General features: G+C 72.1%; 100 protein-coding genes, 1 pseudogene and 1 riboswitch (2 of these 102 cut by a window edge). Of the genes and pseudogenes, 69 read left to right on the plus strand and 32 right to left on the minus strand.

The annotated features are described in order from the left end of the window. Positions 1–438, minus strand: the 5' portion of a protein-coding gene (locus tag ACH4KB_RS03520) for a bifunctional DNA primase/polymerase (RefSeq protein WP_398063126.1). Its footprint begins 210 nt before the window's first position; 438 of the gene's 648 nt are visible here — the first part of the coding sequence; the start codon lies at positions 436–438; its stop codon lies off the left edge, out of view. A gap of 474 nt (positions 439–912) precedes the next feature. Between ACH4KB_RS03520 and ACH4KB_RS03525 the strand changes: the two genes are divergently transcribed. The 6 genes from ACH4KB_RS03525 to ffh all read left to right on the plus strand — a co-directional run bounded on the left by ACH4KB_RS03525 (position 913) and on the right by ffh (position 9110). Then, positions 913–2388: a hypothetical protein gene (locus tag ACH4KB_RS03525; protein WP_398063128.1), complete on the plus strand. Its 1476-nt coding sequence runs from the start codon at positions 913–915 to the stop codon at positions 2386–2388. Between the two features lie 378 nt (positions 2389–2766). Continuing rightward, positions 2767–4119, plus strand: coding sequence for an ammonium transporter (locus ACH4KB_RS03530; RefSeq protein WP_398063130.1), 1353 nt, complete (start codon positions 2767–2769; stop codon positions 4117–4119). Then, complete coding sequence (locus ACH4KB_RS03535) at positions 4116–4454, plus strand: P-II family nitrogen regulator (RefSeq protein WP_007452846.1); 339 nt, start codon at positions 4116–4118, stop codon at positions 4452–4454. The genes ACH4KB_RS03530 and ACH4KB_RS03535 overlap by 4 nt, the downstream gene beginning before the upstream one ends. A gap of 38 nt (positions 4455–4492) precedes the next feature. Beyond that, complete coding sequence (locus ACH4KB_RS03540; RefSeq protein WP_398063132.1) at positions 4493–6952, plus strand: [protein-PII] uridylyltransferase; 2460 nt, start codon at positions 4493–4495, stop codon at positions 6950–6952. Between the two features lie 72 nt (positions 6953–7024). Next, on the plus strand, positions 7025–7393 hold the full coding sequence (locus ACH4KB_RS03545; protein WP_398063134.1) for a hypothetical protein: 369 nt from the start codon (positions 7025–7027) through the stop codon (positions 7391–7393). 169 nt (positions 7394–7562) lie between these two features. Then, on the plus strand, positions 7563–9110 hold the full coding sequence (gene ffh, locus ACH4KB_RS03550; protein WP_398063136.1) for a signal recognition particle protein: 1548 nt from the start codon (positions 7563–7565) through the stop codon (positions 9108–9110). Between the two features lie 76 nt (positions 9111–9186). On the opposite strand, the gene ACH4KB_RS03555 is transcribed toward ffh, so the two are convergent. Next, positions 9187–10071: a methyltransferase domain-containing protein gene (locus ACH4KB_RS03555; RefSeq protein WP_398063138.1), complete on the minus strand. Its 885-nt coding sequence runs from the start codon at positions 10069–10071 to the stop codon at positions 9187–9189. A gap of 455 nt (positions 10072–10526) precedes the next feature. Here ACH4KB_RS03555 and ACH4KB_RS03560 point away from each other — a divergent pair, with 455 nt between their 5' ends. The 17 genes from ACH4KB_RS03560 to ACH4KB_RS03640 all read left to right on the plus strand — a co-directional run bounded on the left by ACH4KB_RS03560 (position 10527) and on the right by ACH4KB_RS03640 (position 23603). After that, positions 10527–11120 (plus strand): hypothetical protein, encoded by a 594-nt coding sequence (locus ACH4KB_RS03560; RefSeq protein WP_398063140.1) that lies wholly within the window; start codon positions 10527–10529, stop codon positions 11118–11120. 157 nt (positions 11121–11277) lie between these two features. After that, positions 11278–11718, plus strand: a complete 441-nt coding sequence (gene rpsP, locus ACH4KB_RS03565) for a 30S ribosomal protein S16 (protein ID WP_215108526.1) — start codon at positions 11278–11280, stop codon at positions 11716–11718. 2 nt (positions 11719–11720) lie between these two features. Beyond that, the gene (locus tag ACH4KB_RS03570; protein ID WP_003965959.1) at positions 11721–11960 is read left to right on the plus strand and encodes an RNA-binding protein; all 240 of its coding nucleotides are present in this window, start codon (positions 11721–11723) and stop codon (positions 11958–11960) included. 123 nt (positions 11961–12083) lie between these two features. After that, entirely contained in the window at positions 12084–12674 is a 591-nt protein-coding gene (gene rimM / locus ACH4KB_RS03575) for a ribosome maturation factor RimM (protein ID WP_398063143.1), read from the plus strand. Next, positions 12674–13495: a tRNA (guanosine(37)-N1)-methyltransferase TrmD gene (gene trmD, locus ACH4KB_RS03580; protein WP_398063145.1), complete on the plus strand. Its 822-nt coding sequence runs from the start codon at positions 12674–12676 to the stop codon at positions 13493–13495. Before rimM ends, trmD begins: the two co-directional genes overlap by 1 nt. Before the next feature lie 130 nt (positions 13496–13625). Next, positions 13626–13976 (plus strand): 50S ribosomal protein L19, encoded by a 351-nt coding sequence (rplS, locus tag ACH4KB_RS03585; RefSeq protein WP_265599056.1) that lies wholly within the window; start codon positions 13626–13628, stop codon positions 13974–13976. 66 nt (positions 13977–14042) lie between these two features. Beyond that, the gene (gene lepB, locus ACH4KB_RS03590) at positions 14043–14813 is read left to right on the plus strand and encodes a signal peptidase I (protein ID WP_398063147.1); all 771 of its coding nucleotides are present in this window, start codon (positions 14043–14045) and stop codon (positions 14811–14813) included. After that, a complete protein-coding gene (lepB, locus tag ACH4KB_RS03595) occupies positions 14806–15882 on the plus strand; it encodes a signal peptidase I (RefSeq protein WP_398063149.1) in 1077 nt (358 codons plus the stop codon). Before lepB (ACH4KB_RS03590) ends, lepB (ACH4KB_RS03595) begins: the two co-directional genes overlap by 8 nt. Then, positions 15785–16681, plus strand: coding sequence for a signal peptidase I (gene lepB, locus ACH4KB_RS03600; RefSeq protein ID WP_398063354.1), 897 nt, complete (start codon positions 15785–15787; stop codon positions 16679–16681). Before lepB (ACH4KB_RS03595) ends, lepB (ACH4KB_RS03600) begins: the two co-directional genes overlap by 98 nt. 50 nt (positions 16682–16731) lie before the next feature. Then, on the plus strand, positions 16732–17487 hold the full coding sequence (lepB, locus tag ACH4KB_RS03605) for a signal peptidase I (RefSeq protein ID WP_398063151.1): 756 nt from the start codon (positions 16732–16734) through the stop codon (positions 17485–17487). Continuing rightward, entirely contained in the window at positions 17484–17972 is a 489-nt protein-coding gene (locus ACH4KB_RS03610; protein ID WP_398063153.1) for an NUDIX hydrolase, read from the plus strand. Before lepB (ACH4KB_RS03605) ends, ACH4KB_RS03610 begins: the two co-directional genes overlap by 4 nt. Positions 17973–18036: 64 nt before the next feature. Then, positions 18037–18345, plus strand: a complete 309-nt coding sequence (locus tag ACH4KB_RS03615) for a DUF2469 domain-containing protein (RefSeq protein ID WP_003965949.1) — start codon at positions 18037–18039, stop codon at positions 18343–18345. Between the two features lie 158 nt (positions 18346–18503). Beyond that, on the plus strand, positions 18504–18863 hold the full coding sequence (locus ACH4KB_RS03620; RefSeq protein WP_398063155.1) for a YraN family protein: 360 nt from the start codon (positions 18504–18506) through the stop codon (positions 18861–18863). Next, positions 18863–20485, plus strand: a complete 1623-nt coding sequence (locus ACH4KB_RS03625; RefSeq protein ID WP_398063157.1) for a YifB family Mg chelatase-like AAA ATPase — start codon at positions 18863–18865, stop codon at positions 20483–20485. The genes ACH4KB_RS03620 and ACH4KB_RS03625 overlap by 1 nt, the downstream gene beginning before the upstream one ends. 251 nt (positions 20486–20736) lie before the next feature. Next, positions 20737–21849 carry a DNA-processing protein DprA gene (gene dprA, locus ACH4KB_RS03630; RefSeq protein WP_398063356.1) on the plus strand — a complete coding sequence of 371 codons (1113 nt, stop codon included), beginning with the start codon at positions 20737–20739 and terminating at the stop codon, positions 21847–21849. 254 nt (positions 21850–22103) lie between these two features. Continuing rightward, the gene (gene whiG, locus ACH4KB_RS03635) at positions 22104–22940 is read left to right on the plus strand and encodes an RNA polymerase sigma factor WhiG (protein ID WP_398063159.1); all 837 of its coding nucleotides are present in this window, start codon (positions 22104–22106) and stop codon (positions 22938–22940) included. A 105-nt stretch (positions 22941–23045) separates the two neighbouring features. After that, positions 23046–23603, plus strand: coding sequence for a TetR/AcrR family transcriptional regulator (locus ACH4KB_RS03640; RefSeq protein ID WP_018960723.1), 558 nt, complete (start codon positions 23046–23048; stop codon positions 23601–23603). On the opposite strand, the gene ACH4KB_RS03645 is transcribed toward ACH4KB_RS03640, so the two are convergent. After that, positions 23554–24351, minus strand: coding sequence for a murein hydrolase activator EnvC family protein (locus tag ACH4KB_RS03645; RefSeq protein ID WP_398063161.1), 798 nt, complete (start codon positions 24349–24351; stop codon positions 23554–23556). The genes ACH4KB_RS03640 and ACH4KB_RS03645 overlap by 50 nt on opposite strands. Positions 24352–24672: 321 nt before the next feature. Here ACH4KB_RS03645 and rpsB point away from each other — a divergent pair, with 321 nt between their 5' ends. The 9 genes from rpsB to ACH4KB_RS03690 all read left to right on the plus strand — a co-directional run bounded on the left by rpsB (position 24673) and on the right by ACH4KB_RS03690 (position 34566). Then, complete coding sequence (rpsB, locus tag ACH4KB_RS03650; RefSeq protein WP_398063163.1) at positions 24673–25623, plus strand: 30S ribosomal protein S2; 951 nt, start codon at positions 24673–24675, stop codon at positions 25621–25623. A 99-nt stretch (positions 25624–25722) separates the two neighbouring features. After that, the gene (gene tsf / locus ACH4KB_RS03655) at positions 25723–26559 is read left to right on the plus strand and encodes a translation elongation factor Ts (protein WP_018960720.1); all 837 of its coding nucleotides are present in this window, start codon (positions 25723–25725) and stop codon (positions 26557–26559) included. Between the two features lie 161 nt (positions 26560–26720). Continuing rightward, positions 26721–27494 carry a UMP kinase gene (pyrH, locus tag ACH4KB_RS03660; RefSeq protein ID WP_398063165.1) on the plus strand — a complete coding sequence of 258 codons (774 nt, stop codon included), beginning with the start codon at positions 26721–26723 and terminating at the stop codon, positions 27492–27494. 122 nt (positions 27495–27616) lie between these two features. Next, positions 27617–28174: a ribosome recycling factor gene (gene frr, locus ACH4KB_RS03665; protein WP_018960718.1), complete on the plus strand. Its 558-nt coding sequence runs from the start codon at positions 27617–27619 to the stop codon at positions 28172–28174. Further along, a complete protein-coding gene (locus ACH4KB_RS03670; RefSeq protein ID WP_398063167.1) occupies positions 28174–29259 on the plus strand; it encodes a phosphatidate cytidylyltransferase in 1086 nt (361 codons plus the stop codon). The genes frr and ACH4KB_RS03670 overlap by 1 nt, the downstream gene beginning before the upstream one ends. A gap of 108 nt (positions 29260–29367) precedes the next feature. Beyond that, positions 29368–30474, plus strand: a complete 1107-nt coding sequence (gene rlmN / locus ACH4KB_RS03675; RefSeq protein WP_007452477.1) for a 23S rRNA (adenine(2503)-C(2))-methyltransferase RlmN — start codon at positions 29368–29370, stop codon at positions 30472–30474. 65 nt (positions 30475–30539) lie between these two features. Beyond that, positions 30540–30656, plus strand: a riboswitch (TPP riboswitch). An 81-nt stretch (positions 30657–30737) separates the two neighbouring features. Next, complete coding sequence (locus ACH4KB_RS03680; protein ID WP_398063170.1) at positions 30738–31832, plus strand: thiamine ABC transporter substrate binding subunit; 1095 nt, start codon at positions 30738–30740, stop codon at positions 31830–31832. A gap of 80 nt (positions 31833–31912) precedes the next feature. After that, positions 31913–33538, plus strand: a complete 1626-nt coding sequence (locus tag ACH4KB_RS03685) for an ABC transporter permease (protein ID WP_398063358.1) — start codon at positions 31913–31915, stop codon at positions 33536–33538. 5 nt (positions 33539–33543) lie between these two features. Continuing rightward, positions 33544–34566 (plus strand): ABC transporter ATP-binding protein, encoded by a 1023-nt coding sequence (locus ACH4KB_RS03690; RefSeq protein WP_398063172.1) that lies wholly within the window; start codon positions 33544–33546, stop codon positions 34564–34566. Positions 34567–34631: 65 nt separating this feature from the next. On the opposite strand, the gene ACH4KB_RS03695 is transcribed toward ACH4KB_RS03690, so the two are convergent. Together ACH4KB_RS03695 and ACH4KB_RS03700 are read right to left on the minus strand one after the other, a co-directional pair. Then, positions 34632–35300 (minus strand): response regulator, encoded by a 669-nt coding sequence (locus ACH4KB_RS03695; protein ID WP_398063173.1) that lies wholly within the window; start codon positions 35298–35300, stop codon positions 34632–34634. Continuing rightward, positions 35294–36586: a sensor histidine kinase gene (locus ACH4KB_RS03700; protein WP_398063175.1), complete on the minus strand. Its 1293-nt coding sequence runs from the start codon at positions 36584–36586 to the stop codon at positions 35294–35296. The genes ACH4KB_RS03695 and ACH4KB_RS03700 overlap by 7 nt, the downstream gene beginning before the upstream one ends. 141 nt (positions 36587–36727) lie before the next feature. On the opposite strand from ACH4KB_RS03700, the gene ACH4KB_RS03705 reads away from it, so the two are divergent. The 3 genes from ACH4KB_RS03705 to ACH4KB_RS03715 all read left to right on the plus strand — a co-directional run bounded on the left by ACH4KB_RS03705 (position 36728) and on the right by ACH4KB_RS03715 (position 39968). Continuing rightward, the gene (locus ACH4KB_RS03705; protein WP_398063177.1) at positions 36728–38080 is read left to right on the plus strand and encodes a hypothetical protein; all 1353 of its coding nucleotides are present in this window, start codon (positions 36728–36730) and stop codon (positions 38078–38080) included. Further along, positions 38077–39408 carry a glycosyltransferase gene (locus ACH4KB_RS03710; RefSeq protein ID WP_398063179.1) on the plus strand — a complete coding sequence of 444 codons (1332 nt, stop codon included), beginning with the start codon at positions 38077–38079 and terminating at the stop codon, positions 39406–39408. Before ACH4KB_RS03705 ends, ACH4KB_RS03710 begins: the two co-directional genes overlap by 4 nt. A 104-nt stretch (positions 39409–39512) precedes the next feature. Then, complete coding sequence (locus ACH4KB_RS03715; RefSeq protein ID WP_018960709.1) at positions 39513–39968, plus strand: SRPBCC domain-containing protein; 456 nt, start codon at positions 39513–39515, stop codon at positions 39966–39968. 50 nt (positions 39969–40018) lie between these two features. Here the strand turns inward: ACH4KB_RS03715 and ACH4KB_RS03720 are convergent, their stop codons facing one another. The 4 genes from ACH4KB_RS03720 to ACH4KB_RS03735 all read right to left on the minus strand — a co-directional run bounded on the left by ACH4KB_RS03720 (position 40019) and on the right by ACH4KB_RS03735 (position 43970). Beyond that, a complete protein-coding gene (locus ACH4KB_RS03720; protein WP_398063181.1) occupies positions 40019–41179 on the minus strand; it encodes a hypothetical protein in 1161 nt (386 codons plus the stop codon). Next, on the minus strand, positions 41161–41898 hold the full coding sequence (locus ACH4KB_RS03725; protein WP_398063183.1) for an ABC transporter ATP-binding protein: 738 nt from the start codon (positions 41896–41898) through the stop codon (positions 41161–41163). The genes ACH4KB_RS03720 and ACH4KB_RS03725 overlap by 19 nt, the downstream gene beginning before the upstream one ends. Positions 41899–42114: 216 nt before the next feature. After that, complete coding sequence (locus ACH4KB_RS03730; RefSeq protein WP_398063185.1) at positions 42115–43494, minus strand: aspartate aminotransferase family protein; 1380 nt, start codon at positions 43492–43494, stop codon at positions 42115–42117. Continuing rightward, complete coding sequence (locus ACH4KB_RS03735; RefSeq protein ID WP_228923198.1) at positions 43479–43970, minus strand: Lrp/AsnC family transcriptional regulator; 492 nt, start codon at positions 43968–43970, stop codon at positions 43479–43481. The genes ACH4KB_RS03730 and ACH4KB_RS03735 overlap by 16 nt, the downstream gene beginning before the upstream one ends. 177 nt (positions 43971–44147) lie before the next feature. Here ACH4KB_RS03735 and ACH4KB_RS03740 point away from each other — a divergent pair, with 177 nt between their 5' ends. Both ACH4KB_RS03740 and ACH4KB_RS03745 read left to right on the plus strand, forming a co-directional pair. Continuing rightward, complete coding sequence (locus ACH4KB_RS03740) at positions 44148–45587, plus strand: gamma-aminobutyraldehyde dehydrogenase (protein ID WP_398063187.1); 1440 nt, start codon at positions 44148–44150, stop codon at positions 45585–45587. Positions 45588–45755: 168 nt separating this feature from the next. Then, complete coding sequence (locus tag ACH4KB_RS03745; RefSeq protein WP_398063189.1) at positions 45756–46919, plus strand: spermidine/putrescine ABC transporter substrate-binding protein; 1164 nt, start codon at positions 45756–45758, stop codon at positions 46917–46919. A 201-nt stretch (positions 46920–47120) separates the two neighbouring features. Here ACH4KB_RS03745 and ACH4KB_RS03750 read toward each other — a convergent pair whose 3' ends face one another. From ACH4KB_RS03750 to ACH4KB_RS03775, 6 genes and pseudogenes are all read right to left on the minus strand, one after another. Beyond that, a complete protein-coding gene (locus ACH4KB_RS03750) occupies positions 47121–48335 on the minus strand; it encodes a serine hydrolase domain-containing protein (RefSeq protein WP_398063191.1) in 1215 nt (404 codons plus the stop codon). A gap of 152 nt (positions 48336–48487) precedes the next feature. Beyond that, a pseudogene (locus tag ACH4KB_RS03755) lies at positions 48488–49082 on the minus strand (response regulator); the annotation flags it as partial. 53 nt (positions 49083–49135) lie between these two features. Continuing rightward, positions 49136–50356, minus strand: coding sequence for a sensor histidine kinase (locus tag ACH4KB_RS03760; protein WP_398063193.1), 1221 nt, complete (start codon positions 50354–50356; stop codon positions 49136–49138). Further along, a complete protein-coding gene (locus ACH4KB_RS03765; protein WP_398063195.1) occupies positions 50356–51153 on the minus strand; it encodes an SAM-dependent methyltransferase in 798 nt (265 codons plus the stop codon). Before ACH4KB_RS03765 ends, ACH4KB_RS03760 begins: the two co-directional genes overlap by 1 nt. 81 nt (positions 51154–51234) lie before the next feature. Next, positions 51235–51948: a glycerophosphodiester phosphodiesterase gene (locus ACH4KB_RS03770; protein WP_398063197.1), complete on the minus strand. Its 714-nt coding sequence runs from the start codon at positions 51946–51948 to the stop codon at positions 51235–51237. 22 nt (positions 51949–51970) lie between these two features. Further along, positions 51971–53005: an adenosine deaminase gene (locus ACH4KB_RS03775; RefSeq protein WP_398063199.1), complete on the minus strand. Its 1035-nt coding sequence runs from the start codon at positions 53003–53005 to the stop codon at positions 51971–51973. Positions 53006–53125: 120 nt separating this feature from the next. On the opposite strand from ACH4KB_RS03775, the gene ACH4KB_RS03780 reads away from it, so the two are divergent. After that, on the plus strand, positions 53126–53836 hold the full coding sequence (locus ACH4KB_RS03780; RefSeq protein ID WP_398063201.1) for a DUF4190 domain-containing protein: 711 nt from the start codon (positions 53126–53128) through the stop codon (positions 53834–53836). Positions 53837–53985: 149 nt separating this feature from the next. Here the strand turns inward: ACH4KB_RS03780 and ACH4KB_RS03785 are convergent, their stop codons facing one another. After that, positions 53986–54534 (minus strand): NADAR family protein, encoded by a 549-nt coding sequence (locus ACH4KB_RS03785; protein WP_398063203.1) that lies wholly within the window; start codon positions 54532–54534, stop codon positions 53986–53988. A 207-nt stretch (positions 54535–54741) separates the two neighbouring features. On the opposite strand from ACH4KB_RS03785, the gene ACH4KB_RS03790 reads away from it, so the two are divergent. The 8 genes from ACH4KB_RS03790 (at position 54742) to ACH4KB_RS03825 (ending at position 64547) form a co-directional block, all read left to right on the plus strand. Next, positions 54742–56256: a gamma-aminobutyraldehyde dehydrogenase gene (locus ACH4KB_RS03790; protein ID WP_398063205.1), complete on the plus strand. Its 1515-nt coding sequence runs from the start codon at positions 54742–54744 to the stop codon at positions 56254–56256. 62 nt (positions 56257–56318) lie between these two features. Continuing rightward, entirely contained in the window at positions 56319–57566 is a 1248-nt protein-coding gene (locus ACH4KB_RS03795) for a PotD/PotF family extracellular solute-binding protein (protein WP_398063207.1), read from the plus strand. Between the two features lie 116 nt (positions 57567–57682). Next, entirely contained in the window at positions 57683–58834 is a 1152-nt protein-coding gene (locus ACH4KB_RS03800; RefSeq protein WP_398063209.1) for an ABC transporter ATP-binding protein, read from the plus strand. Then, positions 58831–59772, plus strand: a complete 942-nt coding sequence (locus ACH4KB_RS03805; protein ID WP_215109975.1) for an ABC transporter permease — start codon at positions 58831–58833, stop codon at positions 59770–59772. The genes ACH4KB_RS03800 and ACH4KB_RS03805 overlap by 4 nt, the downstream gene beginning before the upstream one ends. Then, positions 59772–60575: an ABC transporter permease gene (locus ACH4KB_RS03810; protein ID WP_398063211.1), complete on the plus strand. Its 804-nt coding sequence runs from the start codon at positions 59772–59774 to the stop codon at positions 60573–60575. The genes ACH4KB_RS03805 and ACH4KB_RS03810 overlap by 1 nt, the downstream gene beginning before the upstream one ends. Before the next feature lie 23 nt (positions 60576–60598). Further along, complete coding sequence (locus tag ACH4KB_RS03815) at positions 60599–62014, plus strand: NAD(P)/FAD-dependent oxidoreductase (protein ID WP_398063213.1); 1416 nt, start codon at positions 60599–60601, stop codon at positions 62012–62014. Between the two features lie 147 nt (positions 62015–62161). After that, on the plus strand, positions 62162–62656 hold the full coding sequence (locus ACH4KB_RS03820; protein WP_398063215.1) for a hypothetical protein: 495 nt from the start codon (positions 62162–62164) through the stop codon (positions 62654–62656). Positions 62657–62723: 67 nt separating this feature from the next. Next, complete coding sequence (locus ACH4KB_RS03825) at positions 62724–64547, plus strand: chitinase (RefSeq protein ID WP_398063217.1); 1824 nt, start codon at positions 62724–62726, stop codon at positions 64545–64547. On the opposite strand, the gene ACH4KB_RS03830 is transcribed toward ACH4KB_RS03825, so the two are convergent. Both ACH4KB_RS03830 and gabT read right to left on the minus strand, forming a co-directional pair. Next, positions 64498–65346: a phosphatase PAP2 family protein gene (locus tag ACH4KB_RS03830; protein ID WP_398063219.1), complete on the minus strand. Its 849-nt coding sequence runs from the start codon at positions 65344–65346 to the stop codon at positions 64498–64500. The two genes, ACH4KB_RS03825 and ACH4KB_RS03830, sit on opposite strands and share 50 nt — an antisense overlap. Before the next feature lie 148 nt (positions 65347–65494). Further along, positions 65495–66835, minus strand: coding sequence for a 4-aminobutyrate--2-oxoglutarate transaminase (gabT, locus tag ACH4KB_RS03835; RefSeq protein ID WP_398063221.1), 1341 nt, complete (start codon positions 66833–66835; stop codon positions 65495–65497). Positions 66836–67077: 242 nt separating this feature from the next. Between gabT and ACH4KB_RS03840 the strand changes: the two genes are divergently transcribed. The 11 genes from ACH4KB_RS03840 to ACH4KB_RS03890 all read left to right on the plus strand — a co-directional run bounded on the left by ACH4KB_RS03840 (position 67078) and on the right by ACH4KB_RS03890 (position 84144). Beyond that, positions 67078–69474, plus strand: coding sequence for an ATP/GTP-binding protein (locus tag ACH4KB_RS03840; RefSeq protein WP_398063223.1), 2397 nt, complete (start codon positions 67078–67080; stop codon positions 69472–69474). A gap of 206 nt (positions 69475–69680) precedes the next feature. Then, complete coding sequence (locus ACH4KB_RS03845; RefSeq protein WP_398063225.1) at positions 69681–71255, plus strand: PucR family transcriptional regulator; 1575 nt, start codon at positions 69681–69683, stop codon at positions 71253–71255. Positions 71256–71698: 443 nt separating this feature from the next. Further along, positions 71699–73144 (plus strand): aldehyde dehydrogenase family protein, encoded by a 1446-nt coding sequence (locus ACH4KB_RS03850; RefSeq protein ID WP_398063227.1) that lies wholly within the window; start codon positions 71699–71701, stop codon positions 73142–73144. Between the two features lie 246 nt (positions 73145–73390). After that, positions 73391–75346 carry an acyl-CoA dehydrogenase family protein gene (locus ACH4KB_RS03855; RefSeq protein ID WP_398063229.1) on the plus strand — a complete coding sequence of 652 codons (1956 nt, stop codon included), beginning with the start codon at positions 73391–73393 and terminating at the stop codon, positions 75344–75346. Positions 75347–75467: 121 nt separating this feature from the next. After that, positions 75468–76709, plus strand: coding sequence for a 3-phosphoshikimate 1-carboxyvinyltransferase (aroA, locus tag ACH4KB_RS03860; protein ID WP_398063231.1), 1242 nt, complete (start codon positions 75468–75470; stop codon positions 76707–76709). A 71-nt stretch (positions 76710–76780) separates the two neighbouring features. Then, positions 76781–78034: a 1-deoxy-D-xylulose-5-phosphate reductoisomerase gene (dxr, locus tag ACH4KB_RS03865; RefSeq protein WP_398063233.1), complete on the plus strand. Its 1254-nt coding sequence runs from the start codon at positions 76781–76783 to the stop codon at positions 78032–78034. Then, positions 78031–79341: a M50 family metallopeptidase gene (locus ACH4KB_RS03870; RefSeq protein ID WP_398063235.1), complete on the plus strand. Its 1311-nt coding sequence runs from the start codon at positions 78031–78033 to the stop codon at positions 79339–79341. The genes dxr and ACH4KB_RS03870 overlap by 4 nt, the downstream gene beginning before the upstream one ends. A 171-nt stretch (positions 79342–79512) precedes the next feature. After that, entirely contained in the window at positions 79513–80667 is a 1155-nt protein-coding gene (gene ispG, locus ACH4KB_RS03875; protein WP_397923872.1) for a flavodoxin-dependent (E)-4-hydroxy-3-methylbut-2-enyl-diphosphate synthase, read from the plus strand. A gap of 208 nt (positions 80668–80875) precedes the next feature. Further along, positions 80876–81721 carry a GNAT family N-acetyltransferase gene (locus ACH4KB_RS03880; RefSeq protein ID WP_398063237.1) on the plus strand — a complete coding sequence of 282 codons (846 nt, stop codon included), beginning with the start codon at positions 80876–80878 and terminating at the stop codon, positions 81719–81721. A 68-nt stretch (positions 81722–81789) separates the two neighbouring features. Beyond that, positions 81790–82371, plus strand: a complete 582-nt coding sequence (locus tag ACH4KB_RS03885; protein WP_398063239.1) for a GNAT family N-acetyltransferase — start codon at positions 81790–81792, stop codon at positions 82369–82371. Positions 82372–82440: 69 nt separating this feature from the next. Then, on the plus strand, positions 82441–84144 hold the full coding sequence (locus tag ACH4KB_RS03890; RefSeq protein WP_398063241.1) for a proline--tRNA ligase: 1704 nt from the start codon (positions 82441–82443) through the stop codon (positions 84142–84144). Between the two features lie 61 nt (positions 84145–84205). Here the strand turns inward: ACH4KB_RS03890 and ACH4KB_RS03895 are convergent, their stop codons facing one another. The 3 genes from ACH4KB_RS03895 to ACH4KB_RS03905 are packed head-to-tail and all read right to left on the minus strand — an operon-like array spanning position 84206 to position 86234. After that, positions 84206–85120 (minus strand): aminoglycoside phosphotransferase family protein, encoded by a 915-nt coding sequence (locus ACH4KB_RS03895; protein WP_398063243.1) that lies wholly within the window; start codon positions 85118–85120, stop codon positions 84206–84208. Positions 85121–85170: 50 nt separating this feature from the next. Then, positions 85171–85701: a ferritin-like domain-containing protein gene (locus ACH4KB_RS03900; RefSeq protein ID WP_398063245.1), complete on the minus strand. Its 531-nt coding sequence runs from the start codon at positions 85699–85701 to the stop codon at positions 85171–85173. Further along, the gene (locus ACH4KB_RS03905; RefSeq protein ID WP_398063247.1) at positions 85698–86234 is read right to left on the minus strand and encodes a hypothetical protein; all 537 of its coding nucleotides are present in this window, start codon (positions 86232–86234) and stop codon (positions 85698–85700) included. The genes ACH4KB_RS03900 and ACH4KB_RS03905 overlap by 4 nt, the downstream gene beginning before the upstream one ends. 176 nt (positions 86235–86410) lie before the next feature. Here ACH4KB_RS03905 and rimP point away from each other — a divergent pair, with 176 nt between their 5' ends. The 10 genes from rimP to ACH4KB_RS03955 all read left to right on the plus strand — a co-directional run bounded on the left by rimP (position 86411) and on the right by ACH4KB_RS03955 (position 99680). Further along, the gene (gene rimP, locus ACH4KB_RS03910) at positions 86411–86914 is read left to right on the plus strand and encodes a ribosome maturation factor RimP (RefSeq protein ID WP_215107249.1); all 504 of its coding nucleotides are present in this window, start codon (positions 86411–86413) and stop codon (positions 86912–86914) included. A 2-nt stretch (positions 86915–86916) separates the two neighbouring features. After that, the gene (nusA, locus tag ACH4KB_RS03915; RefSeq protein ID WP_398063249.1) at positions 86917–87957 is read left to right on the plus strand and encodes a transcription termination factor NusA; all 1041 of its coding nucleotides are present in this window, start codon (positions 86917–86919) and stop codon (positions 87955–87957) included. 113 nt (positions 87958–88070) lie between these two features. Beyond that, positions 88071–88349: a YlxR family protein gene (locus tag ACH4KB_RS03920; protein WP_265599010.1), complete on the plus strand. Its 279-nt coding sequence runs from the start codon at positions 88071–88073 to the stop codon at positions 88347–88349. 152 nt (positions 88350–88501) lie between these two features. Continuing rightward, on the plus strand, positions 88502–91657 hold the full coding sequence (gene infB, locus ACH4KB_RS03925; protein WP_078625959.1) for a translation initiation factor IF-2: 3156 nt from the start codon (positions 88502–88504) through the stop codon (positions 91655–91657). A gap of 265 nt (positions 91658–91922) precedes the next feature. Further along, a complete protein-coding gene (locus ACH4KB_RS03930) occupies positions 91923–92216 on the plus strand; it encodes a DUF503 domain-containing protein (protein WP_018960670.1) in 294 nt (97 codons plus the stop codon). Between the two features lie 36 nt (positions 92217–92252). Then, the gene (gene rbfA / locus ACH4KB_RS03935) at positions 92253–92744 is read left to right on the plus strand and encodes a 30S ribosome-binding factor RbfA (RefSeq protein WP_398063252.1); all 492 of its coding nucleotides are present in this window, start codon (positions 92253–92255) and stop codon (positions 92742–92744) included. Beyond that, entirely contained in the window at positions 92741–93640 is a 900-nt protein-coding gene (truB, locus tag ACH4KB_RS03940; RefSeq protein ID WP_398063254.1) for a tRNA pseudouridine(55) synthase TruB, read from the plus strand. Before rbfA ends, truB begins: the two co-directional genes overlap by 4 nt. Before the next feature lie 251 nt (positions 93641–93891). Then, positions 93892–97443, plus strand: a complete 3552-nt coding sequence (locus ACH4KB_RS03945; RefSeq protein WP_398063256.1) for a trypsin-like peptidase domain-containing protein — start codon at positions 93892–93894, stop codon at positions 97441–97443. Positions 97444–97486: 43 nt separating this feature from the next. Beyond that, entirely contained in the window at positions 97487–98443 is a 957-nt protein-coding gene (locus tag ACH4KB_RS03950; RefSeq protein ID WP_398063258.1) for a bifunctional riboflavin kinase/FAD synthetase, read from the plus strand. 109 nt (positions 98444–98552) lie between these two features. Then, positions 98553–99680, plus strand: a complete 1128-nt coding sequence (locus ACH4KB_RS03955) for an XdhC family protein (RefSeq protein ID WP_398063259.1) — start codon at positions 98553–98555, stop codon at positions 99678–99680. Here ACH4KB_RS03955 and ACH4KB_RS03960 read toward each other — a convergent pair whose 3' ends face one another. Both ACH4KB_RS03960 and ACH4KB_RS03965 read right to left on the minus strand, forming a co-directional pair. Next, positions 99681–101027, minus strand: coding sequence for an MFS transporter (locus ACH4KB_RS03960; RefSeq protein WP_398063260.1), 1347 nt, complete (start codon positions 101025–101027; stop codon positions 99681–99683). Continuing rightward, entirely contained in the window at positions 101024–101653 is a 630-nt protein-coding gene (locus ACH4KB_RS03965; RefSeq protein WP_398063262.1) for an ArsR/SmtB family transcription factor, read from the minus strand. Before ACH4KB_RS03965 ends, ACH4KB_RS03960 begins: the two co-directional genes overlap by 4 nt. Before the next feature lie 165 nt (positions 101654–101818). On the opposite strand from ACH4KB_RS03965, the gene ACH4KB_RS03970 reads away from it, so the two are divergent. Then, on the plus strand, positions 101819–101962 hold the full coding sequence (locus ACH4KB_RS03970; protein ID WP_398063264.1) for a hypothetical protein: 144 nt from the start codon (positions 101819–101821) through the stop codon (positions 101960–101962). A 12-nt stretch (positions 101963–101974) separates the two neighbouring features. On the opposite strand, the gene ACH4KB_RS03975 is transcribed toward ACH4KB_RS03970, so the two are convergent. The 9 genes from ACH4KB_RS03975 to eccE all read right to left on the minus strand — a co-directional run bounded on the left by ACH4KB_RS03975 (position 101975) and on the right by eccE (position 114262). Then, complete coding sequence (locus tag ACH4KB_RS03975) at positions 101975–103027, minus strand: oligopeptide/dipeptide ABC transporter ATP-binding protein (RefSeq protein WP_398063266.1); 1053 nt, start codon at positions 103025–103027, stop codon at positions 101975–101977. After that, complete coding sequence (locus ACH4KB_RS03980; RefSeq protein WP_398063268.1) at positions 103024–104091, minus strand: ABC transporter ATP-binding protein; 1068 nt, start codon at positions 104089–104091, stop codon at positions 103024–103026. The genes ACH4KB_RS03975 and ACH4KB_RS03980 overlap by 4 nt, the downstream gene beginning before the upstream one ends. Further along, positions 104088–105062, minus strand: coding sequence for an ABC transporter permease (locus tag ACH4KB_RS03985; RefSeq protein WP_398063270.1), 975 nt, complete (start codon positions 105060–105062; stop codon positions 104088–104090). The genes ACH4KB_RS03980 and ACH4KB_RS03985 overlap by 4 nt, the downstream gene beginning before the upstream one ends. Further along, entirely contained in the window at positions 105059–106150 is a 1092-nt protein-coding gene (locus ACH4KB_RS03990; protein ID WP_398063272.1) for an ABC transporter permease, read from the minus strand. Before ACH4KB_RS03990 ends, ACH4KB_RS03985 begins: the two co-directional genes overlap by 4 nt. A 3-nt stretch (positions 106151–106153) precedes the next feature. Next, entirely contained in the window at positions 106154–108031 is a 1878-nt protein-coding gene (locus ACH4KB_RS03995; RefSeq protein ID WP_398063274.1) for an ABC transporter substrate-binding protein, read from the minus strand. Between the two features lie 207 nt (positions 108032–108238). After that, positions 108239–111439 (minus strand): SCO5717 family growth-regulating ATPase, encoded by a 3201-nt coding sequence (locus tag ACH4KB_RS04000; RefSeq protein WP_398063276.1) that lies wholly within the window; start codon positions 111437–111439, stop codon positions 108239–108241. A gap of 440 nt (positions 111440–111879) precedes the next feature. After that, the gene (locus ACH4KB_RS04005; protein WP_003965867.1) at positions 111880–112113 is read right to left on the minus strand and encodes a DUF397 domain-containing protein; all 234 of its coding nucleotides are present in this window, start codon (positions 112111–112113) and stop codon (positions 111880–111882) included. An 86-nt stretch (positions 112114–112199) separates the two neighbouring features. Then, a complete protein-coding gene (locus ACH4KB_RS04010) occupies positions 112200–112910 on the minus strand; it encodes a hypothetical protein (RefSeq protein ID WP_398063278.1) in 711 nt (236 codons plus the stop codon). After that, complete coding sequence (gene eccE / locus ACH4KB_RS04015) at positions 112907–114262, minus strand: type VII secretion protein EccE (RefSeq protein WP_398063280.1); 1356 nt, start codon at positions 114260–114262, stop codon at positions 112907–112909. Before eccE ends, ACH4KB_RS04010 begins: the two co-directional genes overlap by 4 nt. Before the next feature lie 183 nt (positions 114263–114445). Between eccE and eccB the strand changes: the two genes are divergently transcribed. Then, positions 114446–115343, plus strand: the 5' portion of a protein-coding gene (gene eccB, locus ACH4KB_RS04020) for a type VII secretion protein EccB (RefSeq protein ID WP_398063282.1). Its footprint extends 635 nt past the window's final position; the window shows 898 of its 1533 coding nt (coding positions 1–898); its start codon is at positions 114446–114448; its stop codon lies off the right edge, out of view.

Genomic DNA, 115343 nt, shown 5'->3' on the forward strand with positions numbered 1-115343 from the left:
CAGCTCGGCGGCTGCCCCGGGGGCGACGAGGAACTGCGCCCGCCCGGTAGGCGTCACCGCGACCGGCCCCGACGGCAGCCCCATCCGTTCCATCCGTACCAGGGCGCGTCGCCCGGCCCCCTCCGCGACCTCCAGGACGTCGAAGGCGCGGCCCACGGGCAGCAGCATCGCCGCTCCCGGCGTCTCGGCCCAGGCGTCCGACGCGCGCTCCAGGCCGGCGCCCGCGGGAACCTCCCGGGCGAAGCCCAGCGGGTGGGCTCCCGGGGCGGGGCAGGCCGGCTCGCCGCACGAGCAGGAGCCGGCCCCGGCCCGTGCTCCGGGCGTCACCGCCCAGCCCCACAGCCCCGTGTACTCGGCCACCGCCGTGCCCTCGGTGGCGCGATGGCGTCGCCGAACACCGGAACGCATCTCCCGGATGCCGCCGATCGTGAAGCCCATGCCCCCTCCAACGGGTCCGGCTCGCCGGTGGTTACGACCCGCGTCGCTCGGGTAACCCTCCGTCGCTGAAACTCGATCGAGTGGCGTGCGCGGTAGTGCGAAAGGGAGTGCGCCACGGAGTGCGCGCCCCCGAGTGCATCCATCCGCTTGCCCTCGGTCCTGGTTGCTCAAGTCAAGCGCGGCCAGCGGCAGTCGGGTTCATTCGAAGGGGTGGCGAATGGTGGCGTTTCCTCAATCCCCCTCGCGGGAGGGGTGATCGTAGGATTACCGTCGGTACATGAACCCTGGGAGTATGTGCACCCACGGGTATGCCGCGGGCAACCCGATTCTCTGTTCGGTGCTGTCGGTTCTTCTGTTCGGGGATGTCGGTGATGCCGATGGCGATGCGCTTCACCTCTCGTACGGGCAGCACCGACGCACGGCATTCTGATAATGGTTCGCGCGATGAGGTTTCGGCGGGATGGGGGCGTTCCAGTGAGTGGCAGCGGCGCAGGCGACACGAATGCCGGGAAGCGCCCCAACGGGCAGTTGGGGTCGTGGTTCGTGCGCAGTGGCTGGTCCAAGGGCGAGCTGGCACGTCAGGTGAACCGGCGGGCGCGGCAGATGGGCGCCCTCCACATCAGCACCGACACCTCCCGGGTGCGGCGCTGGCTCGACGGGGAGCAGCCGCGCGAGCCGATCCCGCGCATCCTCTCCGAGCTGTTCTCGGAGCGTTTCGGCACCGTCGTCGCCATCGAACAGCTCGGGCTGCGCACCGCCCACCAGTCACCCTCGGTGGCCGGGGTCGACCTGCCCTGGGCCGGGCCCCAGACCGTCGCCCTGCTCAGCGAGTTCTCCCGCAGCGACCTGATGCTGGCCCGGCGCGGCTTCCTCGGCAGCTCCCTGGCGCTGGCCGCGGGGCCCGCCCTCATCGAACCGATGCAGCGCTGGCTGGTGCCCGTGCCCGCCCAGAGCCCCGGCGAGCCGGAGCCCCCGGCCGACGCCCACCGCCCGTCACGGCTCTCCCGGCCCGAGCTGGACCTGCTGGAGTCCACCACCGCGATGTTCCGGCAGTGGGACGCCCAGTGCGGCGGCGGACTGCGCCGCAAGGCCGTCGTCGGGCAGCTGCACGAGGTCACCGACCTGCTCCAGGAGCCCCAGCCGGGTCCCACCGCCCAGCGCCTCTTCCGCTGCGCCGCCGAACTGGCCGAGCTGGCAGGCTGGATGAGCTACGACGTCGGCCTCCAGCCCACCGCCCAGAAGTACTTCGTGCTCGCCCTGCACGCCGCCAAGGAAGCCGGGGACAAGCCGCTCGGCAGCTACATCCTGTCCAGCATGAGCCGCCAGATGATCCACCTGGGCCGCCCCGACGACGCCCTGGAACTGATCCACCTCGCGCAGTACGGCAGCCGCGACTGCGCCACCTCCCGTACGCAGGCGATGCTGTATGCGATGGAGGCCCGCGCCTACGCCAACATGGGCCAGCCCAGCAAGTGCAAGCGTGCCGTCCGGATGGCCGAGGACACCTTCCTGGACGCGGGTCTCGACGGCGAGCCGGAGCCCGACTGGATCCGCTTCTTCTCCGAGGCGGAGCTGAACGGGGAGAACGCCCACTCCTACCGTGACCTGGCCTACGTCGCCGGCCGCAGCCCCACGTACGCCTCGCTCGCCCAGCCCGTCATGGACAGGGCCGTCGAGCTGTTCGGCGAGGACGACGAGCACCAGCGCTCCTACGCGCTCAACCTCATCGGCATGGCCACCGTCCATCTCCTCCAGCGGGAGCCCGAGCAGTCCACCGTGCTCGCCGCCCGAGCCCTGAAGATCGCCAAGAAGGTCCGCTCCGAGCGGGTGAACACCCGCCTGCGCAAGACCGTCGACACCGCTGCCAGGGACTTCGGCGACGTCGCCGACGTCGCCCGGCTCACCGAGCTGCTCCACGAACAGCTGCCGGAGACCGCCGAAGCGGTCTGACCGGCACCCCTCGGCCCCGGCCGCGGCGCCCCTTCCGTACAGCCCGACCCGGCTCCCCCGTTGCCTGGTCACCCGGAGGGCCGCCGTGGCCGGTTTCGTGTTCCGAGGCCCCCGGGCGTTTCAACCGCACCGTATGCGGCGTCCGCCGCGGGGCGGGCAGGGCACCGGACGCGCCACCCCGGATTCATTCGGCCGTAACACGCGATCCCTCTTCGTCACGCCCGCGAAACATCGTGCGGCATCCCCGGAAACGGCCCTCCGTCAACCTCGTGGCTCATAACCGGCCCACACCCGACCCATCAGCCGGCCCGCACCTTCCCAGTGGTCCCGCAGCACTCCCCCGCACGCCGCGGCCGCCCCGACGACGAGGAGACGCCGATGCCCCCAGGCATCACGACGCTTGCCGCAGACGCCCCCGAGCTGTCTGCCGCCAACACCGGGTTCATGCTCATCTGCTCGGCCCTGGTGATGCTCATGACCCCCGGCCTGGCCTTCTTCTACGGAGGCATGGTCCGCGTCAAGAGCACCCTCAACATGCTGATGATGAGCTTCATCAGCCTCGGGATCGTCACGATCCTGTGGGTGCTCTACGGATTCAGCCTCGCCTTCGGCGCCGACGTCGGCTCGGTCATCGGCTGGAGCTCCGACTACGTCGGCCTCAGCGACATCGGCGTCACCGAACTCTGGGACGGCTACACCATCCCGGTCTACGTCTTCGCCGTCTTCCAGCTGATGTTCGCCGTCCTTACCCCCGCCCTGATCAGCGGCGCCCTCGCCGACCGGGTGAAGTTCACGGCCTGGGCGGTGTTCATCGTCCTGTGGGTCACCGTCGTCTACTTCCCCGTCGCCCACTGGGTCTGGGGCGCCGGCGGCTGGCTCTTCGAGATGGGTGTCATCGACTTCGCCGGCGGCACGGCCGTCCACATCAACGCCGGTGCCGCCGCCCTCGGCGTCATCCTCGTCATCGGCAAGCGCGTCGGCTTCAAAAAGGACCCGATGCGGCCGCACAGCCTGCCGCTCGTCATGCTCGGCGCGGCCCTCCTGTGGTTCGGCTGGTTCGGCTTCAACGCCGGATCCTGGCTCGGCAACGACGACGGCGTCGGCGCGGTCATGTTCCTGAACACCCAGGTCGCCACCGCCGCGGCCGTCCTCGGCTGGCTCGTCTACGAGAAGCTGCGCCACGGCGCCTGCACCACCCTGGGCGCCGCCTCCGGCGCGGTCGCCGGACTCGTCGCCATCACCCCGGCGGGCGGCTCCGTCAGCCCGCTCGGCGCGATCGCGATCGGCGTCATCGCCGGTGTCCTGTGCGCCATGGCGGTCGGCCTGAAGTACAGGTTCGGCTACGACGACTCCCTGGACGTCGTCGGCGTCCACCTCGTCGGCGGCATCATCGGCTCCCTCCTGGTCGGCTTCTTCGCCACCGGCGGTGTGCAGTCCGACGCCAAGGGCCTCTTCTACGGCGGCGGCCTCGAACAGCTCGGCAAGCAGGCCATCGGCGTCGTCGCCGTCCTCGCGTACTCTCTGGTCGTCTCCGCCCTCATCGCCCTCCTGCTCGACAAGACGATCGGGATGCGGGTCTCCGAGGACGACGAGATCTCCGGCATCGACCAGGTCGAGCACGCCGAGACGGCGTACGACTTCAGCGGCGCCGGCGGCGGCACGGTCTCCCGCACCACCGCCCCCGCGACGGACCCGACGGCAGCACCGAAGGCAAAGAAGGTGGACGCATGAAGCTCATCACCGCGGTCGTGAAGCCCCACCGGCTGGACGAGATCAAGGAGGCGCTCCAGGCCTTCGGCGTCCAGGGGCTCACCGTCACGGAAGCCAGCGGTTACGGGCGGCAGCGCGGCCACACCGAGGTCTACCGGGGCGCCGAGTACACCGTCGACCTGGTCCCCAAGATCCGCATCGAGGTCCTCGTCGAGGACGAGGACTCCGAACAGCTCATCGAGGTCGTCGTCAAGGCCGCCCGTACCGGCAAGATCGGTGACGGGAAGGTCTGGAGCGTCCCGGTCGAGACCGCCGTCCGCGTCCGGACCGGCGAGCGCGGCCCGGACGCCCTCTGACGAAAGGCCCTACGGCCCCGCGAACGGAAGGCAACCGGGTGACGAGTACCGAAGTGACCACCGGAACCGAAGGCCCGGGGCCCAGCGGCTACGCGGCGGCCCGGCTGCGCCTCCTCCAGCAGGAGGCGCGGCCCGGGCCGCCGCGCCGTGCGGCCCTCGCCCGCCTCACCGACGACTGGCTCACCGGCCTGTTCACCGCCGCCGCTCCACGCGCCGGGGTACGGGGCGCTGCCCTCGTCGCCGTCGGCGGCTACGGCCGCGGCGAGCTCTCCCCGCGCAGCGACCTCGACCTGCTCCTCCTGCACGACGGCAGCGCCGACGCGGCGGCCCTCGCCGCCCTCGCCGACGCCCTCTGGTACCCGGTCTGGGACCTGGGCCTGGCCCTCGACCACTCCGTACGCACCCCCGGCGAGGCCAGGAAGACCGCGGGCGAGGACCTCAAGGTCCAGCTCGGCCTGCTCGACGCCCGCCCCGTCGCCGGCGACCTCGGCCTCGTCGCCTCCCTGCGCACCGCGATCCTCGCCGACTGGCGCAACCAGGCCCCGGGGCGCCTCCCCGCCCTCCACGAGCTCTGCCAGGAGCGCGCCGAGCGGATGGGCGAGCTCCAGTTCCTCCTGGAACCCGACCTCAAGGAGGCCCGCGGCGGCCTCCGCGACGCCACCGCCCTGCGCGCGGTGGCCGCCTCCTGGGTCGCCGACGCCCCCCGCGAAGGCCTTGACCAGGCCCGCCGCACCCTCCTGGACGCCCGTGACGCGCTCCACCTCACCACCGGGCGCGCCGCCGACCGCCTCGCCCTCCAGGAACAGGACCAGGTCGCCCAGGCCCTCGGCCTCCTCGACGCCGACACCCTGCTCCGCAAGGTCTACGAGGCCGCCCGCACCATCTCGTACGCCACCGACGTCACCTGGCGCGAGGTCAACCGGGTCCTGCGCGCCCGCTCCGTCCGCCCGAGGCTCCGCGCCCTGCTCAGCGGCGGGCTCGGCTCCAAGGCCGCCCCCGAGCGCACCCCGCTCGCCGACGGCGTGGTGGACGCGGACGGCGAAGTGGTCCTCGCCCGCGCCGCCCGCCCCGAACGCGACCCGGTCCTGACCCTGCGCGCCGCCGCGGCCGCCGCCGAGGCCGGGCTCCCGCTCTCCCGCCACCTCGTACGCCACCTGGCGGCCACCGCCCAGCCGCTGCCGGTCCCCTGGCCCCCCGAGGCCCGCGAGGAACTCGTCACCCTGCTCGGCGCGGGAGAGGCCACCGTCGGCGTCTGGGAGGCGCTCGAAGCGGAAGGGATCATCACCCGGCTGCTGCCCGACTGGGAACGCGTCCACTGCCGCCCCCAGCGCAACGCCGTCCACACCTGGACCGTCGACCGGCACCTCGTGGAGACCGCCGTCCGCGCCTCCTTCCTCACCCGCCGCGTCCACCGCCCCGACCTCCTCCTGGTCGCGGCCCTCCTGCACGACATCGGCAAGGGCTGGCCCGGCGACCACTCCGTGGCCGGCGAGGTCATTGCCCGGGACATGGCCACCCGCATCGGCTTCGACACCCACGACGTGGGCGTCATCGCCACCCTCGTACGCCACCATCTGCTGCTCGTCGAGACCGCCACCCGACGTGACCTCGACGACCCCGCCACCGTGCGGTCGGTCGCCGAAGCCGTCTCCAGCACCTCCACGCTGGAACTGCTGCACGCCCTCACCGAGGCCGACGCGCTCGCCACGGGGCCCGCCGCCTGGAGCTCCTGGCGGGCCTCCCTCGTCACCGCCCTCGTCGAACGCGTCGCCGCCGCCCTCACCGGGGAGTCCCCCGACGAGCCCCAGGAGGCCGCGCCCAGCGCCGAGCACGAACGCCTCGCCGTCGAGGCCCTGCGCACCGGCGAACCCGTCCTCGCCCTGCACACCCGGCCCGAGGAGCCCGTCGGGGACGGCGAAGTGGAACCCGTAGGCGTCGAACTCCTCATCGCCCTGCCCGACCGCCCCGGCGTCCTGCCCGCCGCCGCCGGCGTCCTCGCCCTGCACCGCCTCACCGTGCGCGCCGCCGACCTGCGCGCGGTGGAGCTCCCCAACGAGCTGGGGGAGCGGGCGGACCTGCTGCTGCTCAGCTGGCGGGTCGCCGCCGAGTACGGGTCCCTCCCGCAGGCCGCCCGCCTCCGCGCCGACCTCGTACGCGCCCTCGACGGCTCCCTGGACATCCGCGCCCGCCTCGCCGAACGCGAGGCCGCCTACCCGCGCCGGCGCGGCGTGAAGGCCCCGCCGCCCCGGGTGACCGTGGCCGCCGCCGGCTCCCGCCGCGCCACCGTCATCGAGGTCCGCGCCCAGGACGCCCCCGGCCTGCTCCACCGGATCGGCACCGCCCTGGAAGGCAGCGCGGTACGCGTGCGCAGCGCCCATGTCTCCACGCTCGGCGCCAACGCCGTGGACGCCTTCTACGTCACCGGGACCGACGACGAACCACTGTCCCCGGCCCGGGCCGCCGAGGTCGCCCGGGGAGTGGAGAAGGCACTGGGCTGAGCCGGCCGCAGGAGCACGACCGGCACGCTCCGCCCTGCTGACGGCGCGCCGAGGCGGCCCTACCGTGAGCCCATGGGGGACTTACGCGATGAGGACGGATACCTTTCCAACGAGATCTCCGGAGGAAATTTCCACAGCCCGGTGAACCAGATCCGGGATGTCCACGGGAACGTCAGCTTCAACTGGGGCCAGCCCGCCAGAAGCCCCGAGGAGATCGCCTTCCGCGAGCAGTACATGGCGGAGATGCGAAGACAGTGGGCCGATCAGAGGGCCCAAAGAGCCGGCGACAGGGCCGCGAAGGGCTGCGGGTGCGTCGGAACGCTGGTCGTGATCATCGGCATAGCCGTGTTCTACGGCGTCTCGGACGATGCGATCAGTACCGTCTTCCTCTCGCTCCTGGCCATACCTTTCATCGGCGGCCTGCTCAAGGCGTTCAAGTAACACCCCGCCGACCGGTGCCCACCGAGCCCGCCCCGCACCGTCCGGGACGGGCTCCGCGCGGCCCCGCCCGGCTCCGTATCCGGCCGAGGGCTTGGCGTTCCCCGGGGGACGGATACCCTGGAGGGCGACTGACCTGCCCCGCCCCCGACCCTGAGGACCGACGAGCGCCGTGTTCGATACTCTCTCCGACCGCCTTAGCGCGACTTTCAAGAACCTCAGGGGCAAGGGCCGCTTGTCCGAGGCGGACATCGACGCCACGGCACGCGAGATCCGTATCGCCCTGCTGGAAGCCGACGTCGCCCTGCCCGTGGTCCGGGCCTTCATCGCCAACGTGAAGGAGCGGGCGCGCGGCGTCGAGGTCTCCCAGGCGCTGAACCCCGCCCAGCAGGTCGTCAAGATCGTCAACGAGGAGCTCGTCTCCATCCTCGGCGGCGAGACCCGGCGGCTGCGGTTCGCCAAGACCGCGCCCACCGTGATTATGCTCGCCGGTCTCCAGGGCGCCGGTAAGACGACGCTGGCCGGAAAGCTCGGCCTCTGGCTCAAGGGCCAGGGCCACAGCCCGCTGCTCGTCGCCTGCGACCTCCAGCGCCCCAACGCCGTCAACCAGCTGAGCGTCGTCGCCGAGCGCGCCGGCGTCGCGGTGTACGCCCCCGAGCCGGGCAACGGCGTCGGCGACCCGGTCCAGGTCGCCAAGGACTCCATCGAGTTCGCCAAGGCCAAGGTCCACGACATCGTCATCGTCGACACCGCCGGCCGCCTCGGCATCGACCAGGAACTGATGCGGCAGGCCGCGGACATCCGCGACGCCGTCAGCCCCGACGAGATCCTCTTCGTCGTCGACGCGATGATCGGTCAGGACGCGGTCAACACCGCCGAGGCCTTCCGCGACGGCGTCGGCTTCGACGGCGTGGTGCTCTCCAAGCTCGACGGCGACGCCCGCGGTGGCGCGGCCCTGTCGATCGCGCACGTCACGGGCAAGCAGGTCATGTTCGCGTCGAACGGCGAGAAGCTGGAGGACTTCGACGCGTTCCACCCCGACCGGATGGCCTCCCGCATCCTCGACATGGGTGACCTGCTCACCTTGATCGAGCAGGCGGAGAAGACGTTCAGCCAGGAAGAGGCCGCCAAAATGGCCTCGAAGCTCCAGTCGAGCAAGGGTGGCAAGGACTTCACCCTCGACGACTTCCTGGCCCAGATGGAGCAGGTCCGCAAGATGGGCTCCATCTCCAAGCTGCTCGGGATGCTGCCCGGCATGGGGCAGATCAAGGACCAGATCAACAACATCGACGAGCGCGACATCGACCGCACCGCCGCGATCATCAAGTCGATGACCCCGAAGGAGCGCGCCGAGCCGACCCTCATCAACGGTTCGCGCCGCGCCCGTATCGCCAAGGGTTCCGGCGTCGAGGTCTCCGCGGTCAAGAGCCTGGTGGAGCGCTTCTTCGAGGCCCGCAAGATGATGTCGAAGATGGCCCAGGGCGGCGGCATGCCCGGGATGCCGGGCATGCCCGGCATGGGCGGCGGCCCCGGCCGTCAGAAGAAGCAGGTCAAGCAGGCCAAGGGCAAGCGCAAGAGCGGCAACCCCATGAAGCGCAAGGCCGAGGAGGCCGCCGCCGCCGAGCGCCGCGAGCAGGCGGCCCAGGGCGGCGCGTTCGGTCTGCCCGCCCTGGAGGACAAGAACTTCGAGCTGCCGGACGAGTTCAAGAAGTTCATGTAACGCGAGCAGAAGCACCACGCGTAAGGGGCGCCCTTTCTCAAGGGCGCCCCTTACGCGTGTCGTACTCCCCGTCGGCTCAGGTCACGCAGACCAGATAGCGGAAGACGTTCGGCATCCACACCGTGCCGTCCTGCCGCCGGTGCGGATGCAGGGCCTCCGCGACCTCCTTCTCCACCTGGGAGCGGTCCGTGGCCCGTACGGCGGCGTCGAAGAGCCCGGTGGACAGCAGGCCGCGCACCGCGCTGTTCACGTCCGCGTAGCCGAACGGGCAGGACACCCGTCCCGAACCGTCCGGTTTCAGCCCGGCCCGCGCCGCCACGTCCTCCAGATCGTCCCGGAGCGTGGGCCGCCACCTGTCCGGGTCGGTACGCGGCGGACGCGCGGCCTCCGCCAGCCGCGCGGCCACCCGCAGCACCGCGGCCGTCGCGCAGCGCTCCGGCGGCCCCCATCCGGTCAGCACCACCGAGGCGCCCCGGACCGCCAGCGGCACGGCCGACCGCAGCGCCGGCACCAGCCCCTCGGCGTCCCCGGCCGCACAGCCGATCGGCTCGAAGACCGTGATGAGGTCGTACGGGGCGCCGTCCGCGCCGACGGGCGCGGGCAGCCCGTCCTCCAGCAGCCTGGCCCGGCGGCGGGCAGGATGCGGCGAGTGCGCGGGCGCGTCGTCCCAGCCAGCCTCGGGCAGCAGCCGTGCCCGGGCCAGCGCCAGGCGCTCGCGGTCGGAGTCCACACCCGTGACGTGCGCCCCCCGGGCGGCCGCGACAAGCATCGCGAGGCCCGAGCCACAGCCGAGGGACAACATCCGGGTGGCGGCCCCGACTTCCATCCGGTCGTACACCGCCTCGTACAGCGGCGCGAGCATGCGTTCCTGGATCTCGGCCCAGTCGCGTGCGCGGGTACCGGCGTCCGCCGGTGCGGATCCATCCGCGGCCGGCTGGTGCCGGACGAGCGTTGGTGTCATGGAAAGTGCCCCAATCCGCCAAGAGGTCGGTCGTGCCCGAGTGGACGTCCCCCGTGTGCGTGTGTTCCGCACCCCCGTAGCCAGAGAACTGCGCATCCGCCGTTCCGTCCAGGGGGGTGCGGAGCAGTGCTTGCGTGCCCCGTTCGTGCGCCCCGTGCCACATCTGCTCTCCGACCAGTCTTACCCGACACCCCGCGCCGGGCACGTCGAGCGCGGCGGCGGGTAGTCTCTCGGGCGGATTCGTCAGGAGCGCGAGCCGCCCGCGCACTCCGCCTCCGGAGCCCCGGGGGCGTACGCCACGCTGTGCACCACCTTGGTGTGAGCTGCGCGTCTTCTCCGCAGTTCTGCGCACCCGCCCTCGTCCGGACGCATCAAGGGCAACTGACTGGTACGTGCAAATTATTTGGGATGCCCCGGAATAGGAACACCGGGGCCCTCGGGCTCGTTGTCACGACGTGAGCACGACACCACCTGTACTTGCCGCAGAGCTGGCACAGGCGTGGGCCGACATTCAGCGGTACCACCCCGAGCTGCCCGATCTTGCCGCGCCCGAGTCCCTGATCGGAGAGTCCTCGTCCGCCTGTGGCGCCGAGCTCTCCTTCGAGCGACTGCTCCATGAGGCAGTCCACGGCATCGCCGCCGCGAGAGGAGTCCGAGACACCTCCCGCGCCGGCCGCTACCACAACCGACGCTTCCTCGCGATCGCCGAGGAGCTGGGCCTCGATCATGCCGAGGAACCCCACCCCAGCAGCGGATTCTCGCTGGTCACCCTGGTTCCGGAAGCCAAGCGCCGGTACCGTCCGACCACCGAACGGCTGCAGCGCGCCCTCAAGGCGCACACCGTCGCCACCGCCGCCGACACCAAGCGCTCCTTCCGCGGACCTGCCGCCCGGCACGGTTCCTCCGGGGGCGGTGTGCGGGTCAAGGCCGTCTGCGACTGCGGACGCAACGTCCGCGTCGTCCCGTCGGTCCTGGCGCAGGCGCCGATCGTCTGCGGCGGCTGCGGCAAGCCGTTCCGGATTCCGGAAGCGGCGGTCGCGGTGGGGTGAGCCGATGTGGTGTGGCACAATGGCTAGCTGTACTCGACAGTCGCACAGGACCCCTCTCTCCTCCGGCTGACGCGTCCATCGGGCACTCCGAGTACCGCAACCCCACGTGGCATCTAGTTGTGCCCAACCACGTCATAGACCAGGAGACACCACTTCCGTGGCAGTCAAGATCAAGCTGAAGCGTCTGGGCAAGATCCGTTCGCCTCACTACCGCATCGTCGTCGCCGACTCCCGTACCCGCCGTGATGGCCGGGCCATCGAGGAGATCGGCCTGTACCACCCGGTGCAGAACCCCTCGCGCATCGAGGTCAACGCAGAGCGCGCGCAGTACTGGCTGTCCGTCGGCGCCCAGCCGACCGAGCCGGTCCTCGCGATCCTGAAGCTCACCGGTGACTGGCAGGCCCACAAGGGCCTCCCGGCCCCCGCGCCGCTGCTGCAGCCGGAGCCCAAGGCTGACAAGCGCGCGCTGTTCGAGGCGCTGTCCTCGGACGGCGACGAGGCCAAGGGTGAGGCCATCACCCCCAAGGCCAAGAAGTCCGACAAGAAGGCGGACGAGGCGGCTGAGGCCCCCGCGTCCACCGAGTCGACCGAGGCCTGAGCATGCTCGAGGAGGCTCTCGAGCACCTCGTGAAGGGCATCGTCGACAACCCCGACGACGTACAGGTTGCCGAGCGCACCCTGCGTCGCGGGCGCGTGCTGGAGGTCCGGGTTCACCCCGACGACCTCGGCAAGGTGATCGGCCGTAACGGCCGCACCGCCCGCGCCCTGCGCACGGTCGTGGGTGCCATCGGCGGCCGTGGGATCCGCGTCGACCTCGTCGATGTGGACCAGGTTCGCTGATAAGCGAGTTGAACACCGGCCAGGGCCGGGGAGGGCCTTCGGGCCGTCCCCGGCCTTTGTCGTCGGCCACCCGGACGTTTCCGGCAGGTCGTCGACGTCCCCACCCACCAATCGGAGAACAGCGTGCAGTTGGTAGTCGCGCGGATCGGCCGCGCCCACGGCATCAAGGGCGAGGTCACCGTCGAGGTACGAACGGACGAGCCGGAGCTGCGGCTCGGACCCGGCGCCGTCCTGGCCACCGAACCGGCGGCGACCGGTCCGCTGACGATCGAGACGGGCCGGGTCCACAGCGGCAGGCTCCTGCTGCGCTTCGAGGGTGTGCACGACCGCACCGGCGCCGAGGCGCTGCGCAACACCCTGCTGATCGCCGAGGTGGACCCGGAGGAACTCCCCGAGGACGAGGACGAGTTCTACGACCACCAGCTGATCGACCTCGACGTGGTGCTCGCCGACGGCACCGGGATCGGCCGGATCACCGAGATCTCCCACCTGCCCTCGCAGGACCTGTTCATCGTGGAGCGCCCCGACGGCAGCGAGGTGATGATCCCCTTCGTGGAGGAGATCGTCACCGAGATCGACCTGGAGGAGCAGCGCGCGGTGATCACCCCGCCGCCCGGCCTGATCGACGAGAGCGAGGCCGTGGTCGCCTCCTCGCGCGACGAAGAGGAAGAGGCCGCCGGGGGCGCGGACGAGGCGCCGAAGGGCGACGCCTGATGCGGCTCGACGTCGTCACGATCTTCCCGGAGTACCTGGAACCGCTGAATGTCTCTCTCGTCGGCAAGGCCCGCGCCCGCGGCGTGCTGGACGTCCACGTCCACGACCTGCGGGAGTGGACGTACGACCGGCACAACACGGTCGACGACACCCCCTACGGCGGCGGCCCCGGCATGGTCATGAAGACCGAACCGTGGGGCGAGGCGCTCGACGAGGCCCTGGCCGACGGCTACGAGGCCGGGGCGCACTCCCCGGTGCTCGTCGTGCCCACGCCCAGCGGCCGGCCGTTCACCCAGGAACTGGCCGTCGAACTCTCCGCCGAGCCCTGGCTCGTCTTCACCCCGGCCCGGTACGAGGGCATCGACCGCCGGGTGATCGACGAGTACGCCGACCGGCTGCGGGTCGTCGAGGTCTCCATCGGGGACTACGTGCTGGCCGGCGGGGAAGCGGCCGTCCTGGTGATCACGGAGGCCGTGGCCCGCCTGCTGCCGGGCGTGCTCGGCAACGCCGAGTCCCACCGGGACGACTCCTTCGCCCCGGGCGCGATGGCCAACCTCCTGGAGGGCCCGGTCTTCACCAAGCCGCCCGAGTGGCGCGGCCGCTCCATCCCGGACGTCCTGCTCAGCGGCCACCACGGCAAGATCGCCCGCTGGCGGCGGGACCAGGCCTTCGCCCGTACGGCACTCAACCGGCCCGACCTGATCGAGCGGTGCGAGGCGAGCGCCTTCGACAAGAAGGACCGCGAGATCCTCTCCATCCTCGGCTTCGCACCGGAGCCCGGCGGCCGATTTTGGCGCAGGCCCACCGCCGTGGAAGAATAGGCCGCTGCTGTACGTCCGGTGTGCGCCCCTGCCACAGGGGGAAAGACGCCCGCCCGACGCGCTCAGCACTCCGAACTCTTCAACGACATTCCGTCGATGACCTGTGGCATCGGCGAAGAAAGCAGAAACCATGGCTTCCCTGCTCGATGGCGTCAACGCCGCCACCCTCCGTTCGGACCTCCCGGCGTTCCGCCCCGGTGACACCGTCAACGTCCACGTGCGCGTGATCGAGGGCAACCGCTCCCGTATCCAGCAGTTCAAGGGCATCGTCATCCGCCGCCAGGGTTCGGGCGTCAGCGAGACCTTCACGGTCCGCAAGGTCTCCTTCAGCGTCGGCGTCGAGCGCACCTTCCCGGTGCACAGCCCGATCTTCGAGAAGATCGAGCTCGTCACCCGCGGTGACGTCCGTCGCGCCAAGCTGTACTTCCTCCGTGAGCTGCGCGGCAAGGCCGCGAAGATCAAGGAGAAGCGCGACCGCTGAGCCGCCGCCGGGTCATCCCCCTGGGGGTGACCCGTCCACAGCATGGCCGGATAAACTTCGGCCGCGATGGACACGCAAGCACAGCACTCGGAGCGCGACCTCTCCCCGGAACCCGACGCGGGTTCCGGGGAGAGGTCGCGCTTTTCGCGTACGCGGGACCGTGTCGTCTCCGTGCTGTCCTGGCGGCGGGTGCTCACCGGGGTGGTCCTGGCCACTGTCGCTCTCCTGCTGTTCAGCTCCTACGTGATCCAGCCGTTCCTGATCCCCAGCCGCTCGATGGAGCCCACGCTGAAGGTCGGTGACCGGGTTCTCGTCAACAAGCTGGCCTACCGTTTCGGCGCCGAGCCCGAGCGCGGCGACGTGGTGGTCTTCGACGGCACCGGTTCGTTCGTCCGGGAGGACCTCGACGCGGACCCGCTGACCGGGCTGGTGCGCGGGGCGGCCTCCTCCCTGGGGCTCACGGAGCCCGCCGACACCGACTTCGTGAAGCGGGTGGTGGGTGTGGGCGGTGACCGCGTCGTCTGCTGCGACGCGCGGGGAAGGCTCGCGGTCAACGCCGTGGTGGTGGACGAACCGTACCTGCACCCCGGTGACACCGCCTCCCGGGTGCCCTTCGACATCGTGGTCCCCGCCGGCACCCTGTGGATGATGGGCGACCACCGCAGCCGCTCCAGCGACTCCCGGGACCATCTCGGATCGCCCGGCGGCGGGATGGTCCCCGTCGAGCGGGTGACCGGCCGGGTGGACTGGCTGGGCTGGCCGCCTGCCCGGACGGGTCCGCTGGAGGGGACCGGCGCCTTCGGCGGCGTACGGGCTCCCGGCGCGGCGCATGGGTAACCGCGGGCGCCCGCGCGGCGCATCCGATCCCGACGCGGCCGTGCCGGCCGGAACCGGGCCCACCGGGCCGCGCTCCCTTCCCACCCGGGCGGAGCGCCGCCGGCTGGCCAAGAAGGTCCGGCGCAGGCGGCGTGGGTCCGCGGTGCGGGAGATACCCGTCCTCGTCGTCGTGGCGCTGCTGATCGCGCTCGTCCTGAAGACGTTCCTGGTACAGGCGTTCGTCATCCCGTCCGGGTCGATGGAACAGACCATCAGGATCGGCGACCGGGTGCTCGTGGACAAGCTGACCCCGTGGTTCGGATCGAAGCCGCAGCGCGGCGACGTCGTGGTGTTCAAGGATCCCGGCGGCTGGCTCCGGCAGGAGAACCCCGCGGAGAAGAAGGACCCGCCGATCGGCGTCAAGCAGGTCACCGAGCTGCTGACCTTCATCGGGCTGCTGCCGTCCGACGACGAGCAGGACCTGATCAAGCGGGTCATCGCGGTCGGCGGTGACACCGTGAAGTGCTGCGGCGAGGACGGCCGGGTCACCGTCAACGGCGTACCGCTGGCCGAGACGTACCTGCACCCCGACGACCGGCCCTCGACCATCTCGTTCGAGGTGAAGGTTCCGCAGGGCCGACTGTTCGTGATGGGGGACCACCGGTCCGACTCGGCCGACTCCCGCTTCCACCTCGACGAACCCGACCGGGGCACGGTCTCCGAGGAGGAGGTCGTGGGGCGGGCCGTCGTGATCGCCTGGCCGTTCGGCCACTGGAGCACCCTGGAACAGCGCGACGCCTTTGGTGCGGTCCCGGACGCGCGCGCATCGGAGGCGGCGGCTCCGGCCCCGTCGAATAGTGTGGCACCTCCGGATCCCTATGGAATGGTCCGGCTCCCGACCCCTGCGGAACTCCCGCTCGTTATGGGAGTGGTGGGCCTGCACCGGATCGGGCGCGGGCAGTGGCACGTATTGAGGAGTGGATGTGGGGGATTTGGCGGTCGGCGCACGATCCGGACACGACGAACCCGAGGACCGGCCGGAGCGCGACGAGTCTCCCGCGGGCGGGGCGGCGGTCCCGCCGGAGGGTGAGGGCGATCCCCCGGGCGGCGACGGCGGCAGGCCGGCCAGGAGGCAACGTTCCTTCTGGCTGGAGCTTCCGCTGCTCGTCGGTATCGCGCTGGTTCTGGCGCTGCTGATCAAGACGTTTCTGGTCCAGGCGTTCTCGATCCCCTCGGACTCCATGCAGAACACTCTGCAGCGGGGTGACCGGGTGCTGGTCGACAAGCTGACCCCGTGGTTCGGCTCGGAGCCGGAGCGCGGTGAGGTGGTGGTCTTCCACGACCCGGGCGGCTGGCTGGAGGACACCGTGACCCCGGAGCCCAACGCGGTGCAGAAGTTCCTGAGCTTCATCGGCCTGATGCCGTCCTCCGAGGAGAAGGACCTGATCAAGCGGGTCGTCGCGGTCGGCGGTGACACCGTGGAGTGCAAGGAGAACGGTCCGGTCACGGTCAACGGGAAGAGCCTGGACGAGAAGTCGTTCATCTTCCCGGGGAACACCCCGTGCAACGACAAGCCCTTCGGCCCGATCAAGGTGCCGGACGGCCGGATCTTCGTCATGGGAGACCACCGGCAGAACTCCCTGGACTCGCGCTACCACCAGGAGCTTCCGGGGCAGGGCACGGTCTCCACCGACGAGGTCGTCGGCCGCGCCGTCGTCATCGCCTGGCCGCTGGGCCGCTGGTCGACCCTTCCGGTCCCGGACACCTTCGACCAGCCCGGTCTGAACGCGGCCGCCGCGATGGCGCCGGCGGCACTGGGCGTAGCCGGAGCGGTGCCCCTCGTGCTGTGGCGCCGCCGGAGGCTGACCGCCGGGCGTACCGCCGGGTAGGGTGCCCACTCGGATCAGCGATTGTCGATCTCCGACGGGGGAGCGCTGGGATGAGCGGTACAGGACGCAAGGAAGACGGCCGCGGCCGGCTCGGCGCCATGGTGTCGGGCTTGGCCGTGGCCGTCGGCTGTGTGCTCTTCCTCGGCGGTTTCGTCTGGGCGGCGGTGGTCTACCAGCCGTACACGGTCCCGACGGACTCGATGTCCCCCACGGTGCAGCCCGGTGACCGGGTGCTCGCCGAGCGGATAGACGGCGCCGACGTCCGGCGCGGTGACGTGGTGGTCTTCACCGACGAGGCCTGGGGCGCCACACCGATGGTGAAGCGCGTCGTCGGAACCGGCGGGGACAAGGTGGCCTGCTGCGACCGGGACGGGCGGCTCACCGTCAACGGAACCCCCGTCGACGAGCCCTACCTCGACCGGGGCCCGGCGGCCCCGGGCACGAAGGCGCCGGCCTCGCCCCAGGACTTCTCCGCCACCGTGCCCCAGGGCCAGATATTTCTGCTCGGCGACGAACGGGCCACTTCCCTGGACTCCCGGGTCCACCTCCAGGACGGCGGCGAGGGCTCCGTGCCGCTGAGCGCGGTGCGGGCCCGGGTGGACGCGGTGGCCTGGCCGATGGACGGCATGATCGACCGGCCCGCCTCGTTCGCCGCGCTGCCCGGCGGGGTGTCCGACGCCGGGCCGCTGCGGTTCCAGCTGGGCGCGATCGTGGTGGGAGCCCTGCTGATCCTCGTCGGCGCGGTGTACGGGCCCGTGGCGGCGCGCGTCGCCCGCCGGAGGACGCCCGCCGGAGCGGCCCGATGACCTCCGGGGCCCGCAGAGTTGCCCGGGTGGTCCTCCTGGACCCCGACGACCGCGTCCTGCTGCTGCACGGCCATGAGCCGGACGACCCGGCCGACGCCTGGTGGTTCACCCCGGGCGGGGGCCTGGAGGGCGACGAGACCCGGGAGGCGGCGGCCCGCCGCGAGCTGGCGGAGGAGACCGGGATCACGGACATCGAGCTGGGCCCACTGCTCTGGACCCGGATCTGTTCCTTCCCGTTCGACGGGCGGCGCTGGGACCAGGACGAGTGGTACTACCTGGCCCGTACGACGCAGACCGCGACGGCCCCGCAGGGCCTCACCGACCTGGAACTGCGCAGCGTCGCCGGTCTGAGGTGGTGGACTTCCGCCGAACTGCTCGCGACGCGTGAGACGGTGTACCCGACCAGACTCGCCGAGCTGCTGCGCACGCTCCTCGACGAGGGTCCCCCGTGCGATCCGCTGGTTCTGACCCCCGAAATCGTCTAATCGTCCAGGGGGGCCGGAGGCTGACGCACAATGGGGGCACGCACGGCTGAAGGGGAAACATGCCATGAGCGCCGAGGACCTCGAGAAGTACGAGACCGAGATGGAGCTGAAGCTCTACCGGGAGTACCGCGATGTCGTCGGTCTGTTCAAATATGTGATCGAGACCGAACGGCGCTTCTACCTCACCAACGACTACGAGATGCAGGTGCACTCCGTCCAGGGTGAGGTTTTCTTCGAGGTGTCCATGGCGGACGCCTGGGTCTGGGACATGTACCGGCCCGCGAGGTTCGTCAAGCAGGTCCGCGTGCTGACCTTCAAGGACGTCAACATCGAAGAGCTCAACAAGAGCGATCTGGAACTTCCGGGAGGCTGACCCCGCGCTGCCCGGTGCCGGGCCCCCGATACGCGCGTCGCGGACACGACCCGGTCACCCTTGTGGGTGGCCGGGTTTTCCACATCCGCGGAGTTGTCCACCAAGATCCACATCTTCGGGCGGGCCGGGCCAGAGTCGGTGCCGGAGGTGGTGCCGATATGAACGCACGGGGGGCACTCGGGCGGTACGGCGAGGATCTGGCGGCGCGGCTGCTGGCCGAAGCCGGAATGGCAGTGGTCGAGCGCAACTGGCGCTGTCGCGCCGGAGAGATCGACATCGTGGCCTGGGACGGCGACGCCCTGGTCTTCTGCGAGGTGAAGACGCGCAGGTCACAAGGGTTCGAACACCCCATGGCGGCGGTCGGTCCGGTCAAGGCGGACCGGCTGCGACGGCTCGCCGAGATCTGGCTCGACCGGCACGGCGGGCCACCGCCCGGCGGGGTCCGCATCGATCTGATCGGGGTGATCGTGCCTCGGCGCGGAGCCCCGGTCGCGGAGCACGCCCGGGGGGTGTCCTGATGGGCTTCGCACGAGCGTGTTCCGTGGCACTGGTCGGCGTCGAGGGCGTGGTGGTGGAGGTCCAGGCGGACCTGGAGCCGGGCGTAGCGGCCTTCACCCTGGTCGGACTGCCGGACAAGAGCCTGGTCGAGAGCCGGGACCGGGTGCGGGCCGCCGTGGTCAATTCCGGTGCCGAGTGGCCGCAGAAGAAGCTCACGGTCGGCCTCTCCCCGGCCTCCGTGCCGAAGAGCGGTTCGGGCTTCGATCTCGCCGTCGCGTGTGCGGTCCTCGGCGCGGCGGAGCGGATCGACCCCGCCGCGATCGCCGACGTGGTGATGATCGGCGAGCTGGGTCTGGACGGCCGGGTCCGTCCGGTACGGGGCGTGCTGCCCGCCGTCCTCGCGGCGGCCGAAGCGGGGTACGAGCAGGTCGTCGTCCCCGAGCAGACGGCCGGGGAGGCGGCCCTGGTGCCGGGGGTCTCGGTCCTGGGCGTCCGGAGCCTGCGCCAGCTCATCGCCGTCCTGTGCGACGAACCGGTGCCCGAGGAGCCGGTCGACGGCCAGGGACGCCCCGACGCCATGCTGGCCGGGCTCTTGATCCCGGGCACGGGCCTCGGTACGGGGCTCGTCCCGGCCGTCGGCAGGGGCGACGGGCACCGGCACGACCTGGCGGACGTCGCGGGGCAGCCGCGCCCGCGCCAGGCCCTGGAGGTGGCCGCGGCCGGGGGCCACCATCTGCTGTTCTCGGGCCCGCCGGGCGCCGGCAAGACCATGCTGGCCGAGCGGCTGTCGTCGGTCCTGCCGCCGCTGACCCGGCAGGAATCCCTCGAAGTGACGGCGGTCCACTCCGTGGCGGGCATCCTTCCCCCGGGTGAACCGCTCGTCTCCCGGGCGCCCTTCTGCGCCCCGCACCACTCGGCGACCATGCAGTCCCTGGTCGGCGGGGGCAACGGGATGCCGAGGCCCGGGGCGGTGTCCCTGGCCCACCGCGGGGTGCTCTTCCTGGACGAGGCCCCCGAGTTCTCGGGCAAGGCCCTCGACGCGCTGCGGCAGCCGCTGGAGTCGGGGCACGTGGTGGTCGCGCGGTCCGCGGGGGTGGTGCGGCTGCCGGCCCGTTTCCTGATGGTGCTGGCCGCCAATCCGTGTCCCTGCGGCCGGCACTCGCTCACCGGTGCGGGCTGCGAGTGCCCGCCCTCGGTCGTCCGCCGCTACCAGGCGCGGCTGTCCGGGCCCCTCCTCGACCGGGTGGACCTGCGGGTCGAGGTGGAGCCGGTCGACCGCGCGGACCTCCTGGGGCAGGGTGGCCGGGGCGAGTCGACGGCCGTCGTCGCCGCACGGGTGCGGGACGCCAGGGCGCGGGCGGCCGAGCGGCTGGCCGGCACCCCGTGGACCACGAACAGCGAGGTGCCGGGCCATGAGTTGCGGACCCGGCTGCTCGCGGCCCCGGGAGCGCTGGCGGCCGCGGAGCGGGATCTGGAGCGCGGGATCCTCACGGCCCGGGGACTGGACCGGGTGCTGAGGGTGGCCTGGACCGTGGCGGACCTACGGGGAGCCGACCGCCCGGACGCCTCCGACGTAGCGGTCGCCCTGGAGCTGCGTACGGGTATCCAGCGCGGGGTGCCGCTGGGGGTGGGGGAGCGGTGACCGGGCCGACGGGTAAGGGGGTGCCGGGGCCGGGGTGCCCGCCGGGGCCCGGCCGGGAGTCGGCCCGGGACGGTGATCCGGGCGCGAGCCGGGGGCGCGGGCCGGGCCGGGAGTCCGGGGTGGAGCCGGGCCGGGAGGGCGGCGCGGAGTCCGGCGGCCGGGTGCACGGGCCGGAGCCGCTCCGGGACGGTGGCCGGGATCACGGGCGGCACAGGGACGCGGAGCGGCTGGCCAGGGCCGCGCTGACCCGGGTGCTGGAGCCGGGGGACGAGCGCGCGGGGCGCTGGCTCCGGCGGACCGGCCCCATCGAGCTGATGCGGAGGCTCACCGCCGAGGACGGCTCCGCCGAGAGGCTGCCCGGGATGACCGCCGCACGGCTCGAGGGCTACCGGCTGCGGGCCGCCGGAGCCGAGCCGGGGCGGGACCTGGCCGCGGTCGCCGCGGTGGGCGGGCGCTTCGTCTGCCCGGGGGACCGGGAATGGCCGAGCCAACTGGACGACCTGGGCGACGCGCGGCCGGTCGGGCTCTGGGTGCGGGGGCGGCCCGATCTGCGGCTGTGGTCCCTGCGCTCGGTCGCGGTGGTCGGCGCGCGGGCCTGCACCCCGTACGGGGCGCACATGGCGGCGGCCCTCGGCTCCGGGCTCGCCGAGCGTGGCTGGGTGGTGGTGTCGGGCGCGGCGTTCGGGGTGGACGGGGCCGCCCACCGCGGCGCGCTGGCCGCGGGCGGAGCGACGACGGCGGTGCTGGCCTGCGGGGTCGACGTCGCCTACCCGCGCGGGCACGCCGAGTTGCTCGGGCGGCTGGCACAACAGGGCCTCATCGTCGCCGAGTTGCCGCCGACCTCCCACCCCACCCGCAGCCGCTTCATCCTGCGCAACCGTGTCATCGCCGCGCTGACCCGGGGGACGGTCGTGGTGGAGGCCGAGTACCGCAGCGGTTCGCTGGTCACCGCCCGCCAGGCGCAACGGCTCGGCCGCTTCGCGATGGGGGTCCCCGGCCCCGCCACCAGCGGACTGTCGGCAGGGGTCCACGAGTTGTTGCGCGGTGAGGGCGTGCTCGTCACCGACGCGGACGAAGTCGTCGAGCTGGTCGGGGACATCGGCGACCTCCCACCGGTCCGCCGAGGCCCGGTGCTGCCCAGGGACCACCTGGACGCGGTCGCCGCGCGGGTCCTCGACGCACTCCCTTACCACGGTGTCGCCCACCCCCGTGACCTCGCCCGCACGGCGGGGACGTCCGCCGACGAAACGCTCGGCCGACTGTACGAGCTGCACTCACTGGGGTTCGTCGAACGTGAAGGCGACGGCTGGCGATTGACGCCTCCGTCGGCACGCAACGACGACGCGCGGCGAGGCGGTACTTGACCTGGAGCATTCGGGTGAAAAGGTAAGGCCGATGACCTCGCACGATCGATCGGTGACCTGTTCAGGGCCCGTGCCCGCGGCGGCGGCCCCGGCCTCCGGCGGGCATGGACGGCGTGAACGGCGGAACGCAATCAGGCGGCAGGGATCTCCCGGCCTGCGCGGACTGCGACGTCACAGTCACGCTACGCTCACAAGGATTCCGCCCCAGACAAAAGTCCCCCAGCACTTCACGGCAGAACGGCTCAAGGCACCACATGCCCCAGCACACCTCCGGGTCTGACCGCGCGGCAGTACCACCGGTTGCGCGTGGCACTGTGCGCCCTCCCGCCCCCTCCTCCCTCGACGAGTTGTGGCGCTCGTACAAATCCACGGGCGACGAGCGACTGCGGGAGCAGCTGATCCTGCACTACTCGCCGCTCGTGAAGTACGTCGCGGGCCGGGTGAGCGTGGGGTTGCCCTCCAACGTCGAGCAGGCCGACTTCGTCTCCTCCGGGGTCTTCGGACTGATCGACGCCATCGAGAAGTTCGACATCGAACGGGCCATCAAGTTCGAGACGTACGCGATCACCAGGATCCGCGGCGCGATGATCGACGAACTCCGGGCCCTGGACTGGATCCCGCGGTCCGTCCGCCAGAAGGCGCGGAACGTGGAGCGCGCGTACGCCACGTTGGAGGCGCAGTTCCGGCGTACGCCGTCGGAGGCCGAGGTCGCCTCGGAGATGGGCATCGCCCTGGAGGAACTGCACGCTGTTTTCAGCCAGTTGTCGCTGGCCAACGTGGTCGCCCTGGAGGAGCTGCTGCACGTCGGCGGCGAGGGCGGCGACCGGCTGAGCCTGATGGACACCCTGGAGGACACCGCCGCCGACAATCCGGTGGAGGTCGCCGAGGACCGCGAGCTGAGAAGACTGCTCGCGCGGGCCATCAACACTCTCCCCGACCGCGAGAAGACCGTGGTGACCCTCTACTACTACGAGGGGCTCACCCTCGCGGAGATCGGCAACGTCCTCGGGGTGACCGAGAGCAGGGTCAGTCAGATCCACACCAAGTCCGTGCTCCAGCTCCGGGCGAAGCTGGCCGACGCGGGCCGCTGACGCCCCCTTCCGGGCGCTCTCCGGCCATCCGATCGGCGGCCGTGCCCTTCCCCCGCACCCCCGCCGCCGTAGAGTGGACGTGTGCCCAGGATTAGAGCGGCCTCGGTGGCCGAGCACCGGACCATGCAGCGCGGCGCCCTCCTGGACGCCGCGCGCTCCCTGCTGTCCGAGGGCGGGACGGAGGCGCTGACCTTCCCCGCGCTCGCCGAGCGCACGGGCCTCGCGCGCTCCTCCGTGTACGAGTACTTCCGCTCCCGTGCCGCCGTCGTCGAGGAGCTGTGCGCCGTCGACTTCCCCGTCTGGGCGGCCGAGGTCGAGAACGCCATGCAGGGCGCCGAGACGCCCGAGGCGAAGATCGAGGCGTATGTGCGCCGGCAGCTCGACCTCGTCGGGGACCGTCGCCACCGCGCGGTCGTCGCGATCTCGGCGAGCGAGCTGGACGCGGGCGCCCGGGAGAAGATCAGGGCCGCGCACGGCGGACTGATCGCCATGATCGTCGAAGCGCTGGGCGACCTCGGCCACACACAGCCGCGACTGGCCGCCATGCTCATGCAGGGTTCGGTCGACGCCGCCGTGCGCCGTATCGAACTGGGTGTCGCGGAGGAGCCGGGGGTCATCGCGGACACCGTCGTCGCGATGGTCCTGCGCGGCGTGAGCGGCTGACCCTGACGGCGTCCGGCTCCGGCACCCCGAACACCGGCAGCAGCCGCGAGGGGCCCTTCCGCAGCAGTGAGGGCGGCAGCAGCGAGAGCGGGTCCAGATAGGCGTCCCCGCGCCGCAGCCCCCAGTGCAGACAGCCCTCGTCGCAGTGGAACGGCCCTTCCTCCAGCACCCCGACCGGCTGCCCGGCCCGGGCGCTCGCGCCCTCCTCGACCAGCGCCCGCACCGGCTCGTACGTGGTGCGCAGCGGCGGCGAACCGCTGCCGGCCACCTCGACGGCGACCACCCCGCGCCCCGCCACCCGGCCCGCGAACGACACCCGGCCGTCGGCGGCCGCCAGCACCCGGGCGCCCGGCCCCGCCGCGAGGTCCACGCCGCGATGGCCGGGCCCGTACGGACCGGCGGGCGGCTCCCACCCCCGTGACACCGTGGGCCTCCCCGCCAGCGGCCAGCTCCGGGCGTCGCTGCCGGTGCCATCCCCCGTGCCATCCCCCGTGCCGCCGTCCGTGCCGCCGTCCGTGCCGCCGTCCGTGCCGCCGTCCGTGCCGGCGCCCGCACGGACGGCCGCGTCGGTGTCCGCTCCCGGCGAGGACGCCAGGGCTCCGGCCGGGACGACGGACCCACCCGGGGCCGAGGGGCGGGCCGGGAGCGGCACGCACAGCGGGAGCACGAGGCCCGCCAAGAGCACCAGGAGCGGCAGGAACGGGGCGCGGCGGGCGAGGGAGCGGCGTGGGCCGGGCTGAAGACGCATGACGCCACGATGGCCCGGAGGCCCGGATTCCGGGGATCAGGGGTTGTTCCTGTGGACTACTCGCCGGTTGTGGATATCGCGGCCACCCGGCCGTGGACTCACCGTCGCCCGGTTGTGGACGTCGCCGTCACCAGGCACCCGACCGGTCCCGTACACTTCTTACGGCGATCCGGGTCACCGGGTCGACTTCGCACGCCCCGCCACCTCCCTCTTCTCGGAGGTGGCCGCGCTCCTCGGTCCCTCGTGGCACGGCGCGTCGGGGCGTCAGGCGCGAGCGCAAACCTGCGGTCGCGATAACCGAGCACCTCAAGGAGTACGGCCATGGCCGTCGTCACGATGCGGGAGCTGCTGGAAAGCGGCGTCCACTTCGGTCACCAGACCCGTCGCTGGAACCCGAAGATGAAGCGCTTCATCTTCACCGAGCGCAACGGCATCTACATCATCGACCTGCTCCAGTCGCTGTCGTACATCGACCGCGCCTACGAGTTCGTCAAGGAGACCGTCGCCCACGGCGGCTCCATCATGTTCGTGGGTACGAAGAAGCAGGCCCAGGAGGCCATCGCCGAGCAGGCGACGCGCGTCGGCATGCCGTACGTCAACCAGCGTTGGCTCGGTGGCATGCTCACCAACTTCTCCACCGTCTACAAGCGCCTTCAGCGTCTGAAGGAGCTTGAGGTCATCGACTTCGAGGACGTGGCCGCCTCCGGCCTCACCAAGAAGGAGCTCCTGGTCCTCTCGCGCGAGAAGGCCAAGCTGGAGAAGACCCTCGGTGGTATCCGCGAGATGCAGAAGGTGCCCAGCGCCGTCTGGATCGTCGACACCAAGAAGGAGCACATCGCCGTCGGTGAGGCGCGCAAGCTCCACATCCCGGTCGTCGCGATCCTCGACACCAACTGCGACCCCGACGAGGTCGACTACAAGATTCCGGGCAACGACGACGCGATCCGCTCCGTCACCCTGCTCACCCGCGTGATCGCCGACGCCGTCGCCGAGGGCCTCATCGCCCGCTCCGGTGCCGCCACCGGTGACTCGAAGCCGGGCGAGAAGGCCGCCGGCGAGCCCCTCGCCGAGTGGGAGCGCGACCTGCTCGAGGGCGACAAGAAGGACGAGACCGCGGCTGCCGCCGAGGTCCAGTCCTCCGTCGAGACCGAGAAGGACGCCGCAGCCGACGCCGAGACGCCGGCCGAGGCCGTCGCCGAGGCCGAGGCCGCTGTCGAGGCTCCGGCCGCCGCCGAGGCCCCGGCCGCCGACGCGGACGCCGAGCAGGCCTGACACCCGTCACGGCTACTGACGGCGGGGGCTGACGCCACAAGCGTCGCCCCCGCCGTTCACCCGTAGATCTTTCAGACTTCGAGAGAGACATACAGACTCATGGCGAACTACACCGCCGCTGACGTCAAGAAGCTCCGCGAGCTCACCGGCGCCGGCATGATGGACTGCAAGAAGGCGCTCGACGAGGCCGACGGCAACGTCGACAAGGCCGTCGAGGCGCTCCGTATCAAGGGCCAGAAGGGCGTCGCCAAGCGCGAGGGCCGCTCTGCCGAGAACGGTGCCGTCGTCTCCCTCATTTCCGAGGACCAGACGTCCGGCGTCCTCCTCGAGCTGAAGTGCGAGACGGACTTCGTCGCCAAGGGCGAGAAGTTCCAGGCCGTCGCCAACACCCTCGCCGCTCACGTCGCCGCGACCTCCCCGGCCGACATCGAGGCGCTCCTCGCCTCCGAGATCGAGGCCGGCAAGACCGTCCAGGCGTACGTCGACGAGGCCAACGCCAACCTCGGCGAGAAGATCGTCCTGGACCGCTTCGCGCAGTTCACCGGCGCCTACGTCGGTGTGTACATGCACCGCACCATGCCCGACCTGCCCCCGCAGATCGGTGTTCTGGTCGAGCTGGACAAGGCCGACGCAGAGCTGGCCAAGGGCATCGCGCAGCACATCGCCGCCTTCGCCCCGAAGTACCTGTCCCGCGAGGACGTCCCGGCCGAGGTCGTCGAGGCCGAGCGTCGCGTCGCCGAGGAGACCACGCGCGCCGAGGGCAAGCCCGAGGCCGCGCTCCCGAAGATCGTCGAGGGTCGGGTCAACGGCTTCTTCAAGGAGGCCACCCTCCTGGGCCAGCCGTACGCGCTGGACGCCAAGAAGTCGGTCCAGAAGGTCCTGGACGAGGCCGGTGTCACCCTGAAGCGCTTCTCGCGCATCAAGGTCGGCATCTGACTCCGTCCGGGCGAACAGCGCCGGACCCGATAGGGTCTGGTGCAGTCGACGGCCGCACCCACGCCGGACGACCGCAGATCTGACGAGGAGGCCATTGCCGCTGTAGGGACACCAGACCCACCGGCAATGGCCTTCTTCGTATGTGCACGAGGAGAATTTCCATGGACAAGGGCGCGGACGCCATTCAGGCCGACGACCAGCGCGACGACAAGGGTTCCGGACGCTTCATGCTGAAGCTCTCCGGTGAGGCATTCGCCGGCGGCGGCGGTCTGGGCGTCGACCCCGACGTCGTGCACACCATCGCCCGCGAGATCGCCGCCGTCGTACGCGACGGCGCCCAGATCGCGGTGGTCATCGGAGGAGGCAACTTCTTCCGCGGCGCCGAGCTCCAGCAGCGCGGCATGGACCGCGCGCGGTCCGACTACATGGGCATGCTCGGCACCGTCATGAACTGCCTGGCGCTCCAGGACTTCCTGGAGAAGGAGGGCATCGACTCGCGCGTCCAGACCGCCATCACCATGGGCCAGGTCGCCGAGCCGTACATCCCGCTCCGCGCCGTACGGCACCTGGAGAAGGGGCGCGTGGTGATCTTCGGCGCCGGTATGGGCATGCCGTACTTCTCCACCGACACCACCGCCGCCCAGCGTGCCCTGGAGATCGACGCCGAGGCGCTGCTCATGGGGAAGAACGGCGTGGACGGGGTCTACGACTCCGACCCGAGGGCCAACCCCGACGCGGTGAAGTTCGACGCACTGGAGTACGGCGAGGTGATCACCCGCAATCTGAAGATCGCCGACGCCACCGCCATCACGCTCTGCCGCGACAACCAGCTCCCGATCCTCGTCTTCGAGCTGACCACCGAGGGCAATATCGCTCGCGCGGTCAAGGGTGAGAAGATCGGCACGCTCGTGAGCGACGAGAGCACCCGGGCCTGACGGCCCCCCAGGATGGACAACGGCCTGCCGGTCGGACACCGTGCAGGTGAGGACGCGACGCAGGACCCGCAGGGCCAGGCGATGACGACGCCTGGCCCACCCAAGACACGCAGGAGCACGTGGTGATCGAAGAAATCCTCCTCGAGGCCGAGGAGAAGATGGAGAAGGCCGTTGTCGTCGCGAAAGAGGACTTCGCCGCGATCCGTACCGGCCGTGCGCACCCGGCGATGTTCAACAAGATCGTCGCCGACTACTACGGCGCGCTGACCCCGATCAACCAGCTGGCCTCGTTCTCGGTTCCCGAGGCGCGGATGGCCGTCGTGACGCCGTTCGACAAGACCGCGCTGCGCAACATCGAGCAGGCGATCCGTGACTCCGACCTCGGCGTCAACCCGAGCAACGACGGCAATATCATCCGGGTGACGTTCCCCGAGCTCACCCAGGACCGCCGCAAGGAGTACATCAAGGTCGCCAAGACCAAGGCCGAGGACTCCAAGATCTCGATTCGCTCCATCCGCCGCAAGGCCAAGGAGACCCTCGACAAGCTCGTCAAGGACAAGGAGTCCGGCGAGGACGAGGTGCGCCGCGCCGAGAAGGAGCTTGACGACACCACCGCGAAGTACGTCGCGCAGGTGGACGAGCTGCTCAAGCACAAGGAAGCCGAGCTGCTCGAAGTCTGATGAACGACTCTTCCTGGGGCGCCCCGCAAGGAGCCGGTTACTGGGGCACGCCTGAGATGAGGGCTGCCCCGGCGGGTCCGGCCCACGATGTGCATGGCGCCCAGCAGACTCGGCCCATGCCCAACGTGCCGGACGTTCCCGACGCAGGTAGAGACGCACAGAGCCGCGAGGACCGGGACAGGGAAGCCGCTCACGTCAGCGGCCCCCTGTTCCGTGACGAGAAGCCGCAGGAGCCCATGTCCACCCCGCTGCCGCCCCCGCCGCAGAAGAAGCGCGCGGGGCGTGATCTGCGTGCCGCCATAGGGGTGGCCGTGGGTCTCGGCGCCGTCATCGGCGTCTCGCTGTTCATCGTGAAGGCCGCCTTCGTCGGCGTGATAGTGGCCGCGGTCGTCGTCGGCCTCTGGGAGCTGACCTCCCGCCTCCAGGAACGCAAGGACATCAAGGCGCCCCTGGTGCCGTTGGCCGTCGGCGGAGCCGCGATGGTCGTCGCGGGTTACGCGCGAGGTCCCGAGGGCGCCTGGATCGCGATGGCCCTGACCGCTCTCGCGGTGCTGGTCTGGCGGATGACCGAGCCGCCCGACGGGTATCTCAAGGACGTCACGGCCGGGGTCTTCGCGGCGTTCTACGTACCCTTCCTGGCCACCTTCGTCGCCCTGATGCTGGCGGCGGACGACGGTTCGTGGCGGGTCCTGACCTTCCTGATCCTCACCGTGGTCAGCGACACGGGGGCGTACGCGGTCGGCTGGCGCTTCGGCACGCACAAGCTCGCCCCGCGCATCAGCCCCGGGAAGACCCGGGAGGGCCTGTTCGGAGCGGTCGCCTTCGCGATGGTCGCCGGCGCGCTGTGCATGGAGTTCCTGATCGACGACGGCGCCTGGTGGCAGGGACTGCTGCTCGGCCTCGCGGTCGCGGCCAGCGCCACCCTCGGCGACCTGGGCGAGTCCATGATCAAGCGGGACCTCGGGATCAAGGACATGGGCACCCTGCTCCCCGGCCACGGCGGCATCATGGACCGGCTGGACTCGCTCCTGCCGACCGCGCCGGTCGTCTGGCTGCTGCTGGTGCTGTTCGTCGGCTCCGGCTGACCGCCTCGGCACCACGGCACCCGTCTCACCTGCACGTTTCACGAGTGAGGGTCCGTCGTCCACAGGGCGGCGGGCCCTCGCCCGTCTGTCTGCGACACTGGATGAACCATGCCTAAGCCCGGAGAACTCACTTTCGTCGCGCCCCGCGGATCCAAGAAGCCGCCGCGGCACATCGCCGACCTCACGCCCGCAGAGCGCAAGGAAGCGGTCGCCGCGACCGGTGAGAAGCCGTTCCGCGCCCAGCAGCTCTCGCAGCACTACTTCGCGCGGTACGCGCACGACCCGGCCGAGTGGACGAACATCCCGGCCGGATCGCGGGAGAAGCTCGCCGAGGCGCTGTTCCCCGACCTGATGTCCGTGATGCGGCACATCAGCTGCGACGACGACACCACGCGCAAGACCCTGTGGAAGCTGCACGACGGGACGCTCGTCGAGTCCGTCCTGATGCGCTACCCCGACCGCGTCACGATGTGCATCTCCTCGCAGGCCGGCTGCGGTATGAACTGCCCCTTCTGCGCCACCGGGCAGGCCGGCCTCGACCGCAATCTGTCGACCGCCGAGATCGTGCACCAGATCGTCGACGGCATGCGCGCCCTGCGCGACGGCGAGGTGCCCGGCGGGCCCGCGCGGCTGTCCAACATCGTCTTCATGGGCATGGGCGAGCCGCTCGCCAACTACAACCGCGTGGTCGGCGCGATCCGTCGCCTCACCGACCCGGAGCCGGACGGTCTCGGCCTCTCGCAGCGCGGGATCACCGTCTCCACCGTGGGCCTCGTCCCGGCCATGCTGCGCTTCGCCGACGAGGGCTTCAAGTGCCGGCTCGCCGTCTCGCTGCACGCCCCGGACGACGAGCTGCGCGACACGCTTGTCCCCGTCAACACCCGGTGGAACGTCCGCGAGGTGCTGGACGCCGCCTGGGAGTACGCGGAGAAGTCCGGCCGGCGGATCTCCATCGAGTACGCCCTGATCCGGGACATCAACGACCAGGCATGGCGGGGCGACCGGCTCGGCCGGCTGCTCAAGGGCAAGCGGGTGCACGTCAACCTGATCCCGCTGAACCCCACGCCCGGCTCGAAGTGGACCGCCTCGCGGCCCGAGGACGAGAAGGCGTTCGTCGAGGCCATCGCGGCCCACGGCGTGCCCGTCACCGTCCGGGACACCCGCGGTCAGGAGATCGACGGGGCCTGCGGGCAGCTGGCGGCCTCCGAGCGCTAGCCTCGCCCGGACACCGGACGGGCGGCCGAAATCCGCCGGTGTAGCCTGGGCCCGAAATCAACTTCATATTCCGACAGGGGAGCGCCACAGCGCTGAGAGTGCGGCACCAAGGACAGGTTGGCCGCAGACCCTCTGAACCTCGCCCGGGTCATTCCGGGTAGGAAGTTCGGACCTTACTCAAGCTGTTGCGCCCTGCCCGCTTCCGGTTCGCCGGACAGCGGGCGGGGCCGCGTCTCTTCCTGGTCACCTCCAGGAGGAATCACATGAACACCACCACGAAGTACGCGGCGACCGCGCTCGCCGCCGCTCTCGGCGTCACGCTGCTCGCGGGCTGCGGCGACGACGGTTCCGCCGGCTCCGGGGAGTCCAAGGGCCCGGCCTCCAAGACCGTCACCCTGGTCAGCCACGACTCCTTCAACGTCTCGGACAAGGTGCTGAAGGCGTTCACGAAGGAGACCGGCTACAAGGTCGAGATCCTCAAGAGCGGCGACGCCGGGGCCGCGCTCAACCAGGAGATCCTCACCAAGGGCTCCCCGCGCGGCGACGTCTTCTTCGGCGTCGACAACACCCTGCTCTCCCGCGCCCTCGACAACGGCCTGTTCACCGCGTACGAGGCCAAGGGCCTGGACACGGTCGCGGCGGACACGCAGACGGACGAGAAGAGGCGGGTCACGCCCGTCGACACCGGCGACATCTGCGTCAACTACGACAAGAAGTACTTCGCCGACAAGAAGCTCGCCCCGCCGAAGACCTTCGAGGACCTGCTGAAGCCCGCGTACAAGAACCTCCTCGTCACCGAGAACGCCGCGAGCTCCTCGCCCGGCCTCGGCTTCCTCCTCGGGACCATCGCCGCCCAGGGCGAGGACGGCTACGAGGCGTACTGGAAGAAGCTGAAGGCCAACGGCGTCAAGGTCGTCGACGGCTGGGAGCAGGCTTACAACGAGGAGTTCTCCGGCTCCGCGGGCGGCAAGAAGACAGGCGCCGACCGGCCGCTCGTCGTCAGTTACGCCTCCAGCCCGCCCGTCGAGGTGCTCTACGCCGACCCGCAGCCCAAGGAGGCCCCCACCGGGGTCGCCACCGGCACCTGCTTCCGGCAGACCGAGTACGCCGGACTGCTGACCGGGGCGAAGAACGAGGCGGGCGGCAAGGCACTGCTGGACTTCATGATCAGCAAGACGTTCCAGGAGGACATGCCGCTGAACATGTTCGTGAACCCGGTCGTGAAGGACGCGACCCTTCCCGAGCTGTTCACGAAGTTCGGCGAGGAGATCGACACGCCTCCCACCGTCGCGCCCGAGAAGATCAGCGCCAACCGTGAGCAGTGGATCCAGTCGTGGCAGTCGCTGGTCCTGAAGTAGAGCCCGGGGCGAAGACCGCCGAGGCCGCCCGGGCCCGACGCGGGCCCGGGCGGCGCGGGGCCGCGCTGCGGCTCGGCCTGATGGCCGTGCCCGTCGCGTTCTTCGCGGTGTTCTTCGCCTATCCCGTGACCGCGATCGTCGGCCGCGGGCTCAAGGCCGGAGGCGACTGGCAGTTCGGGCGGATCGGCGAGGTGCTGGCCCGCCCGGACATCCTCGACGTCCTCTGGTTCACCACCTGGCAGGCCCTCGCCTCGACCGCGCTCACCCTGCTGATCGCCCTGCCCGGGGCGTATGTCTTCGCCCGGTTCGACTTCCCCGGCAAGCAGCTGCTGCGGGCGGTCGTCACGGTGCCGTTCGTGCTGCCCACCGTCGTCGTCGGCACCGCGTTCCTGGCGCTGCTGGGGCGGGGCGGGCTCCTCGACGAACTGTGGGGCGTCCGGCTGGACACCACCGTGTGGGCGATCCTCCTGGCCCACGTCTTCTTCAACTACGCCGTGGTCGTGCGGACGGTCGGCGGGCTCTGGTCCCAGCTGGACCCCCGGCAGGAGGAGGCCGCCCGGGTACTCGGCGCCGGACGGTTCGCCGCCTTCCGCCGGGTGACGCTGCCCGCGCTCGCCCCGGCCGTCGCCGCCGCCGCGCTGATGGTCTTCCTCTTCACCTTCACCTCCTTCGGCGTCGTACAGATCCTCGGCGGACCCGCCTACGCCACCCTGGAGGTGGAGATCTACCGGCAGACCGCGCAACTGCTGGACCTGCCGACGGCCGCCGTGCTGACCCTGGTGCAGTTCGCCGCGGTCGGTGCGGTCCTCGCCGTGCACGCCGTGACCGTACGCCGCCGGGAGCGGGCGCTGAAGCTCGTCGACCCGGCCCAGACCTCCCGCCGGCCGCGCGGCGCCGGGCAGTGGGCGCTGCTCGGCGGTGTCCTGCTCACCGCGCTGCTGCTGATCCTGCTGCCGCTCGGGGTGCTGGTGGAGCGCTCGTTCGACGGAGCGGACGGGACCGACGGATACGGCTTCGGCTACTACCGGGCCCTCCAGTCGGCCGGGTCCGGCGGCTCCTCCACCTTCCTGGTCCCGCCGCTGGAGGCCGTCGGCAACTCCCTGCGGTACGCGCTCGTCGCGACGCTCATCGCTCTCGTCGTCGGAGGCCTCGCGGCGGCGGCCCTGACCCGGCGGGCCGGGCCGCTGGTCCGCGGCTTCGACGCGCTGCTCATGCTGCCGCTCGGGGTGTCCGCCGTCACCGTCGGCTTCGGCTTCCTGATCACCCTGGACGAGCCGCCGCTCGACCTGCGGACCTCCTGGATCCTGGTCCCGCTGGCGCAGGCGCTGGTCGGCGTCCCCTTCGTCGTACGGACCATGCTGCCCGTGCTGCGCGCGGTCGACGACCGGCTGCGGGAGGCCGCCGCCGTGCTGGGGGCCTCCCCGCTGCGGGCCTGGCGGGAGGTCGATCTGCCGCTGGTGCGGCGGGCGGTGCTGGTCGCGGCGGGCTTCGCCTTCGCCGTCTCCCTCGGGGAGTTCGGCGCGACGGTCTTCATCGCGCGGCCGGACAACCCGACCCTGCCGGTCGCCGTGGCCCGGCTGCTGGGCCGGTCGGGGGAGCTCAACTACGGGCAGGCGATGGCCCTCAGCACGATCCTGATGCTGGTGTGCGCGGTGTCGCTGCTGCTTCTCGAACGTATCCGCACCGACCGATCCGGGGAGTTCTGAACGACATGCTGAGCTTGCGGGAAGCCACCGTGCGGTTCGGGAAGCGGACGGCGCTGGACGCGGTCGACCTGGAGGTCGCCGACCACCGGATCGTCTGCCTGCTCGGTCCCAGCGGCAGTGGGAAGTCCACCCTGCTCCGGGCCGTCGCCGGGCTCCAGCCCATGGACGGCGGCCGGGTCCTGCTGGCCGGACAGGACCAGAGCGGCGTCCCGGTGCACCGGCGCGGCCTCGGCCTGATGTTCCAGGACCACCAGCTCTTCCCGCACCGGGACGTCGGCGCCAACGTCGCCTTCGGGCTCCGGATGCACGGCGTCGGGCGGGCCGAGACCGGGCACCGGGTCCGCGAGCTGCTGGAGCTGGTCGGTCTGCCCGGCGCCGAACGCCGCGCGGTCGCCGCGCTGTCCGGAGGTGAGCAGCAGCGCGTCGCGCTGGCCCGCGCGCTCGCCCCGCGCCCGAAGCTCCTGATGCTGGACGAGCCGCTCGGCCAGCTCGACCGCAGCCTCCGCGAACGGCTGGTCGTCGAACTGCGCGCCCTTTTCCAGGAGTTGGGCACCACCGTGCTGGCCGTCACACACGACCAGGGCGAGGCGTTCGCGCTCGCCGACCGGGTCGTCGTGATGCGGGACGGCCGGATCGCGCAGGAAGGCGGCCCGCTGGACGTCTGGCAGCGCCCCGCCTCCGCGTTCGTCGCCCGGTTCCTCGGCTTCGACAACGTCACCCCGGCGACCGTGACCGGCCCGGCCGCCGCCACCGCCTGGGGCAAGGTCCCGGTGCCCGAGGGCTCCTCGCAGGGCGAGGTGGATCTGCTGGTCCGGCCCGCCGGCGTCCTGATCGGCGCGCCCGAGGACGGCCTGCGCTGCACGGTCGGTGTCCGCACCTTCCGGGGGAACCACGTGACCGTACGCCTGACACCCGAGAACGCGCCGGTGCTGGAGGCCGAGTGCGCCCTGCGGGACACCCCGGACGAGGGTGCGGTCGTGGGCGTCCGCTTCGACGCGGCGGAGACGGTGGTGCTGGCGGCGGAGTGAGGGGACGAGCGGTCGCCGCCACCCCGCTTCCGCCGCCCGCCATGGTCGCCGGGACCCGCCGGCCGCTAAGGCTGCCGGGTCCCCGCCACCACCAGCCCCAGTTCGTACGCCAGGATCACCGCCTGCGCCCGGTCCCGCAGCCCCATCTTCGCGAACAGCCGGTTGATGTGGGTCTTCACCGTGTGGTCGGTGATGGTCAGCCGGTCGGCGATGGCCGCGTTGGACAGGCCCCGCGCGATCAGGACGAGCACCTCCGCCTCGCGCGCGGTCAGTCCGTCGACCGAGCGCGGCGGGGGAGCGCTGACCCGCTGCCGGGTGAACTCCGCGATGAGCCGCCCGGTGATCTCGGGTGCCAGCAGGGCGTGGCCGTCTGCCACCACCCGTACCGCGTGCAGCAGTTCGGGGAAGGTCGCGTCCTTGAGCAGGAATCCGCTGGCTCCGGCGGTGAGGGCGTCGTACACGTACTCGTCCAGGCCGAACGTCGTCAGCATCAGTGCCCTCGTCGCCCCGCCCGACGTCGCGACGATGCCGCGCGCCGCGTCGATGCCGCTGAGCTTGGGCATCCGGATGTCCAACAGCGCCACGTCGGGCCGTAGTTCGGCCGCCCTGAGCACGGCCTGCTCGCCGTCCTCCGCCTCCCCGACCACGTCGATGTCGTCCTGGGTGTTCAGCAGGCCGGCGAACGCCGTCCGCACGACTGCCTGGTCGTCGGCCACCAGTACCCGGATCACCACGGCAGCTCCGCCTCCACGAGAAAGCCGCCGGCCGGGCCCCGGCCGGCGGTGAGTCCCCCGCCGAGCAGGGCGGCCCGTTCGGCCATGCCCACCAGCCCGTGCCCCTGCCGTCCGGAGCTGCCGGAGGGAGCGGGGCCTGGCCCGTCGTCCGTCGCGCGGACCGTCAACAGGCCCGGACTGTAGTGGATTTCCACGACGGTGTGCGCACCCGGGGCATGCCGTCGGGCGTTCGTCAGCGCCTCCTGGACGATCCGGTACGCCGACAGCTCCCAGGACGCGGGCAGTGGGGCCCGCTCGCCGGTGACCCGCAGTTCGGCGGCGCCGCCCACCGCCCGATGCTGTTCGAGGAGGTCGTCGAGACCGGCCAGCGAGGGCTGCGGGGCGGTGAGCGGGGTGGCCGTCTCGGCCCCGTCGCCCGTCCGCAGTACCCCGAGCAGCCGTCGCAGCTCCGCCATCGAGGACCGCGCCGTGCCCGCGATCTCCTGGAAGGCGTCCCGTGCCGGGGGCGAGAGGTCCGGGGTCGTGTACGTGGCGCTTTCGGCCCGCACCGCGATCACCGACACCGAGTGCGCGATCATGTCGTGCAACTCCCGTGCGATCGCAGCCCGTTCCGCCTCGGCCGCCTGCCGCCGCTCCATCGCCAGCAGCCGGGACTGCGCGGCGGCCCGGGTGTGCCGGGTCTCCTCGCGGGCCCGCACCGCGTCGCCCGTGCTCACCGCGCCCAGGACCATCACGGTCAGCACCAGAGTCTCGGCGTACAGCCCCAGGCTGAACCGGTCGGTGCCCTGGAGCGCGGGCAGCCCGGGGGAGCCGTCCCGGGCCCACCGGTCGATGTGCACGAGATTGACGGCCAGCGCGGCCAGGGAACCGGCCAGCACGAGCACCGCCGGATGCTGAACCCGGTGCCGCCCGAGCGTGTAGCAGCCGATCAGGGAGCCGGCGATGGTCGCGTACGCCATGTTGCCGTCGGTGGCGAAGCTGAGGAGGGCCGCGCCCACGGTCAGGAACCCCACGGCGGGCCGCGTCGCCCGCAGGGCCAGCGAGGCCGTGCAGACCAGCACCCCGAAGGCCGTGATCGCCGAACCCGGCACGACGGCCAGCTCCACCACCGCGAAGAGCGTCAGCGCGGCCCCGGTGAGCCAGGCGTACGCGGGCTCCGCTGTCCAGTGCCGGAACCGTCGCCGGATGCCCCGGTCCGCCGGCAGGGCGGCGCCGGCGGCGCCAACGGTGGCGGTGGCGTCGGCCGTGGCGGGGGCCGGGCGGTCCGGCGGGACGGTGCGCGTCATACCGAGATTCTTCGTCACCCGGCGGGCCGGCGCATCGGAGCGGGGGTGGAATTCGCGGCGCCGTCTCATGCCACGGGTTGACCTCAAGGACCGGACGGTGGTGTGACGTTCCGTGAACGGTCCGTTCCTAGCCTCGGACGCATGGCCACATTCGCGCTCCGCACCCCTTCCGACCTGTACCGGGACCGTCCCGCGCGGCCCGGCGACGCGGCCTGGTGGGCGTTCTGCGCAACCACCGCCCTGGCGCTCGGGACCTTCTCCTCGCTCGGCCCGCACCGGGTCTGGGGAGCCGCCGCGGCACTCGGCTACACGGCCGCCGCGGTGCTCGCGGCCCGCGGGCGGAGCCCCCGTACGGCGGGGACCGTCGCGGTCACCGGCGCGGTGCTGCTGCCCTTGCTGGTCCTTCTCGCCGTGGATCGGGCGCAGTTGGAGGTCGACGTCGTCGCCCGCTCGGCGGGGCTCCTGCTCTCCGAGGGCACGCCCTATCCCGAACGGCCCACCGTGCCCGAGGACTTCAACCCGTACCTCCCGGGCATGGCGGCCTTCGGGATCCCGGAGGCGTTGGCCGGGCCCGGGCCGCTCACCGACCCCCGGCTGTGGATGGGCGCCGCCTTCCTCGGCGCTTTCACCCTCGCCCTCCCGGCGGGGGCCCGCCGCGAACCGTCCCGGTGGATCGCCGCCTGCCCCCTGGTGGCACTGCCGCTCGCGGTCGGCGGCGTCGATCTGCCGGTGGCCGGGCTGATGTGCCTGGGGCTGGCCGGAGCGGGACAGGGGCGGCCCGGCCGGGCCGGGCTGGCGCTCGGTCTGGCCGCAGCACTCAAGTGGACCGCGTGGCCGGCGGTGCCGGTGGCCCTCGCCCTGCTCGCCACGGCCTCCGGCAACGGCCGGCGGGGGAGCGGCGCGGGCTTCGGAGACGACGGTCGCCGGGGGAGTGGCACCGCGCTCGGAGACGAGGGCCGCCGGGGGAGTCGCGCCGCCCTCGGAGACGACGGCCGGCAAGGGGGTCGCGCCGCTCTGCGCTGCGGGCTCGCCGCCCTGCTCACCGCCGCCGCGTTCGTCCTGCCCGCCGCGCTGCGTGCCCCGGGAGCCTTCCGGACCCATGTCGTCGACTTCCCCCTCGGGCTGACCGGAGCGGTCTCGTCCGCCGCCAGCCCGCTCCCCGGCCATCTGCTCGCCACCCAGCTCCCCGGCGGCCGGATCCTGACGCTCCTGCTGCTCGGGGTGAGCGCCCTGCTCCTCGCCGTCTCCCTGCTCGTCCGGCCCCCGGCGACGGCGTCGGCCGCCGCCGTGCGGCTCGCCATCGGACTGCTCCTGGCCATCGCCTTCATGCCCGCGACCCGGTTCGGCTATCTGGTGCACCCGCTGGTCCTCGCGGCCTGGGCCCTCGCCCGGCAACCACCCGCCCACCCCCGCCGCGTACGTGAACGGGTGCGCGAACTCGTGGGTGACCCCGTACGCCAACTCGTACGCCGACGGAAGCAGGCCTCCCGATGACGCGCCGGCGCACCCTCGTGGTGACCAACGACTTTCCGCCGCGCCAGGGCGGCATCGAGACCTTCGTCCATGCCATGACCAGCCGGTTCCCCACGGACTCCGTCGTCGTCTACACCTCCGCCGAACCCGGGGCGGCCGCCCATGACGCCGCCCTGCCCCACCCCGTGGTCCGCGACCCGGCCCGCACCCTGCTCCCGGTCCCGCGCGTCGCCGCCCGCGCGGTGGACATCGCCCGCCACCACGGCTGCGACAGCGTCTGGTTCGGGGCCGCCGCACCGCTCGGGCTCCTGGCGGACCGGCTGCGCCGGGAGAGCGGGGTGCGGCGGGCCGTCGCCACGACGCACGGGCACGAGGTGTGGTGGGCCCGCACGCCCGGGGCCCGGGCCCTGCTCCGGCGGATCGGCGACCGCACCGACACGGTGACCTACCTGGGCGAGGCGACCCGCGCGCCCATCGCCGCCGCACTCGGCCCGGCCGCCGCCCGCCGCATGGTGCGCCTGGCGCCCGGGGTGGACGCGGAGGCGTTCCGCGTACGGGATGAGGCCGCGCGCGAAGCCGTACGGGAGTGGCCGCGCGATGCCGTGCGGGACGAGGCGTGCGAAGCCGTACGAAAGTGGCCGCGCGATGCCGTACGGGTCGAGGAGCCCGATGCCGTACGGAAGTGGCCGCGCGATGCCGTGCGGGACGAGGCGCGGGACGGCGTACGGTCCGGGGCGCGGGACGGCGTACGGGCTCCGGCGGGTGGCGTCCGCGAGCGGTACGGCCTGGGCGGGGGGCCCGTGATCCTCTGCGCGGCGCGGCTCGTCCCGCGCAAGGGCCAGGACACCCTGATCCGCGCCCTGCCCGCCGTGCGGCGCGCGGTGCCCGACGCCGTGCTCCTGCTGACCGGCGACGGACCCTACGCCCGGGCCCTGCGCCGGCTCGCCGCGGACACCGGGGTCGCGGACGCGGTGGTCCTCGCGGGCGGGCAGCCGCACGCGGCGATGCCGGAGCACTACGCGGCGTGCGACGTCTTCGCGATGCCGTGCCGCACCCGCAGGCGGGGCCTGGAGGTGGAGGGGCTGGGCATCGTCTTCCTGGAGGCCGCCGCCTCCGGGCTGCCGGTCCTCGTCGGCGACTCGGGCGGCGCACCGGACACCGTGCGGGACGGGGAGACGGGGCACGTGGTCGACGGGCGCGACGTCGCCGCCGTCGCGGACCGGCTCGTCGCGTTGCTGCGGGACCGGGCGGGCTCCCGGGCGATGGGGGAGAAGGGCCGGGCGTGGGTCCGCGAGGCGTGGGGGTGGGAGCAGGCGTACGAGACCCTCGCGGGGCTGCTGGCCCCCTGACCGGCGTGGCAGGGCGGCGGTGGGCCGGGCAAGCTGGAGGCGGACAATCCCGCGCCCGGCGCTCCGGCCGCGCGGGACGGCCGGATCGGACAAGGACCGTGATCATGACCGGTGGCACCCGCGAGGGCATCGACCTCACCCGTGTCCTGCACGCCCCTCAGCAGCGCGTCTTCGCCGCCTGGACCTCACCGGAGGACTTCGCCGCCTGGTACGGGGGAGAGGCGGACGTCCCCCTGGACCGGGTGGCGATGGACGTACGGCCGGGCGGGGCGTGGAGCCTGGTCATCGTGATGCCGGGCGTGGAAATGCCCTTCCACGGGATCTACCGCGAGGTGAGCGAGCCCGACGGGCTCGTCCTCACGCTCAAGGACGCCTCCGCGCCGGAGGACGCCGAGGGCGAGATCGTCACCGTCACCTTCAGCGACCTCGGCGACGGGACCACCGAGCTGGCCTTCCAGCAGCGCGGCGGCAACCTCACCCCCGAGCAGTACGCGGCGGCGGAGGACGGCTGGGAGGCCTTCTTCGACGCCCTGGCCGCCCGCCTCGCCACCCATCCCTGAGCCGGCCGGTGCTCCCGTCCCCGGACCTCCGGGAGGGAGCCGCCGGCGGTTCACTTCGTCAGCGGAAGCGCCGCCAACTGCGCGATCACCCACGTCAGCGGGGCGAACAGGGCCAGCAGCGCGCCCGCCCGCAGCGCCGTCGCCCGGCGCAGCACGGCGGCCGGGGCGCCCATCCTGAGCAGCGCATCGACCGTGTGGGCGCGGGCGTGCTTGGCCTCCAGCGCCGAGGTCAGCAGCGTCGCCGTCGTACAGCCGAGGACCAGTACCGCGCCGAGCGCGGTGAGCGGGCCGTACGGGCGCTCGTCGCCTCCGTACAGCGCCGAAGCGGCGATCGCCGCGGACAGCACCGCGCAGACGACCCCGAGCGGGCGGCCGATCCGGCGCGCCTCGTCCATCAGGACCCGCCCCGCCAGCAGCCGTACGGCACCGGGGCGCATGGCCTGCAGCGCGCGCCCGCACAGATAGGTCAGGCTCGGTCCCGCCATCGCCAGGCCGACAGCGGTGAGCGTCCACCCGATCAGTACGGCCACCGGGGTGGAGTCGTACCGTCCGGGCAGCGGGAACGCGCTCCCCGCGGCACCCCGTGACGCGATCGCCTCGACCGCGAGTCCGGCAGCCGTCAGCGCCACCCCCCAGGGGAGTCCGGCCGGAGCGGGTGCGGGCTCCGGCAGCTCCTCGGAGCCGAAGGTGTCCCGGGCCGGGTCGGGCCGCGTCCGCAGCGCCAGCGCGCTCGCCGTCGACGCGGTCACCGGTACGAGCGCCAGCAGCATCAGCGCGGCGGCCAGCGGCAGCGGGCTGCCCGCGCCGAGGAACTCCGCGGCGCCCCCGTCGAACGGCATCCCGGTGAGGTCGCCGCGCAGATGGAGGAAGAAGAGCAGGGCCACCATGGAGCCGAGCGTGGTGGAGACGGCGGTGGAGACCGCGGCCAGCGCGGACAGCCGGACCGGGCCGAGGCCCACGGAGGAGAGGCCCGGCCGGGGCCGGGTGCTCGGGTCGGTCCGGGCCACCGCCACGGCGAACTGCACCGTGGCGGCCAGCGGGACGAAGCACCACAGCAGCCGCAGCACCGAACCGGCGGACGCCGGGTGCGCGGCGGCGTACCCGAGGGCGCACAGGAGGAGGAACCCGACGCCGGCCGAGGCGGCGGCCACCAGCAGCCGCCGGACCAGGACGAGGGGATGGGACCCGCGGGCTAGACGGAGAGCGAGCACGCCGCGCGGCCCTCCGCTTCCGGTTTCGCGGGCACGGTACCGGTGGCGACGCAGCGGCCGTCCAGCAGCGGGACGGTCCGGTCGGCGAGCGCGGCGACCTCGGCGTCGTGTGTCGCCAGCACGACGGTGATGCCGTGCGAGCGGACCGCCGTGGTCAGGGTGCGCAGCACCTGCGTGCGGTCCGCGCGGTGCAGGGTCGCGGTGGGCTCGTCGGCGAAGATCACGGTCGGTGCGCCGCAGAGGGCACGGGCCACCGAGACCCGCTGGCGCTGCGCCTGGAGGAGCGCGTGCGGCCGCTTCTTGGCGTAGGCGGCGATGTCCAGGCGCTCCAGCCACTCCCCGGCCGCCTTCCTGGCGGCCCGGTGCGAGACGCCGCGCAGCAGCAGGGGCAGCGCGGTGTTCTCCCAGACGGTCAGCTCCGGGACCAGCTCCGGGTCGGAGGTGATCCAGCCGAAGCGCTCGCGGCGCAGCTGTTCGCGGACCCGGGGGGCCATGGTGTGGACGGGGACGCTGTTGAACCAGACCTCCCCCTCCTGGGGCACGAGCCGGCCCGAGAGGCAGTGCAGCAGCGTGGTCTTCCCGCTGCCGCGCGGGCCGGTCACGGCGAGGATCTCGGCGTCCCGGACACCGAGGGAGACACCGCCGAGACCGGGCGATCCGTTGTGGGAGTGGTGCAGGGAACGCGCCCAGATCACGTCGTTGTCCGGCGGGGCCACCATGGCGTACACCTCGGTTCAGGTCAGATTTCCCGTTCCCCCGTACGGGGGAACGAAGACGCGGCCGATCGGTCACTCGGCACCGTAGATAGTCGGACCGGTGTGGGCGCACAGCACGCGGCCCGGATACGCCCCTTGTCACTCGAAGGGGCGTATCCGGGCCGGAGAACCGTATGAAATGACCGTCGGTGGACGATCAGCCGGGGGACCTGGTGTCGGTCAGAGCTTCGTCCAGGCCTCCGTGAGCACGGCCCGCAGAATGCCCTCGATCTCGTCGAACGTCGACTGGTCGGAGATCAGCGGCGGGGCGAGCTGGATGACCGGGTCGCCGCGGTCGTCGGCCCGGCAGTACAGGCCGTTGTCGTACAGCGCCTTGGAGAGGAAGCCGTACAGGACGCGCTCGGTCTCCTCGTCGGTGAACGTCTCCTTGGTGGCCTTGTCCTTCACCAGCTCGATGCCGTAGAAGAACCCGTTGCCGCGGACGTCGCCGACGATCGGCAGGTCGTGCAGCTTCTGGAGGGTCGTCAGGAAGGCGTTCTCGTTGTCGAGGACGTGCTGGGTGAGGTTCTCGCGCTCGAAGATGTCGAGGTTGGCGATGCCCACCGCGGCGGAGACCGGGTGGCCGCCGAAGGTGTAGCCGTGCAGGAAGGTGTTGCCGCCCTCGTAGAACGGCTCCGCGATCCGGTCCGAGACGATGCAGGCGCCGATCGGGGAGTAGCCCGAGGTCATGCCCTTCGCGCAGGTGATCATGTCCGGCACGTAGCCGAACTTGTCGCACGCGAAGATGGTGCCGAGCCGGCCGAAGGCGCAGATGACCTCGTCGGAGACGAGCAGCACGTCGTACTTGTCGCAGATCTCGCGGACCCGCTGGAAGTAGCCGGGCGGCGGCGGGAAGCAGCCGCCGGCGTTCTGCACGGGCTCCAGGAAGACGGCCGCGACGGTCTCGGGGCCCTCGAAGAGGATCTCCTGCTCGATCTGGTCGGCGGCCCAGCGGCCGAAGGCCACCGGGTCGTCGCCGAAGAGCGGGGCGCGGTAGATGTTGGTGTTCGGCACCTTGTGCGCGCCGGGGACCAGCGGCTCGAAGGGGGCCTTCAGGGCCGGGAGGCCGGTGATGGACAGCGCGCCCTGCGGGGTGCCGTGATAGGCGACGGCACGCGAGATGACCTTGTACTTGGTCGGCTGGCCCTTGAGCTTGAAGTACTGCTTGGCCAGCTTCCAGGCGGTCTCGACGGCCTCGCCGCCACCGGTGGTGAAGAAGACCTTGTTGAGGTCGCCCGGGGCGTAGTCGGCGAGACGCTCGGCCAGTTCGACGGCCTTCGGGTGGGCGTAGGACCACACCGGGAAGAAGGCGAGCTCCTGGGCCTGCTTGTACGCCGTCTCGGCGAGCTCGTGACGACCGTGACCGGCGTTGACCACGAACAGGCCGGAGAGACCGTCCAGGTAGCGCTTGCCCTTGTCGTCGAAGATGTACGTTCCCTCGCCACGCACGATGGTGGGAACGGGCGCGTTCTCGTAGTCCGACATGCGGGTGAAGTGCATCCACAGGTGGTCGTACGCGGTTCGGCTGAGGTCCTTGCTCACGGCTATCGGGTTCCCCACATATAGGTCTGCTTCTTGAGCTTGAGGTAGACGAAGCTCTCGGTGGAGCGCACTCCGGGAAGGGTCCGGATGCGTTTGTTGATCATCTCCAACAGGTGGTCGTCGTCCTCGCAGACGATCTCCACCATCAGGTCGAAGGAGCCCGCGGTCATCACCACGTACTCGCACTCGGCCATGGCCGACAGGGCCTCGGCCACCGGGTCGAGGTCGCCCTCGACGTTGATGCCGACCATCGCCTGGCGCCGGAATCCCACGGTGAGCGGGTCCGTGACGGCGACGATCTGCATCACGCCCTGGTCGAGCAGCTTCTGGACGCGCTGGCGCACAGCCGCTTCGGAGAGGCCTACGGCCTTGCCGATCGCGGCGTACGGACGCCGTCCGTCCTCCTGGAGCTGCTGGATGATTGCGAGGGAGACGGCATCGACCGCTGGCGGTGATCCGTTCCCGGTCCTGGAGTCTGCGCTGCGACTGGCCACGCCCCCACCATGCACCGCTCCTCGTCTGTCTCGCAACCCCGAATCGATGAAATTCGTTGTCTGGGTGCCTGGATCTGACTGAATCCGAAGTTAGGGGCGGGTGGGTATGTCGAAAGCGTCACCGGAACGATTAGGGTGGACGTCTCACCCATCGGACAGCCGACAGGAGGGGTGGTTGTGACCACCGAGGTGCGCCGTCTGCGCAACTACATCAACGGAGAGTTCCGGGACGCCGCGGACGGGCGGACCATCGATGTGGTCAGCCCGGTGACGGAAGAGGTCTACGCGACCTCACCGCTCTCCGGTCAGGCCGACGTCGATGCCGCCATGGAGGCCGCCGCGGCGGCCTTCCCCGCTTGGCGCGACACCACGCCCGCCGAGCGCCAGAAGGCCCTGCTGAAGATCGCGGACGCGTTCGAGGAGCGGGCCGAGGACCTGATCGCCGCCGAGTCGGAGAACACCGGCAAGCCGCTCGGTCTCACCCGCAGTGAAGAGATCCCGCCGATGGTGGACCAGATCCGCTTCTTCGCAGGGGCCGCACGACTCCTCGAAGGCCGCTCGGCCGGCGAGTACATGGAGGGTCTGACCTCCATCGTCCGCCGCGAGCCGGTCGGGGTCTGCGCCCAGGTCGCGCCGTGGAACTACCCGATGATGATGGCCGTCTGGAAGTTCGCCCCGGCGCTCGCCGCGGGCAACACGGTCGTCATCAAGCCGTCCGACACCACCCCGGCGTCGACCGTGCTGATGGCCGAGATCATCGGGCAGATCCTGCCCAAGGGCGTCTTCAACGTCCTGTGCGGCGACCGGGACACCGGCCGTGCCATGGTCGAGCACCCGACCCCGGCGATGGCGTCCATCACCGGTTCGGTACGGGCGGGCATGCAGGTCGCCGAGTCCGCGGCCAAGGACGTCAAGCGGGTCCACCTGGAGCTCGGCGGCAAGGCGCCCGTCGTGGTCTTCGACGACGCCGACATCGTCAAGACCGTCGCGGGCGTCTCCGAGGCGGGCTTCTTCAACGCGGGCCAGGACTGTACGGCCGCCACCCGCGTCCTGGTCCACGAGTCGATCCACGACGAGTTCGTCACCGCGCTCGCCAAGGCCGCCGCCGACACGAAGACCGGGCAGCCGGACGACGAGGACGTGGCGTACGGCCCGCTCAACAACGCCAACCAGCTCAAGCAGGTGAGCGGCTTCATCGAGCGGCTCCCCGCCCACGCCAAGGTCGAGGCGGGCGGCCACCGGGTCGGCGACAAGGGCTACTTCTACGCCCCGACCGTCGTCTCCGGCCTGAAGCAGGACGACGAGATCATCCAGAACGAGGTCTTCGGACCCGTCATCACCGTCCAGTCCTTCACCGACGAGGACCAGGCCGTCACGTACGCCAACGGCGTCGAGTACGCGCTCGCCTCCTCGGTGTGGACGACGAACCACTCCCGCGCCATGCGCATGTCCAAGAACCTCGACTTCGGCTGCGTGTGGATCAACACCCACATCCCGCTGGTCGCCGAGATGCCGCACGGCGGATTCAAGAAGTCCGGCTACGGCAAGGACCTCTCCGCGTACGGCTTCGAGGACTACACCCGTATCAAGCACGTCATGACGTCCATCGAGGACTGACGGCTTCGCTGTGACCGTGCACGGCCCCGGGCTTCGGTCCGGGGCCGTGCACGTGCCACCTCTGTACAAGGTGTGCGGGGCGGGCCCGCCCCGCTGGACGCTTGGTCCATTGTCCGGGTGACCGGCGACCGGCATTCTGCGCGGGTGCGAGCGATCAGGAAGAACCCCATGTCCCGCCGTTCCCTGCTGCGCGCCCTCGGGGCGGGAGCGGCCGGCGCCACCCTGGCCGGCTGCGGGGTGCCCGCGGCCTTCGTCGAACCCGGCGACCGGGCCGGCCGCGACCGCTCCGCCACCGACCACACCCTGCACTTCGCCAACTGGCCGCTCTACATCGACACCGACGACGACGACGAGTCGAAGCGGCCCACTCTGGACGCCTTCTCGCAGCGGACCGGGATCTCCGTCACGTACACCGAGGAGATCAACGACAACGACGAGTTCTTCGGGAAGATCAGCCCCGCGCTGATGAACCACCAGGAGACCGGCCGGGACCTGATCGTCATCAGCGACTGGATGGCCGCCCGCTTCGTCCGGCTCGGCTGGGTCCAGGAGATGGACCGCGCGGGGCAGCCCAACGTCGGCAAGTACCTCGACCCGCTGCTGCGTGAGCCCGCCTTCGACGAGGGGCGGCGCCACAGCGTCCCCTGGCAGTCCGGGATCACCGGCATCGCCTACAACCGCAAGAAGCTCGGCCGCGAGCTCCGGTCCACCGGCGACCTGTGGGCGGACGACCTCCGGGGCCGGGTCACCCTGCTCTCCGGGCTCGACGAGTCGTTCGCGCTGCTCATGCAGGGCAACGGCGTCGACATCACCCGCTGGACGGCCGACGACTTCCACGAGATCTGCGAACAGACACAGAAGCGGGTCCGCTCGAAGCACATCCGCCGCTTCACCGGCAACGACTACATCAAGGACCTCGCCACCGGCGACGTGCTCGCCTGCCAGGCGTACTCCGGCGACGTCATCCAGCTCCAGGCCGACAACCCCGACATCGAGTTCGTCGTCCCCGAGGAGGGCGCCGAACTGTGGGCGGAGTCCTTGATGATCCCCAACCTCGCCCGCCACAAGCGCAACGCCGAGCGGCTGATCGACCACTACTACGCCCCCGAGGTCGCCGCCGAACTCGCTGCCTGGGTCAACTACGTCTGCCCGGTTCCCGCCGCCCGGGACGTCCTGGCCTCCTCGAAGGACGAGGAGACGGCCGCACTCGCCGAGGACCCGCTGATCTTCCCCGACGGCGCGATGCGCGAGCGGCTCGCCATCGCCCGCGACATCACCTCCGAGGAACGGATGGACTTCGCCAAGAAGTGGAATTCCATCGTCGGCTTGTGAAGCCCACCCGGTCCCCGTCATCCCGCTGCTGATCGTCCGCCGCATGATCATGCGTCTCAAGGCACTGGAGCAGGCGGCCACCGCGACCCCGGCGGCCGTCCCGGCGAGCGCCTGACGGCCTCGGTCGTGCGCGGGCGGGCGTTCGCGGGGCCGCGACCGGCTCACGCGGCCGGGCTTACGCGGCCGACTCACCCGGCCGGCTCACGCGGCCGGCGGCGGTCCGAAGGCGGCCACCACGATGCCCATCGCTGTGGCGTTCATGTCCTTCCCCTTCGCGTCCGTCGCGCCGACGCTGTAGACCAGCGTGCGGGAGAGATCGCGGGTGGCCGCCACCGCCGTGTTGTACCCCCAGCGGCCGCCCGTCTTGCCCCACACCTGGCGGCCCCCCAGGGTGAGCACCGAGAGGCCGGCGCTGAACCGCGCAGGCTTCCCGGAGCCGTAGGTGCGCACCGAGGCGTCGGGCAGCGTGAACATCTCCTCCAGCAGCGGCCCGCGCACCACCCGCCCGCCGAACAGGGCGGTGGTGAAGCGCTCCAGATCGGCGGTGGTCGAGATGATGTCCCCGGCCGCCCACCCGTCGGTCGGCCCCCACACCGTGACATCCCGCAGCTCGTCGTCCCCCTCCGGCGTCGCGAACACCTGGTAGCCCCGGTTGTGCGGGCCGCGGATCGTGGGGTCCGCGCCGGGGAAGTACGTGGACCGCATGCCGAGCGGGCGCAGGATCCGATCCGACACCTCGCGCGCGTACGCGTGCCCGGTGACGCGCTCGATCAGCAACCCCAGCACCGTGTAGTTGATGTTCAGGTAGTGCTGGTTGGCGCCCGGCGCGAACTCCCGCTCCTTCGCCGTCGCGGAGGCCACCATGGAGCGCGGGGTGTGGACGTCGAAGCGGTGCGCGTACCACTCGTCCAGATTCGTGCCCGGCAGGTCCGCGGCGGGAATGCCGCTGGTGTGGTCGAGCAACTGGCGTACGGTCACCTCACCGTACGCGGCCGGGATCAGGTCCGGCAGATAGTGCCGGGCGGTGCGTTCCAGGGACAGCTTCCGCTCGCCCGCCAGTTGCAGCACCGTGGCCGCCGTGAACACCTTGGTCACTGATCCGGCGCGGAAGCGGCCCGCCGGATCCGCAGGCCGGCCCGAGGGCAGATCGTGCACACCGGCGCTGCCGCGCCACGCCCCGCCGGTACCGCCGACCCGGACGAGCGCGGCGACGGCGTCCTGGCGTGGCAGGCCGTCGATCGCGGTGCGCAGGGCTCGGCCGTCCGGGGCGTCCTGGGCCCGGGGCGCCCCGGAGGCCGGCGGGCGGGAGCCCGGAGTGGCGTCGGCGGAGGCGCTCGCGGACACGGGCCCGGCCGCCCCGCAGGCGATGGTGAGGACCAGGGCGGTGGCCAGGAGCGTGCGGGCGGATCTGTTCACCGGAAGCCTCCGAGGGAGAGAACGTCGTCAACTGCTCGTGGACTCCATCCTGTTGACCCGGCGCCCGCAGCGGATCGCCCGCCCGGGCGGTCCTCGGCGGGGGGCTCGCTCCCCCGGCCGGGGGAGGGAGCGCCGGTGGCTCACCCGGCCGAGGGAGCCACGAGCCCGGTCTCGTAGGCGCAGATGACGGCCTGGATGCGGTCGCGCAGCCCCAGCTTGGACAGCACGTTGCTCACATGCGTCTTCACCGTGTGCTCGCTCACCACGAGCGCCGCCGCGATCTCCGCGTTGGACAGGCCCCGCGCCAGGTGCAGCAGGGTCTCCCGCTCCCGTACGGTCAGGACTTCCAGCAGGCCGGCCGACGGCGCGGGCCGGCCCGCCGGGCGGGAGGTGTACTCGGCGATCAGCCGCCGTGCCACCGAGGGGGCGACCAGCGACTCCCCGGCCGGCCACCACCCGCACCGCGTGCACCAGATCATCCCGGCGCACGTCCTTCAGCAGAAAGCCGCTCGCGCCCGCGTGCAACGCCTCGTACACGTACTCGTCCGCGTCGAACGTGGTCAGCATGACCGTCCGGCAGCCCCCTTCGGCGGCGATCTCCCGGCACGCCGCGATGCCGTCCAGCACCGGCATCCGGATGTCCAGCAGCGCCACGTCCGCCCGCAGCCGCCGCACCGCCGCCACGGCCTGTGCTCCGTCCCCCGCCTCCGCCACCACCTCGATGTCGGGCTGGGCGTCCAGGATCATCGCGAAACCGCTGCGCACCAGCTCCTGGTCGTCCGCGACCACCACCCGGACCGTCACCTCCGCACCCCTTCCGCCCCGGGCGCGAGCGGCAGCCCGACGACCAGCTCGAAGCCCCGGCCGCCGGGGCCGCCACCGGCCCGCACCGTGCCGCCGTGCGCGGCGGCCCGCTCCCCGAGCCCGATCAGCCCGAGCCCCTGGGTGGCCCCGGGCCCCTGCCCGTCGTCCCGCACCGCGATCGTCAACTCATCTTCCGCATAGCTCAGTTCCACGTCCACGCGGTCGGCCCGCGCATGCTTGACGACGTTCGTCAGGGCCTCCTGCACGATCCGGTACACGGTCGCCCCGGTGTCCTGCGGCAACGCGCGTACCGTCCCGGTCGTCGTCACGACGACCTCCGGGCCGCCGCCGCGCACCCGCGCCAGCAGAGCCGGCAGCTCCGCGAGCCCCGGCTGCGGCGAACGGGGCGCGGGAGCCTGGCCGGGGCCGTCCTCGCGCAGCACCCCGAGCATCCGGCGCAGCTGCACCATCGCGTCCCGGCCCGTCTCGGAGATCGCGTCGAACGCCGCCTCCGCCCGCTCGGGGGCGGTCCGGACCGCCACCGGGCCGGCCTCCGCCTGCACGATCATCAGACTCACCGCGTGCGACAGGATGTCGTGCATCTCCCGGGCGATCCGGGCCCGTTCGCGCGCCGCGGCCCGCTCCGCCTCGATCCGCCGGCCCAGCTCCGCCTGCCGGGCCCGGTCCTCCACCGCCGCCACATAGGCCTTGCGGGTGTGGCTGAGCCGCCCGAAGGCGTAAGCGGCACCGAACACGAACAGCGAGAACAGCAACTCCCGCGCCTCGCCCGAGTTCCAGGCCACCGACGGGAACACCGCCCCGCCGACCAGCACCGCGACCGCCAGCCGTTTGCGCGGCGGGGACAGTTCGGCGACCGTGTAGAACGTCACCAGCCCGGCGTACGGCAACGGCTGGCCCGGACCGTCGAGGGCCAGCGTGTACAGCGCGCCGCCCCCGAGCGCCGCCAGGAGCGTGGTGACCGGCGCGAGGCGCCGGGCGACCAGCGGCAGCACGGTCAGGGTCGTCAGACCGTACGCGCCCCACGTCGCCTCCGGCAGGTCCGGTGCGCGCGGCACGACGAACGGCATGGTCACCGCGGCCTGCACCGCGAGCGTGATCCACAGATCGACGGCCCGCGGCCCGCGCAGCCGCGCCGGCAGCGCGCGCAGCCGTGCCGACAGGCCGCGCAGCCGTGCCGACAGGCCCGGGGCACGCATCAGGGCTTCCGGGCCACCACCCCGAACTGCGCGACCTCCGGCTCCCGCGGGTTCGTACGCCAGCGGGAGCAGGAGACGATTCCCGGCTCCAGGAGCTCCAGCCCGTCCAGGAAACCGGCGAACTCCTCCCTGCTGCGGGCGGTGATGGGCGGGGTGGCGTTCTCGTTCCAGAAGCGCATCGCCGCCTCGTTGCCCTCGCCGCCCAGCTCCAGCGTCGGGTGGGTCAGCACCAGATGGCTGCCCGACGGCACGGCCGCCATCAGCGTCCGCACGATGGACCGCGCCTCGTCCACGTCCAGCACGAAGTTCAGGATGCCGAGCATCATCACCGCGACCGGCCGACCCAGGTCCAGGGTGGGCTCGGCGGCCCGCAGGATCTGCTCGGGGCGGTGCGCGTCCGCGTCGACGTACTCGGTCGCGCCCTCCAGCGAACTGGTCAGCAGGGCACGGGCGTGGGCCAGCACGATCGGATCGTTGTCCACGTACACGATGCGGGCGTGCGGCGCGGTGTGCTGGGCGATCTCGTGGGTGTTGTTCACGGTCGGCAGCCCGGTGCCGATGTCGAGGAACTGGTCGATGCCCACGTCGCCGGCCAGATGGCGCACCACACGGCCGAGGAACGCCCGGTCGGCGCGCGCCACTTCACCGATGCTCGGGTACATCCCCGTCACCCGGTCGCCCACCGCCCGGTCCACCGGGTAGTTGTCCTTGCCGCCCAGCCAGTAGTTCCACACACGGGCGTTGTGCGCGACGTCGGAACGTATCCGGGCGGTGGCCGCCTGCGGTCGGGGGTCCATCACAGCTGCTCCTCGATGACCAAGGGCCCGGCGCCCCGGAGCGGCGGCGGGCGGTGCGGGGCTCCCATCATGCCGGACCGATCAAGAACCGCCGCGACCGGGCGAGTTGGCCAGCAGCCGGTGAAGCGTGTCGATCCGGTTGGTGGTGATCGAGTCGACGCCCCGCTCGATCAGCCGGCGCATCGTGCGCTTCGTGTCGGCCGTCCACGCGGAGACGAGCAGCCCGTCCCGGTGCGCCCGGTCCGTCAGCTCCCGGCTCACCAGGCCGAAGCGGTAGTTCAGCCAGCGCGGCCTCACCGCGGCCAGCAGCTCCGGACGCGGCGGGGCCAGCGTGGTCCAGGTCAGGGCGATCTCGGCGGACGGATCGGCGGCGCGCACCCGCAGCATCGCGTCCGCGCTCGCGCAGTAGTACGCCCGCTCGCCCGCCCCGCACTCCCGGACCGTACCCACGATCTTCTTCACCGAGGCGTCCGTGGAGCCGGGCAGGTCCACCATCACCCGGTGCGCCCCGACGGCGAGCAGCGCCTCGCGGAGCGTGGGCACCCCGCCGCCCGTCAGCTCCTTCAGCTCCGCGTGGTCCAGCCGGTCCAGCCGCCGGTGGTGGCCCCACAGCCGCTCCAGCGTCGCGTCGTGCAGCAGGACGGGCACCCCGTCGCGGGTCACCCGCACATCGATCTCGACCGCGTCCGCCCCCCGTTCGAGGGCGGAGCGGATCGAGGGCAGGGTGTTCTCGCGCGCGAGATACGGATCGCCGCGATGTCCTACGGCGGTGACGCTGGTGACGGTGTTGGCCATGGGGCCATTGTCGACGACCGGGTCAGCGGCCGGGAGCCCGGAGCCAGTTCGTCGTGTACGCGTCGATCTCCTCGGCCAGCTTCCGCCGGCCCGCCGGGTCGAGGAAGGAGGCCTCCACGGCGTTCTTCGCCAGCTCCGCGATGCCGCGCTCGTCGAGCTCCAGCAGCCGGGCGGCCACCGCGTACTCGTTGTTGAGGTCGGTGCCGAACATCGGCGGGTCGTCGCTGTTGACGGTCACCAGCACGCCCGCCGCCACCATTTCCCGGATCGGGTGCAGCTCGATGTCCGTGACCGCGCGGGTGGCGATGTTCGACGTCGGGCAGACCTCCAGCGCGATGCGGTGCTCGGCGAGGTGCTCCAGCAGCCTGGGGTCCTGGACGGAGGTGGTTCCGTGGCCGATGCGCTCGGCGCGCAGTGCGGTCAGGGCGTCCCAGATGGTCTGCGGCCCCGTGGTCTCCCCGGCGTGCGGCACCGAGTGCAGGCCCGCGGCGATGGCCCGGTCGAAGTACGGCTTGAACTGGGGGCGCTCCACCCCGATCTCCGGCCCGCCGAGACCGAAGGAGACGAGCCCTTCGGGCCGGTGCTCCAGCGCGAGCCGGACGGTCTCCTCGGCGGACTGGAGCCCGGCCTCGCCAGGAATGTCGAAGCACCAGCGCAGGACGACGCCCAGCTCGGCCTCGGCCGCCCGGCGGGCGTCCTCAATGGCCTCCATGAACGCGACCTCGGGGATGCCCCGGCGGGTCGAGCTGTACGGGGTCACGGTCAGCTCCGCGTACCGGATGTTCTGCCGGGCCATGTCCCGCGCCACCTCGAAGGTGAGCAGCCGGACGTCCTCGGGGGTGCGGATCAGGTCCACCACCGAGAGGTAGACCTCGACGAAGTGCGCGAAGTCCGTGAAGGTGAAGTAGTCGACCAGCGCCTCCGGGTCCGTGGGGACCTTGGTGTCCGGGTGTCGGGCGGCCAGCTCCGCGACGATCCGGGGCGACGCCGACCCGACGTGGTGGACATGAAGCTCGGCCTTGGGCAGCCCGGCGATGAAGGGGTGCGGATCGGTCATCGGAAATCTCCCGTTCGGCGTGACGTCGGCCGGGCGTCCCGGCCCCACCGATCATCGCAGGCGGGGTCCGGGGCGTTGAGGCCTGGCCGTAGCATGACGGAATCACGATGGGGGAGGCCCATGTCAGACAACACAGAGCAGCCCGGGGGCGGGGCCGCGCCGCGCGATCCGTGGGCACCGCCGGACAGCAGGGTGGAGCTGGGCAAGCCGGGTGCGCACACGCCGCCGCCCGCCCCGGTCCACGCCCAGCCGACCGTGACGTCGATGCCGGGCGCCGGACCGGCCGCGGGGGACGGCACCGGGCCGATACCCCGGGCCGGCGGCTTCGGACCCGCGCCCGCGGACGTACCGCCGCCGCCGATCGGCCCGAACGGCCCCGGCCACGCGGCCCCGCCGCCGCCCGCCGCGCACTACGGCTACCCGGCCCCGCCCCCGCAGCCGTACGGCGGCTACCCGGGCTACGGCGCCTACGGAGCGGGCCCGGCCGGCTGGGCCCCCGCGCCCAACAACGGACTGGGCACGGCCGCGATGGTGATCGGCATCATCTCGGTCGTCGGCTTCTGCATGTACGGCGTCAACATCATCCTCGGCATCCTGGCGCTGATCTTCGGCATCATCGGCCTCGGCCGTGCCAAGCGTGGCGAGGCCACCAACCGGGGCATGGCGCTCGCCGGGGTCATCCTCGGCTCCGTCGGCATCGTCGTGGGCGCCGCGATCCTCGGCCTGATCATCTGGGCCGCGACGAGCGCCGACAGCGACGGCGACAGCGACTACGACGGCACCTACGACGACCCGTTCGCCACGTCGCTGGTCGTCGAGGACCGCCGGTAGAGCGGACAGCCCAGGGACGTCGTGTCGATCCCGGCCGGGCAGGGAAGCACTCCCGGCCCGGCCGGACGTCGTAGCGACGGCCCGTACGAGAGGCGTCGTGCGCGGGGCCCGTACGCAAAGGCTCGGCCCCGCGCCGCGCCGCAGAGGGCTCAGCCCGCCCGCAGCCTCTCCCGCGCCTCCATCAGTGCGAAGCCCAGCAGATTCAGCCCCCGCCACTGCTGCGGCCGCTCCACCCGCTCGTCGTCCGCCGCGAACCCGATGCCCCAGATCCGGTCCAGCGGGGACGCCTCCACCAGCACCCGGTTCCCGGTGCCCAGGAGGAAGCCGCCCAACTCCGGGTCCTGCCCGAACTTGTGCGTGCTGCCCTCCACGACCAGGGCGAACCGCTCCCGTATCCACACGTCCTCGTCGAAGCCGCGCACCAGGCGTCCCGCCTTCTTCGCCGCCGCCGGGCTCTTCGCCGACACGGCCGCCCGCTCCGCCTCCGGATCGCCGAAGAGCCGCGCCTTGCCGGCCATCATCCAGTGCTCGGCGCTCGCGTACGTCACCCCGTCCACCGTGAACGGCGACGGCCACCACTGACTGAGACAACTGCTCCCCAGCCGCCCGTCAGGGCGCGGGCGGTGTCCCCAGAACGGCAGGTACTTCACCCGCCTGCCCCGCGCCACGTCCGCCAGAAGTTCATCGATCGGCCCCATGGCATGTGAGTGTGGCATCCGCCACTGACACTCCGTACGGGGATTTCCGCACCGACCCGACACATGGTCGACAGATTCCGTCGCGTAACCAAAAGGAAACAACGGAATCACTTGTTGGGCTCGGACCCCTCTGTCAGGATCGGCACTCAATTCACGAAGAAGCTACGCCGACCCCGCCCAGCGGGCACCGCGGCGGAGGAGAGCGTCATGAGCAACGGCTTCCAGGTTCAGGACCGCTTCGCGGAAGGTGCGCAGTACATCGGCGGCAAGCTGCTCCCCGGTACGTCCGGCAACCACCACGAGGTGGTGAACCCCGCGACCGGCGAGACCGTGCTCCGCTACGAGCTGGCGGGCGCCGACGACGTGGACGCGGCCGTCGCCGCCGCCCGCGCCGCCTTCCCCGGCTGGTCCGGCGCCACCCCGGGCGAACGCTCCGAGGCGATGCACCGCTTCGCCGCCGTCCTCGCCGAGCAGGCGGACGACTTCGCGTACGCCGAGTCCCTCCAGTGCGGCAAGCCGATCAAGCTCTCCACCGAGTTCGACGTCCCCGGCACCGTCGACAACGCCGCCTTCTTCGCGGGGGCGGCACGCCACCTGGAGGGCAAGGCCGCCGCCGAGTACGACGGCGACCACACCTCCTACGTACGCCGCGAGGCGATCGGCGTCGTCGGTTCCATCGCTCCCTGGAACTACCCCCTCCAGATGGCCGCCTGGAAGGTCCTTCCGGCCGTCGCCGCGGGCAACACCATCGTTCTGAAGCCCGCCGAGCTGACCCCGCTCACCTCGCTGATGTTCGCCCGGGCCGCCACCGAGGCGGGCATCCCCGACGGCGTCATCAACATCGTCACCGGCGCGGGCAGGGACGCCGGTGAACACCTCGTCGGCCACCCCGACGTCGTGATGACCTCCTTCACCGGCTCCACCGCCGTCGGCAAGCGGGTCGCGGAGATCGCCACCGCCACCGTCAAGCGCCTCCACCTGGAGCTCGGCGGCAAGGCCCCCTTCGTGGTCTTCGACGACGCCGACCTGGAGGCCGCCGTCCACGGCGCGGTCGCCGGCTCCCTCATCAACACCGGCCAGGACTGCACCGCCGCCACCCGCGCCTACGTGCAGCGCCCCCTCTACGACGCCTTCGTCCGGGACGTCGCCGCGCTCATGGAGACCGTCCGGCTCGGCGACCCCTTTGACGCCGCCACCGACCTCGGCCCCCTGATCAGCCACGCCCAGCGCGACCGCGTCGCCGCCTTCGTCGAGCGGGCCCGCGGCTACGCCCGGGTCGTCACCGGCGGCGAGGCCCCCGGCGGCGACCTCGCCGACGGCGCGTACTACCGGCCCACCCTCGTCGCGGACGCCGCCCAGGACAGCGAGATCGTCCAGTCGGAGATCTTCGGCCCGGTCCTCGTGGTGCTGCCCTTCGACACCGACGACGAGGGCATCGCCCTCGCCAACGACACCCCGTACGGACTGGCCGCCTCCGCCTGGACCCGCGACCTGTACCGCGCGAACCGCGCCACCCGCGAGATCCAGGCGGGCTGTGTGTGGGTGAACGACCACATCCCGATCCTCTCCGAGATGCCGCACGGCGGATACAAGGCCAGCGGTTTCGGCAAGGACATGTCGGCGTACTCCTTCGAGGAGTACACGCAGGTCAAGCACGTCATGTACGACAACACCGCGGTCGCCCGCAAGGACTGGCACCGCACGATCTTCGGGGACCGATAACAGCTGCCGCACGACCAGGGCCCACGGGCCCGAGCGGCCTCCCACCCGAAAGGGCAACGCGTATGGAGAGTTACGAGCCCGAGCACCTCTCGTCCGCCCAACTGGCGGCCATGAGGCGTTCCCTGACCAGCGGCAGGGGCGCCCTCACCCGCCGCTCCCTGCTGCGCGCCTCCGGCATGGGCGCGATCGCACTGGGCGGCATGGCCACCCTCGGCGCGTGCGGCATCCCGCCCGCCAAGCGCGCCGACGCCGGTGTGGCCTCCGACGACCACTCGGCCAAGGAGAAGGAAGTCACCTTCTCCAACTGGACCGAGTACATGGACGTCAGCGAGGACGAGAAGGGCCGCCCCACCCTGGAGGCCTTCACCAGACGCACCGGGATCAGGGTCAAGTACACCGAGGACATCAACGACAACGTCGAGTTCTTCGGGAAGATCAAACCCCAGCTCGCGGCCGGCCAGAACACCGGGCGCGACCTCATATGCGTCACCGACTGGCTCGCCGCCCGCATCATCCGGCTCGGCTGGGCGCAGAAGCTCGACCCCTCGAACCTCCCGCACGCCTTCGCCAACGTCTCCGCCCAGTTCCGCACCCCCGACTGGGACCCGGGACGCGCCTACTCCTACCCCTGGACCGGCATCCCGACCGTCATCGCGTACAACGTGAAGGCGACCGGCGGCCGCAAGGTCGACTCCGTCACCCAGCTGCTCGACGACCCGAAGCTCAAGGGCCGCGTCTCCTTCCTCTCCGAGATGCGCGACACCGTCGGCATGACCCTCCTCGACCAGGGCAAGGACCCGGGGAAGTTCACCGACGCCGACTTCGACGGCGCGATCGGCCGCCTCCAGAAGGCCGTCGACAAGAAGCAGATCCGCCGCTTCACCGGCAACGACTACACCGCCGACCTCAGCAAGGGCGACATCGCCGCCTGCGTCGGCTGGGCCGGGGACGTCATCCAGCTCCAGGCCGACAACCCGGACATCAAGTTCACGATTCCGGCCGCCGGATACATCACCTCCAGCGACAACCTCCTGGTCCCCGCGCAGGCCCGGCACAAGACCAACGCCGAGAAGCTCATCGACTACTACTACGAACCGCCGGTCGCCGCCCAGCTCGCCGCGTACATCAACTACGTCTGCCCGGTCGACGGCGTACGCGACGAACTCGCCAAGATCGACGAGTCGATGGCCTCCAACACGCTGATCCTTCCCGACCAGGAGATGGCGGCGAAGTCCCGCTCCTTCCGCTCCCTGACCACGAAGGAAGAGACGGCGTACGAGGAGAAGTTCGCCAAGCTCATCGGCGCCTGACCACCGGACCCGCCGCCGGCCGCGTCGTTCGCGACGACCCGCCCGGCCCGGCCCCTCCCAGGTCTCCCGTCACCCCTTTCCCCGAACTCCCCCCGAACACACTGGGACTGCGACCCATGACACAGCAGCAGACCGCGGGCGGCGATGTCCGCCTCGCCGGGATCAGCAAGACCTACGGTTCCTTCACCGCCGTGCAGCCGCTCGACCTGACCGTGCCCCGGGGCTCCTTCTTCGCCCTGCTCGGCGCGTCCGGCTGCGGCAAGACCACCACCCTGCGGATGATCGCGGGCCTGGAGGAGGCCACCACCGGCACGGTCTTCCTCGGGGAGAAGGACATCACCGACCTGCCCCCGTACAAGCGGCCCGTCAACACCGTCTTCCAGAGCTACGCGCTCTTCCCGCACCTGGACATCACCGAGAACGTCGCCTTCGGGCTGCGCCGTCGCGGCATCAAGTCGGTGAAGAAGCAGGTCGACGACATGCTGGAGCTGGTCCAGCTCGGCGATTTCGCCCGCCGCAAACCGCACCAGCTCTCCGGCGGCCAGCAGCAGCGCGTCGCCGTCGCCCGCGCGCTCATCAACCACCCGCAGGTCCTGCTGCTCGACGAACCGCTCGGCGCCCTCGACCTCAAGCTCCGGCGTCAGATGCAGCTGGAGCTCAAGCGGATCCAGACCGAGGTCGGCATCACCTTCGTGCACGTCACCCACGACCAGGAGGAGGCCATGACCATGGCCGACACCGTCGCGGTGATGAACGGGGGCCGGGTCGAGCAACTCGGCGCGCCCGCCGACCTCTACGAGAACCCACGCACCACCTTCGTCGCCAACTTCCTCGGCACGTCCAACCTCATCGAGGGCGAGGTCGTCTCCACCGGCGGCGATCTGGTGGTGGCCGCGGGAGGCGGCAAGCTCACCCTGCCCCGCGAGCGATGTTCCGCCCCCGCGACGAGCGGCGGCCGGCTCCTCGTCGGGATCCGGCCCGAGAAGATATCCCTGGCCCACGTGGACGACGCGGACTCCATAGCCGCCGGCCGCAACCGCGTCACCGGCCGCGTCGTCGGCTCCAGCTTCATCGGCGTCTCCACCCAGTACGTGGTCGAGAGCCCGGCGGGCAAGGCGCTCCAGGTGTACGAGCAGAACGTCGACAGGCGCACGGGACTCCTGCCCGGCGCCGAGGTGATCCTGCACTGGAACCCGGCCCACACCTTCGGACTCGACGCCGACCAGGACATCGACGCCGGCGTGGAGAGCGTGGAGGACGCGGCGTGAGCCTCACCGAGGCGCCACCCGCGCCCCCTTCGCAGCCCGAGGAGCCCAGGGAGCTCAAGCTCCGCAAGCCCTCCACCCGCAAACGCCTCGTCCCCTACTGGCTGCTGCTCCCCGGCATCCTCTGGCTGGTCGTCTTCTTCGCCCTGCCGCTCGTCTACCAGGCCTCCACCTCCGTACAGACCGGCTCGCTGGAGCAGGGCTTCGAGGTCACCTGGCACTTCCAGACGTACGTGGACGCGCTGCGCGAGTACTACCCGCAGTTCATCCGGTCCCTCCTGTACGCGGGCACCGCCACGATCCTGTGCCTGCTGCTGGGCTACCCGCTCGCCTACCTCATCGCCTTCAAGGCGGGCCGCTGGCGCAACCTGGTGCTCGTCCTGGTCATCGCCCCGTTCTTCACCAGCTTCCTCATCCGCACGCTGGCCTGGAAGACGATCCTCGCCGACGGCGGCGCGGTCGTGGACGTGCTGAACACCCTGCACGTCCTGGACGTCACCAGCTGGCTCGGCTGGACCGAGTCCAACCGGGTCCTCGCCACCCCGATGGCCGTCGTCTGCGGCCTGACGTACAACTTCCTGCCGTTCATGATCCTGCCCCTCTACACCTCGCTGGAGCGGATCGACGGCCGGCTCCACGAGGCGGCGGGCGACCTCTACGCCACCCCCGCCACCACCTTCCGCAAGGTGACGTTCCCGCTCTCCATGCCCGGCGTCGTCTCCGGCACCCTGCTGACGTTCATCCCGGCCAGCGGCGACTACGTCAACGCCGAGCTGCTGGGCTCCACGGACACCAAGATGGTCGGCAGCGTCATCCAGAGCCAGTTCCTGCGGGTCCTGGACTATCCGACGGCCGCCGCGCTCTCGTTCATCCTCATGGCGATCGTCCTGCTCGCGGTCACCTTCTACATCCGCCGCTCCGGTACGGAGGACCTGGTCTGATGCCCGTACTGCGCTGGATACGCCGGAACCTGGTCGTCATCGCTGGTCTGCTGACCCTCGCGTACATGATCGTTCCGAACATCGTCGTGATGGTGTTCTCGTTCAACAACCCCAACGGGCGCTTCAACTACGCCTGGCAGCGGTTCTCGCTGGACGCCTGGAAGGACCCCTGCGGCGTCGCCGACCTGTGCGGCTCGCTCTCCCTCTCGCTCCAGATCGCCTTCTGGGCGACGCTGGGGGCCACCGCGCTCGGCACGGCGGTCGCGTTCGCGCTCGTCCGCTACCGCTTCCGGGCGCGCGGCGCGATCAGCTCGCTGATCTTCCTGCCGATGGCGATGCCCGAGGTCGTCATGGCCGCGTCCCTGCTCACCCTGTTTCTGAACATGGGCGCCCAGCTCGGCTTCTGGACCGTGCTCATCGCCCACATCATGTTCTGCCTCAGCTTCGTCGTCACGGCCGTCAAGGCGCGCGTCATGTCGATGGACCCGAGACTGGAGGAAGCCGCCCGCGACCTGTACGCGGGCCCCGTGCAGACCTTCGTGCGGGTGACCCTGCCCATCGCGGCCCCGGGGATCGCGGCGGGAGCGCTGCTCGCCTTCGCGCTCTCGTTCGACGATTTCATCATCACGAATTTCAACGCGGGCTCCACCGTGACGTTCCCGATGTTCGTCTGGGGATCGGCACAGCGCGGCACGCCCGTGCAGATCAACGTCATCGGCACCGCCATGTTCATCATGGCGATATCGGTGGTTCTCGTCGGTCAGGTCATAGCCGCCCGACGGAAGAACAACGCTCGACCCTGAAAGTCCCGAAGGAGTTGGAAACCATGGCCCCAGCTGCCATGCGTACTGCCGCACGATCACTCTCCGGCGCCAAGCCGGTCTCCTACTGGCTGGACGACCCGGCGAAGCCCGGTCCGCTGCCCGCCCTCACCGGCGACGAGCACACCGACCTGCTGGTCGTCGGTGGCGGCTACAGCGGTCTGTGGACCGCGCTCATCGCCAAGGAGCGCGACCCGGACCGGGACGTCGTCCTCATCGAGGGGCACGAGGTGGGCTGGGCCGCCTCGGGCCGCAACGGCGGCTTCTGCGCCGCCTCCCTCACCCACGGCCTGGCCAACGGCGTGGAGCGCTGGCCGGACGAGATCGCGAAGCTGGAGGAGCTGGGGGAGCGCAACCTCGACGCCATCGAGGCTGCGGTGGCCCGCTACGGCATCGACTGCGAGTTCGAGCGCACCGGCGAGATCGACGTCGCCACCGAACCCCACCAGCTTCAGGAGCTGCGGGAATGGCACGAGGAGATCGTGGGGCTCGGCATCACGGGCGTGGATTTCCTGGACGGTGAGGCCGTCCGCGCGGAGGTCGACTCGCCCACCTTCCTCGGCGGGCTCTGGGACCGGCGCGGCGTCGCGATGCTGCACCCGGCGAAGCTCGCCTGGGGTCTGAAGCGGGCCTGCCTGGAGCTGGGCGTACGGATCCACGAGCACACCCGTGGCCTGGACCTGGTCCGCTCAGGATCAGGAATGGCGGTCCGCACCCCGTACGGACGGGTCTTCGCGCGCCGCGTCGCCCTCGGCACCAACATCTTCCCGTCGCTCGTCAAACGGATCCGCCCGTACACCGTGCCCGTCTACGACTACGCGCTGATGACCGAACCGCTCACCCCGGAGCAGCTCGACTCCATTGGCTGGAAGGGACGCCAGGGGCTGGGCGACAGCGCCAATCAGTTCCACTACTTCCGGCTTTCCGCGGACAACCGGATCCTGTGGGGCGGATACGACGCGATCTACCCGTACGGAGGCCGGCTCAGCGCCGATCTCGACCAGCGGCCGGAGACGTTCCTGAAACTCGCGGAGCAGTTCTTCACCTGTTTCCCGCAGCTTTCCGGACTGAATTTCTCGCACGCCTGGGGCGGTGCGATCGACACCTGTTCCCGCTTTACGGCGTTCTTCGGAACGGCCCATCAGGGTCGGGTCGCGTACGCCGCCGGATACACCGGTCTCGGAGTCGGATCGACCCGCTTCGGGGCCGAGGTGATGCTCGATCTGCTCTCCGGCGAGGAGACGGCACGGACCCGCCTGGAAATGGTCCGCTCCAAGCCGATGCCGTTCCCGCCGGAGCCCTTCGCCTGGGCCGGGATCGAGATCACCAAGCGGTCCCTGGCCCGTGCCGACAGCAACGGCGGGCACCGCAACCTGTGGCTGAGGACCATGGACAAACTGGGCCTCGGCTTCGACAGCTGAGCCGCTTCCGGCCCAGGTCAGGTGCTGTGACCCAGCTCACTACCGATCAGTAGCACCAACCCGCGTCATAGTCGGCACCGAACCCTCTCTCGCATGTGTACGCACCGGCGGAACCCCGCCGGTGCTCACGTCGACGGGAGACTGGTCATGACTGGTTCGGAAACGAAAGCCGCGGTCGAGTGGCTCACATCGGTGGCACCGGACCCGGCCGCCTGCCGGTGGGAGTGGGAGCGCAGTCCGCGGGGGATCGCGCTCCTTCCGGCAGGCAGGCGCTGGGACGTACTGATCCTCCCGGGCGAACTGGGCTACCCGACGCTCGACGTCCTCACCCGCCTCGTCGACCGTCCGGGCCCCGTTCTCGCCGACTTCGGGGAGTCGCGCATGGGCTTCTTCGTCCCGCCGGGCACCGTCTCCCGCTGGATCGGCACCGGGATCAGGGGCTGCGGCCAGGGCACCTGGATCGTCGTCCCGTACCCGGGGCGGGTCACCGGGGGAGTGCGCTGGCTGGTCCCGCCGGACGGTTCGGGGACCCTCACGGACGCCGGACTCCTCGAACGCGCGATGCACGAGGCGGCGGGCGCGGCCGCCCGGGACGCCCGCGGGGAGCGTCCGGAGGGCCGAGCCGGCCGCCAGAGGTCTTGACAACCTGATTGGTCTGGACCATGTTGTGCGCACGCCAACCCGAATTTCCCCCTGCGCGGAGGCTGTTGTGGAACGCACCGGACCAACTGTCAGATTCTCCGGACTTCTGGCCGTCTCCTCGGCCATCCTGCTCGCCGCCGGCGCTCTGGTCGCCACGGCCCCGGCGGCAGGCGCCGCCGATGTGGACCTGGCACGCAACGGCGGCTTCGAGGCGGGCCTGGACGGCTGGAACTGCGCGGCCTCCAGCGGCGCGGCCGTCTCCACGCCCACCCGCAGCGGCACCTCCGCGCTCAAGGCGACCCCGGCCGGCAACGACCACGCCAAGTGCTCGCAGAGCATCACGGTCAAGCCCAACTCCTCGTACACGCTGAGCGCCTGGGTGCAGGGCAGTTACGTCTACCTCGGCGCGTCCGGCACCGGCACCACCGACGTCTCCACCTGGACCCAGTCCCCCGGTGCGTGGAAGCAGCTCACCACCACCTTCAGGACCGGGCCCTCCACCACCTCCGTGAGCGTCTACACCCACGGCTGGTACGGCACCCCGGCCTACCACGCCGACGACCTCACCCTCGTCGGCCCCGGCGGCGACCCCGTCGTGATCCCGGCCGTCCCCGCCGGCCTGAGCACCACGGCGATCACCTCCTCCTCCGTCGCGCTCTCCTGGAACGCCGTCTCCGGCGCGAGCGGCTACCACGTCTACCGCGGCGGTACGAAGGTCGCCACGGCCACCGGCCCCTCCGCCACCGTGACGGGCCTGACCCCCTCCACCGCGTACAGCTTCCAGGTCACCGCCGCCAACGCGGCCGGCGAGTCCGCGAAGTCGGCCGCCGTCATCGCGACCACCACGGCGGGCGGCGGAGGCGGCGACACCAAGCTCCCGCCCCACGCCCTCGTCGGCTACCTGCACTCCAGCTTCGCCAACGGCTCCGGCTACACCCGGATGGCGGACGTGCCCGACTCCTGGGACGTCATCAACCTCGCCTTCGGCGAGCCCACCTCCGTCACCTCCGGCGACATCCGCTTCGCGCTCTGCCCGGTCGCCGAGTGCCCGAACGTCGAGTCCGAGGCGGAGTTCAAGGCCGCGATCAAGGCCAAGCAGGCCGCGGGCAAGAAGGTGCTGATCTCGATCGGCGGCCAGAACGGACAGGTGCAGCTCGCCTCCACCGCGGCCCGGGACGCCTTCGTCACCTCCGTCTCGAAGATCATCGACACCTACGGCCTGGACGGCCTGGACATCGACTTCGAGGGCCACTCCCTCTCCCTCAACACCGGCGACACCGACTTCCGCAGCCCCACCTCACCGGTGATCGTCAACCTGATCTCCGCGGTGAAGTCGCTCAAGGCGAAGTACGGCCCGGACTTCGTCCTCACCATGGCGCCCGAGACCTTCTTCGTGCAGCTCGGCTACCAGTTCTACGGCTCCGGGCCCTGGGGCGGCCAGGACCCGCGCGCCGGCGCCTACCTGCCGGTCATCCACGCACTGCGCGACGACCTGACCCTGCTGCACGTCCAGGACTACAACTCGGGTCCGATCATGGGCCTGGACAACCAGTACCACTCGATGGGCGGCGCGGACTTCCACATCGCGATGACCGACATGCTGCTCGCGGGCTTCCCGGTGGCGGGCAACACCAGCCGGGTCTTCCCCGGCCTGCGCCCCGACCAGGTCGCCATCGGCCTCCCGGCCTCCACCCAGGCGGGCAACGGCCACACCTCGCCGGCCGAGGTCAACAAGGCGCTCAACTGCCTGACCAAGAAGACCGACTGCGGTTCCTACCGGACCCACGGGACCTGGTCCGACCTGCGCGGCCTGATGACCTGGTCCATCAACTGGGACCGCTTCAACAACTGGGAGTTCTCGAAGAACTTCGACGCCTACTTCGGCAACTGACCCACCACAGGGGCGCGAGCACGCAAGGCCCCAGGCACCAACTGGCCAGCACGTCCAGCGGCCAGTGGTAGCCGTGCAGCACCAGACCGATGCCCGTCGCCGTGGTCAACAGGATCGCGGCGACGGGCATCATCCACGCCCGCGGCCAGGAAGCCTCCCGGAGCCACGACGGACGGGGGAGGGCCAGCAGCACCAGGGCCGACGCCCCGTACGCCACGGCGGCCGTCGCCGTATGACCGGACGGGTAGTAGTTGACCGCCTCGGTCAGCGGCCCCTGCCGGGCGGTCGCCACCTTCAGCGGGATCACCAGCGCGGGCACCGCCGCCATGGTGAGGGCCGCGTACACGGCGAGCCGCCGGGCGCCGCGCCACAGCGCGTACCCGACCGCGCAGATCAGGACCGGAAGCGCCACCGGCATCCCGCCGAGGTCGGAGAGCACCTGCGTCAGCGGAGCCGGGCCGTGACCGAACAGCTCCCCGCCCACGCGCTCGTCGAGCCGCAGCAGCGGACCCTCGACGGCGACCTGCCAGGTGATCAGCGCGAAGACCACGGCGAGCAGGCCCAGGACGCCGGAAACGAGAGGGGCCGGCCACCCGGGAACAGGGGGGGTTGTTCCGGGATGGCCGGCGAGATCGGTTCGCCGCGCGCCCCGGGGGGTGTGGGGCGGGCGGCCGTCCGATCGGTGAGGAGTCCCGGAGCCGGAGGCTCCGGTGTGCGCGAACACACGCCCGGGACGGCGCTGGGGAAGCCCCGGCCCGGCATCGGCCGAGGTTTCCCGCGACCGAGGTGTTCCTCTCATCTGCAGAAACCGTACGGCAGTGGAGCGGCGGCCGACAGTCGGCACCACCACCCGCCATCGCCCCCGCACACGTTCTTCACAGGCCCTCACCCGGATGGCGGACGGAAGCGGTGAAAGGCCGCCCCCGCCCGTCCCGGGTTCGAAGGACTCAGAGCGTGCCGAATGCCTGCTCGATCACGTCGAGGCCCTCGTCCAGCAGGTCCTCGCCGATCACCAGCGGCGGCAGGAAGCGCAGGACGTTGCCGTACGTACCGCAGGTCAGCACCAGGACGCCCTCGGCGTGACAGGCCTTCGCGAGCGCGCCGGCCGCCGCCGGGTCCGGGTCCTTCGTGCCGGACTTCACGAGCTCGATCGCGATCATCGCGCCGCGGCCCCGGATGTCGCCGATGATGTCGCCGTTCGGCAGCTTGGCCCGCATCTCGGCGAGGCGGCCCTTCATGACCTCCTCGATCCGCTTGGCCTTCCCGTTCAGGTCCAGCTCGCGCATCGTCTCGATGGCGCCGAGCGCACCGGCGCAGGCCACCGGGTTACCGCCGTACGTACCGCCCAGGCCACCCGCGTGCGCGGCGTCCATGATCTCGGCGCGGCCCGTCACGGCGGACAGCGGCAGACCGCCGGCGATGCCCTTGGCGGTGGTGATCAGGTCCGGGACGATGCCCTCGTCCTCGCAGGCGAACCACTGGCCGGTACGGCAGAAGCCGGACTGGATCTCGTCCGCGACGAACACGATGCCGTTGTCCTTCGCGAACCGCGCGATCGCCGGGAGGAAGCCCTTGGCCGGCTCGATGAAGCCACCCTCGCCGAGCACCGGCTCGATGATGATCGCGGCGACGTTCTCCGCGCCGATCTGCTTGGTGATCTCGTCGATGGCCTGCGCGGACGCCTCGGCGCCGGCGTTCTCGGCACCGGTCGGCCAGCGGTAGCCGTAGGCGACCGGGACGCGGTAGACCTCGGGCGCGAACGGGCCGAAGCCCTGCTTGTACGGCATGTTCTTCGCCGTCATGCCCATGGTGAGGTTGGTGCGGCCGTGGTAGCCGTGGTCGAAGACGACGACGGCGGTGCGCTTGGTGTGGGCGCGGGCGATCTTCACGGCGTTCTCGACGGCCTCGGCGCCCGAGTTGAACAGCGCGGACTTCTTCGCGTGGTCGCCCGGCGTCAGCTCGGCGAGCTGCTCGCAGACCTCGACGTACCCCTCGTACGGCGTGACCATGAAGCAGGTGTGGGTGAACTCCGCGAGCTGCGCGGAGGCCCGCCGCACCACGGCCTCGGCGGAGGCGCCCACGGAGGTCACGGCGATCCCGGACCCGAAGTCGATCAGACGGTTGCCGTCCACGTCCTCGATGATCCCGCCGCCCGCACGGGCGGTGAACACCGGCAGGGTGGAGCCCACACCTGCGGCGACGGCGGCGAGGCGGCGGGCCTGCAGCTCCACCGACTTCGGGCCGGGGATGGCAGTGACGACGCGGCGCTCCTGCGGAATTGCGGTCATGAGGGGCTCCTGGGGGTGTTTCGGACGCTCTTCTCCTCGCAGGCTAGGGGCGGGGGAGGAGTGCGGGCATGCTCCGATCGGGAGTGGTGGAGGTGTGTCCTTGTCCTCGGCGGACAGATGGCGGGCGGGTGGTGGGACGAGGCGGTCCGGGAACCGGGAATGACCATGAGGTGCTGATTCCGGGTACTAGATTGAGCGACTGCACCGAGATACCGCCTTGGCACGTCAGGGGAGCAGTGGCAATGGGCACCGAGGGCACGTACGACTCGCAGCGTGAGCAGGGCGGGCAGGGTGCGGGCGATCCCGGCGCGCGGTGGCTCGGCGGCTCCTACGGGAGCGAGCCCGGCGCCACCAGGGTGCCCCGGCCCACGCCGCCCCCGCCTCCCCTGCCCCCGCTTCCGCCCCGGTCGCCCGCCGCGGCCCTCGATGTGCGGCAGTGGCTCCGGGCGCATCGCGCGGACGCCGAGCCCGGCCTCTGGCGGTATGGGTACCGGCCCAGGCAGGCAGGAGACTCGGCCGAGGTGCCCACCCGCGCTCTGGTCGTGGGTGCGCTCATCTCGATCGCCTGTGGGATCTTCGCGTGGGCGGTCTGGCGCACCGACTACATCGCGGTGCAGCGGCTCCCTCTGAAACTGTTCACCCCCTCCGAATGGTGGCGCGGTGAACCCGGGCAGTCGGCGCGGACTGCCAGCGCGGTGTACAACAGTCTCTTCGCTGCCTTGCTGATCTACTTCTGCGGGCGGCTCGGCAATTGGCCGGCGCTGTACCGGAGGCTGGTCGTGGACCGGCCCCAACCTGCCAGGGCGCTTGCTGCCGCGCTCGCGGGTTTCCTGGTGGTGTGGATCGTCCTGGGCACGAGCCTGCTTCCGTTCTTCTACGCCGTCCTTCACGCGCTGGTGCCGGTGTCCGTGTTCCGAGGCGATCCGGAGACGGCTGCCGTCATGGGGGTGGCCGTCTACGTTCTGATCGGGGCGGCTCTGCTGTGGCCGTTCGCCCGGACCGGCGGATGGCTGGAGTTCTTCCGGAAACCCGGCCCCGTCGTCGCCCCTCCGGAAGCCGAGCCCGAGACGGGGGCGGACCCCGCGGTGTGGCCGCAGCTGAGGGCTGCGGGACAGCCCGGGGCCGCCGACCGGCTTGCCGCCGAGGTCGCCGCCCGGCGCATGAACGATGTCGACTGCGCCAGGATCGGCCATGCGTGGTCGCGGGTGGAGGCCGGAGCTCTTCCGCCCGGCGTCTTCGTCGACGGAGTGGTGAAGCGCGGGGCGGCGGCCTCTCTGCATCCCTCGGGCGACCGCGATCTCCCGGTCCGCGTCGCCACCCACGATCTGCTGACCGCGCAGGTGAGGATGGGCGCCTACGCGGAACATCCGCGCAATCCCTCCGCCCGGAGGGGTGCGGGAGCGGCTCTCGACCCTTCGGTCCTCGGTACTTCGCTTCTGGCAGTCGGTCCCCACGGCTTCGATCGGACGCGACGCCTGGTGAGGCCGGTGGTGGAGTCGCTCTCCCTCCAGGCACTGGCCGGGCGGGCAGCCGTGGTCGTCGTCTCCGCCGAAGGCGTCGAGCTGGGTCCTGAGGCTTCCTACGACGTCGTGGTGAAGATCGGTGACGCGGACTCGGTGTACGACCTCGACCTCTACGGCGGGATCACCGACCCGGACGAGGCCGCGATGCTCCTGTCGGAGGCCTTCACCGGCGATATGCCGGATGTGGACAGTCGGCGGGCCGCTGTCACCCTGGGCCAGCTGATCGGTCCGTTCAACGCAGCCCGCGGCCGCTTCCCTTCGCTGCCGGAACTGCGGGAACTGCTCGACGGCGGTCGTCAGGTGTTGGACCTGCTCCGCGATGACCTCCGGCCGGAGGAACACCGTTCCTATCTGCGGGAGGTCGACGCACGCGAGCGCCAGCTGGGTACGTCCGCAGACCTCAGCGGAGTGCTCGCGGACCGGATCGCCTTTCTCGACAGGCCCGCGTTCAGTACCTTCTTCGACACCCGGGGCCGGTCCAGGCCCTTCTCCCTGCGCGCCCTGGAACATCCGGTGCGCGTCCGGATCGTGCTGCCGGAGCGAAGTCACCCCGAGGCCTCGCGCATCCTCACCCGTCTGGTCTTCGCCCAGTTCGTCTCCAGCGTCGGTGCGCGTCGGGACGCCTCGCTCTTCGCCGCGCTCGTACTGGACGATGCCGCGAGCGCGATGACCACCGACTCCGTCCGGGCGGTGCAGCGTCTGCGGCAGCTGAACGCCGGGGCGGTCCTGGCCGTACGATCCCTCGACGACGTGGGGCCGCATCTGCACGCGGCGCTGCTCGGCGCGGTTGGCTGCCTGATGACGTTCCCCGGCATCACCACCTGGGAAGGCGCCCGCTTCGCCGAAGCCTGGGGCAAGGAATGGGTCGAGACCCGCGAAGTCGCCCAGCACACCGTCTTCGCCGACCAGCCGTTCACCCGCGCCCTGCACGCCCTGCGCAAACTCGTCACCGGCAAGGCCGTGACCACGGACGCGGTGACCGTACGGCAGGTCGAGCGGGAGCGCTGGTCGGCCTCGGAGCTGGCGTACGCGGTGCCGGCCGGGCACGCCGTCCTCTCGCTCACCACCGTTCAGGGCGAACACGCGCCCCCCCTCCTCGTCCACCTCGACGGCTGAGGTGCCTGCCGGGGCTCCGAGGCACCTACCGGGAAGTAGGCCGAAGGGCGGCTGAGAGCGGTGACCGGCACTCTGCCGCCCTGGCAGAATCGGAGACAGCCGTTCATACGCGACGGCGAAATTAGGTGGCACCGATCCGGCCGGCGATCCGGCCGTCCGCACGGTGGCGCCGCGACCTCGTCCCCGACCTTGAGGGTTCCCGGCCCATGCCCCCCACGCTCGCCTCGCTCCTCCAGCACTCGGCGCTCAAGCTCACCGTGCGCGCGGGCGCGGACCGGCTCGGCACCCCCGTGCGCTGGGCCCACGCCAGCGAGCTGGCCGACCCCGTCCCGTACATGGACGGCGGCGAACTCCTCCTCGTGACCGCCACCAATCTCGACGCCGACGACCCCGAGTCCATGCGGCGTTACGTGCGGCGGCTGGCCGGGGCCGGGGTCGCCGGGGTGGGGTTCGCGGTCGGGGTGAACTACGACGACATCCCGGCCGCCCTCGTGGAGGCCGCCGAGGAGGCGGGGCTGCCGCTCCTCGAAGTTCCCCGCCGCACCCCGTTCCTCGCCATCAGCAAGGCCGTCTCCGCGGCCATCGCCGCCGACCAGTACCGTGCGGTCACCGCCGGCTTCGAGGCCCAGCGCGAGCTGACGAAGGCCGCACTCGCCGGGGACGGGCCCGCCGACCTCCTCGCCCGGCTCGCCGCCCACATCGACGGCTGGGCCGCGCTGTACGACACCTCCGGAGCGGTCCTGGCCGCCGCCCCCGACTGGGCCGCCCGCCGCGCCGCCCGTCTCACCCCCGACGTCGAACGCCTCCGGGACCGCCCCGCCCCCGCCAGCATCGTCGTCGGCGACAGCGAGGACCGGGTCGAGCTCCAGTCGCTGGGCTCCGGCCGTCGGGCCCGCGGCGCGCTGGCCGTCGGTACGGGAGCGGCGCTCGGGACCGCCGAGCGCTACGCCGTGCACTCCGCCGTCGCCCTGCTCACCCTGACCACCGCCCGCTCCCGCTCCCTCCAGGGCGCCGAGCAGCGCCTGGGCGCCGCCGTCCTGCGCATGCTCCTCGCCGGACAGCCCGACCACGCGCGGGCGGTCGCCGGCGACCTCTACGGCGGGCTGCTCGACGCCCCGTTCCGGCTGCTCATCGCCGAGACCGCCGCCCCCGCCGGTTCCGAGCTGCTCACCGAGACGATGGAGGCCGCCGCCGCCCGCTCCGGCGAGGCGCTGCTCCTGGTCCCCGAGGGCGAGCGCGTCGTCGTCCTCGCCGCGGACGGCGGCTCCGCCGTCGCCGCCTGCGCCGCCTACGCCGAGGCCCAGGACGACCGCGCCCCGCGCGAGGGCGGCGCCGAGGACAGCGCCGTCGTGGTCGGCCTCTCCGCCCCCTCGGGCCCGATCGCCGTCTCCGCCGCGTACAAGCAGGCCGAACAGGCCCTCTCCGTCGCCCGCAGGCGCGGCAGGGCGCTGGTCGAGCACGAGGAGCTGGCCGCCGGCTCGGTACTCCCGCTGCTCGCCGACGACGCGGTACGGGCCTTCGCCGACGGCATGCTCCGCGCGCTGTACGAGCACGACGCCAAGGGCCGCGGCGACCTCGTGGCCTCCCTGCGCGCCTGGCTCTCCCGCCACGGCCAGTGGGACGCCGCCGCCGCCGACCTGGGCGTGCACCGGCACACCCTGCGCTACCGGATGCGCCGCGTGGAGGAGATCCTGGGGCGCTCGCTGGACGACCCGGACGTCCGCATGGAGCTGTGGCTCGCCCTCAAGACGACCGAGGCGGCGACGCCAGCCGAGGAGTAGCCCCGGCCCACCCGCACCCCCGGGGCCCGCGCCCACCCGCATCCCCCGGGCTCGCGCCCACCCGCACCCCCGGGCCACCCGTAACCCCCGGGCCGGGGCCCACTCTCAACCCCCGGCCCACCCGCACCCCCGGGGCCCGCGCACACCCGCATTCTCGCGCCCACTCTCAAGCCCCGGCCCACCCACGCCCCCGGGCCCGGGCCCACCCGTAAGCCCCTGGCCAAATCGGAGCAGCGGACGCCCAGCCCACTCCACCCCGGACAAACACGATCGAGGCCTCCCCGCCCTACCGTGGGACGCACGGACGGGAGCCTCCCGGGCGCCCATGACCTTCGTCATGACTTCGGTCACGACTTCGGTCACCACCTCCTCACGCACCACCTCCTCACGCACCACCTCCTCACGCACGACCTCCTCACGACCTCCGAAGGGCCGGAACCTCCATGACTTCGCCCCACGCCTTCTGGGTGGCCGGCCGCCAGGCCACCGGTGCCGACAGCTTCGACGTCACCAACCCGTACGACGGACGCCTCGTCGGCACCGTCAGCGTGCCGACCGACGCCCAGGTCGAGGAGGCCGTCGCCGCCGCCCACGCGGTGCGCGACGAGTTCGCCGCCACCCCGGCGCACGTCCGGGCCGCGGCCCTCGACCACGTCGTACGGCGGCTGACGGAGCGCACCGAGGAGATCGCCCAGCTGATCTCGGCGGAGAACGGCAAGCCGATCAAGTGGGCCCGCGGCGAGGTCGGCCGGGCCGTGTCCGTGTTCCGGTTCGCCGCCGAGGAGGCCCGCCGCTTCAACGGCGGCGAGGCCCAGCGGCTCGACACCGACCTCGGCGGCACCGGCCGCCTCGGGCTGACCCGGCGCTTCCCGCGCGGCGCCGTCCTCGGCATCGCGCCCTTCAACTTCCCGCTGAACCTCAGCGCCCACAAGGTCGCCCCGGCCATCGCCGTCGGCGCCCCGATCATCCTCAAGCCGGCCCCCGCCACCCCGATCTCCTCCCTCGTCCTGGGCGAGCTGCTCGCCGAGACCGACCTCCCGGCCGGCTCCTGGTCCGTCCTGACGGTCCCCAACGACAAGATGCCCGCACTCGTCCAGGACGAGCGGCTCCCGGTCATCTCCTTCACCGGCTCCGGCCCGGTCGGCTACGCGATCATGGAGTCGGCGCCCCGCAAGCACTGCACCCTGGAACTCGGCGGCAACGGCGCGGCCGTCGTCCTCGGCGACTACGCCTCCGAGGCGGACCTCGACTGGGCCGCCACCCGGATCGCCACCTTCTCCAACTACCAGGGCGGCCAGTCCTGCATCTCCGTGCAGCGCGTCATCGCCGACGCCGCCGTCTACGACCGGCTCGTCCCCAAGATCGTCGCCGCCGTCGAGGCCCTGGTCACCGGTGACCCGGCCGACGCCGCCACCGACGTCGGCCCCCTCGTCAGCGAGGACGCGGCCAAGCGCGTCGAGTCCTGGGTCGACGAGGCCGTCCAGGGCGGCGCCCAGCTGCTCACCGGCGGCAAGCGCGACGGGGCCACCTACGCCCCGACCGTCGTCGCCGGCCTTCCCGACGGTGTGAAGCTCTCCTGCGAAGAGGTCTTCGGCCCGGTCATGTCCCTCCAGAAGGTGGACGGCGAGGCCGAGGCGTTCGCCGCCGTCAACTCCTCCGCCTACGGCCTCCAGGCGGGCGTCTTCACCCACGACCTCCAGACCGCCTTCCGCGCCCACCGTGCCCTGGAGGTCGGCGGCGTGATCATCGGCGACGTCCCCTCGTACCGCGCCGACCAGATGCCGTACGGCGGCGCCAAGCAGTCCGGCGTCGGCCGCGAGGGTGTCCGCTACGCCATGGACGACTACACCTACGAGCGCGTCCTGGTCCTCACCGGCCTCGCGCTGTAACACCCCGGACGACCCCCGCCCGCGCCCCCGCCTGGACAGCGGGTGCGGGCGGGGGCGCGAAACGGACGGTCCGAGCCCACTGTGCGGGGGTTCGGGCCGTCCGCGTATCCGCGCGCGGGCACTCGTGCGGGTGCCGAACCACGGGTACTCGGGTTACATACGGACCAGTAAGCAGCGACTAGCAGTCCGTGCGTCCAGGTCCAGGGGTCCATCCGTCCGATGGCGCGCGGCGAGGTGAGGTCCCTCATGTCCGCACCACACAACACCCCTCAGGCCCCCGGGGCGCCCAAGGTCACCGAACGCGAGGCGCGTCGGGTCGCCGAGGCCGCCCGGGAGCAGGACTGGCGCAAGCCCAGCTTCGCCAAGGAGCTGTTCCTGGGGCGCTTCCGCCTGGATCTGATCCATCCGCACCCCCTGCCGCCGCCCGACGACATCCGGCGCGGCGAGGAGTTCCTGGCGCGGCTGCGCACGTTCTGCGAGACGCACGTCGACAGCGCGCGGATCGAGCGCGAGGCGAAGATCCCCGATGAGGTGATCGCCGGGCTCAAGGAGCTGGGCGCGCTCGGGATGAAGATCGAGACCAAGTACGGCGGGCTCGGCCTCACCCAGGTGTACTACAACAAGGCGCTCGCCCTGGCCGGCTCGGTCAGCCCCGCGATTGGCGCGCTGCTCTCCGCGCACCAGTCGATCGGCGTACCGCAGCCCCTGAAGATCTTCGGCACCCAGGAGCAGAAGGACGTCTACCTGCCCCGGCTGGCCACCACCGACATCTCCGCCTTCCTACTGACCGAGCCGGACGTCGGCTCCGACCCGGCCCGCCTCGCCACCTCCGCGGTGCCCGACGGGCCGGACTACGTCCTCGACGGTGTGAAGCTCTGGACCACCAACGGCGTCGTCGCCGACCTCCTGGTCGTCATGGCCCGGGTCCCCGTCTCCGAGGGCCATCCCGGCGGCATCACCGCGTTCGTCGTCGAGGCCGACGCCCCCGGCGTCACCGTCGAGCACCGCAACGCCTTCATGGGCCTGCGCGGCATCGAGAACGGCGTCACCCGCTTCCACCGGGTCCGGGTGCCCGGCGCCTGCCGGATCGGGCCGGAGGGCGCCGGGCTGAAGATCGCCCTGACCACGCTCAACACCGGCCGTCTCTCGCTGCCCGCGATGTGCGTGGGCGTCGGCAAGTGGTCGCTGAAGATCGCCCGCGAATGGTCCGCCGTACGCGAGCAGTGGGGTCGGCCCGTCGCCAGGCACGAGGCGGTCGGCTCCAAGATCTCGTTCATCGCGGCAACCACCTTCGCACTGGAGGCCATCGTCGACCTCTCCTCGCAGATGGCCGACGAGGACCGCAACGACATCCGCATCGAGGCCGCCCTCGCCAAGCTGTACGGCTCCGAGATGGGCTGGCTGATCGCCGACGAACTGGTCCAGATCCGCGGCGGCCGGGGCTTCGAGACCGCCGAGTCGCTGGCCGCCCGCGGCGAACGCGCCGTGCCCGCCGAGCAGATGCTCCGGGACATGCGGATCAACCGGATCTTCGAGGGCTCCACCGAGATCATGCACCTGCTGATCGCCCGCGAGGCCGTCGACGCCCACCTCAAGGTCGCGGGCGACATCATCGACCCCGAAAAGCCGCTCTCCGCCAAGGCCAAGGCGGGCGCGAACGCCGCCGGGTTCTATGCCCGCTGGCTGCCCAAGCTCGTCGCCGGGCCGGGACAACTGCCGCGTAGGTACGCCGAGTTCCACCCGACCGGGCACCGCGACCTCTCCGGTCACCTCCGGTACGTCGAACGGTCCTCGCGCAAGCTGGCCCGGTCCACCTTCTACGCCATGTCCCGCTGGCAGGGGCGGATGGAGACCAAGCAGGGCTTCCTCGGCCGGATCGTCGACATCGGGGCGGAACTCTTCGCGATGAGCGCCGCCTGCGTCCGCGCCGAGCACCTGCGCGGGACGGGAGAGCACGGCCGCGAGGCCTACCAGCTCGCGGACGCCTTCTGCCGGCAGGCCCGCATCCGGGTCGAGGAACTGTTCACCCGCCTGTGGTCCAACACCGACGACCTCGACCGGCGCGTCGTCGACGGCGTCCTGGCGGGGACGTACACCTGGCTGGAGGAGGGTGTCGTCGACCCCAGCGGCGAGGGCCCCTGGATCGCGGACGCCACCCCGGGTCCCTCCGTCCAGGAGAACCAGCACCGCCCGGTGCGCTGAGCCCCGGGGCCGACCGGGGTGCGTCCCCCGTCCACGCACGGGACGCACGCACCCCGTACGCCCCGTCCACGCACCGGACGCACCTCGTACGCCCCGTCCGCGGCCGGGCAGGATGAGGGGCGTGACCGTCATCGAGATCCCCGGCTCCAAGTCCGTCACCGCCCGCGCCCTCTTCCTGGCCGCCGCGGCGGACGGCACCACCACCCTGCTGCGACCGCTGCGCTCGGACGACACCGAGGGCTTCGCCGAGGGCCTGACGAGCCTCGGCTACAGGGTCGACCGGGAGGCCGACCGCTGGCACGTCGAGGGCCGCCCCGCCGGGCCCGCCGCCCCCGACGCCGACGTCTTCTGCCGCGACGGCGCGACCACCGCCCGCTTCCTGCCCACCCTCGTCGCGGCCGCCGCCTCCGGCACGTACCGCTTCGACGCCTCCGCCCAGATGCGCCGCCGCCCGCTCGCCCCGCTCACCCGCGCCCTCACCGCCCTCGGCGTCGACCTGCGCCACGAGGCGGCCGAGGGGCACCACCCGCTGACCGTCCGGGCCGCCGGGATCGAGGGCGGCGAGATCGCCCTGGACGCGGGGGAGTCGTCCCAGTACCTCACCGCACTGCTGATGCTCGGACCGCTCACCGCGAAGGGGCTGCGGATCGAGGTCACCGAGCTGGTCTCCGCGCCGTACGTCGAGATCACCCTCGCGATGATGCGCGACTTCGGCGTGGAGGTACTGCGGGAGGGGAACACCTTCACCGTCCCTCCCGGCGGCTACCGGGCCACCGCCTACGCCGTCGAGCCCGACGCCTCCACCGCGAGCTACTTCTTCGCCGCCGCCGCCCTCACCGGCCGCGAGGTCACCGTCCCCGGCCTCGGCACCGGCGCGCTCCAGGGCGACCTGCGTTTCGTCGACGTCCTGCGGGACATGGGCGCCGAGGTGGAGGTGGGACCGGCCGCGACCACCGTGCGCTCCGAGGGCCGGCTCCGCGGGATCACCGTCAACATGCGCGACATCTCCGACACCATGCCGACCCTCGCCGCCATCGCCCCCCACGCGGACGGGCCCGTGCGGATCGAGGACGTCGCCAACACCCGGGTCAAGGAGTGCGACCGGCTGGAGGCGTGCGCCGAGAACCTGCGCGCCATGGGCATCACCGTCCACACCGGGCCCGACTGGATCGAGATCCACCCCGGGACACCGAAGCCGACCGGGATCGCCACCCACGGCGACCACCGCATCGTGATGTCCTTCGCGGTCGCCGGACTGCGCACCCCAGGACTGACGTACGACGACCCCGGCTGCGTACGCAAGACGTTCCCGCGCTTCCACGAGGTGTTCCAGGACTTCGCGGACGGCCTGGTGGCGCGCTGACGGGAGGGGGCGGCGCGGCCCACACGGGACGCGCTGTCCCCGCACACAGCCGGAGCGGCAACAATGGGGGCATGAGCGACAGCCCCGCCCCCCTCGCCGATCCGCATCTCGTCTTCGACGCCGCGGACGGCCGCCGGGATCTCGTGATCCTCGGCTCCACCGGGTCCATCGGCACCCAGGCCATCGACCTGGTCCTGCGCAACCCCGACCGCTTCCGGGTCACGGCGCTCTCGGCCGCCGGCGGCCGGGTCGCCCTGCTGGCCGAGCAGGCCCGCCGGCTGCGGGTCGGCAAGGTCGCCGTCGCCGTCGAGGACACGGTCCCCGCCCTGCGCACGGCGCTGCGGGAGACCTACGGGCCCGGCGAGCCGCTCCCCGAGATCCTGGCCGGACCCGACGCGGCCGCCACCCTCGCCGCGAGCGCCTGCCACACCGTGCTCAACGGCATCACCGGCTCGATCGGGCTCGCCCCCACCCTGGCCGCGCTGAAGGCGGGCCGCACGCTCGCCCTCGCCAACAAGGAGTCGCTGATCGTCGGCGGCCCGCTGGTGAAGGCGCTCGCCGCCCCCGGCCAGATCATCCCGGTCGACTCCGAGCACGCCGCGCTCTTCCAGGCGCTGGCCGCCGGCACCCGCGCCGACGTCCGCAAGCTCGTCGTCACCGCCTCCGGCGGCCCCTTCCGGGGCCGTACGCGCGAGGAGCTGGCCGACGTCACCCGGGAGCAGGCGCTCGCCCACCCGACCTGGGCGATGGGACCGGTCATCACGGTCAACTCCGCGACCCTGGTCAACAAGGGCCTGGAGGTCATCGAGGCGCACCTCCTCTACGACATTCCGTTCGACCGGATCGAGGTCGTGGTCCACCCGCAGTCCTACGTGCACTCCATGGTCGAGTTCAGCGACGGCTCCACACTCGCCCAGGCCACCCCGCCGGACATGGGCGGCCCCATCGCCATCGGCCTCGGCTGGCCCCAGCGCGTCCCGGACGCCGCCCCGGCCTTCGACTGGACGAAGGCGTCCAGCTGGGAGTTCTTCCCGCTGGACACCGAGGCCTTCCCGTCGGTCGGCCTCGCCCGGCACGTGGGCGGGCTCGGCGGCACGGCGCCGGCCGTCTTCAACGCCGCGAACGAGGAATGCGTGGACGCTTTCCTCGCCGGACAGCTGCCCTTCAACGGAATCATGGATACGGTCACCGCTGTGGTGTCCGAACACGGCACCCCCGCCCCGGGAACCTCGCTCAGCGTCGCGGACGTCCTCGAAGCGGAAACGTGGGCCCGCGCACGGGCCCGGGAACTCTCGGCGAAAGCGACAGCGGAGGCGCGCGCATGAGTCTGACCTCGGTCCTGCTGACGGTCCTGGGGATCGCCGTCTTCGTCGTGGGCCTGCTCTTCTCCATCGCCTGGCACGAGCTGGGCCACCTCTCCACGGCCAAGATGTTCGGCATCCGGGTCCCGCAGTACATGGTCGGCTTCGGCCCGACGATCTGGTCGAAGAAGAAGGGCGACACGGAGTACGGCATCAAGGCCATCCCGGCCGGCGGCTACATCCGGATGATCGGGATGTTCCCGCCGGGACCCGACGGCCGGCTGGAAGCCCGCTCCACCTCGCCCTGGCGCGGCATGATCGAGGACGCCCGCTCCGCCGCCTACGAGGAGCTGGAGCCGGGCGACGAGAAGCGGCTCTTCTACACGCGCAAGCCGTGGAAGCGCGTCATCGTGATGTTCGCCGGCCCCTTCATGAACCTGATCCTCGCGGTCGCCATCTTCATGGGCGTCGCGATGACCTTCGGCTTCCAGACCCAGACCACCGAGGTCGCCGGCGTCCAGCAGTGCGTGATCTCGCAGAGCGACGAGCGCGAGACCTGCAAGGACGGCGACCCGGTCTCGCCCGCCAAGGCCGCCGGTCTGAAGGAGGGCGACAGGATCGTCGCCTTCGACGGGAAGAAGGTCGACGACTGGGCGACGCTCTCGGACCGCATCCGCGAGACCATCGGCCCCGCCACCCTCGTCGTCGAGCGCGACGGCAGGGAAGTGACCCTCGACGCCGTCCTGCGCGAGAACGCCGTCGCGAAGAAGGACGGCAACGGCCAGGTCGTCCCGGACCAGTTCATCAAGGCGGGCTATCTGGGCTTCGCCGCCCGGACCGAGATCGTGCCGCTCTCCTTCGCCGACTCCACCGTCCGCATGGGCGACATGATCGAGAACGGCGTCGACTCGATCATCGCGCTGCCGTCCAAGATCCCGGCCCTCTGGGACGCCGCCTTCAGCGACGGCCAACGGGCCGACGACTCGCCGGTCGGCGTGGTGGGCGCGGCCCGGATCGGCGGCGAGGTGATGAACCTCGACATCCCGGCGCAGAACCAGGTCGCGATGATGCTGTTCCTGCTCGCGGGCTTCAACCTCTCGCTGTTCCTGTTCAACATGCTGCCGCTGCTCCCGCTGGACGGCGGGCACATCGCGGGCGCGCTCTGGGAGTCCCTGCGGCGCAATCTCGCCAAGGTCTTCCGGCGCCCCGACCCCGGCCCGTTCGACGTGGCCCGGCTGATGCCGGTCGCCTACGTCGTCGCCGGACTCTTCATCTGCTTCACACTGCTGGTCCTGGTCGCCGACATCGTGAACCCCGTCAAGATCTCCTGACGGCCGCGCGGCACCCCGGGTGTCGGCCGGGCACACACCCCGTGTCCGGCCGCTCACCAATGGGTGGACTTGTCGACACCGTGCGTCCGTCCCGCCTCCGGTGCCGTAACCTCGAAGGCTGGAGCCCGCCGATCTCGGGACCTTGATCCACACCTTGGGGATGCACAGCGCATGACTGCGATTTCTCTCGGAATGCCGGCCGTTCCGACCAAGCTCGCCGACCGAAGGGTCAGCCGACAGATCCAGGTCGGCACGGTCGCGGTCGGCGGCGACGCGCCCGTCTCCGTGCAGTCGATGACGACGACACGCACGTCGGACATCGGGGCCACGCTCCAGCAGATCGCCGAGCTGACGGCGTCCGGCTGCCAGATCGTCCGCGTCGCGTGCCCGACGCAGGACGACGCCGACGCGCTCGCCACGATCGCCCGGAAGTCGCAGATCCCGGTGATCGCCGACATCCACTTCCAGCCGAAGTACGTCTTCGCCGCGATCGACGCCGGCTGCGCCGCGGTCCGGGTGAACCCGGGCAACATCAAGCAGTTCGACGACAAGGTCAAGGAGATCGCGAAGGCGGCCGCCGAGACCCGCACCCCGATCCGGATCGGCGTCAACGCCGGCTCCCTGGACGCGCGGCTCCTGAAGAAGTACGGCAAGGCCACCCCCGAGGCCCTCGTCGAGTCGGCCCTGTGGGAGGCGTCCCTCTTCGAGGAGCACGGCTTCGGCGACATCAAGATCTCGGTCAAGCACAACGACCCGGTCGTGATGGTCAACGCCTACCGCCAGCTCGCCGCCCAGAGCGACTACCCGCTGCACCTCGGCGTCACCGAGGCCGGACCGGCGTTCCAGGGCACCATCAAGTCGGCCGTCGCGTTCGGCGCGCTGCTCTCCGAGGGCATCGGCGACACCATCCGCGTCTCCCTCTCGGCCCCGCCGGCCGAGGAGGTCAAGGTCGGCCTCCAGATCCTGGAGGCGCTCAACCTCAAGCAGCGCCGCCTGGAGATCGTCTCCTGCCCGTCCTGCGGCCGCGCCCAGGTCGACGTCTACAAGCTCGCCGACCAGGTCAGCGCCGGCCTGGAGGGCATGGAGGTCCCGCTGCGCGTCGCCGTCATGGGCTGTGTCGTCAACGGCCCCGGCGAGGCCCGCGAGGCCGACCTCGGCGTCGCCTCCGGCAACGGCAAGGGCCAGATCTTCGTGAAGGGAGAGGTCATCAAGACCGTCCCCGAGTCGAAGATCGTCGAGACCCTCATCGAAGAGGCCATGAAGATCGCCGAGCAGATGGAGAAGGACGGCATCCCGTCCGGCGAGCCCGAGGTCTCCATCAGCTGAACCGCCCCCTCCCAGCTCATCGCCGCCCCGTCGGGCCCCGCACCCGGTGGGGCGGCGGCGTGTCCGGGGCCGGCTCCGCCCGCGCCACCGCCCAGTCCGGAGACCGGCTCCCGCCCTGCCCGGAGACCGTCTTCCGGACTCGAGCGGCGTTCGACAGGCTCGTCGGTTAAAGTGCGGAAATCAGCAGACCGCATGGTGAGGCCCCCTCGTGTTGACGCAGACCACCACCCGGGTCCTCGAACCCAGCGACCTCCGAGCAGCGCTCGCCGTCCTGGAGAGCGAGCCCGTGGTCAACGCCTTCGTGACGTCCCGCGTGCACGTCGCGGGGCTCGACCCCTGGCGCCTCGGCGGCGAGATGTGGGGCTGGTACGCCGACGGCATGCTCCGCTCCCTGTGCTACTCCGGCGCCAACCTCGTCCCCATCTGCGCCGGGCCCGAGGCCGTCCGCGCCTTCGCCGACCGGGCCCGCAGGGCCGGCCGCCGCTGCTCCTCCATCGTCGGCCCCGCCGAACCCACCACCCAGCTCTGGCGGCTCCTCGAACCCAGCTGGGGCCCCGCCCGCGAGGTCCGCGCCAACCAGCCCCTCATGGTCACCGAGAGCCTCTCCGCCGACGTCACCCCCGACCCGCTCGTCCGCCGCATCCGCAAGGACGAGACCGAGGCCCTGATGCCGGCCTGCGTGGCGATGTTCACCGAGGAGGTCGGCATCTCCCCCCTCGCCGGCGACGGCGGACTCCTCTACCAGGCCCGCGTCGCCGAACTCATCGGCGCCGGCCGCTCCTTCGCCCGCATCGACGACGGCAAGGTCGTCTTCAAGGCGGAGATCGGCGCGGCCACCCCGCAGGCCTGCCAGATCCAGGGCGTCTGGGTCGCCCCCGAACACCGGGGCAAGGGCCTTTCCGAAACGGGCATGGCCGCCGTCCTGCGCTACGCACTCGCCGACGTCGCCCCCGTCGTCAGCCTGTACGTCAACGACTACAACACCCCCGCCCGCAAGGCCTACCGCCGTGTCGGCTTCCGCGAGACCGGCGCGTTCATGAGCGTCCTGTTCTGAGCGGTCCCGCGCGCCCGCCCCGGGAACGCGCGGTTCTGACCGCCCGCCCCGGCCAGTAGGGTTCCCGCATGGCAGCAGCAGTCCCCGGAGAAGGCCCCGCAGCACCCGGCGCCGAGATCGGCCCCGTCGACCTGGCCGCCCGCGTCGACGAAGCCCTGCGCGTCCAGGCGGTCGCCTTCGGACTGAGCCAGGACGAGATCGACGTACGCCGGCACATCGTCCTCAGACACCTGGAACACCCCCACGCCCGCGCACTCGGCGCCACCACCCCCGACGGACGGCTCGTCGGCTTCGTCTACGGGCTGCCCAACGACCGCGCCCAGTGGTGGTCCACCGTCGTCGAGCCCTACCTGCGGGCCACCGGCTCCGACGGCTGGCTCGACGACTCCTTCGTCATCACCGAACTCCACGTCCACCCGGACCACCAGCGGCGCGGTATCGGCCGCACTCTGATCACCGCCATCACCGACGCCGTGGGCCACCCCCGGTCGATCCTCTCGGCGATCGACAAGGACAGCCCGGCCCGCACCCTGTACCGCTCGCTGGGCTACCGCGATCTGGCCCGACAGGTCGTCTTCCCGAGCGCCCCGCAGCCCTACGCGGTCATGGGCGCGCCCCTGCCGCTGCTGCGCGCGAGGCCCGGGGCCTGAATGGATTTCCGCCAGCCCGCACCGCCCGGCTAACCTCGGGCTCACCACCCTTGCGAGCAGGAGTTCATCATGGCCCAGGTCCAGCGCATGTCCCGATTGATGGTCAAGACACTGCGCGACGACCCGGCGGACGCCGAGACGCTCAGCCACAAGCTGCTGGTCCGCGCCGGGTACGTCCGCCGCAACGCGGCCGGCATCTGGTCCTGGCTGCCGCTCGGCAAGAAGGTCCTGGACAACATCTCCGGCGTGGTCCGCGAGGAGATGGACGCCATCGGCGCGCAGGAGGTCCTGCTGCCCGCCCTGCTGCCCAAGGAGCCCTACGAGGCGTCGGGCCGCTGGGAGGAGTACGGCGACCTGCTCTTCCGCCTCAAGGACCGCAAGGGCGGCGACTACCTCCTCGGCCCCACCCACGAGGAGATCTTCACCCAGACCGTCAAGGACCAGTGCACGTCCTACAAGGACCTGCCGGTGATGCTGTACCAGATCCAGACGAAGTACCGCGACGAGGCCCGCCCCCGCTCCGGCGTGCTCCGCGGCCGCGAGTTCCAGATGAAGGACTCGTACAGCTTCGACACCACCGACGAGGGCCTCGCGCACTCCTACGCCCTGCACCGGGCCGCGTACATCAAGATCTTCGAGCGCCTCGGCCTGGACCACCGCATCGTCTCCGCCGTCTCCGGCGCGATGGGCGGCTCCGCCTCCGAGGAGTTCCTCGCCCCCGCCGCCGCCGGTGAGGACACCTTCGCCGACTGCCCGAACTGCGACTACGCCGCCAACACCGAGGCCGTGACCTTCGCGCTCGCCCCGGTCGACGGCTCGGCGCACGGCCCGGTCGAGGAGCTGGACACCCCCGACACCCCGACCATCGAGACGCTCGCCGCGCACCTGGGCGTCCCCGCCTCCGCCACCCTGAAGAACCTGCTGGTCAAGGTGGACGGCGAGATCGTGGCCGTCGGTGTTCCCGGCCACCGCGAGGTCGACCTCGGCAAGCTCGGCGAGCACCTGGCCCCCGCCGTCGTCGAGCTGGTCACCGCCGAGGACTTCGTCGGCCGCGACGACCTCGTACGCGGATACGTCGGCCCCCAGGGCCTGGAGAAGGTCCGCTACCTCGCCGACCCCCGTGTCGCCCCCGGCACCTCCTGGGTCACCGGCGCCAACCGGGACGGCAAGCACGCGAGGAACGTCGTCGCCGGCCGCGACTTCGAGGTCGACCAGTACCTCGACGTCGTCGTGGTCGAGGAGGGCGACCCCTGCCCGAAGTGCGGCACCGGCCTCACCCTGGACCGCGCCATCGAGATCGGTCATATCTTCCAGCTCGGCCGCAAGTACGCCGACACCTTCCAGCTCGACGTCCTCGGCCAGCAGGGCAAGCCCGTCCGGGTCACCATGGGCTCGTACGGCATCGGCGTCTCCCGCGCCGTCGCCGCCCTCGCCGAGCAGACCGCCGACGACAAGGGCCTGTGCTGGCCCCGCGAGATCGCCCCGGCCGACGTCCACGTCGTCGCCGCGGGCAAGGCCCTCCAGACGGAGCTGGCCCTCGACGTCTCGGAGAAGCTCAACGCGGCGGGCCTGCGGGTCCTGGTCGACGACCGCCCCGGCGTCTCGCCCGGCGTGAAGTTCACCGACTCCGAGCTGCTCGGTGTGCCCAAGATCCTCGTCGCGGGCCGCCGCTCCGCCGACGGCGTCCTGGAGCTGAAGGACCGCCGCACCGGCGAGCGCGAGGAGCTGACCGTCGACGAGGCGATCGCCCGCCTGACGGCCGACCTGGCCTGATCAGTGGCTGAGAAGGCCCCCGCGCGGAATCGCGCGGGGGCCTTCTCCGTACGTCGCGCGGCTACAGCCAGCCCGCGAACTCCAGGTTGACCTCGCCCATCTGCCGCCGCCCCTCGGCCAGCGCGCGGGTGCCCGACTCGACCGCCCGGAACAGCGTCCAGCCGTGCAGCCGCGCCTGCTCCACCTCCAACGACTCCGCCAGCCTCTTGACCCGTCGCCGGGCCGTCACCGGGCCACCGGGCGAGGCGATCAGATCCTCCACCCGGTCCCGCACCAGCCGCGCCAGGTCATAGGCGCGCTCGCCCACCAACGGCTCCGGGCCCACCGTCAGCCACGGCGCCCGCTCCCCGGAGAACACCTTGCTCTGCCGGAAGTTGCCGTGCAGCAGCAGGAGTTCGGGTGATCCCGCGACCAGCTCCGCCCGCGCCGCGAGCGCCGCGTCCACCAGCGGCGCCAGCTCCGGATCGGCCTCGGCGGCCGTCCGCATCCCGGCGCTCTGCCGATCGGTCCGCCCGGCCACGCTCTCGAAGGCGTGTCCCGTCGGCGGCTCCACCCACAGCCGCCGCAGCGTGCCCGCCGCCTCCAGCAGGGCCTTGGCCTCCGGCAGCGAGCGCAGCGACACCTCGTGGTGCAGCCGCTCCATCAGCAGCGCACCGGACGCGTCGAGCTCCGGCGCGTCCAGCGGCTTCACCGCGCCCCACCCGTTCCAGTGCTCCAGCGCCGCCCGCTCCAGCCCGGGACCGGCGACCGGCGGGGCGATCTTCAGCGCTGCCGGGGTCCCGTCGGCCCGCCGCACCAGAACCACCAGGGAGCTGCGCCCACCCGGGGCGGCCACCCGCTCCACGGTGAGGCCGCCCCCGGCGGTGAGCGCCTGCTCGGTCAGCGCGGGAAGCGCGTCCAGCCAGTCGGCCGCGGCGGCGTCCCCGTACATCTCACCGAGCGCGCGCACCAGGCGGTGCGGCGGTTCGAAACCCATACGTCGTGTGTTCCCTTTCCGGTTCTTCGTATCAGCGCGCCTTCTCCGAATCAGCGCGCGCCGTCCGCGCCGGCGGCCTCCACCGGGCCTGTCGCGGCCGGATCCGCACCGGCGGCCCGCTCGGCGAGCCCCGGAAAGGCTACGTTGCCGCCCCGCCAGCGGGCCGACCGCACCGCGGCCTCCCGCAGCGCGCCCGCGGCCTCCTCGCGGCGAGCGCCCTCGGTGGCCCGGACGAGATCGGCGTAGGCGCCCGCGATCCGGTCCTCCAGCACCGCGGCCAGCCGTACCGCCGACGGGGAGTCCGCCACGGCGAACGGCAGTGCGTACGCGGCGTCCGAGGCCGCCGGACGCCCGCCCAGGCCCCGCACGGTGCGCGCCAGGGCGTCCCGGCGGGCCCGGTGGCCGTCGTACGCCGCGCGGGCCGCGTCGCCCCGCTTCCCGTCGAGACGGCCGCCCAGCAGCCCGTATCCGTACACCGCGGCGTGCTCGGCGGCCAGGGCCGCCTGGACGGCGGTCAGCTCGGGGGAGTCGGCGTCCTCCTCGGACGGCCGGACGGAACGGGTTTCGGATCGGGTGGTCATGCGGCTGCCTCCTCGGCCAGTTCGGTCAGCAGATACGCGTGCGCCGCCGCGGCCGCCGCCACCGAGGCCAGCAGCCGGGCCAGCTCCGGCTCGACGTCCAGCAGGGCCTGGGCGTACGCGTCGGCCCGGCGGCGCTCGTCGGCGGCCAGCTCCTTCACCGCCGCCTCCGGGTCGGCGGACACCGGGCCGGGCGCTGCGGCAGGAGGCTTCTCGTCGCCGCCCTTCGCGCGCGGCGGCGCCAGCGCTTTGCCGTGCTCCCGCACGGCGGCCCGCAGGGGCGCCAGGCCCGCGGCCGTCGCCGGATGCGCCTCGGCCACCAGGTCGTACCGGGCGAGCAGGAGGGCGCCGTCGCGCACCGCCTTCTCGCGCACGGTCCTCCCGGCCTTGGCGGCGGCGGCCCGCGCGCCGGAGTGCGCGGGCTTCCCGCCGTCCGCCGCCTCGTCGCCGCTCCCGCAGCCGGTCAGCACCGCACCCAGGGCGAGGGCTCCCGTAGCGGTGAGCGCCCCCCTGCGCGTCGTCCCCGTGCGCCGCACGTTTCTCCTTCGGGCCTGGACCGGTCCTGACAGGATCTGTCCTGATGTGATCACCGCAGGCGAGCGTACCCGCGGCCGAGCGGCGGGCGGACGGCAACACCCCTGACGACCGGATACCCTTTGACCTGACGCACGACGATCCCCACAACAGCACACGCGGCCGAGGAGTCACCCGGATGAGCACCACCCAGAGCGAGAGGCTGCGCGGGTTGCTGGAACCGCTCGTCAGCGCGCAGCAGCTGGACCTCGAGGAGATCGAGGTGTCCCGGGCCGGCCGCCGAGGAGTGCTGCGGATCATCGTGGACTCCGAAGAGGGCGTGGAGCTGGACGCCTGTGCGGAGCTGAGCCGCGCGATCTCCGAGAAGCTGGACGAGACCGACGCGATGGGTGAGGGCGAGTACGTCCTCGAAGTCAGCTCCCCCGGCGCGGACCGCCCGCTGACCGAGCACCGCCACTACGTACGCGCCATCGGCCGGCTGGCCAGGTTCCACCTGGCCGGCGACGGCTCCGGTGAGCTGGTCGCCCGCATCCTCGCCGTCGACGAGGACGGGCTCGACCTCGAAGTGCCCGGCGTCAAGGGCCGCAAGCCCACCGCCCGCCGCCTCGCCTTCGACGAGATCGCCAAGGCGCGCGTGGAGATCGAATTCAACCGCAAGGACAAGAAGGAAGAGGAGGCGTAGCCGTGGACATCGATGTGAAGCTTCTGAAGGGCTTGGCGCAGGACAAGGAGATCCCCTTCGACGTGCTCGTCGGGGCGATCGAGTCAGCCCTCCTCATCGCGTACCACCGCACCGACGGCAGCTACCGCCGGGCCCGCGTGGAGCTCGACGCGAACGGCCACGTCACGGTGTGGGCCAAGGAGGACCCGGCCGACCTCGAAGAGGGCCAGGAGCCCAAGGAGTTCGACGACACCCCGTCCGGCTTCGGCCGGATCGCCGCGACCACCGCCAAGCAGGTCATCCTCCAGCGGCTGCGCGACGCCGAGGACGACCGCACCTTCGGGGAGTACGCGGGCCACGAGGGCGATGTCGTCACGGGCGTCGTCCAGCAGGGCAAGGACCCCAAGAACGTCCTGGTCGACATCGGCAAGATGGAGGCCATGCTGCCGGTCCAGGAGCAGGTACCGGGCGAGGAGTACGTGCACGGCCTGCGCCTTCGTACGTATGTCGTACGGGTCGCCAAGGGCGTCCGCGGTCCGTCGGTGACACTCTCGCGCACCCACCCGAACCTGGTGAAGAAGCTCTTCGCGCTGGAGGTCCCGGAGATCGCGGACGGCTCGGTGGTCATCGAGGCCATCGCCCGCGAGGCCGGCCACCGCACCAAGATCGCCGTGCGCTCCACCCGGGCCGGCCTGAACCCCAAGGGCGCCTGCATCGGTCCGATGGGCAGCCGTGTGCGTAATGTCATGGCCGAGCTGCACGGCGAGAAGATCGACATCGTGGACTGGTCCGACGACCCGGCCGAGATGGTCGCCAACGCCCTGTCGCCCGCCCGGGTGAGCAAGGTCGAGGTCGTCGACCTCGGCGCCCGCTCCGCCCGCGTCACCGTGCCGGACTACCAGCTGTCGCTGGCGATCGGCAAGGAGGGCCAGAACGCCCGCCTCGCCGCCCGCCTGACCGGCTGGCGCATCGACATCCGTCCGGACACCGAGACGGACGAGGAGCGCGAGACCGCCGACCGCGAGCGGGCCGAGCGGGCCCGGGAGCGCTCGGAAAGGCGTTGACCCGGAGGGGCTCCAGGGAATAGATCTGAGCGGTACGCCGCTGAGATCACGACAACATCCGTTCGATTTTTGCCCCAAAGCGGCGAGGTCGGTACGGGGAGGTAGACTTAAACGTGTCTGGCCGGACGCAAGCCCGCGCTTGCCCCGAGCGAACCTGTGTGGGATGCCGGGAGCGAGCGGCCAAGAGCGAGCTGCTGCGCATCGTGGTGGACGAGGGCGCCTGCGCCCCCGATCCACGCGGTACGCTGCCCGGCCGGGGTGCTTATGTGCACCCCGTCTCCGTCTGCCTCGACCTGGCGGTCCGCCGCCGGGCGTTCTCCCGGGCCTTCAAGGCCAAGGGGCCGTTCGACACCGCGGCACTGACGCGGTTCGTCGAGCGGGTTGCACCGTAAGAAAAGTGAACGGCACGGGTCCCCGTGCGGTCAGGTACCTCGCGAGTTGGAAGTAGGTCGAGATTGCGATGAGCAGCACTCGATGAGTACGCGATGAGTACGCCCATGAAGTAGCGACGGTCCGGCGGTAACCCGGACCTAAAAGGAGCGAAGTGGCTAAGGTCCGGGTATACGAACTCGCCAAGGAGTTCGGCGTCGAGAGCAAGGTCGTCATGGCCAAGCTCCAAGAACTCGGTGAATTCGTCCGTTCGGCGTCCTCGACGATCGAGGCGCCGGTTGTACGTAAGTTGACCGACGCACTGCAGGGGCCCGGCGGCAACGCCGGCAAGTCCGCTGCCAAGCCCGGTGCGCCCCGCAAGGCGGCGCCCGTGAAGCCCGCAGCGCCCTCCCCGGCAGCTGCGGCACGTCCCGGGGCCCCGAAGCCCGGCGCACCGGCTCCCAAGCCGGCCGCCGAGGCCGAGACCCCCAGCAGCACTCCGGCGGCGCCCTCCGCGCCGTCGGCGGGCCCCCGTCCGGGCCCGAAGCCCGCGCCGAAGGCGGCCCCGGTGACCCCGGTCCCGGCCGCCGAGTTCTCGGCTCCGGCTCCGGCCCAGCCGGCTGCCCCGCAGCAGCCCCAGGCCCCGCGTCCCGCGGGTGCCACCCCCGGCCCCCGTCCCGCACCCGCCCGTCCGGCTCCGGCCGGCGGTCAGCGTGACGGCGGTCAGCGCGACGGCGGCCGTGACGGTGGCCAGCGCGACGGCGGCCGTGGTGGCGAGCGTGGCGGCGACCGCCCCGCACGTCCCGCGGGCCAGGGCGCCCCGCGCCCCGGCGGCGCCCGTCCGGCCGGTCCCCGTCCGGGCAACAACCCCTTCACCTCCGGCGGTTCCACCGGCATGGCGCGCCCCGGCGCGCCCCGTCCGGGTGGCGCACCGCGCCCCGGTGGCGGCTCGGAGCGCCCCGGCGCCCCGCGTCCCCAGGGCAGTGGCCCCGGCGGCGCCCCGCGTCCCCAGGGCGGTCAGGGTCAGGGCGGTGCCCGTCCCACTCCGGGCGGCATGCCCCGCCCGCAGGCTCCGCGTCCCGGCGGCGGCCCCGCCGGTAACCGCCCGAACCCGGGCATGATGCCGCAGCGTCCCGCAGCGGGCCCGCGTCCCGGCGGCGGCCCCGGCGGTGGCCGTGGTCCCGGCGGCGGTGGCGGTCGTCCCGGCGGTGCCGGTGGCGGCGGCGGTCGTCCCGGTGGCGGCGGCGGCTTCGCCGGTCGTCCCGGTGGCGGCGGTGGCGGCTTCGCCGGCCGTCCGGCCGGTCCTGGTGGCGGCGGCGGTGCCGGTCGTCCCGGTGGCGGCGGCGGCTTCGGTGGTCGTCCCGGCTTCGGTGGCCGTCCCGGCGGCCCCGGTGCCCGCGGTGGCACACAGGGTGCGTTCGGCCGTCCCGGCGGTCCGGCGCGTCGTGGCCGCAAGTCGAAGCGGCAGAGGCGCCAGGAGTACGAGGCCATGCAGGCCCCGTCGGTCGGCGGCGTCATGCTGCCTCGCGGCAACGGACAGCCCGTCCGGCTGTCGCGCGGCGCCTCGCTCACCGACTTCGCGGAGAAGATCAACGCCAACCCGGCGTCGCTCGTCGCCGTGATGATGAACCTCGGCGAGATGGTCACCGCCACGCAGTCCGTTTCCGACGAGACGCTCCGGCTTCTCGCCGAGGAGATGAACTACGTCCTGGAGATCGTCAGCCCCGAGGAGGAGGACCGCGAGCTGCTCGAGTCCTTCGACATCGAGTTCGGCGAGGACGAGGGCGGCGAAGAGGCTCTGGTCTCGCGTCCGCCGGTCGTGACCGTCATGGGTCACGTCGACCACGGTAAGACCCGACTGCTGGACGCGATCCGCAAGACGAACGTCGTCGCGGGCGAGGCCGGCGGCATCACGCAGCACATCGGTGCGTACCAGGTCTCCTCCGAGGTCAACGGCGAGGACCGCAAGATCACCTTCATCGACACCCCGGGTCACGAGGCGTTCACCGCCATGCGTGCCCGTGGTGCGAAGTCGACCGACATCGCGATCCTCGTGGTGGCGGCCAACGACGGTGTGATGCCCCAGACGATCGAGGCGCTGAACCACGCCAAGGCGGCCGAGGTGCCGATCGTGGTCGCGGTCAACAAGATCGACGTCGAGGGCGCCGACCCGACCAAGGTGCGCGGTCAGCTCACCGAGTTCGGTCTGGTGGCCGAGGAGTACGGCGGCGACACCATGTTCGTCGACATCTCCGCCAAGCAGGGCCTCAACATCGAGGCGCTCCTGGAGGCCGTCGTCCTCACCGCCGACGCCTCGCTCGACCTGCGGGCCAACCCGGAGCAGGACGCGCAGGGTATTGCGATCGAGTCCCACCTCGACCGCGGTCGCGGTGCCGTCTCGACCGTCCTGGTCCAGCGCGGAACGCTGCGCATCGGTGACACGGTGGTCGTGGGCGACGCCTACGGCCGAGTCCGCGCCATGCTCGACGACAGCGGTCAGAACGTCCAGGAAGCGGGTCCCTCGACCCCCGTCCTGGTGCTCGGTCTCACCAACGTCCCGGGCGCCGGCGACAACCTCCTGGTGGTCGACGAGGACCGTACGGCCCGTCAGATCGCCGAGAAGCGTGCCGCCCGTGAGCGCAACGCCAACTTCGCCCGCAAGGGCGTCCGGTTCTCCCTGGAGAACCTGGACGAGGCGCTCAAGGCCGGTCTGGTCCAGGAGCTCAACCTCATCATCAAGGGCGACGCGTCCGGTTCGGTGGAGGCTCTCGAGTCCTCGCTGCTCCAGCTCGACGTCGGCGAAGAGGTCGACATCCGGATCCTGCACCGCGGTGTGGGTGCGGTCACCGAGTCGGACATCAACCTGGCGACCGGCTCCGACGCCATCGTGATCGGCTTCAACGTGCGCGCCGCAGGGCGTGCCGAGCAGATGGCCGAGCGCGAAGGCGTGGACGTCCGGTACTACTCGGTCATCTACCAGGCGATCGAAGAGATCGAAGCGGCCCTCAAGGGTCTGCTCAAGCCGGAGTACGAAGAGGTCGAGCTCGGCACGGCGGAGATCCGCGAGATCTTCCGCTCGTCCAAGCTGGGCAACATCGCCGGTGTGCTGGTCCGCTCCGGCGAGGTCAAGCGCAACACCAAGGCGCGCCTGCTGCGCGATGGCAAGGTCATCGCGGAGAGCCTCAACATCTCCGGTCTGCGCCGCTTCAAGGACGACGTCACCGAGATCCGCGAAGGCTTCGAGGGCGGTATCAACCTCGGAAACTTCAACGACATCAAGATCGACGACGTCATCGCGACGTACGAGATGCGCGAGAAGCCGCGAGGCTGATCAACTCTCGGGTCCACGAGGATCCGCGGGGAATGCGGAAGGGTTCCGTGAGTCACTCACGGAACCCCTCCACCTCGGGTCCGAAGGATCCGGAAGTATGCGGAAGGGCCGCGTGGGTCGACTCACGCGGCTCCTCCACCAAGGTCGGGGCCGGTCGACGGGTCGTATTTCCGTCGATCGGCTCCGGCCGTTCCGGTACGGTTCTGATGTCCCCGGCAAGCTCTGGCGGGGCACGAACCCGAACCGGCGGGACATCCGGACACACATGTATGTGGGGACCCTGTCCTTCGATCTGCTCCTCGGCGACGTACGGTCGTTGAAGGAGAAGCGTTCCGTCGTCCGCCCGATCGTGGCCGAGCTCCAGCGCAAGTACGCGGTGAGCGCGGCCGAGACCGGCGGACAGAATCTCCACCGCAGGGCCGAGATCGGCCTTGCCGTGGTCTCCGGTGACACCGGACACCTCACGGACGTGCTGGACCGCTGCGAACGGCTGGTCGCGGGACGCCCCGAGGTGGAGCTGCTGTCGGTGAGACGGCGGCTGCACAGTGACGAAGACTGACAGTCGAGCGAAATCAGAAGGAAGAGTGACGGACCGGTGACCGACAACGCGCGGGCCCGCAAGCTGGCCGATCGCATCCAGGTCGTGGTCGCGGAGACCCTGGACCGGCGAATCAAGGATCCGCGGCTGGGATTCGTGACGATCACGGACGCCCGGGTCACCGGCGACCTGCGGGAGGCCACGGTCTTCTACACGGTCTACGGCGACGACGAGGAGCGCGCGGCCTCCGCCGCGGCGCTGGAGAGCGCCAAGGGCGTCCTGCGCACCGAGGTCGGCCGGCAGACCGGGGTCCGGTTCACGCCGAGCCTGGCCTTCGTCCCGGACGCCCTCCCGGACAACGCCCGCACCATCGAGGACCTCCTCGACAAGGCGCGGGCCAAGGACGCGGAGGTGCGCCAGGTCTCCACGGGCGCGCAGTACGCCGGCGACGCCGACCCGTACCGCAAGCCCGAGGACGAGGACGACGAGACCGGGACCGCCGGGACCGAAGGACCCTCCGAGAAGAACGAGGGCCCGGCCTCCGCATGACCGAGCAGACCACCACGCCGGACGGCCTTGTCATCGTCGACAAGCCGTCCGGCTTCACTTCGCACGACGTCGTCGCCAAGATGCGCGGCATCGCCCGCACTCGGCGGGTCGGCCATGCGGGCACGCTGGACCCGATGGCGACCGGAGTCCTGGTGCTCGGGGTCCAGCGGGCCACCAAGCTGCTGGGCCACCTCGCCCTGACCGAGAAGGAGTACCTCGGCACGATCCGGCTCGGCCAGGACACCGTCACCGACGACGCCGAGGGCGAGATCACCTCGTCCACCGACGCCTCCGGCGTGAGCCGCGAGTCGATCGACGCCGGGGTGGCCGCACTCACCGGCCGGATCATGCAGGTCCCGTCCAAGGTCAGCGCCATCAAGATCGACGGCAAGCGGTCCTACGCACGGGTGCGCGGCGGCGAGGAGTTCGAGATCCCGGCCCGTCCGGTGACCGTCTCCTCCTTCCGCGTCTACGACGTCCGTGAGGCCGTCGCCGCGGACGGCACCCCCGTACTCGACCTGGTCGTCTCCGTCGTCTGCTCCTCGGGGACCTACATCCGCGCCATCGCCCGCGACCTCGGCGCCGGACTCGGCGTCGGCGGCCACCTGACCGCGCTGCGCCGCACCCGGGTCGGTCCGTACGGACTGGACGCGGCCCGGACGCTCGACCAGCACCAGGAGGAGCTGACCGTGATGCCGGTCGCCGAGGCGGCCGCCTCCGCGTTCTCCCGCTGGGACGTGGACGAGAAGCGCGCCAAGCTCCTCCTCAACGGCGTACGGCTGGACATGCCCGCCCATCCGCCGGGGCCGGTCGCGGTCTTCGGGCCCGACGGCGCGTTCCTCGTGCTCGTCGAGGAGGAGAAGGGCAAGGCCAAGAGCCTCGCCGTCTTCGCCTGAGCCACACCCAAGGGCTGTCGCGCCCCGAATCCGGGCCGCGGCCCGCGCTTCGGCGGATCATGCGTGGAGCGGGCACCCTCCCCCCAACCCGGTGCCCGCTCCACGTTCCCCTCCCCGGCACCATTCCTGCTCCCGGGGGGACACGGTTATTCACCCCATTGGACGGGCGCTCGGAGTGAATACCGGGGGCGTGGGGGGCGCTTTCCCCGTCCGCGCGCTTCGGGAGATCACCGGCGGCCTAACGTCGCACCATGGGCAGTGGGGACCGGTCGAAGCTGGTAAGAATCTGTGATCAGGCCGGCCGGCCGCGAGGGACGGGATTCGTCGCGGACGACCGCGGCACGGTCGTCACCGCCCATCAGGCCGTGACCTCCCCGGGCCCGCTCCTCCTCCACGGCACCGACGGCCGCACCTGCACCGTCGCCCCCGACGACATCACCGCCCTGCCCGCCCTGGGCCTCGCCCTCCTGCGCACCGGCGGCCCCGACGCCCTCGACGCGGAACCCCTGCCCATCGCCGGACGCGACCGCGCCGAGCCCGGTGACTATGTGGACATCGCCGCCCACGGGCGGCGCGAGGCCCGGGTGCTCGGCACCACCCCCGCCACCTACACCGCATCCGACGGCGGCGGCCACCCGGTCCCCGCCGCCCTGGAGCTCGCGCTGGGCACCGACGGCCGCGACGCCCTGCGCTCCGGGGGCGCGGCCATCGGCGGGCCCGTCACCGACCCGGCCACCGGCGCCGTCGTCGGCATCCTCTGCACCGCCCTCACCGCCCCGCACGAGGCGGCCGGCCTGGCCCTCCCGATCACCCGGGGCGCGGACGGCACGCTGGACGCCCTGCTGCTCCGCAACGCCACCGCCGCCCCCGTCTACGGCCCCGATCTCAACCTCGCCGGGGCCCTCCAGCTCACCGCCACCTCCGTCGGCTCGGCGGACGGCCCGCGAGCCCGCACCGCCCCCGTCGAGCGCGCCGACGTCCACGCCGCCTTCGCCGCCTTCGCCGCCGGTACGGGGCTGGTCCTCGGCCTCGTCGGAGCGCCCGGCACCGGCCGCACCACCGAACTGGCCGCACTCGCCGACCGCCGCGCCGAGGGCGGCGCGCCCGCGCCCACGCTCTGGCTGCGCGGCGCGGACCTGCTGGCCGAGGACACCTCGATCGCGGCCGCCGCGAGCCGGGCCCTCACCCGCGCCGCCCGGATCGTCACCGCGGCGGGCGCCCGCGGCGACATGAGCACGGCCACCCCGGAGCGCGTCGCCCGGCTCGCCGCCGACGCGGGGCAGCCGCTCCTGGTGGTCCTCGACGGCCCCGAGGAGATGGAGCCGCTGCTGGCCCACCGGCTCGCCGGCTGGACGGCGAACACCGCCGCCTGGCTGCGCGAGCAGGGCGTCCGGCTCGTCGTGGCCTGCCGCCCCGAGCACTGGGAGACCGCCGGCGGCCTCTACCCACCGGACGCCCTGCACCGCCCGGACCGCCCCGCCCGCAGGCTGCCGCCCGCCCTGCGCCTGGGCGACCTCACTCCCGAGCAGGCCGGGCGGGCCAAGGAGGCCTACGGCATCCCGCCCGCCGCCCTCGCCCCCGGCCACGACCGGCACCCGCTCACCCTGCGACTCCTCGCCGAGGTCCGCGCCGCGCTGCCGCCCGGGGTGCCGGGCCGGCCCGACACCGAGGACGTCTTCGGCGCCCACCTCGACCTGCTGTGCGTGCGCGTCGCCGTCCGGATCGCGGCCGCCGCCGACGAACAGCCCCGCGGCGCCGCCGTGCGCCGGCTCGCCGCCGGGGTCGCGGGCCAGGTCCACGAGGCGGCCCGCCGCTGTCTGGGCCCTGGCCAGGGTGAGCTGGACCGGACGGCGTTCGAGGAGATCTTCCCCTGGCGCACCGGCTGGGCCTCCGCCGTCCTCACCGAGGGCCTCCTCGTCCCCGCCGGTGCGGGCTACCGCTTCGCCCACGAGGAGCTCGGCGACTGGGTGCAGGGCGCCCACCTCGACCTGGACGCGGCCCTGCGCTCCCTGGTCCACCGCTGGCACCGGGGGAGCGGCGGCCCGGACCGGGTGCCGCACCCCCGCACCGCCGGCGAACCCCGCAGCCTGCCCGTGCCCCGGCACCGCATCGGGCCGGTGATCCAGGCGATGGTGCTCCTCGGCCGCCGCCAGGGCACCGCCGCGCTCGCGCACCGGATGGCCGACCTGATCGAGGCGCTGGACCGGCTGTGGACCGACACGGGCCCGCGCGACGAGGACGCCGCCTGGTGGGCGGCCCACCTGTTGAACGGCAGCCTGCTGCGGGTGCCCGACGCCCGCCCCTATCTCGGTGTCCTGCGGGTCCTCGCCGGACGCATCACCCGCCGCTCCGCCGCCCCCGAAGGACCCGGGGACCTCGGGGCGTACGGCGAGTTCGGGCCCTGGTTCTGGCGGCGGCTGCGGCTGCCCGAGGAAGACCGGATCGATCTGCTCCGCCGCCTCGTGCCCGCCGACGGACTGCCCCGCACCGACGGCGACGAACGCTATCTGGACGCGGTCGCCCGCCGCCTCGACCTGGACGCCCCGGCCGTGCAGCCGCTGCTGTGCCGCTGGTTCACCGACGAACGCCCACTGCTCGTGGGCCCCGACGCCCCGGACGTCCCGCTGCGCCCCACGGTCGCCGCCGCCGCGCAGGCCCTGCTGTACGCCCGCCGCGGCCTCGCCCCCGACGAACTGACCGACGCGCTGATCGCCACCCCGCACCAGCGCGCGGGGGAGCTGCTGCTGGCCCTCGCCGAGGACGAGCCCACCGTGCTCTGCCGGGCCGTGGAGCGCTGGGCCCGCGACGAGGACCGCCCGGCCCGCCGCTCCGCCGCCGCCCGCTACGGCGGACTCCTCCAGCAGCGGGTCACCGCCGAGGGCGACCGGGCCCTGCTGCGCTCCGCCGCCGAGGCACTGCTGGGACGCCCCCAGGACGCCGCCCTGCACGCCGCCGCCCTCACCCTCCTCGTCCGCGACCCGGTGACCAGGAGAACGCATCTCCCCGGGGCGCTGCGCGCCTTCGCCGCCGGAGACCCCGGGCTGCCCGTCGAACTGCTCGCCGAGGTGTTCCCGGCCCACCAGGAGCCGGTCCTCGCCGCTCTCCGCGCCCGCCTCGCCCGCCCCGGGGACGGCGGGGGAGCGGTGCTGCGGGCGCTGGCCGGACTCGACACGCCCGCGCTCGCGCTGCACGTCGCCGGACTCGTACGGGAGTACATCGACGCCCACCCCGAGGACGGCACGCACGCCGCCGAGTACATCGACCTCCGCCTGGAGCACACTCCGGCCGCCCGGGCCCTCCTCCTGCCCCTGGTGACCGGGCTGCTGCGGGACCGCCCCGCACCGCCGCCGGTCCGGGCCGCGCTCGCCCGGGTGCTCGCCGGGGCCGGAAGCGCCGCGTCCCGGCCGCTGCGGGCGGAGCTGCTGGAGGTCCTGCTGGAGTTCGAGCAGGTCACCGGCCGGGACCCGGACGTGCTGGAGGCCCTGCTCCGGGCCGCCGCCGAGGGCTCGGAGCGCCGCCCGGAGATCCGTACACGCGCGCTGGTCCACCGCACCGGGATGCTGCTGGTCCGTACCCCCGAGGGCGCCGCCCGCTTCGACCGGGTGCTGGTCGAGCTCGCCCGCGACGTGCCCGGATTCGCCGCACTCGTCACCCGCTGGCTGGCCGACGCCCCGCAGGAGTGGGCCGCGGTCGTGGGGCCGAGCGCCCGGCGCACGGTCGAGGCGTTGGAGACGTCACGCCCGCCGATGCCGATGCCGATGCATGCCGCGGGACGTGCGCATGGCAGTCTTAGACCTGCGTAATCGACATACACACGTACACAGGTTCGGGCGAGGAGCGGTCACAGTGCAGCGCTGGCGTGGCTTGGAGGACATCCCCCAGGACTGGGGGCGCAGCGTCGTCACCATCGGCTCCTACGACGGCGTGCACCGCGGACACCAGCTGATCATCGGCCGGGCCGTCGAGCGCGCCCGTGAGCTGGGCGTCCCGTCCGTCGTCGTCACCTTCGACCCGCACCCCAGTGAGGTCGTCCGTCCCGGCAGCCACCCGCCGCTGCTCGCCCCGCACCACCGTCGCGCCGAGCTGATGGCCGAGCTGGGCGTGGACGCCCTGCTGATCCTGCCGTTCACCGCCGAGTTCTCCAAGCTGTCGCCCGCCGACTTCATCGCGAAGGTCCTCGTCGACCGGCTGCACGCCAAGGCCGTCATCGAGGGCCCCAACTTCCGCTTCGGCCACAAGGCCGCGGGGAACGTCGCGCTCCTGACCGAGCTGGGCGCCACCTACGACTACACCGTCGAGGTCATCGACCTGTACGTCACGGGCGAGGCGGGCGGCGGACAGCCGTTCTCGTCCACGCTCACCCGGCGGCTGGTCGCCGAGGGCGACGTCGCCGGGGCCGCCGAGATCCTCGGCCGCCCGCACCGGGTCGAGGGCATCGTGGTGCGCGGCGCGCAGCGCGGCCGGGAGCTGGGCTTCCCGACGGCCAACGTCGAGACGCTCCCGCACACGGCGATCCCCGCCGACGGCGTCTACGCCGGCTGGCTGGAGGTGGACGGGGAGTCGATGCCCGCCGCGATCTCGGTCGGCACGAACCCGCAGTTCGACGGCACGGAGCGGACCGTCGAGGCGTACGCCATCGGCCGCGTCGACCTGGACCTGTACGGGCTGCACGTGGCCGTCGACTTCCTCGCCTACGTCCGGGGCATGCTGAAGTTCGACTCGATCGACGACCTCCTGGTCGCCATGGCCGCCGATGTGAAGCGCGCCGGCGAGCTGACCGCCGCGTACGACAGCACTCACTGACGTTGGGGCCTGTCGTCCCGTCCCCGTCTGCCGGACGACGACGGCACCCACTGACGACAGGCCCCACCCCCACCGCGCGATCCGCCCGCGGACGACGGATGCTGACAGGGTGCGCGACATCCTTCCCGACCTCCGTGCCCGGTGCGTCGACGGCATCCCCTTCGCCCTGGCGACCGTCGTCGCCGTGCACGGCAGCGCGCCCCGCGGCCCCGGCGCCGTCATGGCCGTCGACGCCGCGGGGACGGTGCTCGGCAGCGTCTCCGGGGGCTGTGTCGAGGGCGATGTGTACGAGGTCGCCCGCGAGGTCCTCGCCGGGGCCGGGACGCGCGTGGTGTCGTACGGGATCAGCGACGACGAGGCGTTCGGTGTCGGCCTGACCTGCGGCGGCACGATCGAGGTCCTGGTGCGCGCCTACGCGACCGCCGCCGAACGCGAGGATCTCGCGGCCGTGCTGGACCTGATCGCCGACGATCTGCCGGTGGCCGAGGCCACGGTCCTGTCCGGCGCGGCGGAGACCGGGGCCCGCCTGGTCGTCCGGCCCGCCGACACCCCTGGCAGCGCCGGCACTCTCGGTTCCGAAGGGCTGGACGCCGCCGTCGCCGACGACGCCCGGGGGCTGCTGGCCCAGGGACGCACCGCGATCCAGTGGTACGGGGCACACGGCCGGCGCCGGACGCGGGAGGTCGCCGTCTTCGTCCGGACGTACGCCCCGCCGCCCCGCATGCTCGTCTTCGGCGCGATCGACCACGCGGCGGCCACCGCCCGCATCGGCTCGTTCCTCGGCTACCGGGTCACCGTCTGCGACGCGCGCCCCGCCTTCGCCACCCGGGAACGCTTCCCCACGGCGGACGAGGTCGTCCGCGCCTGGCCGCACACCTACCTGGAGTCCACGGAGGTCGACGCCCGCACCGCGATCTGCGTGCTCACCCACGACCCCAGGTTCGACGTGCCCCTGCTCGTCGCCGCCCTGCGCACGCCCGCCGCGTACATCGGGGTGATGGGCAGCCGCCGCACCCACCACGACCGGCTGGCCCGCCTGCGCGCGGCCGGGGTGGACGAGACACACCTCGCGCGCCTCGCCTCACCCGTGGGCCTCGACCTCGGAGCCCGTACGCCGGAGGAGACGGCGGTCTCGATCGCCGCCGAGATCATCCAGCACCGCTGGGGCGGAACGGGCCGCCCGCTCGGTGAACTGACGGGGGCGATCCACCACGGCGGACCGGACGCCCGGGAGTAGTCAGGGCACCGACGCATCGTCTCGCTCGGTGCCCTTCTCCGCCTGCGGTGGCAGGACGCCCTCGCCCTCGCCCTCGCACGGACGGTCCATCGCGCGCCATTCCGGCCGCAGCCCCGTCAGATTCGTGGTGAGGAAGTACGCGGCCCCGCAGACGAGGAGCACCGGAGTCAGTCCGACCGCGGACACCGCCGCCCCGGCGAGCAGCCCACCGAGCGGGATTCCGGACCAGGACAGTGAGTCACCGAGCGCGTTGACCCGGCCCAGCATCCGGCGCGGCACCCGTTCGACGAGGACGGCTCCCAGCACGGGGTTGATGAACCCGGCGCCGAACCCGCTGACGGCGAAGACGGCCAGCACCGCGCCCAAGGGGGCGTCGGCGGCAAGGACCAGGAACCTCGGCGCCCCGGCCAGCAGGAATCCGCCGAGGACCACCAGCCTGCGGCGGAGACGGTGCGCGGCCATCGCGGCGATGAGACTCCCGCCCACCGCGGCGGCCCCCATCACACTGCCGATCAGGCCGATCGCCGCCGGGCCGTTTCCGGATTCCTCCGCCCAGACGGGCACCAGCAGGGTGGTCATCGCCGCGTCCAGCAGGTTGGTGATCCCGACCATGACGATCACGGCGAGCAGCAGAGGCTCGTGCCGGAGGAAGGTGAAACCCTCGCCGAACCGACGCCAGTAGCCAGCCTCCTGTCCGTCGGCCGGTGCTGAGGGGTCCACGACCGGATGCCCCATACCGCGAGGCAGCGCGACGGCGACGATCACCGAACCGAGGGCGAAGCAACCCGCGTTGACGGCCAGGCCCGTCATGGGGCCGAGCAGTGCCACCAGGGCGCCGCCCGCCGCCGGACCGATCGTGGAGGCGAGCCGTTCGATCACGCCGGACAGGCCGACGGCTCGCACCAGGGGCGTACCGCAGCGCTCGGCGGCCTCCGGGACCATGACTTCCTTGGCCAGGTCGCCCGGGCCGCGTGCCGCGCCGATCACCGCGACCAGGCCCAGCAGGGCGGGGAAGGGCAGCAGGTCCAGGCTGTGGAGCAGCGCGATCGCCGCGGCGGCGGCCGCGCTCGCCAGGTCCGTGGTCCAGGAGACGGCCCGCGGCCCGATCCGATCCACCAGCGGGCCGGTGAACGCCTTGACCATCACGTAGGGCGCCATCTCGCAGAAGGCGACCAGCCCGGTCATGGTGGCGCTGCCCGTGGTGACGAGCACGAACCAGGGCAGGGCCACCAGCGAGATCCGCGTGCCGGTCACGGACACGGCGATGGCCGCCAGCACCCCGGCAAGCGGCCGTAAGGACCGCTTCGCGGGTGCTCCGCCGACGCCGCCGGGAGCGTCCGCGGTCACCGCGTCTCCGTGCCCGGCGCGGGGGCGTCCGGCTCGGGCAGGATGTGGGTGATGACCCCGACCCGCTCGGCGCCCTCGGGGGCGCTTGCCGCCGTCTCCGGGGTGTCCCGCCGGTAGCGCGTGATGACCCCCGCCAACTCTTCGTACAGGGCGGTGGTTTCCTCGGGCGTGAGCCGTAGGGCCCAGTCGCTCATGTCGAAGGCGTTCCGCCAGGCGCGGTCCATGGTCTGCAGCCCGTTCAGGGTCTGCTGGGTGCGCAGGGTGTGGAGTGCGGCGACAGACTGCTGGTAGGCGAGTGCGGCCTCGGGCTCCTGCTCGGTCAGCTCCGGATCGTTGAACCAGATCGTCCGGTGCACCGGACGCCACCAGCGCTCGCGTGCGTTGCCGCGCTCCGTGTCCTCCTCGACGAAGCCGGCCGCGCCGAGCTGACGCAGATGGTAGCTGGCCGTCCCGGAGTTCACCCCCAGCCGCTCCGCGAGGCGGGTGGCTGTGGACGGGCCGTGCTTCCCCAGCAGCCCGACCAGCTGCACGCGTACCGGATGCGCCAGAGCACGCAGCCCCTTGGCATCCAGGACGACCGATCCCTCTCCGGCGGCCGGCCGGTCCGGTGTGTCATCTGTTGTCATACGGCACAGCCTAGACCGCAAAGAGTTCTTCGCAAATATTTGTTCGCGAAGAACTCTTTGCGGTCTGGTCCCGGGGCTTTCCGGTCCATCGATGAGTTCCGGGCTGTGCGGGGGTCATTGCCGCAGGACCGCCGACAGGCAGCGTTCGCACCCGAAGGAGACACCGTGGGCAAGCCCGTCCACTCCATGATCACCTCGCTCGACGGCTACGCGGAGGCGGGGGACGGAGGCCTCGGCACCGGGGCCGAGGATCCGGAGGTGCACACCTTCGCCGGTGGACTGATCTGCGCCCGCTACCGGATCGGCTGAACAGCACCTGCCTCAGGCGGGCGCCCCGGCGGGCCCGCCCCGGTCCTCCCCGCCGCACGCCGCAGCCCAGTGGCACGCCACCTGCGTGCCTCCGCCGCCGCTCAGCACCGGCAGATCCACCGTGCGGCACTCCTGGGCCACCCCCGCCCGCTCCGCCTCGCCCGAGGCCAGGACCTGGCAGCGGACGTGGAACCGGCAGCCGCCGGGCACCTTCGAGGGGTCCGGCGGCTCCCCGGCCAGCACGACCGGTTCGCCCTCCGCCTCCGGGAGCACGGACAACAGGGCCCGCGTGTACGGGTGCCGGGGGGCCGTCAGCAGCTGCTCGACCGGGCCCGTCTCGACGATCCGGCCCAGATACATCACCGCCACCCGGTCCGCGATGTTCCAGGCGAGCCCCAGGTCGTGGGTGACCACCAGCGCCGAGAGCCCCAGCTCGTCCCGCAGGCGCAGCAACAGCGCCAGGATCTCGCCCCGTACCGACGCGTCCAGCGAGGCCACCGGCTCGTCGGCCACGATCAGCTCCGGCTCCAGCACCAGGGCCCCGGCGATCACGACGCGTTGGCGCTGACCGCCCGACAGCTCGTGCGGGAAGCGCAGGAAGAACCGCTCCGGCGGTCGCAGCCCGGCCCGGGAGAGGGCTTCCGAGACGGCCGCCCGCTCGTCGCCCGCGTACCCGTGGATGCGCAGTCCCTCGGCCACCGCGTCGTACACCGTGTGCCGGGGGTTGAGCGAGCCGCTCGGGTCCTGGAGGACCAGCTGCACGCGCTTGCGGTACGCCTTCAGCGCCCGGCCCGTGTAGTCGAGCGGTGCGCCGCCGAAGGTGACCCGGCCCGAGGTGGGCGGGACCAGGCCGAGCAGGGACCGGGCCAGCGTCGTCTTGCCGCAGCCGGACTCGCCCACCAGCGCGACGATCTCGCCGGGCCGGATGTCGAGGTCGACGCCGTCGACGGCGCGGGCGGTGGCGGCCCCGCGCCGGCCGGGAAAGGCGACCTTCAGCGTCTCGGCGCTGAGCAGGGGAGCGGTGGAGACGGGGGGCTTGGCACCGGTCGCAGGGGTGGTGCTCATGTCGTGCTCCTCGCGTCGTCGGCGGCGGGCGCGTCCACCAGGACGCAGGCGGCCCGGCGCTCGGCCCCGGCCTCCCGCAGCTCCTGGTCCTCGGTGGCGCAGGAGTCGAGCGCCACCGGGCACCGCGGATGGAAGGTGCAGCCGCCGGGCAGCGCCGAGGGGTCCGGCGGGTCCCCCGGCAGACCGCGCGGGGCGTGCCGGGAGGAGAGGTCCCCGATCCTGGGGAACGCGGCGGAGAGCGCCTTGCCGTAAGGGTGGCGGGCGTCCGTGTACACCTGCCGGGCGGGGCCCTCCTCGACGACCCGGCCCGCGTACATCACCGAGAGCCGGTCACAGGTGTCGGCGAGCACCGCGAGGTCGTGGCTGATCATGATCAGCCCGACGCCCTGGTCCGCGACGAGCGCCTCGATCAGCCGCAGGATCTGCGCCTGGATCATCATGTCGAGGGCGGTGGTCGGCTCGTCCGCGACGATCAGCCGAGGATCGCAGGCCAGCGCCATGGCGATCATCACGCGCTGCCGCTGCCCGCCCGACAGCTCGTGCGGATAGGCCTGGGCCCGGGCGGCGGGCAGCCCCACCTGCTCCAGCAGCTCACCGGCCCGTTCGCGGGCGGCGGCGGGGGTGGCCCTGCTGTGCAGCAGGATCGGTTCGGCGATCTGGTCCCCGACCCGGTGCACGGCGTTCAGCGAGTGCATCGCGCCCTGGAAGACGATCGACGCGCCCGCCCAGCGGACCGCCCGCAGCCGCCCCCACTTCATGGTCAGGACGTCCTCGCCGTCGAGCAGGATCTCGCCGGTGAGCGTGGCCGTCGCGGGCAGCAGCCGCAGCAGCGCGAGGGCCAGCGTCGACTTGCCGCAGCCGGACTCCCCGGCGATGCCGAGCTTCTGCCCGGCCTCGACCCGTAGATCGACCCCCCGTACGGCGGGGACGGCGTCGGCCCCGCCCCCGTAGGTGACCGTCAGGTTCCGCACCTCCAGGAGCGGCGGATCGCCGACCGGTTCCGTCGGGCCGGGGGTGTCGGCCGGGTCCGGGTTCGGCGTGGTGGTCGTGGTCGTGGCGGTCAACGGGACACCCCCAGCTTGGGGTTGAGCACGGACTCGATGGCGCGGCCGCACAGCGTGAAGGCGAGGGCGACCACGGCGATGGCGAGTCCGGGCGGAGCGAGGTACCACCAGTTGCCGGAGCTGACCGCGCCGGCCTCGCGGGCGTCCTGGAGCAGGCCGCCCCAGGAGACGATCGTGGGATCGCTGAGCCCGAGGAAGGCGAGGGTCGCCTCGGTGAGGATGGCGGTGGAGATCACGAGCGTGGTCTGGGCCAGCACGAGCGGCATCACATTGGGCAGGACGTGACGGGACATGATGTGGCGGTGTCCGCCGCCGAGCGCCCGGGAGCGTTCGATGTACGGGCGGGACTCGACGGACAGCGTCTGGGCGCGGACCAGGCGTGCGGTCGTCGGCCAGGTCGTCACGCCGATCGCCAGGATCGTCGTCCACACCGACCGGGACAGGACCGTGGCCAGGGCGATGGCCAGCACCAGGGTCGGCATCACCAGGAACCAGTCGGTGACCCGCATGATGACGGTGGCGTACCAGCCCTTGAAGTGGCCCGCGGTGATCCCGATGAGGGTGCCGATCGCCACGGACAGGAAGGCGGCGAGCAGCCCGACCGTCAGCGAGACCCGGGTGCCCCAGAGCATCAGGGCCAGCAGGCTGCGGCCGAACTGGTCGGTACCGAGCGGGAACTCACCGCTAGGGGCCTCCATCGGGCCGCCGGGGGCGTTGGTCACGCTCTGCGAGTCGGCTCCCACCAGCAGCGGGGCGGTCAGCGCGAGCAGGGCGATCACCGCCAGCACGGCGAGCCCGACGAGACCGGCGCGGTGCGTGCGGTACTGCCGCCAGAAGCGGAGCACCGCCTGCCGCCGCCGGGCCCGGGTGAGGGCGCGCGGGCTCTGCGCCGGGACCGCCTTCTCCGGCTGCCCCGAGGGCTTCCGGGCGTCCGGGTCCAGCGGCCCGGGCTTCTCCATCGACGTCGTCATCGGCCCACCCGGGGATCGAGCAGCGGATAGATCACATCGGCCAGCGTGTTCATCAGGATCACCGCGGCGGCGAACACGAAGAACAGCGCCTGCACCAACGGCAGGTCGGGCACGCTCAGCGCCTGGTAGAAGAGGCCGCCGAGCCCCGGCCAGGAGAACACCGTCTCCACCAGGATCGCCCCGGCGACCGTCGTGCCGAGGTTCACGAAGAGCAGCGTCACGGTCGGCAGCATCGCGTTCGGCACGGCGTGCTTGCGGCGTACGAGGTCGTCGCGCAGCCCCTTGGCGCGGGCGGTCGTCAGATAGTCGCTGCCCATCTCGTCCAGCAGCGAGGAGCGCATCACCAGCAGCGTGCGCGCGTACTCCACGGCGACCAGCGTGACGACGGGCAGCACCATGTGGTGGGCGATGTCCAGCACCCGGTCGAAGCCCTCGGTGTCGCCGGACTCCATACCGCCGGTCGGGAAGAGCCCGGGGATCGGGCCGACGCCCACCGACAGGGTGATGATGAGGAGGAGGCCGAGCCAGAACGAGGGCACCGAGTACAGCGTCAGCGCGAACGCGGTGTTGGCGCGGTCCCCGGCACTGCCGTTGCGCCACGCGGAGCGGGCGCCCAGCCAGATGCCGAGCAGCGTGTAGATCACGAAGGCGGTGCCGGTCAGCAGCAGGGTGGCGGGCAGCGCCTCGGCGATCTTGTCGACGACCGGGGCGCGGAACTGGTACGACGTACCGAAGTCGCCGGTCAGCGCCTTGCCGCAGTACTGGGTGAACTGCTGCCACAGCGGCAGGTCGAGGCCGAACTCGCGGCGCATCGCCGCGATCTGCTCGGTCGACACCTGACGGCCCCCGGTCATCTGCTTGACCGGGTCGCCGGGGATCAGCCGGAAGAGGAAGAAGCTGGTGACGAGGACGGCGAAGAGGGAGACGGCCGCCCCGGCGAGCTTGCCCGCCGCGTAGCGGGCGTAGGCGGCGGTGGAGCGGGAGCGCGGGGAGCGGGCCGGCGGCCCGGCCGGAGCCGGGCCGCCGGATTCGGTGCTCTCCACGCCCGCCGCGCCCTTCAGCAGGGCGGGAGTGCTTTCTGAGCTCATGGACTATTCACGGTCTTCCGCGGTGGAGCGGCGACGCATGGCGAACAGGAGTCCGCCACCGGCGAGGACGACGACGGCGATCCCGACCCCGATGAGCACCCCGGTGGAGGAGCCACCGGAGTCGGAGGAACCGGACGAGGAGGCCCCGGCGGCCGGGACCGCCGACCACCAGCTCCAGTAGCCGTCCTGGCCGTAGATGTTGCCCGCGGCCGACGGCATGGTGGTGATGGACTCGATGTGGTCGGTGCGGTAGGCCTCGACGGCATTCGGGTACGCCATGACGTTCATGTACCCGGTGTCGTACAGCCGCGACTCCAGTTGCTTGACCAGATCCGCCCGCTTGGCGGGGTCGTACTCGGCCAGTTGCTTCTTGTACAGCTCGTCGTACTGCTTGTCGCAGATGAAGTTGTCGGTCGAGGCCGTCTCCTTCGCCTTCGTCGGCAGCGCGTCGCAGGTGTGGATCGACAGGACGAAGTCGGGGTCGGGGTTGACGGACCAGCCGTCGAAGGCGAGGTCGTACTCACCGGCGTACCAGGGGTCGGAAACGTTGTCGAGGCAGTCGACCTTCAGCCCGATGCCCTGCTCGCCCCACCACTCCTGGAGGTACTTGCCGATCGCCTTGTCGTTGGGGTCGGTGGCGTGGCACAGGATGCGGAAGTCGAGCGGCCTGCCGTCCTTGCCGACGCGCTTGCCCGCGCCGTTCTTCTTGTACCCGGCCTCGTCCAGCAGGGCCGCGGCCTTCGCCGGGTCGTAGGCCAGCTTCTGGTCGGCCGACGGCTTCCAGAAGTAGTCGCCGAAGCGCGGGGGGATGTAGCCCTCGCCCTCGACGGCGTGGCCCTGGAAGACCTTGTCGATGATGGTCTTGCGGTCGACCGCCATGAACAACGCGTGCCGCACCTTCTGGTCCAGCAGCGCCGGGTGCCCGTCGCCGAACTTCTGGCCGTCCTTGGTGCGGGCGCCCGGGTTGACGGCGAGCGCGAAGAAGCGGCGGCCCGGGGCGTCGTTCACCTTGATGTCCGGGGCGCTCTCCAGCGAGGCGGACTGGGCGGGGGTCAGGCTGGGGCTGCCCGCGACGAAGGACACCTCGCCCTTGCGCAGGGCGGCCACGGCCGCGTCCTGGTCCTTGTAGTAGCGGAAGACCAGTTCGTCGAACTTGGGGGATCCGCGCCAGAAGTCCTTGTTGGCCTTCAGCTTCACATAGCTGTCGACCTTGTAGTCCGTCAGGATGAACGGACCGTTCCCCACGATGGGGAAGTCCTTGTCGTTGTTGAACTTCGAGAAGTCACCGACCTTCTCCCAGACGTGCTTCGGGACGATCGGCACATCGAGCGCGGCCATCGTGGCCTGCGGCTCCTTCAACGTGATGACCAGCTTGTCCTTGCTGGGCGCGGTCACCTTCTCGAAGTTGCCGACGAAACTGCCGTTGGAGGTCGCGGCGCCCTCGTCGGTCATCATCGTGTTGAACGTCCAGGCGGCGTCCTCGGCCGTGGCCTGCCGTCCGTCGGACCACTTCGAGTCCGAGCGGATCGTGTACGTCCACGTCAGCTTGTCCGCGGAGGGCTCCCACGCGGTGGCGAGGCCCGGGATCGCCTTGTTGTCCTTGGGGTCGTAGTTGGTGAGGTAGTCGTACATCAGCCGGTGGACGCTCGTGCTGAGCAGCCGCTGCGCCAGGAACGGGCTGAGTGAGTCGACGCTCTGCGCGACGGCGACCGTGAGCGTCGTCCTCCCGTCGTCCGCGCGCGCCTCGGTGGGGGCGGGTGCGAGCAGGTTTCCGGGTACGACGGATCCGGCGGTGAGTGCCAGGGCGGCCACGCCGGAGGCCAGCAGGAGGCGCAGGCGTCGGCGTGGCCGGGTGGAGTGGTGGGGAACTCTAGTGACCATGGACGGGGACCTCGCGTCATCACTCGCTGAAGAAGGCGGGTAGATCTCTGGTTCGCCAGTTGGTGAAGCGAAGGTTTATCAGCGGTGGTCGAGGCTCGTCAACGGTCAGTCAAACAGCGTGTGGGCTGCGGGAATAGCGGAAGGACCCGCACCGCGCGAGCGGTACGGGCCCTTCCCTGGCTCCCATTGGTCTAAACCACTTCGGCCCTACTGCCGAGGCGCCGCCGGGGGCTGCGGAGGCGACTGCTGCCAGTCGGCGGGAGGCACCGGACCCGGCAACTCGGGCTGGCCTGCCGGGTTGCCGTGCTCACCCTGCTGCTCCGGCTGCGCCTGCTGCGGCGCACCGGCGCCGGGCGCACCCGGCCCGGCCTGCGGGGGAGGCGCCTGGAGCCACCCGTTCTGCGGTCCCGCCGGCGCCCCCTGCGGGGCATAGGGGCCACCCGGCTGACCGGCCGCCTGATATCCCCCGTACGGCGGCTGTCCACCGTAGGGCTGCTGCTGGGCGTACGGCTGCTGGTGCCCCGGCTGAGCCTGTCCGGCCTGCTGTCCCTGCTGTTCCGACTGGGGGTGCCCGGGGTGCTGCTGCTGCGGCTGCGGCTGCGGGTAGGGCTGGCCGGGGCCGGGCTGCTGCGGTGCGTACGGCTGCTGTCCGGGGACCTGCTGGCCAGGGAGCTGGTGACCGGGGACCTGCTGTCCGGGGACCTGCTGGCCAGGGAGCTGCTGGCCAGGGAGCTGGTGACCGGGAACGTGCTGACCGGCAGCGCCCGGCTGTCCCTGCATCGGCTGTCCCGGTGCCGGGTAGCCCTGCTGGCCGGGCATCGGCGGGGCGAACTGCGGCGGCGGGTTCTGGCCGTCCCCCGTCCACAGCCCCTGCTGCTGCTGGGCCCGCGCGAAGTCCTCGGCCACCAGCGCCGAGAGGTGGAAGTACGCCTCACGGGTCTTGGGCCGCATCATGTCGAGGTCGACCTCGGCGCCCGCCGCGAGGTGCTCGTCGAACGGTACGACGACGACTCCGCGGCAGCGCGTCTCGAAGTGCTGGACGATGTCGTCCACCTTGATCATCTTGCCGGTCTCGCGGACGCCGGAGATGACGGTCAGCGAACGCTGCACCAGATCGGCGTAGCCGTGGGCCGAGAGCCAGTCCAGCGTCGTCGACGCGCTGGACGCGCCGTCGACCGAGGGCGTCGAGATGATGATCAGCTGGTCGGCGAGGTCGAGCACCCCGCGCATCGCGCTGTAGAGCAGCCCGGTGCCCGAGTCGGTGAGGATGATCGGGTACTGCTTGCCGAGCACCTCGATCGCGCGCCGGTAGTCCTCGTCGTTGAAGGTCGTGGAGACCGCCGGGTCCACGTCGTTGGCGATGATCTCCAGACCGGAGGGCGCCTGCGAGGTGAACCGCCGGATGTCCATGTACGAGTTGAGGTACGGGATCGCCTGGACCAGGTCGCGGATGGTGGCGCCGGTCTCGCGGCGGACCCGTCGGCCCAGCGTGCCGGCGTCCGGGTTGGCGTCGATGGCGAGGATCTTGTCCTGCCGCTCGGTGGCCAGCGTCGAACCCAGCGCCGTCGTCGTGGTGGTCTTGCCGACACCGCCCTTGAGGCTGATGACGGCGATCCGGTAGCAGGACAGCACCGGGGTGCGGATCAGTTCCAGCTTGCGCAGCCGCTCGGCCTCCTCCTTCTTGCCGCCCAGCTTGAACCGGGAGGCGGCGGAGGGGTTACGGCTGCTCTTGGCCTTCTGCTTGCCCCGCACCAGCCGGTCGGAGGAGAGCTCGACGGCCGCCGTGTACCCGAGCGGGGCGCCGGGCACCGACCGCTCGCGCTGGTCGTGTGCGACCGGGGTGGGCCAGGCTCCGCCCGCACGCGGGTCGACAGGCGGTTGTTGCTGCTGAGGCGGCTGGGGCTGGGCGGCCCGGTGCTGCTGTCCGTACGCCTCCGGCTGCTGCGGGGCGGGGAGGTTGGGGGCGCCCTGGGCCGGGAAGGGTGCGTGCGGCTGCGGCTGCGGCGCGTTGGGCGCTTGACCCGGCTGACCCGGCTGACCCGGGTGGCCGGGCTGACCCTGGTGACCCGGCTGACCCGGCTGACCCGGGTGGCCGGGCTGTGGGAAGCCGTAGCCGCCCTGCGGCGGGAAGCCGTACCCGCCCGCGCCCTGGGGGGCCTGCGGGTGCGCCTGAGGCGGCAGCGGTGCTCCGGGGCCGTGCTGACCGTGCTGACCGGGGAACGGCTGTTGCTGGTGCGGCTGCTGGGGTGCCTGAGGTGCTTGCGGCGGCTGTCCTGTCTGCGGGAAGCCGTAGCCGCCGGGCGCCTCGTTCGCCGGGGCGGAACCGGGCCACTGCGCCGCGGGCTGTGGCGCGGAGGGCGCCGGAGCGGCCGGCTGAAAGGCGGGCGGCAGCGGCGGCAGCGCGCCACCCTGGGCGGGTGGCGACCACGGCACCGGTGCGGCGGCGGCCTGCGGGGCGTCGGCGACGGGAGGCGGAACGTCCCGGGGCGCGGCGTCCTGGGGAACCGCGTAATGCGCGCCCGCGCCGGCGTTCGTCACGGCGTCGGGGGCGGGTACGCCATCGGGACCCGGGGTCTCGTCGGCGCTCGCTCCGGCCGTGCCGCCGTCCTCGGAATCCGTGGAGCCCGCGTCCGTACGGGGGGCGGCCTCGGAGTCCGTGTCGGCGAGCGAGGGAGGGGCGGAGGCGGCCGACTCGGAGGACGTGGAGGATGTGCTGGACGGGGAAACGTCCTCGGGGTCCGAACCGGAGGGGAGAGCGTCGGGCTTTCCGCCGTCCGTCGCCGATCCGGCACCGGACAGGCCGTCCGCGGCAGCAGCGGAACCCGTCCCTTCGGCGGATCCGGCCACGGCTTCCGCCTCGCGCTCCGCGATCTCCCGCTTGAGCGCGGCGGGCGAGAACCGCATCGTCGAGCCGCTCTCCACATCGCCGCCGCCGAACGGACCGGCATCGCCGCCGGCAGCCGCAGGAGCAGTGGTCGGAGCAGCAGCCGGAGCGTCCTGCGCCTGCGTGTGCGGAGCGGGAGCGTCCGGAGCCCGGGTGTGCGGAGCCTGCGGGTGCGGAGCGGGAGCGTACGGCGTCTCCGGCACGGCGGGGGAGACCGGAGCCTCCGGAGCCGCGGGGACGGCCGGCTCGGCGGGCGCCGGAGGGGCGGGCGCCCAGTTGGGGTCGAAGCCGCCAGGCGTCGCCGACAGGTCGGGCGAGGACAGGGGCGCCCCGACCGGCGGGGGAGGCGGCGCCAGGTGTGAGCCCGCTCCTCCCGACGAGTCCCCCGCCGCGTTCTGCGTGTACCAGGCGGGAGGGGTGTAGTCGATGGTGAACTCACCCGTCATCTCGGCGGGATCCGCGTCGGACGACTCGTCGACGGGCATGTCCCATCCGCCGCGGATCTCGTCCCGATCGCCGTTCACTTTGCCTCCTGGTGTGGTCGAGCACCCTTGTGCCGTGGTGGGTGGGGGCGACCGTTCCCGATGTGCCGGTACGCCCGGCTCTCCCCCTTGCGACGCGCATCACCTGCTCGCAGGTTTCTTCTGCCGCGCCCCACCCACCCTAATCGCCAACCGGTGAACTCAGGCAGGGCGTGGGGCACGGCAAACCCCGCCCCACGGGCCAGGCGCCACACCCCGGTGAACGACGTGCGAAGGAAAGGGGGCGACGAGACGGTCAATCCGTGCCGTACACGGACAGGACGGAACGGGAAAGCGCACTCCGGCGGCCGCCCTTCGCGGCGCTCCGCGCCTCTGCGCCTCCGCGAGACCGGCCCCGCGTGATGCCGGCCCCGCGTGATGCCGGCCCCGCGTGGCGGACCTGTGCGAGAGGACCTGTACGAGAGGAGCTGTACCAGGGGGGCCTAGGTGAGGTCGAACTCACCGTCGCGAGCACCCAGGACGAACGCCGTCCACTCCGCCTCCGTGTACCGCAGGACGGTGTCCGGGTCCAGCGAGGAGCGCATGGCGACGGCGCCGCCGGGCAGATGCGCGATCTCGACCCGCTCCTCCGCCTCCTCGGTGCCGGGCGCGCTGAGCCACGTCACATCCGAGATGTCGAGAGCGTAGAGCTCGTCCTTTTCCTGCTGGGTGCCCATGACGGCGTCCCTTCGATCGAACGGATTCGGTGCGGGGTCCATGTTCCCCGGAGGGAGAGGTGTTCGTGGGCAGAACGGTGCAGGAATCAGTCCATCCGGCGAGCTGAGCCCAGCAGTCCGGTCTCGGCGTCCGTCGCGTTCGTCATCACCCAATGGTGTTCGCGCCCCGCCACCCAGAGGGTGACACCGTCCGCCAGGGTGGGCAGCGCCTCGTACTCGGCGCGCGCCAGCCCCAGGATCCGGCCGATCTGCTCGGCCTCGCCGGGCGAGACCCGCTGGATGCCCACCAGCGCTGACGACCGCATCAACCGCGGTGCGACAGGGCTCAGATAAGGCAGCAGCGTCAGCACGGACTGCCACGGCGAGGACACCACCCGGCCGCGCGGCGGTCGCATGCCGCAGTCCCGCACGACGACCACGGGGCTGCCCACGGTCGCTCCCGTCGGCGGAACACGGCCCACGTCGTACAGGGAGACACACTCCAGCCCGGCGCCCGCCGCCTGGGCGAGTGTGGTCCAGGCCTGGACGCGACCGGTCTCGACCGCCACCCGGGCACCGGTGCCCGCCGCCCGCAGCGCCAGGACCTGTGCCGTCCACAGCCCGCCGATCAGCGTGACGTCGTACGGCACCGGGCGGTGGAAGCCGATCAGTTGCGGCTTGTTGTTCGCGTCGTTGCCGATGATCACGCCGTCGTCGCCGACCGGCAGGGACAACGCCCCCAAGTGGTCCGCGGCCACGGTGTGACCCGCATGACGGGGGCCGCGCAGCCCGCGCCGGGGCTCGGTCCGGTTGCTCACTGTGCGCCTCCCAGCGGGAGCGTGGCCAGGACGCCCGGCAACTGCTCGCGGTCCAGTCGTGCCAGCCCCACCTTGGCGTGCCGGGCTGCCTGCTCCAACGTCCTTCTCACACCAATCAGTTCGGTGTCCGAACCGCCGGTGACCCGCACATGCCCGGCCACGCTCGTCGAGCCCTGGCGCACCCCGCGGCGCACCGTCAGGCTGAACGTCGTCGCGTAGGCCGGCACCGAGGTCAGCAGCGCGACCAACTGCGGAAGCGGCGTCGCGCCCCGGCCCAACTCGGGCCAGCGGTCCACCGCGTACGTGGTGTGCCAGCGGTCGTCGCACCGCCAGACCCGGGACGTCTCCATGGTGCGCCGCTGCAGAGCGGTGTCCGGCCGGCCCGCCCGCCCCGACAGGATGGGATTGGCGCACGCGGAGGTCGCCACGGCGGAGTTCAACTCGTCCTGGTCGAGCACAACGGCCTGGAAACCGGCGCCCGTCACCCGGCTCGCCACATGGTCCGCGACCCGCACCAGGCAGCGCTGCGCCCCCTCCAGCCCGCCGCCGCGCGCCTCGATGGCCTCACGGCACAGCTCGGGATCCAGCTTCACCGCCACCCACGTCATCCGCAGCGCGGGCGCGCCGGTCTGGTCCTGCAACGGCGCGTAACTGAGCCTGGCCACCGACTGCTGCGGCAGATGAGGGGCCGGCGCGCACCGCACCTGCTGCACCAACTGCGCCGACTCCAGCACGATGTCGTCGACCTCAAGGGCGTCGCCCAGCAGCGACAGCGGGAGCGACCGGGCGCCGAACGCCGGCCTCAGCGACTCGCCGCTCGCCTCCACCCGCACCACGGCCGTCAGGAACGTGCCGTCGCCGAGCATGCCGACCGTCCGGTGAGCCCGGTCCACATACACCTGCGGGCCGAAGCCGGGCACGTTCTCGGCGACCGGCGCCAGCATCGGCTCCGCGTCCGAGGGCGGCGTGGCCGCGGACCGGCGCCGGGCACGGAGCCCGAGGGCGCTCGACACCCAGTCCTGGAGCGCGCGGCCCCGCCGGCGTACCACCGCGAGAGCGACCAGCAGACAGAGCGCCACCAGCGACGGGATCAGCCAGGCGCCACCGAGCACCGCGCCCACGGCGGCGATCACGAGGCCCACCTCGACGATCACCAGCTGCCGCAGCACGGGACGCACCCGGTCGGTCCGCGAGATCGAACGCAGCGTCGTCGCGGCAGGGGCGTTGGGACCGGGGGTGCCGGAGGGCTGGACGGGAGGCGTCGCGGGCGACTCGTTGCTACGTTGCCTCCGGGAAGTCCCGGAGGCTCGACGGCCGGCCCGCCCGGTACGCTCGCGCGTAGCTGCACCCATCGCCGCGTTGCCCCCTCGTGTCCGTATTCACCGCTTTTTACACGGGTGTTGATCGGGTCGTCACCCTACCTGAGCACAGGGAGCGGAACCCCGGCAGGCATAGTAGGGGCGCGGTACGGCAGCGGGGGCCGACGGTGCGTGTGGGACCCTGTTCGATCACTGGGGAGAAGGGTCAGCGGACACATGGCATCACGGCGGGATGAGCTCAACGCCTATACCTTTGCGAAGCGGAGGTTGATCGCACAATTCCTGCAACCCAACCCCACCGGTTCCGAGGAAGGCGCCCCCAAACCGCTGCGTGCGGTACTTCCCGGGGCCATCGTCGCCGTCGTGGTTCTCGCCGTCTTCGGCGCCTGGGGCATGTTCAAGCCGGTGGCCCCCCAGAAGTGGGACGTCGCCAAGGAACACGTCATCATCGCCAGCGAATCCACCACCCGGTACGTGGTGCTGAAGACCGACGGCAAGAAGCAGTTGCACCCCGTCCTCAACATGGCCTCCGCCAAGCTCCTGCTCGCCCCGGACAAGGGCACCGTCGTCAACGTCAACGAGTCGGTCCTGGACAGCGGCAAGATTCCGCACGGTGCGACACTCGGCATCCCGTACGCCCCCGACCGGCTGCCCGACGCCAAGGAAGCGGGGGCGGCCAAGCGCTGGGCGGTCTGCGAACGGCCCGGCGAGGGAGGCAGGGCCATCCAGAAGGCGACCTTCATCTTCGCCGAGCGCGAGGAGAAGAAGACTGGGGGCAAGAACGCCCTGCGGGGCGGTCAGCTGATGTACGTCGAGGGGCCGGGACCGGATCGGACCCGCTACATCGTGGACGCCGCAGGCAAGGCCTACCCCGTCCAGAAGGACGAACTACTCCTGCGCACCCTGGTCGATCAGGGCTCCGAACCCCAGCGGGTCTCGGCGGCATGGCTGGCCACGCTCCACATCGGGGCCCCGATCACCTTCCCGACCGTGGACGGCACCCCTGGGGCCCCCGCGGGTGCCCCCGGCACGCTCGACGACCGGACGAACCGGGTCGGCATGGTCCTGACCGCCCCAGCGGGAACCGGGACCCAGAGTTACGTCGTCCTGCCGG

It is taken from the genome of Streptomyces sp. NPDC017520 (genome assembly GCF_044329855.1).
Lineage (GTDB): Bacteria > Actinomycetota > Actinomycetes > Streptomycetales > Streptomycetaceae > Streptomyces.

Bases quoted from the DNA above. Each gene is read 5' to 3' on its own strand.
- ACH4KB_RS03845 (WP_398063225.1), top strand. From the start codon at position 69,681: ATGCCCCCCACGCTCGCCTCGCTCCTCCAGCACTCGGCGCTCAAGCTC.
- ACH4KB_RS03570 (WP_003965959.1), top strand. From the start codon at position 11,721: ATGCTCGAGGAGGCTCTCGAGCACCTCGTGAAGGGCATCGTCGACAAC.
- lepB (WP_398063147.1), top strand. From the start codon at position 14,043: ATGGACACGCAAGCACAGCACTCGGAGCGCGACCTCTCCCCGGAACCC.
- trmD (WP_398063145.1), top strand. From the start codon at position 12,674: ATGCGGCTCGACGTCGTCACGATCTTCCCGGAGTACCTGGAACCGCTG.
- whiG (WP_398063159.1), top strand. From the start codon at position 22,104: ATGCCCCAGCACACCTCCGGGTCTGACCGCGCGGCAGTACCACCGGTT.
- ACH4KB_RS03855 (WP_398063229.1), top strand. From the start codon at position 73,391: ATGTCCGCACCACACAACACCCCTCAGGCCCCCGGGGCGCCCAAGGTC.
- ACH4KB_RS03795 (WP_398063207.1), top strand. From the start codon at position 56,319: ATGGAGAGTTACGAGCCCGAGCACCTCTCGTCCGCCCAACTGGCGGCC.
- ACH4KB_RS03990 (WP_398063272.1), bottom strand. From the start codon at position 106,150: ATGAGCTCAGAAAGCACTCCCGCCCTGCTGAAGGGCGCGGCGGGCGTG.
- ACH4KB_RS03965 (WP_398063262.1), bottom strand. From the start codon at position 101,653: ATGACAACAGATGACACACCGGACCGGCCGGCCGCCGGAGAGGGATCG.
- ACH4KB_RS03850 (WP_398063227.1), top strand. From the start codon at position 71,699: ATGACTTCGCCCCACGCCTTCTGGGTGGCCGGCCGCCAGGCCACCGGT.
- ACH4KB_RS03975 (WP_398063266.1), bottom strand. From the start codon at position 103,027: ATGAGCACCACCCCTGCGACCGGTGCCAAGCCCCCCGTCTCCACCGCT.
- ACH4KB_RS03625 (WP_398063157.1), top strand. From the start codon at position 18,863: ATGGGCTTCGCACGAGCGTGTTCCGTGGCACTGGTCGGCGTCGAGGGC.
- ACH4KB_RS03615 (WP_003965949.1), top strand. From the start codon at position 18,037: ATGAGCGCCGAGGACCTCGAGAAGTACGAGACCGAGATGGAGCTGAAG.
- ACH4KB_RS03690 (WP_398063172.1), top strand. From the start codon at position 33,544: ATGCTGAGCTTGCGGGAAGCCACCGTGCGGTTCGGGAAGCGGACGGCG.
- rplS (WP_265599056.1), top strand. From the start codon at position 13,626: ATGGCTTCCCTGCTCGATGGCGTCAACGCCGCCACCCTCCGTTCGGAC.
- ACH4KB_RS03680 (WP_398063170.1), top strand. From the start codon at position 30,738: ATGAACACCACCACGAAGTACGCGGCGACCGCGCTCGCCGCCGCTCTC.
- gabT (WP_398063221.1), bottom strand. From the start codon at position 66,835: ATGACCGCAATTCCGCAGGAGCGCCGCGTCGTCACTGCCATCCCCGGC.
- ACH4KB_RS03645 (WP_398063161.1), bottom strand. From the start codon at position 24,351: ATGCGTCTTCAGCCCGGCCCACGCCGCTCCCTCGCCCGCCGCGCCCCG.
- lepB (WP_398063149.1), top strand. From the start codon at position 14,806: ATGGGTAACCGCGGGCGCCCGCGCGGCGCATCCGATCCCGACGCGGCC.
- ACH4KB_RS03820 (WP_398063215.1), top strand. From the start codon at position 62,162: ATGACTGGTTCGGAAACGAAAGCCGCGGTCGAGTGGCTCACATCGGTG.
- ACH4KB_RS03895 (WP_398063243.1), bottom strand. From the start codon at position 85,120: ATGGGTTTCGAACCGCCGCACCGCCTGGTGCGCGCGCTCGGTGAGATG.
- ACH4KB_RS03725 (WP_398063183.1), bottom strand. From the start codon at position 41,898: ATGGTGGCCCCGCCGGACAACGACGTGATCTGGGCGCGTTCCCTGCAC.
- rimP (WP_215107249.1), top strand. From the start codon at position 86,411: ATGAGCACCACCCAGAGCGAGAGGCTGCGCGGGTTGCTGGAACCGCTC.
- ACH4KB_RS03705 (WP_398063177.1), top strand. From the start codon at position 36,728: ATGGCCACATTCGCGCTCCGCACCCCTTCCGACCTGTACCGGGACCGT.
- eccE (WP_398063280.1), bottom strand. From the start codon at position 114,262: ATGGGTGCAGCTACGCGCGAGCGTACCGGGCGGGCCGGCCGTCGAGCC.
- ACH4KB_RS03900 (WP_398063245.1), bottom strand. From the start codon at position 85,701: ATGACCACCCGATCCGAAACCCGTTCCGTCCGGCCGTCCGAGGAGGAC.
- ACH4KB_RS03930 (WP_018960670.1), top strand. From the start codon at position 91,923: ATGTATGTGGGGACCCTGTCCTTCGATCTGCTCCTCGGCGACGTACGG.
- ACH4KB_RS03760 (WP_398063193.1), bottom strand. From the start codon at position 50,356: ATGCGTGCCCCGGGCCTGTCGGCACGGCTGCGCGGCCTGTCGGCACGG.
- dxr (WP_398063233.1), top strand. From the start codon at position 76,781: ATGAGCGACAGCCCCGCCCCCCTCGCCGATCCGCATCTCGTCTTCGAC.
- ACH4KB_RS03530 (WP_398063130.1), top strand. From the start codon at position 2,767: ATGCCCCCAGGCATCACGACGCTTGCCGCAGACGCCCCCGAGCTGTCT.
- ACH4KB_RS03555 (WP_398063138.1), bottom strand. From the start codon at position 10,071: ATGACACCAACGCTCGTCCGGCACCAGCCGGCCGCGGATGGATCCGCA.
- ACH4KB_RS03610 (WP_398063153.1), top strand. From the start codon at position 17,484: ATGACCTCCGGGGCCCGCAGAGTTGCCCGGGTGGTCCTCCTGGACCCC.
- ACH4KB_RS03840 (WP_398063223.1), top strand. From the start codon at position 67,078: ATGGGCACCGAGGGCACGTACGACTCGCAGCGTGAGCAGGGCGGGCAG.
- ACH4KB_RS03545 (WP_398063134.1), top strand. From the start codon at position 7,025: ATGGGGGACTTACGCGATGAGGACGGATACCTTTCCAACGAGATCTCC.
- ACH4KB_RS03535 (WP_007452846.1), top strand. From the start codon at position 4,116: ATGAAGCTCATCACCGCGGTCGTGAAGCCCCACCGGCTGGACGAGATC.
- ACH4KB_RS03780 (WP_398063201.1), top strand. From the start codon at position 53,126: ATGTCAGACAACACAGAGCAGCCCGGGGGCGGGGCCGCGCCGCGCGAT.
- rlmN (WP_007452477.1), top strand. From the start codon at position 29,368: ATGCCTAAGCCCGGAGAACTCACTTTCGTCGCGCCCCGCGGATCCAAG.
- ACH4KB_RS03710 (WP_398063179.1), top strand. From the start codon at position 38,077: ATGACGCGCCGGCGCACCCTCGTGGTGACCAACGACTTTCCGCCGCGC.
- tsf (WP_018960720.1), top strand. From the start codon at position 25,723: ATGGCGAACTACACCGCCGCTGACGTCAAGAAGCTCCGCGAGCTCACC.
- rpsB (WP_398063163.1), top strand. From the start codon at position 24,673: ATGGCCGTCGTCACGATGCGGGAGCTGCTGGAAAGCGGCGTCCACTTC.
- ACH4KB_RS03685 (WP_398063358.1), top strand. From the start codon at position 31,913: ATGGCCGTGCCCGTCGCGTTCTTCGCGGTGTTCTTCGCCTATCCCGTG.
- ispG (WP_397923872.1), top strand. From the start codon at position 79,513: ATGACTGCGATTTCTCTCGGAATGCCGGCCGTTCCGACCAAGCTCGCC.
- ACH4KB_RS03945 (WP_398063256.1), top strand. From the start codon at position 93,892: ATGGGCAGTGGGGACCGGTCGAAGCTGGTAAGAATCTGTGATCAGGCC.
- ACH4KB_RS03800 (WP_398063209.1), top strand. From the start codon at position 57,683: ATGACACAGCAGCAGACCGCGGGCGGCGATGTCCGCCTCGCCGGGATC.
- ACH4KB_RS03885 (WP_398063239.1), top strand. From the start codon at position 81,790: ATGGCAGCAGCAGTCCCCGGAGAAGGCCCCGCAGCACCCGGCGCCGAG.
- pyrH (WP_398063165.1), top strand. From the start codon at position 26,721: ATGGACAAGGGCGCGGACGCCATTCAGGCCGACGACCAGCGCGACGAC.
- ACH4KB_RS03765 (WP_398063195.1), bottom strand. From the start codon at position 51,153: ATGGACCCCCGACCGCAGGCGGCCACCGCCCGGATACGTTCCGACGTC.
- ACH4KB_RS03670 (WP_398063167.1), top strand. From the start codon at position 28,174: ATGAACGACTCTTCCTGGGGCGCCCCGCAAGGAGCCGGTTACTGGGGC.
- ACH4KB_RS03810 (WP_398063211.1), top strand. From the start codon at position 59,772: ATGCCCGTACTGCGCTGGATACGCCGGAACCTGGTCGTCATCGCTGGT.
- ACH4KB_RS03790 (WP_398063205.1), top strand. From the start codon at position 54,742: ATGAGCAACGGCTTCCAGGTTCAGGACCGCTTCGCGGAAGGTGCGCAG.
- ACH4KB_RS03620 (WP_398063155.1), top strand. From the start codon at position 18,504: ATGAACGCACGGGGGGCACTCGGGCGGTACGGCGAGGATCTGGCGGCG.
- ACH4KB_RS03770 (WP_398063197.1), bottom strand. From the start codon at position 51,948: ATGGCCAACACCGTCACCAGCGTCACCGCCGTAGGACATCGCGGCGAT.
- ACH4KB_RS03890 (WP_398063241.1), top strand. From the start codon at position 82,441: ATGGCCCAGGTCCAGCGCATGTCCCGATTGATGGTCAAGACACTGCGC.
- truB (WP_398063254.1), top strand. From the start codon at position 92,741: ATGACCGAGCAGACCACCACGCCGGACGGCCTTGTCATCGTCGACAAG.
- ACH4KB_RS03830 (WP_398063219.1), bottom strand. From the start codon at position 65,346: ATGAGAGGAACACCTCGGTCGCGGGAAACCTCGGCCGATGCCGGGCCG.
- ACH4KB_RS03995 (WP_398063274.1), bottom strand. From the start codon at position 108,031: ATGGTCACTAGAGTTCCCCACCACTCCACCCGGCCACGCCGACGCCTG.
- ACH4KB_RS03815 (WP_398063213.1), top strand. From the start codon at position 60,599: ATGGCCCCAGCTGCCATGCGTACTGCCGCACGATCACTCTCCGGCGCC.
- lepB (WP_398063151.1), top strand. From the start codon at position 16,732: ATGAGCGGTACAGGACGCAAGGAAGACGGCCGCGGCCGGCTCGGCGCC.
- ACH4KB_RS04005 (WP_003965867.1), bottom strand. From the start codon at position 112,113: ATGGGCACCCAGCAGGAAAAGGACGAGCTCTACGCTCTCGACATCTCG.
- ACH4KB_RS03700 (WP_398063175.1), bottom strand. From the start codon at position 36,586: ATGACGCGCACCGTCCCGCCGGACCGCCCGGCCCCCGCCACGGCCGAC.
- ACH4KB_RS03985 (WP_398063270.1), bottom strand. From the start codon at position 105,062: ATGACGACGTCGATGGAGAAGCCCGGGCCGCTGGACCCGGACGCCCGG.
- ACH4KB_RS03870 (WP_398063235.1), top strand. From the start codon at position 78,031: ATGAGTCTGACCTCGGTCCTGCTGACGGTCCTGGGGATCGCCGTCTTC.
- ACH4KB_RS03715 (WP_018960709.1), top strand. From the start codon at position 39,513: ATGACCGGTGGCACCCGCGAGGGCATCGACCTCACCCGTGTCCTGCAC.
- ACH4KB_RS03745 (WP_398063189.1), top strand. From the start codon at position 45,756: ATGTCCCGCCGTTCCCTGCTGCGCGCCCTCGGGGCGGGAGCGGCCGGC.
- ACH4KB_RS03775 (WP_398063199.1), bottom strand. From the start codon at position 53,005: ATGACCGATCCGCACCCCTTCATCGCCGGGCTGCCCAAGGCCGAGCTT.
- ACH4KB_RS03785 (WP_398063203.1), bottom strand. From the start codon at position 54,534: ATGGGGCCGATCGATGAACTTCTGGCGGACGTGGCGCGGGGCAGGCGG.